Annotated in this window: 103 protein-coding genes (2 of these 103 only partly in view); 38 read left to right on the plus strand and 65 right to left on the minus strand. The window is 42.3% G+C overall.

What is annotated here, in order from left to right; genetic code table 11:
• The 4 genes in view from ACFSJE_RS08805 to ACFSJE_RS08820 are tightly spaced (at most 44 nt apart) and all read right to left on the minus strand, a layout consistent with a single transcriptional unit that may run on beyond the window.
• Positions 1 to 1,633, minus strand: partial view of a DUF4301 family protein gene (locus tag ACFSJE_RS08805; RefSeq protein ID WP_379830621.1) — the 5' portion only. Its footprint begins 467 nt before the window's first position; 1,633 of the gene's 2,100 nt are visible here — the first part of the coding sequence; it begins with the start codon at positions 1,631 to 1,633; its stop codon lies beyond the left edge, outside the window.
• Entirely contained in the window at positions 1,588 to 2,229 is a 642-nt protein-coding gene (pnuC, locus tag ACFSJE_RS08810; RefSeq protein ID WP_379830622.1) for a nicotinamide riboside transporter PnuC, read from the minus strand. Before pnuC ends, ACFSJE_RS08805 begins: the two co-directional genes overlap by 46 nt.
• Entirely contained in the window at positions 2,213 to 2,473 is a 261-nt protein-coding gene (locus ACFSJE_RS08815) for a YkoF family thiamine/hydroxymethylpyrimidine-binding protein (protein ID WP_379830623.1), read from the minus strand. Before ACFSJE_RS08815 ends, pnuC begins: the two co-directional genes overlap by 17 nt.
• 44 nt (positions 2,474 to 2,517) lie before the next feature.
• The gene (locus ACFSJE_RS08820) at positions 2,518 to 3,159 is read right to left on the minus strand and encodes a 4'-phosphopantetheinyl transferase family protein (RefSeq protein ID WP_379830624.1); all 642 of its coding nucleotides are present in this window, start codon (positions 3,157 to 3,159) and stop codon (positions 2,518 to 2,520) included.
• A gap of 75 nt (positions 3,160 to 3,234) precedes the next feature.
• Between ACFSJE_RS08820 and ahcY the strand changes: the two genes are divergently transcribed.
• A complete protein-coding gene (ahcY, locus tag ACFSJE_RS08825) occupies positions 3,235 to 4,551 on the plus strand; it encodes an adenosylhomocysteinase (protein ID WP_379830625.1) in 1,317 nt (438 codons plus the stop codon).
• Between the two features lie 69 nt (positions 4,552 to 4,620).
• Here ahcY and ACFSJE_RS08830 read toward each other — a convergent pair whose 3' ends face one another.
• On the minus strand, positions 4,621 to 5,199 hold the full coding sequence (locus ACFSJE_RS08830) for a DUF3332 domain-containing protein (protein ID WP_379830626.1): 579 nt from the start codon (positions 5,197 to 5,199) through the stop codon (positions 4,621 to 4,623).
• A gap of 125 nt (positions 5,200 to 5,324) precedes the next feature.
• On the opposite strand from ACFSJE_RS08830, the gene ACFSJE_RS08835 reads away from it, so the two are divergent.
• On the plus strand, positions 5,325 to 6,485 hold the full coding sequence (locus ACFSJE_RS08835) for an alanine racemase (RefSeq protein WP_379830627.1): 1,161 nt from the start codon (positions 5,325 to 5,327) through the stop codon (positions 6,483 to 6,485).
• 1 nt (position 6,486) lies between these two features.
• Here the strand turns inward: ACFSJE_RS08835 and eutC are convergent, their stop codons facing one another.
• The 8 genes from eutC to ACFSJE_RS08875 form a co-directional block, all read right to left on the minus strand.
• Positions 6,487 to 7,248, minus strand: a complete 762-nt coding sequence (eutC, locus tag ACFSJE_RS08840) for an ethanolamine ammonia-lyase subunit EutC (protein WP_379830628.1) — start codon at positions 7,246 to 7,248, stop codon at positions 6,487 to 6,489.
• Entirely contained in the window at positions 7,245 to 8,618 is a 1,374-nt protein-coding gene (locus ACFSJE_RS08845; protein WP_379830629.1) for an ethanolamine ammonia-lyase subunit EutB, read from the minus strand. Before ACFSJE_RS08845 ends, eutC begins: the two co-directional genes overlap by 4 nt.
• 54 nt (positions 8,619 to 8,672) lie before the next feature.
• Complete coding sequence (locus ACFSJE_RS08850; RefSeq protein ID WP_379830630.1) at positions 8,673 to 9,695, minus strand: phytase; 1,023 nt, start codon at positions 9,693 to 9,695, stop codon at positions 8,673 to 8,675.
• A gap of 94 nt (positions 9,696 to 9,789) precedes the next feature.
• Entirely contained in the window at positions 9,790 to 12,684 is a 2,895-nt protein-coding gene (locus tag ACFSJE_RS08855) for a TonB-dependent receptor (RefSeq protein ID WP_379830631.1), read from the minus strand.
• Between the two features lie 179 nt (positions 12,685 to 12,863).
• Positions 12,864 to 14,465: a tetratricopeptide repeat protein gene (locus ACFSJE_RS08860; protein ID WP_379830632.1), complete on the minus strand. Its 1,602-nt coding sequence runs from the start codon at positions 14,463 to 14,465 to the stop codon at positions 12,864 to 12,866.
• 148 nt (positions 14,466 to 14,613) lie between these two features.
• The gene (rpmA, locus tag ACFSJE_RS08865; protein ID WP_379830633.1) at positions 14,614 to 14,874 is read right to left on the minus strand and encodes a 50S ribosomal protein L27; all 261 of its coding nucleotides are present in this window, start codon (positions 14,872 to 14,874) and stop codon (positions 14,614 to 14,616) included.
• A 24-nt stretch (positions 14,875 to 14,898) separates the two neighbouring features.
• Positions 14,899 to 15,444 carry a 50S ribosomal protein L21 gene (gene rplU / locus ACFSJE_RS08870; protein ID WP_379830634.1) on the minus strand — a complete coding sequence of 182 codons (546 nt, stop codon included), beginning with the start codon at positions 15,442 to 15,444 and terminating at the stop codon, positions 14,899 to 14,901.
• Between the two features lie 103 nt (positions 15,445 to 15,547).
• Complete coding sequence (locus tag ACFSJE_RS08875) at positions 15,548 to 15,994, minus strand: DUF4199 domain-containing protein (protein WP_379830635.1); 447 nt, start codon at positions 15,992 to 15,994, stop codon at positions 15,548 to 15,550.
• A gap of 187 nt (positions 15,995 to 16,181) precedes the next feature.
• Between ACFSJE_RS08875 and ACFSJE_RS08880 the strand changes: the two genes are divergently transcribed.
• Complete coding sequence (locus ACFSJE_RS08880) at positions 16,182 to 17,504, plus strand: M16 family metallopeptidase (RefSeq protein WP_379830636.1); 1,323 nt, start codon at positions 16,182 to 16,184, stop codon at positions 17,502 to 17,504.
• A gap of 1 nt (position 17,505) precedes the next feature.
• Positions 17,506 to 19,578: a M16 family metallopeptidase gene (locus ACFSJE_RS08885; protein WP_379830637.1), complete on the plus strand. Its 2,073-nt coding sequence runs from the start codon at positions 17,506 to 17,508 to the stop codon at positions 19,576 to 19,578.
• Between the two features lie 70 nt (positions 19,579 to 19,648).
• Here ACFSJE_RS08885 and ACFSJE_RS08890 read toward each other — a convergent pair whose 3' ends face one another.
• Both ACFSJE_RS08890 and ACFSJE_RS08895 read right to left on the minus strand, forming a co-directional pair.
• Positions 19,649 to 21,748, minus strand: a complete 2,100-nt coding sequence (locus ACFSJE_RS08890) for a TonB-dependent receptor domain-containing protein (RefSeq protein WP_379830638.1) — start codon at positions 21,746 to 21,748, stop codon at positions 19,649 to 19,651.
• A gap of 80 nt (positions 21,749 to 21,828) precedes the next feature.
• On the minus strand, positions 21,829 to 22,128 hold the full coding sequence (locus tag ACFSJE_RS08895; RefSeq protein WP_379830639.1) for a hypothetical protein: 300 nt from the start codon (positions 22,126 to 22,128) through the stop codon (positions 21,829 to 21,831).
• A 241-nt stretch (positions 22,129 to 22,369) separates the two neighbouring features.
• Here ACFSJE_RS08895 and ACFSJE_RS08900 point away from each other — a divergent pair, with 241 nt between their 5' ends.
• Positions 22,370 to 22,798 carry a hypothetical protein gene (locus ACFSJE_RS08900; protein WP_379830640.1) on the plus strand — a complete coding sequence of 143 codons (429 nt, stop codon included), beginning with the start codon at positions 22,370 to 22,372 and terminating at the stop codon, positions 22,796 to 22,798.
• On the opposite strand, the gene gldD is transcribed toward ACFSJE_RS08900, so the two are convergent.
• The 4 genes from gldD to mutY are packed head-to-tail and all read right to left on the minus strand — an operon-like array spanning position 22,799 to position 26,209.
• A complete protein-coding gene (gene gldD / locus ACFSJE_RS08905) occupies positions 22,799 to 23,356 on the minus strand; it encodes a gliding motility lipoprotein GldD (RefSeq protein ID WP_379830641.1) in 558 nt (185 codons plus the stop codon). It lies immediately after the preceding gene.
• Positions 23,346 to 24,656 carry a gliding motility-associated protein GldE gene (locus tag ACFSJE_RS08910; protein ID WP_379830642.1) on the minus strand — a complete coding sequence of 437 codons (1,311 nt, stop codon included), beginning with the start codon at positions 24,654 to 24,656 and terminating at the stop codon, positions 23,346 to 23,348. The genes gldD and ACFSJE_RS08910 overlap by 11 nt, the downstream gene beginning before the upstream one ends.
• A gap of 23 nt (positions 24,657 to 24,679) precedes the next feature.
• The gene (locus tag ACFSJE_RS08915) at positions 24,680 to 25,159 is read right to left on the minus strand and encodes a single-stranded DNA-binding protein (protein WP_379830643.1); all 480 of its coding nucleotides are present in this window, start codon (positions 25,157 to 25,159) and stop codon (positions 24,680 to 24,682) included.
• Between the two features lie 12 nt (positions 25,160 to 25,171).
• Positions 25,172 to 26,209 (minus strand): A/G-specific adenine glycosylase, encoded by a 1,038-nt coding sequence (gene mutY, locus ACFSJE_RS08920; RefSeq protein WP_379830644.1) that lies wholly within the window; start codon positions 26,207 to 26,209, stop codon positions 25,172 to 25,174.
• 123 nt (positions 26,210 to 26,332) lie between these two features.
• Between mutY and ACFSJE_RS08925 the strand changes: the two genes are divergently transcribed.
• The 3 genes from ACFSJE_RS08925 to ACFSJE_RS08935 all read left to right on the plus strand — a co-directional run bounded on the left by ACFSJE_RS08925 (position 26,333) and on the right by ACFSJE_RS08935 (position 28,974).
• Complete coding sequence (locus ACFSJE_RS08925) at positions 26,333 to 26,623, plus strand: HU family DNA-binding protein (RefSeq protein WP_036380395.1); 291 nt, start codon at positions 26,333 to 26,335, stop codon at positions 26,621 to 26,623.
• Positions 26,624 to 26,897: 274 nt separating this feature from the next.
• Positions 26,898 to 28,451, plus strand: a complete 1,554-nt coding sequence (locus ACFSJE_RS08930; RefSeq protein WP_379830645.1) for an Rne/Rng family ribonuclease — start codon at positions 26,898 to 26,900, stop codon at positions 28,449 to 28,451.
• A 52-nt stretch (positions 28,452 to 28,503) separates the two neighbouring features.
• Entirely contained in the window at positions 28,504 to 28,974 is a 471-nt protein-coding gene (locus ACFSJE_RS08935) for a regulatory protein RecX (protein ID WP_379830646.1), read from the plus strand.
• Here ACFSJE_RS08935 and ACFSJE_RS08940 read toward each other — a convergent pair whose 3' ends face one another.
• From ACFSJE_RS08940 to bioA, 4 genes are all read right to left on the minus strand, one after another.
• Positions 28,975 to 29,844 carry a cupin-like domain-containing protein gene (locus ACFSJE_RS08940; RefSeq protein WP_379830647.1) on the minus strand — a complete coding sequence of 290 codons (870 nt, stop codon included), beginning with the start codon at positions 29,842 to 29,844 and terminating at the stop codon, positions 28,975 to 28,977.
• Positions 29,845 to 29,903: 59 nt separating this feature from the next.
• Positions 29,904 to 31,004 carry a biotin synthase BioB gene (gene bioB, locus ACFSJE_RS08945; RefSeq protein ID WP_379830648.1) on the minus strand — a complete coding sequence of 367 codons (1,101 nt, stop codon included), beginning with the start codon at positions 31,002 to 31,004 and terminating at the stop codon, positions 29,904 to 29,906.
• A gap of 83 nt (positions 31,005 to 31,087) precedes the next feature.
• Complete coding sequence (locus ACFSJE_RS08950) at positions 31,088 to 32,251, minus strand: beta-ketoacyl synthase N-terminal-like domain-containing protein (RefSeq protein WP_379831548.1); 1,164 nt, start codon at positions 32,249 to 32,251, stop codon at positions 31,088 to 31,090.
• A gap of 12 nt (positions 32,252 to 32,263) precedes the next feature.
• Positions 32,264 to 33,535, minus strand: a complete 1,272-nt coding sequence (gene bioA, locus ACFSJE_RS08955) for an adenosylmethionine--8-amino-7-oxononanoate transaminase (RefSeq protein WP_379831549.1) — start codon at positions 33,533 to 33,535, stop codon at positions 32,264 to 32,266.
• 77 nt (positions 33,536 to 33,612) lie between these two features.
• Here bioA and ACFSJE_RS08960 point away from each other — a divergent pair, with 77 nt between their 5' ends.
• Positions 33,613 to 35,097, plus strand: a complete 1,485-nt coding sequence (locus ACFSJE_RS08960; RefSeq protein ID WP_379830649.1) for an ArnT family glycosyltransferase — start codon at positions 33,613 to 33,615, stop codon at positions 35,095 to 35,097.
• Here ACFSJE_RS08960 and bioD read toward each other — a convergent pair.
• From bioD to ACFSJE_RS08975, 3 genes are read right to left on the minus strand one after another with little or no spacing between them, the layout of a single operon-like run.
• Positions 35,089 to 35,703 (minus strand): dethiobiotin synthase, encoded by a 615-nt coding sequence (gene bioD, locus ACFSJE_RS08965; protein WP_379830650.1) that lies wholly within the window; start codon positions 35,701 to 35,703, stop codon positions 35,089 to 35,091. The two genes, ACFSJE_RS08960 and bioD, sit on opposite strands and share 9 nt — an antisense overlap.
• A complete protein-coding gene (locus ACFSJE_RS08970) occupies positions 35,703 to 36,092 on the minus strand; it encodes a putative signal transducing protein (protein WP_379830651.1) in 390 nt (129 codons plus the stop codon). Before ACFSJE_RS08970 ends, bioD begins: the two co-directional genes overlap by 1 nt.
• Positions 36,079 to 37,239 carry an aminotransferase class I/II-fold pyridoxal phosphate-dependent enzyme gene (locus ACFSJE_RS08975; RefSeq protein WP_379830652.1) on the minus strand — a complete coding sequence of 387 codons (1,161 nt, stop codon included), beginning with the start codon at positions 37,237 to 37,239 and terminating at the stop codon, positions 36,079 to 36,081. The genes ACFSJE_RS08970 and ACFSJE_RS08975 overlap by 14 nt, the downstream gene beginning before the upstream one ends.
• A 63-nt stretch (positions 37,240 to 37,302) precedes the next feature.
• On the opposite strand from ACFSJE_RS08975, the gene ACFSJE_RS08980 reads away from it, so the two are divergent.
• A complete protein-coding gene (locus tag ACFSJE_RS08980) occupies positions 37,303 to 39,096 on the plus strand; it encodes a M61 family metallopeptidase (RefSeq protein ID WP_379830653.1) in 1,794 nt (597 codons plus the stop codon).
• Entirely contained in the window at positions 39,097 to 39,627 is a 531-nt protein-coding gene (locus ACFSJE_RS08985) for a GNAT family N-acetyltransferase (protein ID WP_379830654.1), read from the plus strand.
• Between the two features lie 58 nt (positions 39,628 to 39,685).
• Here ACFSJE_RS08985 and ACFSJE_RS08990 read toward each other — a convergent pair whose 3' ends face one another.
• The 10 genes from ACFSJE_RS08990 to ACFSJE_RS09035 form a co-directional block, all read right to left on the minus strand.
• Positions 39,686 to 40,069 (minus strand): hypothetical protein, encoded by a 384-nt coding sequence (locus tag ACFSJE_RS08990; protein WP_379830655.1) that lies wholly within the window; start codon positions 40,067 to 40,069, stop codon positions 39,686 to 39,688.
• On the minus strand, positions 40,069 to 41,085 hold the full coding sequence (locus ACFSJE_RS08995; RefSeq protein WP_379830656.1) for a hypothetical protein: 1,017 nt from the start codon (positions 41,083 to 41,085) through the stop codon (positions 40,069 to 40,071). Before ACFSJE_RS08995 ends, ACFSJE_RS08990 begins: the two co-directional genes overlap by 1 nt.
• Positions 41,067 to 42,818: a fibronectin type III domain-containing protein gene (locus ACFSJE_RS09000; protein WP_379830657.1), complete on the minus strand. Its 1,752-nt coding sequence runs from the start codon at positions 42,816 to 42,818 to the stop codon at positions 41,067 to 41,069. The genes ACFSJE_RS08995 and ACFSJE_RS09000 overlap by 19 nt, the downstream gene beginning before the upstream one ends.
• Positions 42,819 to 42,856: 38 nt before the next feature.
• A complete protein-coding gene (locus tag ACFSJE_RS09005) occupies positions 42,857 to 43,084 on the minus strand; it encodes a hypothetical protein (RefSeq protein ID WP_379830658.1) in 228 nt (75 codons plus the stop codon).
• 244 nt (positions 43,085 to 43,328) lie between these two features.
• A complete protein-coding gene (locus ACFSJE_RS09010; RefSeq protein ID WP_379830659.1) occupies positions 43,329 to 43,607 on the minus strand; it encodes a F0F1 ATP synthase subunit delta/epsilon in 279 nt (92 codons plus the stop codon).
• Positions 43,608 to 43,680: 73 nt separating this feature from the next.
• Positions 43,681 to 45,189 (minus strand): F0F1 ATP synthase subunit beta, encoded by a 1,509-nt coding sequence (atpD, locus tag ACFSJE_RS09015; protein WP_379830660.1) that lies wholly within the window; start codon positions 45,187 to 45,189, stop codon positions 43,681 to 43,683.
• A 163-nt stretch (positions 45,190 to 45,352) separates the two neighbouring features.
• Positions 45,353 to 48,115, minus strand: coding sequence for a TonB-dependent receptor (locus tag ACFSJE_RS09020; RefSeq protein ID WP_379830661.1), 2,763 nt, complete (start codon positions 48,113 to 48,115; stop codon positions 45,353 to 45,355).
• Positions 48,116 to 48,323: 208 nt separating this feature from the next.
• The gene (gene glmS / locus ACFSJE_RS09025; protein ID WP_379830662.1) at positions 48,324 to 50,171 is read right to left on the minus strand and encodes a glutamine--fructose-6-phosphate transaminase (isomerizing); all 1,848 of its coding nucleotides are present in this window, start codon (positions 50,169 to 50,171) and stop codon (positions 48,324 to 48,326) included.
• A 134-nt stretch (positions 50,172 to 50,305) separates the two neighbouring features.
• Positions 50,306 to 52,132 carry a DUF4270 family protein gene (locus ACFSJE_RS09030; protein ID WP_379830663.1) on the minus strand — a complete coding sequence of 609 codons (1,827 nt, stop codon included), beginning with the start codon at positions 52,130 to 52,132 and terminating at the stop codon, positions 50,306 to 50,308.
• A 5-nt stretch (positions 52,133 to 52,137) separates the two neighbouring features.
• Positions 52,138 to 52,947 (minus strand): glycogen/starch synthase, encoded by an 810-nt coding sequence (locus tag ACFSJE_RS09035; protein WP_379830664.1) that lies wholly within the window; start codon positions 52,945 to 52,947, stop codon positions 52,138 to 52,140.
• 102 nt (positions 52,948 to 53,049) lie between these two features.
• Here ACFSJE_RS09035 and panC point away from each other — a divergent pair, with 102 nt between their 5' ends.
• From panC to radA, 5 genes are read left to right on the plus strand one after another with little or no spacing between them, the layout of a single operon-like run.
• Positions 53,050 to 53,898: a pantoate--beta-alanine ligase gene (gene panC / locus ACFSJE_RS09040; RefSeq protein WP_379830665.1), complete on the plus strand. Its 849-nt coding sequence runs from the start codon at positions 53,050 to 53,052 to the stop codon at positions 53,896 to 53,898.
• A 12-nt stretch (positions 53,899 to 53,910) separates the two neighbouring features.
• Entirely contained in the window at positions 53,911 to 54,261 is a 351-nt protein-coding gene (panD, locus tag ACFSJE_RS09045; RefSeq protein ID WP_036380451.1) for an aspartate 1-decarboxylase, read from the plus strand.
• Between the two features lie 2 nt (positions 54,262 to 54,263).
• A complete protein-coding gene (locus ACFSJE_RS09050; RefSeq protein ID WP_379830666.1) occupies positions 54,264 to 55,229 on the plus strand; it encodes a lysylphosphatidylglycerol synthase transmembrane domain-containing protein in 966 nt (321 codons plus the stop codon).
• A gap of 25 nt (positions 55,230 to 55,254) precedes the next feature.
• A complete protein-coding gene (locus ACFSJE_RS09055) occupies positions 55,255 to 56,400 on the plus strand; it encodes an alpha/beta hydrolase (RefSeq protein WP_379830667.1) in 1,146 nt (381 codons plus the stop codon).
• Between the two features lie 54 nt (positions 56,401 to 56,454).
• Positions 56,455 to 57,816, plus strand: a complete 1,362-nt coding sequence (radA, locus tag ACFSJE_RS09060) for a DNA repair protein RadA (protein ID WP_379830668.1) — start codon at positions 56,455 to 56,457, stop codon at positions 57,814 to 57,816.
• Position 57,817: 1 nt separating this feature from the next.
• Here radA and ACFSJE_RS09065 read toward each other — a convergent pair whose 3' ends face one another.
• Together ACFSJE_RS09065 and ACFSJE_RS09070 are read right to left on the minus strand one after the other, a co-directional pair.
• Positions 57,818 to 58,858: an aldo/keto reductase gene (locus ACFSJE_RS09065; RefSeq protein WP_379830669.1), complete on the minus strand. Its 1,041-nt coding sequence runs from the start codon at positions 58,856 to 58,858 to the stop codon at positions 57,818 to 57,820.
• A gap of 60 nt (positions 58,859 to 58,918) precedes the next feature.
• Positions 58,919 to 59,683, minus strand: a complete 765-nt coding sequence (locus ACFSJE_RS09070; protein WP_379830670.1) for an exodeoxyribonuclease III — start codon at positions 59,681 to 59,683, stop codon at positions 58,919 to 58,921.
• A gap of 127 nt (positions 59,684 to 59,810) precedes the next feature.
• Between ACFSJE_RS09070 and ACFSJE_RS09075 the strand changes: the two genes are divergently transcribed.
• The 7 genes from ACFSJE_RS09075 (at position 59,811) to ACFSJE_RS09105 (ending at position 65,568) form a co-directional block, all read left to right on the plus strand.
• Positions 59,811 to 60,323 carry a hypothetical protein gene (locus tag ACFSJE_RS09075; RefSeq protein WP_379830671.1) on the plus strand — a complete coding sequence of 171 codons (513 nt, stop codon included), beginning with the start codon at positions 59,811 to 59,813 and terminating at the stop codon, positions 60,321 to 60,323.
• Positions 60,324 to 60,353: 30 nt separating this feature from the next.
• Positions 60,354 to 60,908 carry a cysteine hydrolase family protein gene (locus ACFSJE_RS09080; RefSeq protein WP_379830672.1) on the plus strand — a complete coding sequence of 185 codons (555 nt, stop codon included), beginning with the start codon at positions 60,354 to 60,356 and terminating at the stop codon, positions 60,906 to 60,908.
• Between the two features lie 192 nt (positions 60,909 to 61,100).
• Positions 61,101 to 63,161 (plus strand): TonB-dependent receptor family protein, encoded by a 2,061-nt coding sequence (locus tag ACFSJE_RS09085; protein WP_379830673.1) that lies wholly within the window; start codon positions 61,101 to 61,103, stop codon positions 63,159 to 63,161.
• Between the two features lie 74 nt (positions 63,162 to 63,235).
• Positions 63,236 to 63,808: a DapH/DapD/GlmU-related protein gene (locus ACFSJE_RS09090; protein ID WP_379830674.1), complete on the plus strand. Its 573-nt coding sequence runs from the start codon at positions 63,236 to 63,238 to the stop codon at positions 63,806 to 63,808.
• Positions 63,809 to 63,875: 67 nt separating this feature from the next.
• A complete protein-coding gene (locus tag ACFSJE_RS09095) occupies positions 63,876 to 64,532 on the plus strand; it encodes a hypothetical protein (RefSeq protein ID WP_379830675.1) in 657 nt (218 codons plus the stop codon).
• A 28-nt stretch (positions 64,533 to 64,560) separates the two neighbouring features.
• The gene (locus ACFSJE_RS09100) at positions 64,561 to 65,034 is read left to right on the plus strand and encodes a hypothetical protein (protein ID WP_379830676.1); all 474 of its coding nucleotides are present in this window, start codon (positions 64,561 to 64,563) and stop codon (positions 65,032 to 65,034) included.
• A 15-nt stretch (positions 65,035 to 65,049) separates the two neighbouring features.
• Positions 65,050 to 65,568, plus strand: coding sequence for a hypothetical protein (locus ACFSJE_RS09105; RefSeq protein ID WP_379830677.1), 519 nt, complete (start codon positions 65,050 to 65,052; stop codon positions 65,566 to 65,568).
• A gap of 28 nt (positions 65,569 to 65,596) precedes the next feature.
• On the opposite strand, the gene ACFSJE_RS09110 is transcribed toward ACFSJE_RS09105, so the two are convergent.
• Positions 65,597 to 65,788 carry a hypothetical protein gene (locus tag ACFSJE_RS09110; RefSeq protein WP_379830678.1) on the minus strand — a complete coding sequence of 64 codons (192 nt, stop codon included), beginning with the start codon at positions 65,786 to 65,788 and terminating at the stop codon, positions 65,597 to 65,599.
• A gap of 265 nt (positions 65,789 to 66,053) precedes the next feature.
• Here ACFSJE_RS09110 and ACFSJE_RS09115 point away from each other — a divergent pair, with 265 nt between their 5' ends.
• From ACFSJE_RS09115 to ACFSJE_RS09125, 3 genes are all read left to right on the plus strand, one after another.
• A complete protein-coding gene (locus ACFSJE_RS09115; RefSeq protein ID WP_379830679.1) occupies positions 66,054 to 66,566 on the plus strand; it encodes a DUF3124 domain-containing protein in 513 nt (170 codons plus the stop codon).
• 126 nt (positions 66,567 to 66,692) lie between these two features.
• Positions 66,693 to 68,054, plus strand: coding sequence for a D-arabinono-1,4-lactone oxidase (locus ACFSJE_RS09120; protein WP_379830680.1), 1,362 nt, complete (start codon positions 66,693 to 66,695; stop codon positions 68,052 to 68,054).
• A gap of 83 nt (positions 68,055 to 68,137) precedes the next feature.
• Positions 68,138 to 69,805 (plus strand): formate--tetrahydrofolate ligase, encoded by a 1,668-nt coding sequence (locus tag ACFSJE_RS09125; RefSeq protein ID WP_379830681.1) that lies wholly within the window; start codon positions 68,138 to 68,140, stop codon positions 69,803 to 69,805.
• Here the strand turns inward: ACFSJE_RS09125 and ACFSJE_RS09130 are convergent.
• Together ACFSJE_RS09130 and ACFSJE_RS09135 are read right to left on the minus strand one after the other, a co-directional pair.
• Positions 69,802 to 71,343: a glycine--tRNA ligase gene (locus ACFSJE_RS09130; protein ID WP_379830682.1), complete on the minus strand. Its 1,542-nt coding sequence runs from the start codon at positions 71,341 to 71,343 to the stop codon at positions 69,802 to 69,804. The two genes, ACFSJE_RS09125 and ACFSJE_RS09130, sit on opposite strands and share 4 nt — an antisense overlap.
• Before the next feature lie 36 nt (positions 71,344 to 71,379).
• Positions 71,380 to 72,276, minus strand: a complete 897-nt coding sequence (locus ACFSJE_RS09135) for an AAA family ATPase (RefSeq protein ID WP_379830683.1) — start codon at positions 72,274 to 72,276, stop codon at positions 71,380 to 71,382.
• A 47-nt stretch (positions 72,277 to 72,323) separates the two neighbouring features.
• Here ACFSJE_RS09135 and ACFSJE_RS09140 point away from each other — a divergent pair, with 47 nt between their 5' ends.
• Both ACFSJE_RS09140 and ACFSJE_RS09145 read left to right on the plus strand, forming a co-directional pair.
• Complete coding sequence (locus ACFSJE_RS09140; RefSeq protein WP_379830684.1) at positions 72,324 to 73,013, plus strand: ComF family protein; 690 nt, start codon at positions 72,324 to 72,326, stop codon at positions 73,011 to 73,013.
• A gap of 69 nt (positions 73,014 to 73,082) precedes the next feature.
• On the plus strand, positions 73,083 to 74,702 hold the full coding sequence (locus ACFSJE_RS09145; RefSeq protein ID WP_379830685.1) for an Ig-like domain-containing protein: 1,620 nt from the start codon (positions 73,083 to 73,085) through the stop codon (positions 74,700 to 74,702).
• Here the strand turns inward: ACFSJE_RS09145 and ACFSJE_RS09150 are convergent.
• From ACFSJE_RS09150 to katG, 4 genes are all read right to left on the minus strand, one after another.
• Entirely contained in the window at positions 74,686 to 75,471 is a 786-nt protein-coding gene (locus ACFSJE_RS09150) for a nitrilase family protein (protein WP_379830686.1), read from the minus strand. The two genes, ACFSJE_RS09145 and ACFSJE_RS09150, sit on opposite strands and share 17 nt — an antisense overlap.
• A 4-nt stretch (positions 75,472 to 75,475) precedes the next feature.
• Positions 75,476 to 76,099, minus strand: a complete 624-nt coding sequence (locus tag ACFSJE_RS09155; RefSeq protein ID WP_379830687.1) for an NUDIX hydrolase — start codon at positions 76,097 to 76,099, stop codon at positions 75,476 to 75,478.
• Between the two features lie 12 nt (positions 76,100 to 76,111).
• Positions 76,112 to 76,591, minus strand: coding sequence for an ankyrin repeat domain-containing protein (locus ACFSJE_RS09160; RefSeq protein WP_379830688.1), 480 nt, complete (start codon positions 76,589 to 76,591; stop codon positions 76,112 to 76,114).
• Between the two features lie 93 nt (positions 76,592 to 76,684).
• Positions 76,685 to 78,904 (minus strand): catalase/peroxidase HPI, encoded by a 2,220-nt coding sequence (gene katG / locus ACFSJE_RS09165; RefSeq protein WP_379830689.1) that lies wholly within the window; start codon positions 78,902 to 78,904, stop codon positions 76,685 to 76,687.
• A 264-nt stretch (positions 78,905 to 79,168) separates the two neighbouring features.
• Here katG and ACFSJE_RS09170 point away from each other — a divergent pair, with 264 nt between their 5' ends.
• Together ACFSJE_RS09170 and ACFSJE_RS09175 are read left to right on the plus strand one after the other, a co-directional pair.
• Entirely contained in the window at positions 79,169 to 79,774 is a 606-nt protein-coding gene (locus ACFSJE_RS09170; protein ID WP_379830690.1) for a DinB family protein, read from the plus strand.
• 103 nt (positions 79,775 to 79,877) lie between these two features.
• Positions 79,878 to 80,408: a lipid-binding SYLF domain-containing protein gene (locus tag ACFSJE_RS09175; RefSeq protein WP_379830691.1), complete on the plus strand. Its 531-nt coding sequence runs from the start codon at positions 79,878 to 79,880 to the stop codon at positions 80,406 to 80,408.
• 9 nt (positions 80,409 to 80,417) lie between these two features.
• Here the strand turns inward: ACFSJE_RS09175 and ACFSJE_RS09180 are convergent, their stop codons facing one another.
• Entirely contained in the window at positions 80,418 to 81,776 is a 1,359-nt protein-coding gene (locus ACFSJE_RS09180; protein ID WP_379830692.1) for a DUF5689 domain-containing protein, read from the minus strand.
• Between the two features lie 10 nt (positions 81,777 to 81,786).
• Entirely contained in the window at positions 81,787 to 84,528 is a 2,742-nt protein-coding gene (locus ACFSJE_RS09185; RefSeq protein ID WP_379830693.1) for a carboxypeptidase-like regulatory domain-containing protein, read from the minus strand.
• A gap of 102 nt (positions 84,529 to 84,630) precedes the next feature.
• Here ACFSJE_RS09185 and ACFSJE_RS09190 point away from each other — a divergent pair, with 102 nt between their 5' ends.
• Entirely contained in the window at positions 84,631 to 85,668 is a 1,038-nt protein-coding gene (locus tag ACFSJE_RS09190) for an endonuclease/exonuclease/phosphatase family protein (protein ID WP_379830694.1), read from the plus strand.
• 28 nt (positions 85,669 to 85,696) lie between these two features.
• On the opposite strand, the gene ACFSJE_RS09195 is transcribed toward ACFSJE_RS09190, so the two are convergent.
• The 8 genes from ACFSJE_RS09195 to uvrC form a co-directional block, all read right to left on the minus strand.
• Complete coding sequence (locus ACFSJE_RS09195; protein ID WP_379830695.1) at positions 85,697 to 86,134, minus strand: hypothetical protein; 438 nt, start codon at positions 86,132 to 86,134, stop codon at positions 85,697 to 85,699.
• A 90-nt stretch (positions 86,135 to 86,224) separates the two neighbouring features.
• Positions 86,225 to 89,017, minus strand: a complete 2,793-nt coding sequence (locus tag ACFSJE_RS09200) for a TonB-dependent receptor (RefSeq protein ID WP_379830696.1) — start codon at positions 89,015 to 89,017, stop codon at positions 86,225 to 86,227.
• A gap of 170 nt (positions 89,018 to 89,187) precedes the next feature.
• Positions 89,188 to 90,825 carry a glucose-6-phosphate isomerase gene (gene pgi / locus ACFSJE_RS09205; protein ID WP_379830697.1) on the minus strand — a complete coding sequence of 546 codons (1,638 nt, stop codon included), beginning with the start codon at positions 90,823 to 90,825 and terminating at the stop codon, positions 89,188 to 89,190.
• A complete protein-coding gene (locus tag ACFSJE_RS09210; RefSeq protein WP_379830698.1) occupies positions 90,825 to 92,105 on the minus strand; it encodes a M23 family metallopeptidase in 1,281 nt (426 codons plus the stop codon). The genes pgi and ACFSJE_RS09210 overlap by 1 nt, the downstream gene beginning before the upstream one ends.
• Position 92,106: 1 nt before the next feature.
• Positions 92,107 to 93,087: a tryptophan 2,3-dioxygenase family protein gene (locus ACFSJE_RS09215; RefSeq protein WP_379830699.1), complete on the minus strand. Its 981-nt coding sequence runs from the start codon at positions 93,085 to 93,087 to the stop codon at positions 92,107 to 92,109.
• 5 nt (positions 93,088 to 93,092) lie between these two features.
• A complete protein-coding gene (locus ACFSJE_RS09220) occupies positions 93,093 to 93,872 on the minus strand; it encodes a DUF3108 domain-containing protein (RefSeq protein WP_379830700.1) in 780 nt (259 codons plus the stop codon).
• Positions 93,873 to 94,209: 337 nt separating this feature from the next.
• Positions 94,210 to 96,483, minus strand: coding sequence for a patatin-like phospholipase family protein (locus ACFSJE_RS09225; protein WP_379830701.1), 2,274 nt, complete (start codon positions 96,481 to 96,483; stop codon positions 94,210 to 94,212).
• 4 nt (positions 96,484 to 96,487) lie between these two features.
• The gene (gene uvrC, locus ACFSJE_RS09230) at positions 96,488 to 98,275 is read right to left on the minus strand and encodes an excinuclease ABC subunit UvrC (protein ID WP_379830702.1); all 1,788 of its coding nucleotides are present in this window, start codon (positions 98,273 to 98,275) and stop codon (positions 96,488 to 96,490) included.
• Between the two features lie 474 nt (positions 98,276 to 98,749).
• Between uvrC and ACFSJE_RS09235 the strand changes: the two genes are divergently transcribed.
• Positions 98,750 to 99,313, plus strand: coding sequence for a 5-formyltetrahydrofolate cyclo-ligase (locus ACFSJE_RS09235; RefSeq protein WP_379830703.1), 564 nt, complete (start codon positions 98,750 to 98,752; stop codon positions 99,311 to 99,313).
• Here ACFSJE_RS09235 and ACFSJE_RS09240 read toward each other — a convergent pair.
• Genes ACFSJE_RS09240 through ileS form a run of 4 tightly spaced genes read right to left on the minus strand, consistent with a single transcriptional unit; the run spans position 99,301 to position 104,421 of the window.
• A complete protein-coding gene (locus ACFSJE_RS09240) occupies positions 99,301 to 99,951 on the minus strand; it encodes a lipoprotein signal peptidase (RefSeq protein WP_379830704.1) in 651 nt (216 codons plus the stop codon). The genes ACFSJE_RS09235 and ACFSJE_RS09240 overlap by 13 nt on opposite strands.
• Positions 99,952 to 99,983: 32 nt before the next feature.
• Positions 99,984 to 100,604, minus strand: a complete 621-nt coding sequence (locus tag ACFSJE_RS09245; RefSeq protein WP_379830705.1) for a DUF4097 family beta strand repeat-containing protein — start codon at positions 100,602 to 100,604, stop codon at positions 99,984 to 99,986.
• A 28-nt stretch (positions 100,605 to 100,632) separates the two neighbouring features.
• Complete coding sequence (locus tag ACFSJE_RS09250) at positions 100,633 to 101,016, minus strand: TraR/DksA family transcriptional regulator (RefSeq protein WP_379830706.1); 384 nt, start codon at positions 101,014 to 101,016, stop codon at positions 100,633 to 100,635.
• A 3-nt stretch (positions 101,017 to 101,019) separates the two neighbouring features.
• Positions 101,020 to 104,421: an isoleucine--tRNA ligase gene (ileS, locus tag ACFSJE_RS09255; protein WP_379830707.1), complete on the minus strand. Its 3,402-nt coding sequence runs from the start codon at positions 104,419 to 104,421 to the stop codon at positions 101,020 to 101,022.
• 183 nt (positions 104,422 to 104,604) lie between these two features.
• Between ileS and ACFSJE_RS09260 the strand changes: the two genes are divergently transcribed.
• A complete protein-coding gene (locus tag ACFSJE_RS09260) occupies positions 104,605 to 104,913 on the plus strand; it encodes a hypothetical protein (protein ID WP_379830708.1) in 309 nt (102 codons plus the stop codon).
• 55 nt (positions 104,914 to 104,968) lie between these two features.
• On the opposite strand, the gene ACFSJE_RS09265 is transcribed toward ACFSJE_RS09260, so the two are convergent.
• From ACFSJE_RS09265 to ACFSJE_RS09280, 4 genes are all read right to left on the minus strand, one after another.
• Complete coding sequence (locus ACFSJE_RS09265; protein ID WP_379830709.1) at positions 104,969 to 107,389, minus strand: TonB-dependent receptor; 2,421 nt, start codon at positions 107,387 to 107,389, stop codon at positions 104,969 to 104,971.
• A gap of 1 nt (position 107,390) precedes the next feature.
• Positions 107,391 to 108,110 (minus strand): DNA repair protein RecO, encoded by a 720-nt coding sequence (gene recO, locus ACFSJE_RS09270; protein ID WP_379830710.1) that lies wholly within the window; start codon positions 108,108 to 108,110, stop codon positions 107,391 to 107,393.
• Positions 108,111 to 108,201: 91 nt separating this feature from the next.
• Complete coding sequence (gene gdhA / locus ACFSJE_RS09275; RefSeq protein WP_379830711.1) at positions 108,202 to 109,545, minus strand: NADP-specific glutamate dehydrogenase; 1,344 nt, start codon at positions 109,543 to 109,545, stop codon at positions 108,202 to 108,204.
• Positions 109,546 to 109,673: 128 nt separating this feature from the next.
• A complete protein-coding gene (locus ACFSJE_RS09280) occupies positions 109,674 to 110,828 on the minus strand; it encodes a cystathionine gamma-synthase (RefSeq protein WP_379830712.1) in 1,155 nt (384 codons plus the stop codon).
• 85 nt (positions 110,829 to 110,913) lie between these two features.
• On the opposite strand from ACFSJE_RS09280, the gene ACFSJE_RS09285 reads away from it, so the two are divergent.
• A complete protein-coding gene (locus ACFSJE_RS09285; protein WP_379830713.1) occupies positions 110,914 to 111,654 on the plus strand; it encodes a DUF3298 and DUF4163 domain-containing protein in 741 nt (246 codons plus the stop codon).
• Between the two features lie 17 nt (positions 111,655 to 111,671).
• Here the strand turns inward: ACFSJE_RS09285 and ACFSJE_RS09290 are convergent, their stop codons facing one another.
• Together ACFSJE_RS09290 and ACFSJE_RS09295 are read right to left on the minus strand one after the other, a co-directional pair.
• Positions 111,672 to 112,223, minus strand: a complete 552-nt coding sequence (locus tag ACFSJE_RS09290; protein WP_379830714.1) for a conjugal transfer protein TraO — start codon at positions 112,221 to 112,223, stop codon at positions 111,672 to 111,674.
• Positions 112,224 to 112,346: 123 nt separating this feature from the next.
• Positions 112,347 to 112,820 (minus strand): DinB family protein, encoded by a 474-nt coding sequence (locus ACFSJE_RS09295; protein ID WP_379830715.1) that lies wholly within the window; start codon positions 112,818 to 112,820, stop codon positions 112,347 to 112,349.
• Positions 112,821 to 113,040: 220 nt separating this feature from the next.
• Here ACFSJE_RS09295 and ACFSJE_RS09300 point away from each other — a divergent pair, with 220 nt between their 5' ends.
• The 4 genes from ACFSJE_RS09300 to ACFSJE_RS09315 all read left to right on the plus strand — a co-directional run.
• Positions 113,041 to 113,394, plus strand: a complete 354-nt coding sequence (locus ACFSJE_RS09300; RefSeq protein WP_379830716.1) for an arsenate reductase family protein — start codon at positions 113,041 to 113,043, stop codon at positions 113,392 to 113,394.
• Positions 113,391 to 114,290: a DMT family transporter gene (locus tag ACFSJE_RS09305; protein ID WP_379830717.1), complete on the plus strand. Its 900-nt coding sequence runs from the start codon at positions 113,391 to 113,393 to the stop codon at positions 114,288 to 114,290. The genes ACFSJE_RS09300 and ACFSJE_RS09305 overlap by 4 nt, the downstream gene beginning before the upstream one ends.
• Before the next feature lie 103 nt (positions 114,291 to 114,393).
• Positions 114,394 to 114,765: a hypothetical protein gene (locus ACFSJE_RS09310; RefSeq protein WP_379830718.1), complete on the plus strand. Its 372-nt coding sequence runs from the start codon at positions 114,394 to 114,396 to the stop codon at positions 114,763 to 114,765.
• On the plus strand, positions 114,762 to 115,343 hold the 5' portion of the coding sequence (locus ACFSJE_RS09315; RefSeq protein ID WP_379830719.1) for an SMI1/KNR4 family protein. It continues 96 nt past the right edge of the window; 582 of the gene's 678 nt are visible here — the first part of the coding sequence; it begins with the start codon at positions 114,762 to 114,764; its stop codon lies off the right edge, out of view. The genes ACFSJE_RS09310 and ACFSJE_RS09315 overlap by 4 nt, the downstream gene beginning before the upstream one ends.

Raw genomic sequence — 115,343 nt, forward strand, 5'->3', positions numbered from 1 at the left:
ACTCATTATAATTTTTGGGCATCCGTACATTAAGGTCCTTTTCCAAAAAGGCCTTGATTTGGTCAGCTGCTTCCGGGGAAATACCTCCTTCTTCCAGCTGCTTTGCATAGGTAAAGGCCCTATCTTGAACCATTTTCAGTACTCCGGCCAACATTTTTTTGCTATTGGCCACGGCTTCCAAATTTTTATCAATCACCACATTATCAATGTTTTTGATGAAAATGATATCGGCATCTTGGTCGTTCAGGTTTTCAATTAACGCACCATGCCCTCCGGGCCTGAACAAAATGGAACCATCACTGTTCTTAAAAGGTTGATTCTCCATATCCACCGCAATGGTATCCGTGGATGGTTTTTGGTTGGAATACGAGATTGCGAATTCCGTATCCGTGGATTTTGAAATTTTTGGAGCTACTTTGGATTCTTCCTCTGCGAACATCTCATCATGCTGCTCCGAAACCGTAAAGTGAAGATTGGCTTTACCATCAGTTTTGGCATATAGGGCAGCTTCCTTTAAATGTTCTTCAAATGGAGTGGCACTGCCTGAATCATATTGGTGGAATGGCAATAATCCTTTAGGATAAAACCCATAGTTGAGCCCGTCTTCCATCAGCATTTCCTTCACAAAAAGATACGCTTCTTCATCCTTGTTGGCTGCTTTACCCTTGATTCGCCCCATGATCAAATCATAGAAAGGCAACTTGGGCATTTGCTCCGTAAATTTCTTGACATCGGAGTCACCAGTTCTTTCAATATAGGCTGAAAGTGACTCTTTGGAAGGGTCATAGGAGTCCACAAAATTGAACATGGCCTTGAACATTCGGGATGCGGCACCAGAGGCTGGGACAAATTTTAAGAGGTCCAGATTGCCCCGTGAATTTTCAAAATATTGGATGAGTTCCTCTTGTTCTTGGTCTGAAAACCGGAGGATACCATTGGAGACAACGGCGGCCTTTACCAAATCCACAAACGGGATTCCTTCTTTGAAGGTTTCTATTTGGCGGGCCACTTTTTCTTTGGAAATACCTTTGCTTTCCAGTTGTTCCAAGTCTTTTGGACTTAAGTCGATCATGTTATGGAGAAGTTTATCAATGTGTTTTATTGCTGTTGAAAGCCGAGATGTTTTATCTCCCTTTAAAATAATAAAATTCCTGTGATATTTTTCCAAAGTTTCCTTGAAATACGTAAACATTCGTTCTCGTTCATTGGGCTTGTCCCTAAGGTCGTCAGCCTCCCAAGGTGTATCAATATAGGTCAGTAGATAGAGGTCATATGTATTCTGCAAGGCATACTTCTCCAATACAGGGTCACAGGAACCTAAATAATATGCTTCTGAATATACTTTAGTCTCTAAAAGATCAGTATCACAAATGAGAATTTTATTGGCACTTTTGGCCAATTCATTCTCTAATTTCATCTGACCATAGGCTATGGGCACCAAATCTTTGGGTTCGCAGGTCTTGTGTTCGCGGTCCCATTTGTCTTGAAGATATTCCCGGGCATATTCCGGGACCCATTCTGTTTGGTAATGCTCTGCCAGTTCCTTTGATAGGGTGGTCTTTCCGGTGGATTCTGGTCCAAAAAGGACTACTTTGATGAGATTTGTAGGGTCTTGTCCAAGTCTTTCTTCCATGCTAAATATCCCTGAATGGCCAGTACGGTGAAGATAAGGTATTGCAATGAGAACATGCCCCACCCCCTATATGCGTACAATGGCACAGTGATTATATCCCCTATGATCCAAAGGGTCCAGTTTTCCAGTTTTTTGTTGGCCATGTACCACATTCCCGTAAAAAATATTCCAGAAGTAAGAATGTCCACATAGTTGGTGGGCTTGATTTCTGCTCCAAATGCTTTGTAAACGCCAAATGTGACCAATAACGTAAGCAGAAACAGACCAAATCCTATCCACTTTTCCCTTTTGTCTGTTCTGGAAATTTTCACCACAAACTCGCGGTTATTTTTTCTTCGGGCCCAGTTCCACCATCCATAAATACTCATTATGGAAAAGTAGAAGTTCATCATCATATCCCCCAAAAGCCGGTCAACAAAGAAAATATAAGTGGTTATGGCGGTGGCGACCAATCCCGTAGGGTAGACCATAATATCCTCCCGCTTGGCATAGACCACACTGGCTATTCCAAAGAAAAAGGCAGTGGCCTCCAAAATGACCAGGGACATCTCCCGATCTTCGTAGGGCCCAAGGAAGAAATCAAAAATGGGGTTCATAGTCGCTTCGGTCGGATTTTACCATTTTCATAGCCAATACCACATGGTCCAAATTTTCAAAAGTTTCCTTTATCTCTGTTTGAAGCAAATCCATGACCTTATCGTACTCCCCATACACTTGGGTACTCAACGGATTTTCCAAAACCGTGAGCCCGGAAGCACGCAATTTTTTGATAAAATCAATGATTGGGGGCTCAAAATTATCTTGAAGAGGGGTAAGGGTAAGTTCAACGGAAATGTTCATGGGCTATGCGTAAATTTCAGGGGCAAAACTACAAAAAGGAATCGTCATCCCCCCATCATTTTAAGGGCATATACGCAGGTGAAGCCTTCAAATTCCAAAAATTCAACTTCATATTGTGATTTTTTACCCTTGTATAGAATTTCGGCCAAGGTACGGGTGTCCTCAAAGGTAAAATCCATCACATCAATATGCCGTAAAAAACTTAATCCCTGTTGTGCATAGATTTTGTAAAGCGATTCTTTGGCACCCCAAACAATGGTCAATTTCCGGATAAGTGCCTCGGTATTGGCCAAGGTTTTATATTCTTCAATGGGGGTAAATTTGTGGGCTATCCGAAGGATTTTACCCCGTTGCATCTCTATATCAATACCAACCTCATCAGTTTCGCTCACAATAATCCCTGTAAAATTGTGGGAGTGCGTGATGGAAATATGGTTCCCATCCTTTAAATGCGGCTTCCCAAAATCATCATAAAATAAATCATGGTCCACATATCCGGCTTCGGCCAGTAAGTGCCTGATGCTCAGAAAAGCTCTTCTATGATCTTCCGATTTCATGCCATCCATACGGTTTTGGCAATGGGGCGTCAGCTCAATTCCAACGGCCAAATCCTGCTCGGGTTCTTCAACCTTCCAAATATAGACCGATGTGGTGGGGGAAACTGTTATGGTTTTGTAAATGGGCATGGCCAAAAGTTAAGCGAATTTGTATCTTTGTCGCACTATAAAAGCGAAGCTACAAAAGTAAATTTAGATAAAGATATGAGCACAAAGACAATTCCGTATGTACCTTACAAGGTTAAGGATATTTCCCTGGCCAATTGGGGAAGAAAAGAGATTGAGCTTGCCGAGGCCGAAATGCCCGGATTAATGGCATTGCGTGAGGAATACGGTAAGGAACAGCCCCTTAAAGGTGCTCGAATTGCCGGTTGTCTGCATATGACCATTCAAACTGCGGTATTGATTGAAACCTTGGTCGCTCTTGGTGCCGAAGTAACCTGGAGTTCCTGCAATATTTTCTCAACCCAAGACCATGCTGCGGCTGCTATCGCTGCTGCTGGAATTCCTGTATATGCCTGGAAAGGGATGAACGAGCAGGAATTTGATTGGTGCATTGAGCAAACCCTTTTCTTTGGTGAGGACCGTAAACCTTTGAACATGATTTTGGATGATGGTGGGGATTTGACCAATATGGTTTTGGATACCTATCCTGAGTTGGCAGCTGGAATCAAAGGTCTTTCTGAAGAAACCACCACAGGAGTACACCGTTTGTACGAACGTATGAAAAAAGGCACGCTTCCCATGCCTGCTATCAACGTGAACGACTCCGTGACCAAATCCAAATTCGATAACAAATATGGTTGTCGTGAAAGTGCTGTAGATGCCATCCGAAGGGCCACCGATACCATGTTGGCCGGGAAACGTGTTGTAGTTGCCGGATATGGTGACGTTGGAAAAGGAACTGCTGCTTCGTTCCGAGGAGCGGGTGCGATTGTTACCGTTACCGAAATTGATCCTATTTGTGCACTTCAGGCCTGTATGGACGGATATGAAGTGAAAAAATTGGAGACTGTAATTGCCAATGCCGATGTGGTAATCACTGCAACCGGAAACAAGGATATCATCCGTGAAGAACATTTCCGTGCCCTAAAGGACAAGGCCATTGTGTGCAACATTGGACATTTCGACAATGAAATCGATATGGCTTGGTTGAACAAAAACTACGGGAATACCAAGGATGAAATTAAGCCGCAGGTAGATAAATATACTATTGATGGTAAGGATTTGGTTATTTTGGCCGAAGGTCGATTGGTAAACTTAGGCTGTGCCACTGGGCATCCAAGTTTTGTGATGAGTAACTCGTTCACTAACCAAACCTTGGCTCAGATTGAGCTTTGGAACCATAGTGACAAATATGAGAATGAAGTGTATATGCTTCCCAAGCATTTGGATGAAAAAGTGGCCCAATTGCATTTGGCCCGTTTGGGTGCTGAGCTCACCGAGCTTAAGGAAGACCAAGCCGAATATATTGGGGTGGAAGTCAATGGCCCATTTAAACCAGATTATTACAGATACTAGAAAATCAATTTTTCATATAAATAAAAAACCCATGGCAAACACCATGGGTTTTTTTGTCGGTTTTCAGTTTTAATCCGCCAAAAGACCTTGGGAATAATAACAAGTCTTGTTTTCCTTTAGAATGGCCAAACCTTCTTCGCGAGTGCTCATCGGGTCGATTTTAACTTCTTCACCATTGGGCATGTAAACAATGTAGAAGCCTTCCTCAAAAGACGATAGTTTAATGATCTCCCCATTAGGGCGAATGGCATTCCAAGATTTTTCATCGGGCTTATAGAACAATTCCAATTTCTTGCCCTTCTTTGGTCCCTCAACCACGGTAACCTGAATGCGGTTTTGTGTAGCCACCATTTTATAGGTGTTTCCTTCGTGTTCTACCATTTGGGTCTCGGATTCACCGGGTTTCATCGCAATCGGATTAGATCCAGACCAAAACTCGATAACGTTGAAAATTAATACATCACCAAGAAAGAACAGTCCGTAAACAGGAACAATGTTCAATCCCCAAAAAATTAAGTTGTCCAGAAATTTACTGTTGGTGGCGCCTTGGTTCCAATCCTTAAGATTGTTGAACGCCTTAAAAGATCCCAAACAGCTTGAGAACAAAATAGCTGAAGATAACAGCAAACAGGTTGTGAATTTTTTCATGATTTCAAGATTTATGGTTAATATTCTTAAAGCTACGAAAAGCAATTAACATCCTCTGTTCTTGTTTTTGGAGTTTCCATTTAAAAGTTCAATTTCAGGCGGAATCGACTTCAATTTCCGCTCAAATGACTACATTGTTTCCCAAACCAAAACTGAAACAAATAGCACTGAAAATGGGCAAAGATTGGTATGAAATCAAAAACGTGGAGACCGTAGATTCTCCCTCCATTGCACTTTATCTTGATCATTTAAAATTCAATATCCAAGAAATGCTTTCCTTAGTCAATGGAGATGCGGAGCGGTTAATGCCCCACATCAAAACCAATAAAATGCCAAAGGTGATGCAACAGCTCTTACAATCGGGAATTTCAAATTTTAAAGCCTCCACCATTGCCGAAGCTGAAATTGCAGCCGAAGCGGGAGCCGATTCCGTTTTAATTGCGCATCAATTGGTTGGTCCTAAAGTTGACCGTTTTCTTGATTTGATGATTCATTTTCCATCAACCAGTTTTTCAACCATCATTGATAATGTGGATTCTGCCCGATTGTTGAATGAGAAAGCCCTTCAAAAATCCATGACTGCCAACATTTATTTCGACATCAACAACGGAATGGACCGTTCAGGGATAAAAGTGGGCAAGGAACTAAATGCACTTTTGGATTTTATGGAGGGCTGTGAATCCATACAGCTTCAAGGCTTTCATGTGTACGATGGTCATCTTCGCGACAGTGATTTTTCGCTTCGGAATGACAAGATTGAAGCTGGACTTGAAAAAGTGACCACCTGTTTCAATACGCTGAAAGAAAACCATCCCAATATCCAAATGATTTGCGGGGGGACACCTTCATTTACTTCTCATCGATTGCAAAAAGACCGGGTCACTAGTCCTGGCACTTGTGTGCTTTGGGATTGGGGATATGGTGAAAAATTGTCCGAGCAGCAATTCAAATATGCTGCGCTTTTGGTGACCCGAGTCATCTCAAAACCTACGGAGGGAATTGTTACGGTGGATATGGGTCATAAATCAGTGGCCGCCGAAAATCCTATTGACAAACGCATAAAATTCCTGAATCTTGATAACTACGAACTGCTTTCGCAAAGTGAAGAACACGGGGTACTAAAAGTTGCGGATTGGGATTCAATTAAGGTTGGAGATGTCTTTTACGGCGTTCCGTACCATATTTGTCCAACCATTAATTTACATGATGAGGTTTCTGTAATTGAAAATGGAACAAAGGCAGATTCTTGGGAAATTACGGCTCGAAAACGAAAATTACAGTTTTAACTCACTCTTTTTCAAGCAGGTCCTTCAAATTGATTTTGAGTCCTACACCGCTGATTTGCTTTGCAAAGGAGTGTTGAATCAAATAGTTTAAGAGCATGGCACCTTGTTTAGGATTCAGTCCGTTTTTATGAATATTGGAAATACAATTTCTACGCTCATCGGTCAATCCCTTGCTTGGGGCGTAGGTCGTATAAATTCCCATACTCTCTGGGGAAGAAAGCCCGGGGCGCTCCCCAATTAACACAGCGGTAAATTTGGAATTCAGTTGGGTTCCGATTGCATCTCCCAAAGCCACTCGAGCATGCGTGGCCAACACAAAACCCATCTTGTATTTTGAATCGAGATGAGGCAGGGCTTCTTTTAAAAGCGGAATAGCATTGGTGTTGACAGCCTCAGCCGATAGTCCATCCGCCAGAATAAAAACAATATCCAATGTTTGATCGGCATTTTGCAGCAACTGTTCTGAAGCCTCGCTCAAAACCCGACCAAGATCCGGTCGTTTTAGGTATTCTTCCCTGTTTTGAACCTTACTCTGCACCTTCCAAACCGGAAAGCCCAAAGACCGAATTTCATTTTCCAAAAGGGAAACGTCCAATTCGGTGTAAATGGCATCCTTGGCATGGGCGTGGGCCAACTTAAATTGCAACACTTCCTTTAAGGGGATGCTATTTCCCACACTGCCCAGCGCGATTCGGGCATTGGTATAGGCACTAAGGTTATCCCAACCATCTTTTTTTACCAAGCTGCCCTCCTTTTCGCTCATGGCATACTGTTTAGCAAACGATGTGAATCAGATATTGGAATTCGATTTCCCGAACTGTCCATAATACCCATTTTCACCAACCAAGCTTCAAACTCAGGAGCTGGTTTTTTGTTCAATACTTTCCTCAAATAAAGTGCATCATGGAACGAGGTGGTTTGATAATTCAGCATAACATCATCAGAACCTGGTACCCCCATGATAAAATTACATCCGGCTACACCCAAGAGCGTCATTAGATTGTCCATATCATCTTGGTCTGCTTCGGCATGGTTGGTATAGCACACATCCATGCCCATGGGCAGTCCCATCAGTTTTCCGCAGAAATGGTCTTCTAGTCCGGCACGGGTAATCTGTTTCCCATCGAACAAATATTCAGGACCGATAAAACCTACCACAGAGTTTACCAATAAAGGATTAAAATGTCTGGCCACCGCATAGGCGCGAACCTCACAGGTTTGCTGGTCCAAATTCCAATGGGCATTCGCTGAAAGTGCCGAGCCTTGGCCGGTTTCAAAATACATGATGTTTTGGCCGATGGTCCCACGATTGAGTTCCAAAGCCCCTTCGTAGGCTTCTTGTATCATGGACAGGTTTATGCCAAAAGATGAATTTGTTTTTTCGGTTCCTCCAATGGATTGAAACACCAAATCAACCGGAGCATCATTGAGCAATTCCAACGAAGTGGTCAAATGACAGAGCACACAAATTTGGGTGGGAATCTCAAACCGCATCCGGATTTCATCCATCATTTTTAGCTGATTGCCAACAATGTCCACACTATCGGTAACCGGATTAATTCCGATGACCGCATCGCCGCTTCCATAGAGTAAGCCGTCCATCATGCTGGCGGCAATGCCTTTGATGCTATCCGTAGGATGGTTGGGCTGCAATCGAACGGAAAGATGCCCTTTCTTGCCGATGGTATTCCGAAATTGGGTAATCACCTCGCATTTTTGGGCCACGGCTATCAAATCTTGATTGCGCATCAATTTGGAAACCGAAGCTACCATTTCTGGGGTAAGTCCTTTGGAAATTTGGGTCAATTTTTGGGTATCCACCTCATGGGTCAACAACCAATCCCGAAAATCGCCAACGGTAAATCCGGAAATTTCCTCAAAAGCCTGCGAATCATGAGTATCATAAATGAGTCGGGTGACCTCATCTTCTTCATACGGTACCAACGCTTCATTTAGAAATACTTTTAAAGGAAGTTCGCTGAGCACACATTGGGCTGCAATACGTTCCAGATTGCTTTCGGCGGCCAAGCCTGCAAGCGCATCCCCGGTACGGAACGGACTGGCCTTGGCCATCACCGATTTTAAATCGGGAAAGCTGTACACGTGGTTCCGAATGGTATGCTTGTAGGCCATAAAACGAGGGTATGTCTCTCAAATATAACCTCTAAAACCGCGACTTGTAGAGAATCAGTTCATTTTAAGTCCCAATTTTCCCAAATCGTAAAAATAAAAGTCCTTTTGGTCGTTCATTGCAGCAAAAAGTCCATTTGGAAAGGTATCGTTCAATGGAACAGTGACCACTTCGCAGCCATCGGTCTCAATGGTTGATAGATTTACCGCCTTTATAAATTGGTTGTCCTTTCGAGAAAATATATTGAACTGTCCCCGTTGTTGGTCGGAAACAATAATATAGCCTTCACCATTAGGATATGAAGCTATGGCAATGCCTTCAATATCTTCCAAGAAATGTTCTCCTCCAAAACAGGCCAATTCTTCATTGCCCATTTCAGGTTCGGCGTAGTATTTTTTAATGCATTCACCTTCATCTGAATAGTATACAAAACCAAGTTCGTTGTCCACCGCTATGGCCTCAATCTCTTTTCCACCGGTAAAACTTCCGAACTTCCGTATCAAATTGGCAGATACGCCGGTACTGTCCGATTCAAATTTATACTGATAGAGATATGAACCACTTGGGCCAATTTTTCGACCTACAATAGCATACACCGAAGAATCTTTGGGGGATTTGTATAGGCTGATGCCCATGGCCAAACGCTGCTCAACATCTGATTCATCTTCAAACACGGGAAAGCCGCCACCATCCAGCGGTTTCATATCTGGGACAGAGAACAAACGAATTTGCTGTTTCTCTCTTTCGGTGAAAGCAATTACATCCACAGCAACCGAATCATTCAATTGAAAACCATACTCCAAATCCACATTGTTGGGCCGTTGAATGCCTGTAATCGATTTTTCCCTGATGATTTTACCCTCTAAATCAAAAGCATAAACACCACCATTGGTTTCCTTGTCGGTTCCAAAAACAATACTTTTTGATGGGTCCTCAGGATTTATCCAAATCGCAGGGTCATCAGTATCGTTGGGTGTCTTTTCTGTGATGATATCGGGGGCTATGGCTGGTAATTTGTTGCCTTGTTTGCAAGACATAATGGCCAACACCAAAATAAAAGGGATATATCGTGTTTTCATACTAAAAACTGTATTGTAAGGTTCGTCACTCCAAGTACCCGCCCTTTATGGACGGGCACTCATCATGACTTAGTATATAAAATACTACCTGAAATTATTTTCTGAACAAATCGTACTTCAACCCGAAAGTAAAGCGGATATCGTAAAATTCGGCTTGTTGGGTTCTCTCTTTTACACCTTGGAAATACCGTAGGGGCTGGTTGGTGATGTTGTTCACATCGGTATAAATCCTCAAGTTGTTGGTGATAGCGTAGCTGGCATTGAAATCCAAGAAGAATTGCGTGTCATAGTACCTATCTTCGAAAGCATTTCCACCAATCTCATCGATATAGGAATCAGAGAAATTGGCTGAAAGTCGTGCACTGAACCTTTTATCAGCATAGCCCAAAGACCCATTGAACATGTTGGGAGCGGTGTTTGGCAGGTCCAAATCAGTACGCTCATCACCGTCCTCATTGCGGATACCATCAGCACTGGATGATAAGTAGGTATAGTTTAAATAGATGCTAAAGTTTCTGGCGAAGCCTGGCAAGAAATCCAACTGTCGCTGAAAGGATACCTCAGCTCCAAAAATGGAAGCCGAATCCCCGTTCAATGGTTGGAACACATCATAGCCCGTGGTTCCAGAACCAAACGTATCATCAGGAGCTTCTGTGATATAGGTATAGATAAAGTCATTGATTCTTTTGTAGAAAAGTCCACCTGAAACAATCCCTACACTTTCAAAATAGTGTTCGGCATTTAAATCGAAGTTCATGGAAGTGGTCGGGTCCAAATCTGGGTTACCTACAATCACCTCTGCATCTTCATTCACAATTTCTGATCTAGGAATCAAATCGGCATAATTTGGTCGGGCCAAGGTGTTGGTCCAAGCGAATCGCAAAATGGTGTTGGTGTCCACATCATATTTAAAGTGAAGACCGGGCATGATGTTGGTATAGGAGTTCTCATCAGAAACACGTTCTACCTCAATACCTTCCTCAATACCGTTATCTTCGTCTTCTTCAATGTAGATGACGCGGTTTCCATCAGATTCCAATTTGGTGTTTTCCACACGAACCCCTGCTAATACACTCAAATTGCTGGTAAGTTTTTGGTTGACCATGGCATAAGCACCCAATACATTTTCTTTGACTTCAAAATTTCCAGGCAAGAATTCATCAGGCAAGGCTTCTCCGTTGGAGCTGTTCAAATCCAACGCACCCAACCACTCTTCACTGGCAAAATTACCTGCTTCGTATTTTGGTCCGGCCAAATAATCAGGATCAGTGTAATTTTTGATAGGAACATCTCCCAAGGTTGGGAACGCATCCTCCAAGTCATATTCAAAGAAATCATTGTCTCTTTCCTTGGTCTTAAATCGACCTCTAGCTCCAAATTTCACAGATCCATCACCTTGACCGAAAATATCGGCTGGCAATTCAAAATTCACGAAGAAGTTTATATCCTCTTCTTCAGTATATTGGTTTTCATTGGTGATTTCTCCGTATTCAAAATTGCCCATGTCATTAAAATCGGCTGGATCAGCAGCTGTCATGATGGGATACCTTGGGTTGCTGTTGTCATTGTTCACGATGTACTCAGACTCGTATTCTGCGTAGCGCTCATTCAAACGTTCTTCGGAAGCTTTGGCATAAGAAGCCATCCAATCCATTTTTAAGGAGCCCAACAAATGATTCCCACCCAGGGTATAGTTTTGCATGCGTTGGTCCTCTAGACGACGGTTTTTATTTCTACCACCGGCAATACCTCCTTTGGTCTGTCTTTTGATTTCCGCAGGGAAACGGGTCAACATTCCATTGCTTACGGTAAAATCGCCCGCCTCAATGTCTTCACCATCCAAAATTTCCTGTTCCAATCTAAAACGACTCTCCCTATCATCCCTCCAGTTGTACATGGTTTTTAGGTAAATATTGTTCCCAGAATTGATTTGATAATCAAAATTGGCCGCAAAACTTCTTCGTACCCGTTGTACCAAATAGGTTCTTTGCTCGGTAACGTTGGTGTAAGGGTCAACATCAACTTCTTCTAAAATGGGGTCACCTTCATCATCGTCCTCACCTGTGTAATATTCAAATTCATCAGTCCATTCGGCCTCAACATCATCGGAACCGAAATCATTGTCATTGATGGTTGCGGAAAACATGTATCCAAATTTTCCATCATTGGTTCGGTCACCCACCAAAAGGGAACCATTCCAAATTCTTTTATCCGTAATAAAATTGATTCCCGATCCCGCAGTGGCAGAAACCCTGAATCCTTGCGGTGCAGTTCGAGTTACCAAATTCACGGAACCACCCAAGGCGTCCGCGTCCATATCGGGCGTTACGGCCTTGTTCACTTCAATGGTTTGGATCATATCGGAAGGAATCAAGTCCATCTGCACATTCCTGTTATCCGATTCTGCGGAAGGAATACGGCTGCCGTTCAAGGTTACGGAGTTCAACTGTGGAGATAAACCACGCACAATGATGTTCCTCGCTTCTCCTTGATCTACCTGCATGGTAATCCCAGGAATACGTTTTACGGCATCTCCAATGTTGGCATCTGGGAATTTCCCGATCTGGTCCGTGGAAACGACATTTGTAATATTCAAATTGGTACGTTGGGTGTTCAACGCCTTGGCTTGACCACTAAGTCCGTATGCGCTCACTTGAACTTCATCCAGTTCAACATTGCTTGGGTTCAAAACAATACTAACTGCGGCTGTACGACCACCTGTTACGGTCACATCTTGTTCCACATCGGCATAACCCATGTACGTTATTTTTAGGGTATAGCTCCCTTCGGGGATGCTCACTAAGGTAAATCTCCCATCAAAATCAGTTATTGCACCTTTGGAAATTGATTCGATATAAACATTTGCCCCAGGAACATATATCCCGTTTTCATCGGTAATGGTTCCCTGGATATTGCCTGTCTGGGCTTGTGCTTTTACAAAGCCAAACATCAAAATAAGCGTTACAAAAAGTAGTTTCTTTGCGTTCATTGGTTCTTTTTTGGTTCTAGTTAGAATGCAGTCCAAAACTATGTATATCAGCTCATTATGATTTAAACTAAAGGGAAACAAAAAGGAAACAAATCGGTTATACAGCAGAAACAAGAGGGCAACAATTACGTTAGTTTTACATGGGGCTAACCTTTTCCAAAAATTGGGATGAAAATGGGTCAAAGTTCTATCATAAAATTTACCAACTCATCTTTTTGATCTATAGGGAGTTTCTTGCGAAGTCGGTGTCGAGCCACACGAACACTGTCTGGGGTCACCCGAAGAATGGACGCAATCTCCTTGGAAGAAAGATTTAATCTCAGTAACATCCCCAAACGAAGCTCGGCCGGGGAGAGACTGGAATCTGATAGTGTAGACAGTTTTTTAATGAACTCGGGGTGTATTTCCTTGAAAAAATTCATGAATTCGTCCCATTCGTCTTCTTGCTGAAGGTTAAAATCTATCTCCTTGACCAAGGCCTTTATTTTCTCCGAAGTGTCCATGTTTCTTCGGGAAGCAATGTTGCGAAGGGTATTGGCTAAATCGAGTAAGATTTTGTTTTTCTGGGAAAGATGGAGGCTGTACCGAGATAATGATGCGGTTTTGAGTTGCACCTCATTTTGAAGGTTCTTTTCCTCAATGGCCTTTTTATCGAGTTCGGCTTTCAACATCCGTTGCTTGTACTCCTGTATTTTGAGTTTCGCCTTACGTTTTCTGCCCAGATAGCTATACAAAATGGTGAGAATGGCAGCCAGGGCGAACAAGGCCACCCACAACAGGTTCTGATTGGCGGCACTGACCTTGTTCTGCTCCTTCAACAATTGAATTTCCGCTTCCTTTTTATTGGTCTCATAAATGGTCTGAAGCACATTCAGCTGATTGATATTCTGTGCCTTGAGCATGGCACTGTTGTAGGCTTCGGCCTCCATTAATTGGGCATGGGCATTTTCAAAATCACCCATAAGTGCATAGGCTTTGGAGAGGTCTTTATGGGCACTTTCCAATTGATGGAAATCCTTCAATTTCTCCGCAATTTTTTGTGCTCTGCCAGTAAAGTCAAGCGCTAATGTATAATTTCCTGTTTTCCGATAGCTATCACCCAAATTATTGAGCACATTGACTTCTTCGACCGTATTATTGTCCTTTACATACTCATAGGCCTTAAAAAAATATTCGAAGGCCAAATCAAATTCTTCCAAATCCTCATAGATGCTACCAATGTTCTCATTGGTCATGGCTACCCCATGCTTGTCATTCAACTGTTCAAATAGCAGCAGGCTTTCTTTTTGATAGGCCAAGGCTTTATCATACTCCCCTTGTTTTTCATAACAAGCCCCCAGCAAGCCCATCGATTCTGCCTGTCCCTTGCTAAAATCCAAATTCACCGTGGTGTTCATGGTATCGGTGAAGTGCTGTTCGGCCAGCTCAAAATTATTTTGGGAGAGATATACCTTACCTATATTATTGTTCAGGGTGATGTAAAGGGTGTCATTAAAATCAGTTCCGATTTGCTCCAAGGCTCTATTGTACTGTTCCATAGCTTCGGAATACAGCCCCAATGAGCGATAATATTCCCCCAGTTCCAAATGACTTTGGGCTATCTGCTTTGGAAAATTGGGTTTGCTTTTGGACAGTTCCAACTGTTTTTGCAACTCCAAATAGGTAGGGTCCGAAGTTTTTGCAGAAGTAATGTCAATAGAAGTTTGATGGGCCAAACCATTGCTATGGACGAGGACCATCAACATCATCAAAAGAAAAAAAGGTCCAAAAAATGTTCTCATTGAACGTAATTGGCAAAGAAGGTTCAAGAAACACAATTACGTTCGCCCAAATATCACCGTTAGGTTAATAAACCTTTACGAATCGGTTAGGGGGAAAAAAGAAAAGCCCCGCTATTGCGAGGCCTTCATTATGATATATTTTTTGGTCTTACGCTTGGAAAGGCTCAATGGAAACATAAGATTTTCCACCTGCTTTCTTTTCAAACTTAACCAAACCATCCACCTTGGCATGCAAGGTATGATCTTTACCAGCGTAAACATTATCACCAGGATTGTGCTTGGTACCACGTTGTCTAACAATGATGTTACCAGCAACTGCTGCCTGACCACCAAAAATCTTAACACCTAAGCGTTTCGATTCTGATTCTCTACCGTTTTTTGAACTACCTACACCTTTCTTGTGAGCCATAATATATAAATTTTAGTTCGTGTCTTATTTACTTAACGCTTCAATCAACTCAGCTTTCTTCATAGAAGAATAACCGGAAATATCTTTAGCCTTGGCCAACTCTCTCAACTCAGCTACCGTTTTTGCACTCAAATCTTCAGTTGCCTTTGGAGCTTCCTTTTTAGGAGCTTCCTCTTTTTTGGCTACTTCTTTCTTAGGCGCAGCAGCAGGTTTTTCTTCAGTTTTGGCTTTTGCTTCTGGAGCGGCTTTCTTTGCTCCTTTGGCCAAGATACTTTCAACAACGATCTCAGTCAAATATTGTCTGTGACCGTTTTTCTTTTTGAAACCTTTACGTCTTTTCTTTTTGAAGACAATTACTTTATCTCCTTTAAGGTGCTTTACAACTTTGGCCTCAACAGCCGCACCTTCTATGACCGGGGCGCCAATGATTACGTTACCACCATCTTCCAAAAGAAGAACTTTATCGAAAGTAACTTTTTTACCTTCATCTTCTTGCAAACGGTGAACGTACACTTTCTGGTCTTTTGCAACTTTGAATTGCTGCCCTGCCATCTCTACAATTGCGTACATAATGCGTTAATTAGATTAAATTTATGGTCGCTTTATCAAATTAGCGGGTGCAAATATACTGCTAAATCGTTAATCTACAAGTATTATATGCCCTTTTGGGCCATTATTTTTTTTGATTGTTGGAGGATTTAAAGAGTTGCATAAAGGAAAGTGTTAAAACCAAGGTTGTGGCAAACCCCATAATCGCCACCGTGAAGAAAACGATTCCTTGAAAATTCTTGTAGTCCTTAGACCATGTTTTGGAGAGTTCATCCAAAAAAGTACTGTTGAGTTCCGTACTATAAAATGCAAAGAAAATGGTGAACAATAGCGAAGCTATAAACCCTGTGGTGATACCCGCGGTGAACCCATTTCCGTAACTGAACCCCTTCCCTTGCCGGAGCTTGGTGTACTTGATGGTTTCATAAATGCCAAACCCAGTAATAACCCCGTTGAACAGGCTAAAGAACACATTGGTGTGCTTTCCCAAAAGGGACAAGAATAAAAAATACGCAATTAGAATAGCGCTGGTGACTATCCCAAACCGAATGGGAAGGGTTAAATTTTTCATCTCATTTTATTTTTGGATGCGATGTTTAATTTACTGAATGTTTACGAATTATCCCATAGTTTCCCCCAAAGACTTACAGACTATACATTCCCCTAGTAAATTTTATCCTATATTTAACGTAACATCAATCATCAAATCAATACCAACCTTAGTAGTACATCGTACACCAACATTAAAATTGCGTATTATGAAAAGACATTTACTATCGGTGCTTTTCATCCTTGTCATGAGCAATATTCTTGTGGCACAAGAAGTTGCTTTTGAAGAGTATGATCTGAACAATGGCCTACACGTCATTCTACATCGAGACAATTCGGCGCCTGTGGTCACCACCGCCGTAATGTACCACGTGGGCTCCAAGGATGAAGACCCACAAAAAACCGGATTCGCCCATTTTTTTGAACACTTGTTGTTTGAAGGAACCAAAAACATAGAACGTGGCGAATGGGATAAAATAGTGGCCTCCAATGGCGGACAGGGAAATGCCAACACCTATCTGGACCGCACCTATTATTATGAAACTTTCCCATCCAACAGTTTGGAAACCGGACTGTGGTTGGAATCGGAACGAATGATGCACCCCATTATTGGACAAGTGGGTGTGGACACGCAAAAAGAGGTGGTCCAGGAAGAGCGCCGACTTCGGGTGGATAATTCCCCTTATGGCGCTTACTTCGAGCAGATTTGCAAGAACCTTTTCTTTAAACACCCTTACCGATGGGCAGTAATAGGTTCTTTGGAGCACTTGGCCAGTGCCACTTTGGATGATTTCAAAAACTTCAACAAAACGTTTTACGTTCCCAACAACGCAGTTTTGGTGGTGGCCGGTGACTTTGAAACCGAAAAGACCAAAAAGATGATTTCCGATTATTTCGGGCCTATTCCAAAAGGAGCTGAAATTGAAAGGAACCAAATAAAAGAAGACCCCATTACCTCAACTTTATATGCCACTTATCATGATCCCAACATCCAGATTCCTGCCCTATTTATGGCATACCGAACTCCGGGACAAGCTGAACGGGATGCCTATGTGATCAATATGATTTCTACCTACTTGAGTGACGGCGAAAGTTCCAAACTCTATAAAAAATTGGTCGATGATAAAAAGATGGCACTTCAGGTCTTTGCATTTCCATTGGATGGAGAGGATTACAGCGCTTATATTTTGGGAGGGCTTCCGCTGGGCGAATACACCATTCAGGACCTCAAAGATGAAATTGATGCTGAAATCTTAAAACTTCAAACCGACTTGATTTCAGAAAAAGACCATCAAAAATTGCGAAACAAATTTGAGAACGGGTACGTAAACTCCAATAGTGGGGTAGAAGGAATTGCCAATTCCCTTGCAGAAGATTACATGCTCTATGATGATACCAACCTCATCAACACACAAATTGATATTTACCGCTCCATCACCCGGGAAGAAATTCGGGAAGTTGCCAAAAAATATCTAAAAGTCAATCAGCGATTGGAGCTGGAATATTTACCTGAACAACAAGATGCCAATTAAGATGAAAAAGTATATCCTATTTACTGTGCTGTCGCTTTTCTTGGCAGCTGCACAAGCCCAAATAGACCGGACAACGCCACCTAAAAAAGGTCCGGCCCCGGAAATAAATCTTAAGGAACCCGCTCGTTTTGAACTGAGCAACGGACTAAAAGTAATGGTGGTGGAAAACCATAAATTACCACGGGTCAATATGTATCTGACCATAGATAATCCTCCCATTTTGCAGGGCGAGAAAGCCGGTGTCTCCGATTTGACCTCCGCCATGTTGGGGAAGGGGTCAACCTCCATTCCAAAGGATGATTTTTATGAAGAAGTGGACTTTTTGGGAGCTTCCATAAATATTGGTAGTCAGAGTGCTTCTGCCAATTGTCTGTCCAAATACTTCCCAAGAATTTTGGAGCTTATGGCTGATGCAGCCCTCAATCCCAACTTTACCCAAGAAGAATTTGATAAGGAAAAAGAGCAGCTCCTCACCGGACTTAAAAGCCAGGAAAAGGATGTCTCCGCCATTGCCACTCGTGTTCAATTGGCTCTAGCGTATGGCAAGAATCATCCGTATGGGGAGATCACTTCCGAAGAAACCGTCACTAATGTGAGCTTGGCCGATGTCGAACAGTTTTACAGAAACTATTTTGTACCTGCCAATGCCTATTTGGTCATTGTGGGTGACGTAGAACTTGAAAACGTGAAGGAGCTTGTCACCAAAGATTTTACACCTTGGTCCAAGGCGGTCCCACCATCCTTCAGCTATTCAAAACCTACGGATGTGCAATACACCCAAATCAACTTTGTGGATGCGCCGAACGCAGTACAATCCGAAGTGGCTGTGGAAAACATCGTTGACCTCAAAATGAAGGACGATGACTATTTGCATGCCCTTTTGGCCAACCGTATTTTAGGAGGAGGCCCACAAGGCAGGGTGAATCTAAACCTGAGGGAAGACAAAGGGTATACGTATGGTGCCTTTTCGGCAATCAGAGATAACAAGTACAGTCCTATTCGTTTTAGTGCCTCCGCACAAGTGAGAAATGCCGTGACCGACAGTGCCGTGGTAGAAATTTTAAAGGAAATCGATAAAATGATCACCGAACCTGTTACAGCTGAAGAACTTTCCAATGCCAAGGCCGAATATGCCGGAAGCTTTGTGATGGCATTGGAAAACCCAACAACCATTGCCGCCTATGCCCTCAACATAGAAACTGAAGAGTTGCCAAGCGATTTTTACAAAACCTATTTGGAGCGGCTTGATGCTGTCTCAATCACAGATGTACAAAAAGCAGCACAAAAGCACTTGACCACGTCCAATGCAAGGGTGGTGATTACCGGAAAAGGGAGTGAAGTCTTGAAGAATCTTGAAAAGGTCACATTCAAAGGCAAAGAGGTTCCTGTTTTTTACTTCGACACGTTTGCCAACAAAACCGAAAAACCAGAATACAATGTTGCTGTTCCGGAGGGCATGACCGCCAGTACAGTTTTGGAAAATTATATTGAAACCGTTGGTGGAAAAACAAAATTGGAAGGGGTAGAGTCCTATGCTATGGTGGCCGAAGCTGAAATGCAGGGTATGAAATTGGAACTTGAGATGAAGAAAACCACCAAGGATCAATTTATGCAAGACATAAAAATACAGGGCAACTCCATGCAAAAGCAGGTTTTGGATGGTGATTCCGGTTATATGGTGGTACAGGGACAACGCATGGACCTATCTCCTGAAGATATTGAGAAAATCAAAGAAGAATCGGCTGCTTTTCCTGAACTGAACTATTTAGCGGCCGGGAATATAAGCTTGGAGGGAATTGAACCTGTTGGAGACCAAAAGGCTTACAAACTGAAAATCACCGACAAGAAAACCGCTTTTTATGATGTCGAATCCGGTTTAAAGATTCAGGAAATCTCCGTGGAAGAAATCCAAGGGCAGCAAATGCAGAATATTATGGGATATGATAATTACCAAGAAGTATCCGGAATCAAATTTCCTTTTAAGTTGACTCAATCCGTGGGGCCACAAAATTTTGAATTTTTGGTGAAGGAAATTAAGGTGAATGAAGGGGTAAGTCCTTCAGATTTTGATTAAACCCAAAATAAAATATATAAAAAAGGCGCTCGTAAAGAGCGCCTTTTTTGTTTCAACTTGAACCGCTTTTTTAAAAACTATATTGTACAAAAGCGGAAAGATTTCTGCCAGGGTCATTGATGGGAACCCTTCCATAATCTGCCTGATTGACAAAGGAAAAATTCAAATGGTTATTGTAGGTTACATCAAAAATATTGGTGGCAGCCACACCTAAGGTAACATGTTTGAAAGGCTTCGCGCCGAAACTCAAATCTACAACTCCATATCCGTCCGTGACCTGCTCGCCAAATGAAGAAGCAATATTGGATTGTTCTGAAGTTAGGGTATATGTAGCTCTGGCCCAGACTGCCTCTTTTTCAAAACTTAAGTTGAAGCGGGTCACCAAAGGTGGTGTGAGCGGCAGCGACTCATCCAAATCTTCATTCTTGGCATACACATAGGCCAGTTCTGTCTTAAATCGGTAATCCCTCAAAAAAGTCAGCTCTCCAAAAACCTCAAATCCCGTTTTATAAGCTTCATCCAAATTGGTGAATCGTTTTACTTCGGTAGGTTCCGCCATGGGCATGTACTTTTTATCCAACGTTGGGTCTATGACTGCAACAATGTAATTATCGTACATAGCGTAGTAGACCGATGCGCCATAATTCAACCGATTGAATGCGTAGCCTTCAAAATTAGTATTGGCCTTTACTCCCAATTCAAACTGATTATTTACTTCGGCATCCAAGAAAGGGTTTCCCACATATTCATAAGGGTCCTGCCCTACGGTAAAGTGGTTGATGAATCGCTCGATCATATTTGCAGAACGCACACCCCTGCCATAAGCCAACTCAAAAAGCAAATTGGCCGTTGCCATGTATTTTAAAGATGCCGTGGTACTAAAATTATGCTCTGTACGGGCATCCAAATTAGGGTATTCGGCCACAAAATCATCCGCTGGCGCATCTGTTTTGGAGCGAACCAAATCGTACCTGGCACCTAAATTCAGCAAGAACTTTTTAGATAGGGTGTACTTTGCTTCTGCGAAAGCACCATAATCTTCAATTTGTGAGTCTTGCCATACCTCATCCACAAATTCCATCGGCATGGAAAGAGGTTCTCCGGTCATCATATTCCGTTTTACCAAACGGGTCCGGTTTCCAGTCCTCCCTACGGAAAGGGCATCAACTCCGGTATACAATTTTAACTTGTCAACGGGCCTCCATTCCAGTTCAACCCTACCACCCAAAGTAGTGGCATCCACTTCAGAAACAGCCTCCATCATCATAAAAGTCGGCCGTAATTCATTTGTCATGATATGATCCACTTTAGAGCGATAGACTTTTGCACTCAACGTTTTTAAACCATCAGAAATATTGCCCAGCTTGTAATCTACTGAAAGCACATTACTGTTGTCCTCTTCGGTATCCATGGGAAGACCGGCATGGAGCACATCCCTTCCAAAGGATTGCCGAAACCCGACTTGGATTCTTTGGTTTTCTGTTGGATTGTACCCTAACTGAACACCATAATCGGTACTTTTGAAGGAGGAGGGAACCTCATTTCCATCCCCGTCCTGGTAGTTTCCAAAATCACGGTATCCAAAATTGAGGTTGGTATCAAAATTCTCTCCAACATACGTAACATTGGCAAAACTGGTAATGGCATTGCCGTTGTTTTCACCACCGAAGTTCACTTTTCCATGGTATCCTCTTTCCTGTTTTTCCACTTCTTGGGTGACTAAATTCACGATTCCACCAAAGGTGGGGCCATAACGAAAAGTATAGGGGCCCTTCACCACCTCAACGCGTTCTATTTCTTCGGGAATCACATGGGTTGTAATGGGATCCATACGGTTGGGGCACGCATGCATCACCTTGGTTCCTCCATTGAATTGAACGTTCAACTGTTCATATTGTGCCGCTCGGAATGATGGGTCGATGGCATAATTGCCTCGTTTGATAAGGGCAAAACCATTGATGTCCTTAAAAAGGTCAGCAACATTTTTAGATTGGACAATTTTCTTCTCCGGCTCACTCTTAAAAGTGGAAAAAACTGGGTCGGATATACTTTTTCCCTCAACCAAGACCTCATCCAATTGTACTGTCTTATTTGATAGGGAATCTTGCACAGTGGAAACCTGCGCATAGGACACAACTGTCCCAAAAAGCAAAACACATAGTTTTGCCATTGCAATTCTATTCATTTTTGATTCAATGTTTAAGATTATACACTTACGGCAATGGGTATTTACCGATTCTCTGTTAAATCTTAAGCCATTGGTGGTTTAATGAGTGTATTGCTATAACGATAGGAATAGGCAGTGCTATAAAAAAATGAGGTGCTATTTTCTTCATGGGTTTCCTGCATTTCATAGCTTGGAAAATCCACAAAAAACACCAAGATTTCTTCCCACCCGATTACAGGTAGGGGTTGTTCATCTTCATCGGTCTGCGCTTGGAGCATTTTGGCCAGCATACATTTGCCATCACAGTTAAGTTGAGGTTTGTCCTTATTCTCACAAAGTTGCTCAATAAAACCCTCCCTATCTATACTATAATAGAGGTACATGGAGGAAAAGCGGAGATTGCTCATCATTATCAAGGCTACAAAAAGCCAAGAAAGGACGAGTTGCTGAATTGAAATATGTGGTAATCTCCGCAACAAATAGGTTCAATTGCAAATAGAAATGCAAATATAAGTGTGCCCAGCGGCATATCAACTGACTAAAATCATGTATTAACACATATTAGCCATTTATTAGCCCTCGCAAAGACCCAGATATTTTAAATTTGTGGTTTAAACCAGATTCATGAAAAATTATATATCCCTTTCTATTTTGATTTTGACCGTAGCCTTTACTGCATGTAAGGAAGAGAAAAAGGCATCTGAAGGCCCTACCCAAATGGAACATGTAATGGCGGTGCATGATGAGGTTATGCCGAAAATGAGTGCCATTGGCAAACTAGTGGGTGAACTGAAAGCCAAAGTGGATACTACCGAAACGGGACAACAATACGCTACTGCCATGAAAGATTTGCAGGATGCCCATGCTGCCATGATGGATTGGATGCAAAATTTTGGCAACCGTTTTGATCATGAAGAAATTCTGCAGGGCAAAGAACTTTCTGAACAGAAGCAGGTGTGGCTTAATGAAGAGGAAGAAAAGGTAATGGCTTTGAAAGAGCAAATCAACGGCAGCATTGAAAGTGCTGAATCACTGTTGGCCAAGGGAGAATGATCAATCTCTCCATCGCAAGGTTTCCATAATCCTACGGATATCGTTTTGCAGATACATCGCCGCTGGAAGAATGGAATCGTAGTTGGGTTTGGCATAAAAATACAGGGAGCCCGTTACAAAATGCTCCGTGCTATCGGTCACATAAAACTGGGATTGGGAAGCCGCATTACCGCTTACTTCATAAAACATACCATACACACCATCATCTGGATTCACAAAAGGCTGGTCTATGATGTTGTCTGCCTTTCTCACATGTTCGTAGGATAGTTTTTGGGCATCAATCAACAATGTATCCAAATTACCATGGACTGGTTTATAGGTAAGGTAGATGGAGCCCTTCATCATGGGATAATCCAGAACCAAAGAGCAATCCTTGTTCTCCTTAACGTTGGATAGCATATTTTGATCAAAAGTATAGGGGCAATCTATGTTGGATTCAGTATAGTCTGCAATAGGATAGTCCAATCGAAGCATAGCCTTTGGCTTGGGCTGTACATCATCTTTACAACTGACCGCAAAAATGGTCGCTGCCAAATAAACAAGGAATTTATACTTCATGGGGCAGGGTCACTTTTATGCGTTTTATTCTCTTTTTGTCCAGATTTTCTACAATAAACTGGTAATCGTTGAAGAATATTTTTTCTCCTCGTTTGGGAAAACTGCCCGAAATCTCCAGCACAAAACCGGCTATGGTTTCGGACTCTCCTTTTTTCGACTCGAACTCTTCCTCGTTTTCAATCTTCACCACCCGATAGAAATCTTTTAAGGCTGTTTTTCCATCAAAAACATAGTTGTGATCATCCAATTTTGAGAAAACCAAGTCTTCATCATCAAATTCGTCACTGATATCGCCCACAATTTCCTCAATAATGTCTTCCAAAGTCACTATTCCTGATGTTCCCCCGTATTCATCCACCACCACGGCCAAGTGATTTTTCTTGTCCTGAAATTCCAACAACAAATCATCCAGCTTTTTGTTCTCCGGAACAAAATAGGGTTCCCGTATCAGAGACATCCAGTTAAAAGTCTTGCGGTCGATGTATGGCAACAAATCCTTCACATATAGAACGCCAAGAACGTTATCCATGTTCTCCGAAAAAACCGGAATGCGGGAATAGCCATTCTTTTTGATTTCCTCAAGTACTTCGGGGAATTTCATTTTCTCGTTCAGGGCGAAAATATCAATCCGGGGACGCATTACCTGCTTGGTGTCCGTATTCCCGAAGGTAACGATGCCCTCTAGAATCTTTTGTTCTTCCTTAGTGGTATCCCCTTCCGAAGCCAATTCCAAGGCCTGTGATAAATGATTTACCCCAAAACTTGATTTCTGTTTGCCCAATTTTTCCTCTAAATAAAGGGTGGCCGAACGCATGGGACCACTCAAAGGTGTGAACAAAACATTCAACCCCTTTAAGGGTAACGCCATAAAATGGGAAAATTGGACACGGTTTCTATTCGCGTATATTTTTGGTAGGATTTCGCCAAACATCAAAATCAAGAAAGTGGCAACTACCACTTCCAGTAAAAATCGCCATGTTCCATCAATTCCTGCAAAAATCGTATCCCCAATAGAACTGAACAATAGCACAATACCGATATTGATGGCGTTATTGGTAATAAGAATGGTAGCGAGGAGTTTTTTGGGTTTCTCCAATAATTGAACAATAAGCTTTCCGCGGGAGGTGTCTTTCTCCTGCATTTCGTTCAAATCGGTTTGGGAAAGTCCAAAAAGAGCCACCTCAGCCGCTGAAATCAGCGCCGAACCGCTTAGAAGAAGTAAAAGCACAACTATTTTTATGGTGAAGATACCACCAGTCGCTGCGAAGAAAATCACCAAACAATGGGGCTCAGGATCCAAATTGCGTCGCTTTAATCTTGTATTTAAAAGGGTAGATCGTCATCCTCTTCGGTATCGTCAATGGGCACCTCTGGCGCAGTAGTGTTTGAAGGATTATGTTGTGGCTGAGTCCCAGAAGACTGCTGTGTATTGGACATGCCTGTCTGTCCACCGGACATGCTTTCATTCTTGGTGGTCAAAAAGGTGAAGTCCTGTACATGTACCTCAGTAGTGTATCTCATGTTCCCATCTTCTCCTTGCCATTGTCTGTTTTTCAACCTGCCTTCCACATAGACCTTATCTCCTTTACTCAGGTATTTTTCACAGACTTCTGCGGCCTTGTTTCGCACCACAATATTGTGCCAATCCGTATTGGTGACCTTTTCACCGGTCTGCCTATTGGTATAGGTTTCGTTGGTGGCCAAAGGAAAGCGTGCAATACAATTGCCCCCCTCAAAATAGTGGATTTTCACCTCGTCTCCCAAATGACCGATCAGCATTACTTTGTTCAATGTTCCGCTCATAATCCAAAAGTACTAAATTTTAAATGTTTGTATGAAATCCGCAATCAAAACTGGAACCGGAAAGTCCGTTATTTTTTGCCAGGAAATCCCTTTTGCCAATTTATCCTCCGTTTTTACAATCCAGAACTTGGTATATAAATGTTGATGCGATAGTTTATGTGTGATGGGTTCCTTGTTATATAAGGAAAAGGATTCCATATCGGGGAAATCAGTTTTATGGGTCAATTCGTTTTCCATTTCTTCCGTCTGAAGCTCCCTTTCGGACTCTAAAAGTGGAAATTGATATAGATTTTGCCAAATGCCCCGTCCTTTCCGTTGCTCCATCAATGTATTTTCATCCTCATCCAAAAACACCAGATAATTAAAATAGCGCTCTTTGATTTTGGTCTTGTTCAACTTTACGGGAAGAACATCCACCTTGTTTTCCTTTAAGGCCACACAGCTATCTTGCAGAGGGCACAGCAGGCAGTATGGTTTTTTGGGAGCACACTGTATGGCTCCAAACTCCATAATACCTTGATTATAGTCCCTGATATTTTTGGTATCCATGACCTCTCTGGCCAACTCCTTAAAATATTTGATTCCTTCGGTGCTGTTTATGGGCAACTCCACTCCAAAATATCGCGCAAGCACCCGGTACACATTGCCATCTACAACGGGTTCTGGCACATCAAAACAGATGGAAGCAACCGCACTTGCGGTATAATCCCCCACTCCTTTTAACGATTTTAGCCCTTCATAGGTGTCAGGAAATACGCCTTCGTATTCATTTACAACCATTTTTGCTGTGGCATGTAGATTCCTTGCTCGGGAATAATAGCCCAGTCCCTGCCAGAGTTTTAAAACGGTTTCTTCGGACGCATCGGCCAAATCGCGAACCGAAGGAAATGCCTCCAAAAACCTTTGATAATAGGGCATTCCCTGAGCTACGCGGGTCTGCTGCAGGATAATTTCGGACAGCCAAATCTTATAGGGATCGCGCGTGGAACGCCAAGGAAGTTCTCGCTTATTCGTATGGTACCACGCTAAAATTTTCTCAGAAAAAGACATCTAGAAAAATACTATTGCCAAAATGAATCAGTTTATATACTTAAAATTAAAGGCTTTAAACGAAAGATTAATTTTAATTTTTATATTTGCAAGCCGAAAAAATAAGAAAAATAATCAAGAGAAATGACGAAAGCAGATATCGTAACTAGAATCTCAGAAAAACTAGGAATTGAAAAAGGAGACGTACAAGCAACAGTGGAATCTTTTATGGAGGAGGTTAAGTCTTCCTTGGAAAACGGAGACAACGTTTATTTAAGAGGTTTTGGAAGCTTTATCATTAAGACAAGAGCCGAAAAAACAGGTAGGAACATTTCAAAGAATACTACCATTAAAATCCCCGCGCACAATATTCCTGCCTTTAAACCAGCAAAAGTGTTTGTTGAGGGCGTTAAAAGCAACGTACAAGTAAAATAAAAATAACTAACACAAAAGGAGAAGTACTATGCCGAGTGGTAAAAAAAGAAAAAGACATAAGGTAGCTACCCACAAGCGTAAAAAACGTAGGAGAGCTAACCGACACAAGAAAAAGTAGTTGTTAGCCAACTACTTTTTCATTTTTTATTTACACGTTCTTTGACATAGAGATTCAAGAAACGAATTTCAGTCGGTTCGAAAAATAACCGATTCCATATATTGTTTAATCATTTATCCCAAAAACTAGAATGGGATAGATACAAAATCGATTCAGGTGAATAGAGAATTAATCGTTAGATCTAGTCCTGAAGCAGTCGATTTTGCCTTACTCAAAGATGGAAAACTTATAGAATTACACAAAGAAGAGGACAACAACAACTTTTCCGTAGGGGATATCTTCCTAGCCAAGATACGTAAACCCGTTACAGGCCTAAACGCGGCATTTGTCAACGTAGGTTATGAAAAAGATGCGTTCCTGCACTATCATGACCTTGGTCCGCAACTGTCCTCCATGTTAAAATTCATCAAAAAAGTTAGAACAGGGAAGTTAAAAGACTACACCCTCAAAGATTTTCCATTTGAAAAAGATATAGACAAGAATGGCAGCATCAACGATGTTATCAAAGCCAATCAGTCATTATTGGTACAAATTGTAAAAGAACCCATCTCCACCAAGGGACCAAGAATCAGCTCAGAACTTTCCATTGCAGGGCGATACTTGGTAATGGTGCCTTTTTCAGACAGGGTATCGGTATCACAAAAGATAGCGAGCAAGGAGGAAAAGGACAGGCTCATACGACTTGTTAAGAGCATTAAGCCCAAAGGATTTGGCGTAATTATCCGTACCGTAGCAGAAGGCAAAAAAGTTGCAGAACTAGACAAAGATCTTCAGAACCTGTTATCCAAATGGATAGCAATGTGCAAGAAATTGCAAAGAGCACCGCATCCCGCCAAAGTATTGGTGGAACTCAATAGAGCTTCCTCCATTTTAAGGGATGTTTTCAACGATTCCTTTACGGGAATCCATGTTGATGAGGAGACGCTCTACAATCAAATAAAGGATTATTTGCACGAAATAGCACCCGAAAAAGAATCCATTGTAAAACAGTATTCCGGCCCGGCCCCCATTTTTGAAAAGTTCGGCATTGAGCGTCAAATTAAGACCTCATTCGGACGTACGGCTTCTATGAGCCGTGGGGCATATCTTGTTATTGAACATACCGAAGCGCTTCACGTTATTGATGTGAACAGCGGTAACCGTTCCAACAAGGCCAAAAACCAAGAAGATACCGCCTTAGAGGTGAATCTACTTGCCGCAACAGAAATTGCAAGACAATTGCGTTTGCGCGACATGGGCGGAATTATTGTTATCGATTTTATAGATATGACCAGAGGTGAGCACAGAAGAAGACTGTTTGATCACCTAAGGAACGAAATGAAGGACGATAGGGCAAAACACAAGATTTTGCCGCCCAGTAAATTTGGACTTGTCCAAATTACCAGACAACGGGTACGTCCAGAAATGAACATCAAGACCAGCGAGGAAAACCCCAACGGCACCGGTGCCGAAGTGGAAGCCCCAATCGTCCTGATTGATCATATAGAAGCAGATTTGGAGCGAATCCTAAAAGGTGACCACAAAAACAACGGCATTGTATTGAATATACACCCGTTCATTGCGGCCTACCTTACCAAAGGATTTCCCTCTATCCGTTCCAAGTGGTTCAAAATCTATAAAAAATGGATCAAGGTACAACCTAGGGATGCCTACAAATATCTAGAATACCGTTTTAAAGACAAAGACGGCAAAACAATACGACCACAATAGAAGAAGCGACTCCAGAAATGGGGTCGCTTTTTTGTTTTATGTACATTTGAACATGCCGTATACCAAAAGCTATACCCTGCCAGAGGCCACAAAAAAAATGGAACACTACTGTGCCTACCAAGAGCGCTGCCATTATGAGGTCATTGAAAAACTAAAGGGCATGCGCATGATTCCTGAAGCCATTGATCAAATTGTAGGGCACTTGATACAAGAAAATTATTTGAATGAGGAGCGCTTTGCCAAAAGCTTTGCCCGAGGAAAATTCAACATAAAAAAATGGGGCAAGAAGCGTATTGTACTCGAATTAAAACAGCGTGAAATTTCAGCCTTCAACATTAAAAGTGCCTTGGCAGAAATAAAGGATCAAGATTATTACCGCACCTTGGATGAACTTGCCAAGAAAAGATTGGGACAAATCAAGGAAAGTAACATTCAAAAAAGAAAGAAAAAATTAGCTGACTATCTTCTATACCGTGGCTGGGAAAGCCATTTGGTCTATGAAAAACTTCAGGAATTGATTTAGTTATTTTTGAGTCAAAAGTCGTTCCGTCCGAACCACCGCTTCCTTATTTTTCCAATCAATCCAACTTTGCCCTTTTAATCGCCGCATCAAATTATCAAAATGGCGCATGAAGAAAATGTTGTAGACGGCCTTCCCAAAATTTTTGGGTTTTCGGGCGATGGCGCGTAGACTCATGGAAAATCCTGGGGTAACATATTTCATGTGGTGCCAATACCCTTCGGGTATGTAAAGTACATTTCCATGTTCCAATTGGGCCACGTGACCCTTGGCTTGCTTTAGGGCAGGCCATTTTTCCAAATCCGGGGAATCAAAATCGATATCCTCCCGTGTAATCAACGAATGTGGAATCTTATACAAAAACTTGGTCTCTGACTGAGAAAACAGAATGCATTGCTTTTTCCCTTCAAAATGAAAATGAAAAATATTGGCCAAATCAATGTCGTAATGCATAAAGGTATGCGAATCACTCCCTCCAAAAAACAACATGGGGAGCCCTTTCATCAATGGCAACCCAAAATCCGGATATGAAAAATCCTTTTGAAGTTGCGGAACTTCCTTTAGAACATTCCACAAAAAAATTCGGTATTTGGTGGGCTTGCTTTTTAGTAGGTCAATGTATTCCCGCATCTTCATTTTAGCATGGGGTTCGTTAAACCCCTCATCATGCTTCACTGGGCGATCATCATAAAGTGGAACTTCCTTTTCACCGGCCACATCTTTCATATAATCCAAATTCCATTTGGAATAAGCGGGCCAATCCTCAATAAACCGTTCAATAACTACTGGCTTCTGGGGTTTGAAGTATTTTTGGATAAACTCCTTTTTGGAAAGGGTCTCCTCCCTGGGAATTTGTGCAAGGTTTAGTTTCAAGATTTCAATGAGTTTGAAACCACTAAATTAGTAAAAAGGTTTTTATAAATTATGAAACCTTAGTCCTTGGAGACCAATCCAGATTTCTGCTTTGCGGCTTCGTTGCGATCAATAACATGACCGGGTCTGGACCATTTTGGTTTCTCCCCTAAAGGTTGAAACTGGGATTCCTCCGCTTCAACAGTTTTCGGTTGGGGCGCTTTTACAAAGGCTTTTTGTGGATTCAAGCCCAATTGTTTAAACATCGCCATATCCTCATTTACATCAGGATTTGGCGTAGTCAATAATTTATCTCCTGCGAAAATGGAATTAGCCCCGGCGAAGAAGCACATGGCCTGACCTTCACGGCTCATTTCAGTTCTTCCGGCGGATAGCCGCACTTGAGTCTTTGGCATCACAATTCGAGTAGTGGCCACCATGCGAATCATTTCCCAGATTTCAACGGGTTTTTGATCTTCCATGGGAGTGCCGTCAACAGCAACCAACGCATTGATTGGCACCGATTCTGGCTGTGGATTTAGAGTGGCAAGTGCCACCAACATGCCGGCACGGTCCTCTTCGGATTCACCCATACCAATAATTCCCCCACTACAAACAGTTACGTTTGTCTTGCGGACATTTTCTATGGTCTGCAAACGGTCTTCGTAGCCTCGTGTGGAAATGACTTCCTTATAATATTCTTCTGAAGTATCCAAGTTGTGGTTGTAGGCATAAAGTCCAGCTTCGGCCAAACGTTTTGCTTGATTCTCGGTTACCATACCCAAGGTACAACACACTTCCATATCCAATTTATTGATGGTACGCACCATGTCCAACACTTGGTCGAACTCAGGCCCATCCTTTACATTTCGCCATGCAGCACCCATGCAGACACGGGAACTTCCCGAAGCCTTGGCACGTAGTGCCTGAGCTTTCACTTGTTGTACGGACATCAAATCGTTCCCTTCAATATCGGTATGATAACGAGCAGCCTGTGGACAATACCCACAATCTTCTGGACATCCTCCAGTTTTAATGGAAAGCAACGTGGAAACCTGAACGGTATTCGGGTCATGATGTTGACGGTGAACGGTAGCTGCTTCATACAGCAATTCCATCAAGGGCTTGTTGTAAATTTCTAGGATTTCCTCCTTGGTCCAGTTGTGCTTTGTGCTGCTCATAGTACTTGGAATCTGATTCAAAAATAAGGCATTCTTCACTATTAAAACCAAGAATAACCGGATTTAAGAAAATCGTCTGTTATTTAGCGCTTTGGAGATTTCAGCAGAATACTCACAGCATTCCCACCAAAGCCAACGGCATTTACTATAACGGTTTCTACCTTTTTTTGTTCTCCCTTATTTTGATAAAATGGCGTTGGAATGTATTGCTGGTGCTGCAACATCAAAACCCCCAATTCCAAGCTCAATAATCCTGAAGCACCAAAGGTGTGCCCTACTTTCCATTTGTTTGTGGTCAAGAAAGGTAGGTTATCACCAAATACTTTTTTGATGGCATTGTACTCTGTCAAATCCCCCTTAATGGTTCCGGGAGCATGCATGACAATCGCATCCACTTCATCCATGTCAGCACTTTTTAAAGCCATTTTCATGGAATCTTGAAAGCATTGGGCGTCTGTTGAAATGGACACGCTATGTTCCAACGGTTCCGTGGCGTAACCCACACCAGCTACCACCGCCAAAGCATTGGATTTTTCTCCTTTTTCCAAACAAGCCAGCCCTGCAGCTTCTCCCAAAACCATGGTATTTTGATTCTTTTCCAAATCCATGGCTTTACAAGGATGGGCATCCATTTCCCTTGAATAAATTTTCAACGCCTGCATTTGCGCAAGGGTAAATGGAGTCAACGGCGCTTCACTGCCACCAACCAGAAATTTATCCGTCAGTCCACTTTGAATCCATGCCACCGCATTCAACAATCCATGCAATGCTGTGGAACAGGTAATGGAATGCGATATTTCTGGCCCTTTCGATTTTAAATCGTGTGCCACCCAAGACGAAATATTGCCCAAGGTGGTTGTTGGCGAAGTAAGCGTGGATGATTTTCCCTGTTCCAAAAACTCTTGATGGTATTTTTCAAAAAGGGATGTGGCTCCGCGGGATGAACCAATATTTACTCCAAAATTGGATTCGGACTTCCATCCGGCTTTTTCAATCACCTTTCGGCCTGTGTAGATGGCAAATAATACGGAGTCATCCAAATCCTTGTATTTATGGTCGGATTGCCGCAGTGCTTCAATTGATTTTTTGATTTCTTCTGATAGTGACGACGCCCAAACGTGTTGTTCGCCAATTTCAAGCTTTGAAAAACGGTGGTTTTTATCCAAGTAGGAATTCCAAACTGCTGCTGCGCCATCGCCCAATGAAGAAATGGATGACAATGCGGTAATGGAGATAGGTTCTTTCAACATATATTCAACTTATACCAATTCCAGAGCCGACTTGATAGCCCCATAAATCCGTTGCATTTGCTCCTTGGTTGTTACAAATGGTGCCAAAATATAAATGGTATGCCCCAAAGGTCTTAGAAATACCCCCTGATCCATAAAATGCTTGAAGAGTTTGTTTCGCAAATTGCCATAACGCTCCATTTGTATATTCAAATCCAACGCATAAATGACCCCCAATTGTCGGGTACTCGCCACTTTAGGATGGTTTTTTAGCTCTTCATTAAACTCTTGGTGCCATTGCATGCTGTTTTGTATCCCGGTCTGGATTTCTTCGGTTTGGAGTAGTTCCAGTGCTGCCAAAGCTGCTGTGCAGGCCAACGGATTTGCCGTATAGGTGTGCCCATGAAACAAGCCTTTGGCCATATCATCACTATAAAATGCCATGTAGACCTCTTCGGTGCAGGTGGTCAAACCCATAGGAATCAAGCCCGCAGTCAAGGCTTTGGACAGGCACATAATATCCGGCTGGGTCTGCAAATACTCCGATGCGAAATTTTTTCCTGTTTTGCCAAATCCAGTCATCACCTCATCAGCAATCAGCAATACGCTATGCTTTTTTAAAAGTCCAAGAATGGCATCGAGACCCTCCGCATGATGCATTTTCATAGCCGCAGCACCTTGAACCAAAGGTTCATAAATAAACCCTGCGATATTATTTTGTTCCAATCGCCGTTCCAGAAATGTCAGGATTTGGTTGATATTCGTCTCTGTAGGCACGGGAATCCGCTCCACTTCAATAAAAAAATCCTCGAACGGACCATTATAGACCGATAGCCCTGAGACCGACATCGCCCCGAAAGTATCACCATGAAATCCCTCCTCAAAAGCCAATAAAACATTGCGTTTTTCACCTTTATTGTGATGGTATTGCAAGGCCATTTTTATGCCAACCTCGGTAGAGGTGGAACCATTATCTGAAAAGAAAAGCTTTTCTTGGTTTTGGGGAAGAATCTTGATGAGTTCTTCGGAAAGTCGTACTGCAGGTTCATGGGTAAAGCCGCTGAAAACCACTTGGTCCAAACGTTGCATTTGCTCTGAGACCTTCTTTAAAATATAAGGATTGCAGTGCCCATACATACAGGTGTACCAGGACGAAATGCCATCCACATAATCCTTCCCATCTTCATCAAAAAGTAAAGCGCCTTCAGCCTTGGCTATACCCAACATGTCCGGACTCACCTTGTGCTGTGTCAACGGGTGCCAAAGATGTTTTTTGTCCCTATCCGATAATTTTTCCAACATTTCTGTCTTACGCAAAACCCTTAATTTATCTATATTGCAAAGATGACAATTAATAGCCAAAAAACTTAATCCAGACCGTGTTTACTAAAATCAGTTCCCTTACTTCTCCTAAATATGAAGGCTTTGACTGGAAGTCGGTTTTGTTAATTTTGTTTTTGGTGGCCTTTTTTATCCGATTTCCCTTTTTCTTTAGGGATTATATTGATCGGGATGAAAGTACATTTATTATCATGGGGCAATCATGGGTGGATGGTCATTTGCCCTACACCCAGCTTTGGGATTTAAAACCTCCGGTTACGTTTTTCTTTTTTGCGCTCATCATCAAAATATTCGGGAAAAGCTTTATTGCCATTCGGTTGTTCGGAACCTTGCTCGTGGCCTTGACTGCTTTGTTTACGTTTGAAATTGCCTCTAAAATCACTTCCAAAAAAGTAGCATTTTGGTGTGCTATGTTCTGTGTCTTTTTTCAAAGTCTCTTTGGAAGTTTGCAAGGCGTAATGTCCGAACATATCTGCACCTTCTTTTTTACGGTGGGCCTCTTTATTTTGTTTTGGAAGGATGATGCCAAATGGTTTTTTACGGCAGGTCTTCTTTTTGGGCTTTCGGTTATGACCAAATTGAATATGGTCTACCCTGTACTATGTTTGGGCATCTATTTTTTATGGGAAGGATTTCACAAAAAACAAATCGGAAGCAACTTTAAAAATTTAAGTTTTATGGGAGCTGGGTTTGTGGCAACCATCGCATTAACAGCATTGCCCTACTATCTCCAAGAAAGCACAACCCTGTGGTGGGAATCCATTTTCAAGGCTCCATTGGCTTATTCCTCTGGAAAGTTTCATTCGCCTTTGAAAACGCTGCCTTTTCTAATCGTGATTTTGGGATTGCTCATCACTGGGTTTTCGACCAAAATAATTGATTGGAAAAACCGGGAGCTTCAAATTTTGACCTTCATCGTGGTGGGTGTTTTACTATCCTACATACAAGCGGGAAAGGTAAATGGCCATTATTTGATTCAGCTTTACCCTTTTATTTTAATTCCTCTCGGAATGGGCATGTCCAAACTTCCTGTTCTACACAAAAAATGGAAACCGGCTATCATTTTCTTACTGGTATTAATCCCGATGGAATCCTATCTGGAATACGCCAATATTATTTCCAACAAAATGGAAAAGGGTTCTTTTTATAATGGCGAAGGTATTGATGTGCCCAACTATATTTCTTCCCATAATCTGGAAACCAAAAACATCTTTTTTACGGAATACCATATTGGCTATTGGCTGTTGAATGAAAGTCCGCCTACTAAAGCGGCCACACATCCAAGCAATATTACCCGGGAGGAACTTTTCCCCTATATGCAAAATCCAAGGAGTACAGGAATGGAAGAGTTGCGGTACATCATGGAGGTAATTCGGCCGAAGACCTTGGTGGCCAGAAAGAATAAGGAAATTTTTGATAAAAAACTGCTCGAGTACAATGCCTACATCGATTTGTATTTACTAGAACATTATTCGTTGGTTGGCACTGTGGGGAGAGGGTTAATTTATCAACGTTTAGAATGATTCAAGCGCAGATTGGATTTGTCCTGCGTACTTTTTCACAGTCTCTTTGTCGAATTTTTTTTCCTCATTGATTCTTCCCAAAAAAGTCACATCTGACTTTTTCAAGATGATTTCCTCTGTAGTCGGGTGTTCATGGCCACTAAAAATTATTCCCACTTTCACCTTTTTCTCCTGGAGTTTTTCCAAGGTCAAAAGCGTATGGTTGATACTTCCCAAATAATGTCGGGAAACCACGATTACTTTGTAATCGGGTTGGATAAGGTCAAAAATAGTATCGGTATCGTTCAAAGGAACCAATAGCCCCCCCGCTCCTTCTATGACCAAATGGTTGTTGGTTTTTGGGGCGACAATTTTGTCTAAATCGATTCGTATTCCATCAATATCGGCCGCTGCATGAGGGCTCATGGGTGTATGCAAGGCATAGCTATTGGGATGGATAATTGTTTTGTTGTTAGAAATAAGCTTTTCAATTTTATGACTATCCGAGTTATCCAAATCCCCAGCCTGAATGGGCTTCCAATAATCAGCTTGAAGCGCTTCCACCACAATGGCAGAGGCCACCGTTTTTCCAACTTCGGTTGAAATTCCTGTTACAAATAGTTTCATCAGCTAGCAGGTCTGGATACGAAATCGCACTGTGTGCATTTGTATTTCCGTGGTTCAAAAAATGGGAACAGCTTATGAAAAATAGTATTTCTTGAATAATAGATTTCTGATTTGGTCGCCTTACAGTTTGGACAGATTATTGGTTTTCCATTATCATCTGTCGCATAATTTCTAACCTCATCATAAATCTGTTTTGCCCTATCCTTATCAGCAGAATAAACTTGAAGCTTTACTCCCCCAATGGCAGCACTAATTAAAGGGTCTGTGTTAATGGTTTCCACATCGCGCAGAAAAACTTGAATCCCCTCTGATTCAAGAACTCCCTTGATGATTTGTACATCAGCAGGAAATTCAAATGTGGCCAAGGTGTGAAATTTAGACTCTTTCATTCCATAGATTTTTTAATAACAACAAAATACGAGATATTTCTTCTTTTGTATTAAAAGCATGCAAACAAAACCGCAAGCGTTCCTCTCCTTCTTTTACCGTTGGCGAAAGAATCGGTCGAACATCAAACCCTTCAAGCTGTAATTGGGCAGCCATTGACTTTACGTTGGCATTCCCCGGGATTATCGCACATTGAATTGCTGAGTTGCTTCCAATAAATAGGTCGGCTATTCCCAATTCTTCCGTTTGCTGTTTGAAAAAGTCAATATTCCACTGGAGTTGTTTACACTGTTCTTTGCCGAAATCCTTTAGAAACCGATAGGAAACCAAAAGGTTTGCAATGGTGTGGGGCGGTAAAGCGGTGGTATAAATTAAGCTTCGGGCAAAATTGACCAGGTAGTTTTTTAAAGCTTCGCTTCCTAAAATAGCTGCTCCGTGACACCCTAAAGTCTTTCCAAACGTTATGATTCGAGCAAAAACTTGTTCTTCCAATCCTAGTTGGCAGATAAAATCCCTTCCTTCTCCCAAAATTCCAGTAGCGTGGGCTTCATCCACAATTAAATAGCAGTCATTTTCGGAACAAAGGTTGGCCAAAGCTTTTAAGTCCGGAGAATCGCCATCCATGGAAAAAATGGATTCGGTGACAACATAAATTTCCGAATCGCTTCTCGACTCCGCTCGAAATGACATCAACTTTTTATTGAGGTCTTCCAAATTATTATGCGCAAACTTATAGCTCTTGGCATTACCCATTTGAATTCCGTCCCGAATACTGGCATGCACCAGTTCATCATACAAAATAAGATCGCCACGCTGCGGAACGGAAGAAAAAAAGCCAACATTGGCATCATAACCGGAATTGAAGACCAAGGCCGATTCAGACCTATGGTGTTCCTTCAAAAACATTTCCAACTCATGGTATAACGCATGGTTTCCTGTGAGCAATCTTGAACCCGTAGCCCCATTTTTTTGAGGTTTGATTTTCAGAAAATCAGAGGCTGCTTTGGACAACTTTTCATTTCGGGTAAGACCGAGGTAATCGTTTGAGGAAAAATCAACCAGACCATCAACCAACGGCAAGCTTCGCATAGCGTCGTTCATTAAACGCTCCGATAGTTTCTGGCGTAATTTTTTAGGCAATTTCTCCATACCGCAAATGTAGCACTTACTGTTTTTAAACAGTATCTTAGTGCTTGTAAAACCTTATTGAAAATGAAATTTACACTCTCGGTCTTTGCCCTGTTTTATGCTTTCTTTTTAACAGCGCAGACCAATACCTACACTATCTCTTTTAACAATGCCGTGCACCACGAAGCTGTCATTCAGGCAACGTTTCCCAATTTAAAAATGGATACGGTCGCCTTTCGGATGAGCAGAACTTCCCCGGGAAGGTATGCGCTGCATGAATTTGCCAAAAATGTCTATGGTTTCCAAGCGATGGACAGTAAAGGAAATCCGCTGAAAGTACATCGCCCTAGTCCGTATGAATGGCAGGTGACCGGCCACGACGGGACTATTAAAATTGAATATATCCTATTTGCGAACCGAGGGGGTGGAACTTATTCCCAAGTGGATGAGACCCACGCGCATTTGAATATTCCGGCAACCTTTATGTTTTCTCCCGAACTGAGTCAACGTAAAATTGAAGTGACTTTTAACCTTCGCAAAGATTTGAATTGGAAAGTCGCTACACAATTGCCTTTGGTTTCTGGCACCACCTACTCGGCCCCGAACCTCTATTATTTTATGGACAGCCCAACTGAAATCAGTGATTATATGCTCAGGTCTTTTCAGGTGGATGGCAAAACCATTCAACTGGCATTGCATCATAATGGCACGGAAGAAGAGGCTGACACCTATTTTGAAAAAGTAAAAAAAGTGGTTTTGGCTGAAAAAGAGGTCTATGGCGAACTTGCCAAGTATGATTATGGAACCTACACTTTTTTAGCCTGCTACATTCCAAACGCCTCTGGGGATGGTATGGAACATCGGAATTCTACCATTGTTACCAGTACCCGCAGTTTGGCCAATGGGGGAATGGAACGAAATATTGGAACGGTTTCGCATGAATTTTTCCATTCTTGGAATGTGGAACGCATGCGCCCCAAATCGTTGGAGCCTTTTGATTTTGAAGCCGCGAACATGAGCGGGGAACTTTGGTTTGCCGAAGGTTTTACCAGTTACTACACCGATCTAATCCTGTGTCGCGCCGGACTTATTTCACCTAAGGAATATGTGGAAGGGCTTGCAGGGACCTTCAATTACGTTTGGAATTCCCCTGCACGTCAGTTTTTTAATCCTATTGAAATGAGTTACCAAGCACCCTTTGTGGATGCGGCTACTTCGGTAGATCCCGTGAATCGGGAAAATACGTTCATTTCCTATTATTCGTATGGAAGTGTTTTAGGATTGGCCTTAGACCTTTCGTTGCGTCAAAATGGACTTAATCTGGATGATTTTATGAAGTTGGCGTATGAAAAATATGGGGAAACAGAAAATCCATACACCGTTGAGGGCCTACATCAAACCCTTAATCAATATGCTGGTAAAAGGTTTGGCGATACCTTCTTCAATAGCTATATCTACAAAAGTGAAATGCCCGATTATGGCCCTCTTTTTGAATCGATGGGTGTGGCACTGGAGCAGAATAGCGCTGTTCCTGGCTTTGGTCCATATGTAAGAATCAATGCGGATGGAACGGCCATTGTTTTAGGAAATCCTACCATGGAAAGCCCTGCTTATGTGGCTGGGTTGGACAAGGGTGATGTGATTACTTCCATCAACGGGCTTCCATTTTCAAAAGAGCAGGAATTTGATGAATACCTAAAGCAGTTTGAGGTTGGTGATATGTTAAAAATTGATTTTATCCGTTATGACAAACCGATGACAACCACGCTGACCCTCGGTGTCAACCCAGATTATTCAATGCATTTAATGGAAGATGTAGAGCAGACCCCGGCGGCCCAAATGCTGGAACAACGCAAAGCTTGGCTCAAGAGCGAATAAATGATTTACTACAAACAGGCCTCCAGCGAACAGGAATTGGAGCAGATTCTTTCGCTACAACAGCAAAATCTTATCAAGAGTCTAACTGACCAAGATCGGGAAAAAGAAGGTTTTTTAACGGTAGAGCATTCCATGGAAATCCTAAAAGCCATGAATGATAAATGTGGGCATATCATTGCAGTTGACAATGGAGATGTGGTTGGATATGCGTTGTGCATGCATCCCAGCTTTGCCGATTCCATTGAAGTCTTACGACCCATGTTCGCCGAAATCAATGAAGTGATTCAAAACCAAAACAGTTATATGGCTATGGGTCAAATTTGTGTGGCAAAGAGCCATCGTGGTAAGGGTGTTTTCAGAAATTTGTACCTCACCATGAAAAATCGATTACCCGAAGGTTTTGACACCATAATCACCGAAGTGGATGCAAAAAACAAAAGGTCGCTCGCTGCACATGAAGCTGTGGGGTTTAGAACTTTACAAGTATATCCAGCGGGTGAGAAGGAGTGGCACCTTATTATTTTGGAATAAAAATCTGTCCTAAATATTGGGGTGTCTACAATGATACAATATGTCAAATGAAAAAGTATTAGCACTTAACTTGATTAAATCCAACTATATCTAGCCTTCCAAAATAAAACACCGATTGTGTATTAAGTTTTAATTCTTGGGATTCTACATCTTCATTTGAAACCTCTATACTGATAGCTTCATTCGAAAAAAAATATTTATCGTTTTTAAACGTGATTTTTCCTTCAAGAGACAATAAATCTTTATTCTTATTCAATTGAACGAACAGAGCTTGAATTTGAGCATCAACCCATTTATTAAGAAATTCATTTAGTCCAATCCTTTTGTAATCAAAAAGCATTATTTTTTGATTATTTTTCAATTCACATGTTATCCAGTAATCATAAACGTCATCATTATAGGATGCGCCGTCTTCAACTTTTAAAATAAATATTTCACTCATTATTTAATTGGATGAAAAGTTACAATGTATCCGTTATCACCAGTGGCAAGTAAAAAATTCTTATTTTTTCCATCACTTAAGATTATTTCTAATGTAAATTCTAGATTATTTTTACCATTCATTGGTACAATATTTTTGGTTAAATATGATTTATCCTTAATTGTTTTAAAAAGTTTGTCTATCATATCATTTTGGCTCGAAAAATATTTCATCAACTCCTTGTCGTTCCAATGTCTCTCAATTATATGTTGAAAACCTGCATTTGAATTTCCTTTTTCAAGGAAAATAATGAAATCATCTTTATTCTTAGTAATAAACTTGAGGTCTAATTCGGTAAATTTAACTCCAGAAGCCCTAAGTTCTTCAATAAGGTTTTTATCAAGGAGATTCTCAATATTTGCAAGCTTTTTGCCCAGCCGCCTATTAGCCTCTCCAAAAAACTCATCCCATTGGGCTTTTGTAAAGTTACGCATGGCCTGCAATATCTTTTTTACCTTGGTAGATTTGGAAACCCAACCCGCCACGGGCACCAAACTACTTGCGACCACAATAAATATTTTTCCATGGTGGTACCTCGCTTCATTGTCGGTTTCAGAGATAGTGTTACAATAGTCCGTCAACTTTTCCTCTACATCGGCAATCAATTGCTTTAGGTTTTCTCGCTCCTGTATAAAACTCACAAACTCGTCCACCTCCGTGCGCAGCTTTTCGGCATCCTCGCAGCGTTTGTCCTTGTATTCAGTCAGTTCCTTTTGTCCCGTGTACCACTGCTCCTTTATCCAGCTCCATATACTGGTTTCCGCTTGTTCCCTTTCCAGTTTTTCCAATAGCAGTCCCATCCGTTTCTGGTTCAGGGCCACCTTGTTGGGCGTGCATTGTAGTTTGGCCCATGTGAAGGCATAAATAAATTCCTGCATGCCCGTGGAAAGGTCATAGAACATCTTGGGCAAGAGTACCAAACCTTCCACTTCACTGTAAAGTCCATCTGTAAGGCCCGCTACAAAGGGTATGTCCACTTTGCTATAATAAAGAGTTTCGGCAATAGGGCCTCCTTCCATAAACAATAAGGGAATACCCCTTGGTCCTTATAGCTTCCCCACCCTTGTTCCCTGCACAGTTCCGTAGATTCTTTCAGATACTCGGCAATGGTTTTTACCTTTTCCAACACTTCTTTATACACCCCATCTGTTGACAACACAGTGTAGGCATCCCCTACAAAAACCTCATCCTCTGCCTTTTCAATACTAGCTTGTAGTTCATTGTTCTTTTGGATAACCTGATTGGCCATTCCACTGCCGGTATCGTAACCATCTTCACTAGTGGATTCTGCAATAAGGTCTTCAGACAGTGTATTGTAGACCTCTTGGTTCGCAACCAGTTCGTTTTTCGTTTCTGCTGTTATGTGTGGGCTGAAAAGTAATTCAGCGATATTGGCATCCTGTTGTTGGTTCAGTTCTTGTAACAGGGAGACTTCTTCTTCCGTTCCTCTGTAATTGCTCAGCAATTCTGTAATGGAATTGAACAGGTTACCAATATCCTCAACGAATGCATCTACGTTCCCAATATTGCCCCAACTCGGGTCATAATTCGTTTCCACTATACCATCGATTAGTTCGTAATCGGTGTTTATTTTAATGTTCGTGAACCCAACCGCTATTTTGGTATCCGCCAAGTAGGGTACAGTGATAACGCCTTTTCCCGAAAATCTGCCATTGTTTCCCTGTATCTCAACCACGGTCACAGGAAAATCCCCTGCCCTAAAAACTTCATGGGGTTCCAGTTGCTGTAATGGCTCTTGGTTGTCAATCTCAATTTCAGGTGGGATACCACAATTGTAGTAGGCCATCTCGTCCTCGGTGGGGGTGGTAAATTCGTGTATGGGGGAAAACGCCAGGCCTTCTGATGTGCTTTGCTGTGTAGGCGAGAGGGGGATACAATCTCCACCCACTCGAAACTCGTAAACAGTGCCCGCCTCCAGGTTGTGAATGGTGGCCTCGTTGGATTGCGACCATAGCCCGAACCAGTCGTTTTCCCCATATCCTTTTTTACGGTACTGTACCCGGTATCGCAAATGTTCGCCCATTTGCCAATTAATCCGTACGGTTTGGGAATTCTCGGCTTCGGAGAGCACAAAACGGGGCGGGGGACAATCGGCACGGTAGGTAAAGTTATAGATCTCGCTCATCCCGTTGTTCCGGAACAAGGAGGTGTCGTTGATGCCATCGCTCACAAAGGCCCTTACCTGCCAACCGTATGTCTTGCCCTCCAAAAGGGGCATCTGTGCGGGGCCATAGTGCAGCGTATTGGCAAAGGTGGTGCTTTGGTACAGGGGTGGACTGGCCAAAAAAGCGGCCTGTGGGTCCATCCCTGTGTCCCAAAGTTCTTTCAGGGTGAACTCGTACTGAACCGCCCCGGCGTTGATGTGCCTTGGTGTCCAATTGAAAATGATGTTCTGCGGGTTCTGCGCAGTGACCAAATCGCCCCGAAAGGGAACGTTGAGCAATGGTGGGTCATTGAGCACCAAATAGATGTTGGCGCAGCTGCGTCTAGATATCCGCTGACCCGAAAATTGGTCGTACACCTCAAAACAGAAACGGTATTGTCCTTCGGGCAACTGTCGGCTGTACTGTTGGGGACTGATTCCTACTAAGTTGTTAAGGTTAAAGTAGGGCTGTAAATCCAGATTCGTCAACCTGTTGTTGATACCTCCGTTTAGGATAATGGGCAGTGCCCCGGAAACAAAATCCACTGATTGGAAATTGATGCCTGGGCCTTCAACAAAGAGTTTTAACCGTACCTGTCTACCAGATTCTTTTGGGCGTCCGTCAATAAGAGGTTCACAAAGAGCTTTTCCTGTGAGGTGGTAGTGTAATCAGACAGTTTAAAGCTATAGGGCGGTATGATCTGTGGGGTGACCTGTACGGGATAGATCTGGGCAATGGTTGTTGAAACGCAAAACAGGCAAATAAAGAAAAAAAGTCTATGGTCAATTTTATTGAAGAACAGGGTTTTCATATAAGTAGGTTTCCTTTAAATGGATGGCAACAGGAATATCCATTAGTTAAAAACCCAATATTATGTCCATCGCAGTAAGAAATGGAGGACAATTGACGTATACTCCATTTGAGTTGATGGAAATGAATAATGGCGAAGTAACCTGAACTTACTTCATTAAAGGAGGAAAAGCGTTTTCTGAATAGCCAGAAACAAAAAAAGCCGCTCAAATGAGCGGCTTTCTTTTTTATGATCCGTTGTTCTTTTAATCTGCAAGAACAATCACTTTGTTATCTTTCATCTCCACAGTACCACTGGTAATGGGAAGTATGGTTTCACCATCATTTCCTTTAGAAAATTTACTTTGAAAAGCCTCGTCAATGGTGATGTTACCCTTCACTTTTACCTTTCCCTCCTGAAGTAATGAAACGATAGGAGCGTGGTTTTCCAACATTTGAAACTCACCGTTCACACCAGGTACCGTAACCGAGGTTACTTCTCCTGCGAACAATGTGGCTTCTGGTGATACTATTTCTAAATACATGTTTTCAAGTTATGAGTTGTGAGTTATAAGTTATGAGTTATTCCGAACCCAACATTCTTAACTCTTAACCAGTTTAAGCTTCCGCCAACATTTTTTCTCCTGCCTCAATGGCTTCGTCGATGGTTCCTTTAAGGTTAAAGGCAGATTCTGGCAAGTGATCCAACTCACCGTCCATAATCATATTGAATCCTTTAATGGTGTCCTTAATATCTACCAAAACTCCAGGGATACCGGTAAACTGCTCCGCTACGTGGAAAGGTTGTGACAAGAAACGTTGTACACGTCTTGCTCTACCTACCGCCAATTTATCCTCTTCTGAAAGTTCTTCCATACCTAAGATGGCGATGATATCTTGAAGCTCCTTGTAACGTTGCAACAACTCTTTTACGCGTTGTGCACAAGCATAGTGCTCTTTACCCAAAATTTCAGGGGTCAAAATTCGTGAAGTGGAATCCAAAGGATCCACCGCAGGATAGATACCCAACTCAGCGATTTTACGTGAAAGTACGGTCGTGGCATCCAAGTGCGCAAACGTGGTTGCAGGCGCTGGATCCGTCAAGTCATCCGCAGGCACGTAAACCGCCTGTACAGATGTAATGGAACCTCTTTTGGTTGATGTGATTCGTTCCTGCATGGCACCCATCTCGGTGGCCAAAGTTGGTTGGTACCCCACAGCAGAAGGCATACGACCCAAAAGTGCGGATACCTCAGAACCTGCTTGTGTAAAACGGAAGATGTTGTCTACGAAGAAAAGTACGTCTTTTCCTTGTCCGTCACCGGCTCCATCACGGAAATACTCAGCAATGGTCAATCCAGACAATGCCACACGGGCACGAGCTCCTGGAGGTTCGTTCATCTGACCGAACACGAAAGTTGCTTTGGATTCTTTCAGGGCTTTTTTGTCCACTTTGGACAAATCCCAACCACCTTCTTCCATAGAATGCAAGAAAGCGTCACCATATTTTATAATACCTGACTCCAACATCTCACGAAGCAAATCGTTCCCTTCACGGGTACGTTCACCTACACCAGCAAATACAGAAAGTCCACCGTGTCCTTTTGCGATGTTGTTGATCAATTCCTGAATCAATACGGTCTTTCCTACACCAGCACCACCAAACAGTCCAATTTTACCACCTTTTGCGTAAGGCTCAATAAGGTCGATAACCTTGATTCCAGTGAACAAAACCTCGGTTGAAGTGGAAAGGTCCTCAAATTTAGGAGCCTCCCTGTGAATAGGAAGTCCGTTGTCTCCAGCTTTTGGAAGGTTTTCCATACCATCAATGGCATCACCAATTACGTTGAAGAGTCTTCCATAAACATCTTCTCCGATTGGCATTTGAATTGGATTTCCGGTAGCAACTACATCAACACCTCTACTTAAACCGTCAGTAGAATCCATGGAAATAGTTCTTACTGTGTTTTCTCCAACGTGGGATTGTACTTCCAACACCAATTTGGAACCATCGGCTTTAGCAATTTCAAGGGAATCGTAAATTCTTGGAATTTCTACTCCTGATTCAAACTCAACATCAATGACCGGGCCAATAATCTGGGCAACCTTACCTGTAACTTTAGACATTACTGTGTTTATTTTTAATTGAATACGAGGAAAAAACTGCTTTTTTTCCGGCTGCAAAGATATGCTTTTTCCTTTTTTAATCAGAAACTAAATTCCTCTTTTTTTACCAAGAAAAAAGGCACTGAAAAATTCAGTGCCTTTTGATTTATATTATTAGGTTTTATTACGGATTTATGGTCCAAGACACATAGTAGATGGAACCTATATTCCCGGTACCAATAGCGGTGAAGTATTCATCACCCAAAATATTGGAGCCCCCTACTTTAAATATGGATTTTATGCTTGGCACAGCATAGTTGATTTGCGCATCCAAAACGGTATAGGCTGGAATATCCCCATCAGCAAAGGAGGCTTCCCAAAAATAACTATCGCTCCATCTGTAGTTGATGTTGAAGCCAAAGTTTTCAAAAAGGGCCGTGTTTCCAAAGTGGGCCTTAACCTTGTGTTTTGGTGTGTTAAAGTTGGTTCTAAAATCAGCCAACCTAGTTTCATCAATATCCAAATCGGCGAAGGTATAGTTCACGCCCAAATCAAAGTTTCCAACTTTTGTATCTACACCAACCGTTCCTCCGTATGAATTAATATTCGCATCGGAATTGGTATAGGTTTGATACACTTGATAGTCTCCATTTTGGAGCGCCAACAAAGACAATCCTTGATCCCCTGCCTCTCCGTAGAAAGGAACAGCAGTTGTGGTATTGGCCAAGAAGTTTTTATATTGATTATAGTATCCACTCAAATCGATGGTAAACCTACCCACTTGGGCCCTGTAGCCTGCTTCATAGGCCGTGATTTCCTCGGGTTGAACCAAAGGTGTGTTGACTGCTTCCGGAGCCCCAGCTTGAAGGGAAGACGTAGAATACGCATTCTCATAGGCCGCGCGACCTACAATTTCAACTGTTGCAGGTACTCCAAGATTGTCTTGAGCTGCTTGACTCACATTGAATGTCCGTACATCCCTGTCCAAGTTAGCTGGTGCGGAACCTACCAAAATGGCCCGACCGGCATTCAAACCGATGAACAAATCTTGTGTGGTAGGGTTCCTGAAACCTTGTTGAACGGAAACCCTTAGGTTGTGATTTCTTTTTTCGCCCAATGTATAGGCCAATGAGACCCTTGGAGAAACAAATCCGTCGAAGAATTCATTTTTATCGTAACGAGCAGAACCTGTAAACTTTAAACGGTCATCCAAAAATTTCTTTTGTATCTGGAGATAAGCGCCATATTCATTATACGTAATAGGCCCATCAATATCTGTAAAGATGGTTCCATCGGAATTCAATTCGTATTCCCTGAAAGACCCTCCAATCTGAATGTCCGCCCAATTATCTACTAAATGTGCCAAATTATAGTTTCCATTCACATGACGGAACTTGGTTTGGTCCACAAACTTGGCTCCAGTACTTAAATTTCCATCATTGATTACTCTATTGAAGGTACTCTGAAAAGCATCGGTCCCTGGAATCAACCTTCCTTGGTCCGCAGCCTGACGACCTGCAATATGCGCTTGGGTAGAAGCTTGATCAGGAGTAAGTCCTGCCTGTTGTATTCCTCCCAAGTATGTTGGAATATATGCTGTTGCATAATCGGTAAACCACTGCGTGTCGGACTTCCATGCTCTGTTTACGTTGATTGCTGCGAAACGAGTGTCATAGGCATCACCAGAATTTTCGGAAACAATATACCCTCTTAAGAAAAAGTGGTCGTTTTTAATTTCCAAGCGATGTTGTTGCATGGTGAATCCAGCCACGGCATATCTGTTCGCTCCCTGGTAAATGGTGGTACCACGACCAATTCTGCTATTGAAAATTACCTCCAAATCATTTCCGAAAGGTCTATAGTGTACTGCAAAATCCGCTTTAACACTTTCGGCATTATAATTGGCCAAATCCGATTCATCATATCCTGTTCTTGAAATCAGGGCCGAACCAACGGTCCCGGATGGCAATCCAGCAGCGGCATCAAAGTTCAACGTTGTTGATACTTCATCACCATATACATTTAACCCATCATAAGCAGGGTTTGAACGGTCTGCACCAGGATTATTTAAATCTATGGTGCGGTTGGCATGCCAATCCTCACCTGTTAAAACCGACAAGTTTGCTTTAACAGCAACCCTATCGCTAAAGGCATGGGCGGCCCTTACGCCAAAATCCTTATAAAAATTGGAACCTGCAGCATCTTGAGTGGTTACCCCTCCTTTGGCATAGGCACTTATTCCCTGAAAATCAAATGGATTTTTACTGGTCATGAACAAAATACCGTTAAAGGCACCTGCACCATATAATGCAGAAGATGCTCCTGGTAAAATTTCCACACTTTGTACATCCAGTTCGGACATCCCCACCAAGTTACCCAGTACAAAGTTTAGACCGGGTGCGGTGTTGTCCATTCCATCCACCAACTGCAAAAATCTATTGTTCGCAAAAGTGGCAAAACCTCTTGTGTTTATGGATTGAAAGGTTAAACTGTTGGTGTTGATATCTACTCCTTTTAAATTTTGCAGTCCGCCGTAAAAAGATTCGGCGGTAGTATTCTTTATTTCCCTTAGTCCGAATCGCTCCACGGAAACTGGCGATTCAAAAATTCGTTCTGGAGTCCTAGATGCGGAAATCACAATCTCGTCTAACAAGGTGTTGGCTTCCGATAGGGTTATTGTAAGTGTCTGGTTGTTTGAAGTGACATTGGCCACAAAATCTGAAAATCCAATACTGGTAAATCGAAGTTGAAATGGAGGCTGTTCCGAAGTATTGAAGGTAAAATTTCCGTCAAAGTCAGTAGTGGTCCCTTCTGCTTTTCCCACCAAAACGACATTGGCCCCTGGGATGGGCTCATTGTTATCATCAACTACCTTTCCCTGAATGGTTGTTTGAGCAAAAGACGCAACTCCAAACATCATTAGGGAAATGAATAAAAGTCTTCTCATCAGCTTTGAATTAGAGTTAAATAAGATTTAAGTATCTGTTAAGCATTGGAGGTGGAAGATACATTTTTTTTTATTTGATTTCCACAAATATGAAAAAAATTATGCATGCATAATACTTTTTTCATAAAATATAGGTGTTAAATCTATCTAATTCATAAAAAAGCACCCAATTGGGTGCTATGAGATAGTGATATTTCAATCTTAAAAGTTACTCCACAGTAACCGATTTTGCTAAATTTCTGGGCTGATCAACATTACATCCCCGCATAACGGCAATGTGGTACGATAATAATTGTAATGGTATGGTTGTCAATAAAGGAGAAAGTCCTTCGGAGGTTTCGGGGACCTCAATAACATGATCTGCAAGTTCCTTTACCGTTTCATCGCCCTCGGTGACAATGGCAATGATTCTTCCGTTTCTTGACTTGATTTCCTGAATGTTACTGACCACCTTTTCATAATGCCCTTTTTTGGTTGCGATAACGATTACGGGCATTTGTTCGTCAATCAAAGCGATAGGACCGTGCTTCATTTCAGCAGCCGGATACCCCTCTGCATGGATATAACTGATTTCCTTCAATTTAAGGGCGCCCTCCAGAGCCACAGGGAAGTTATAACCCCTTCCTAAATACAAACAATTGGTCGAGTCCTTATATATTTCTGAAATCTGTTCCACAATTGGGTTGGATTCCAATGTCTTTTCCACCTTTGAGGGAATGCTCTCCAATTCCGCCAAATACTCATGGTATTTTGATTGGGAGAAAGTCCCTTTCTCTTGCGCCAATTTTAAGGCAATCAAGGTCAGAACCGTAATCTGCGTGGTGAATGCCTTTGTTGATGCCACACCAATTTCCGGTCCGGCATGGGTATAGGCTCCAGCATCAGTCTCTCTGGCTATTGAAGATCCCACTACGTTGCAGACCCCAAAAACGAATGCACCTCGCTTTTTGGCCAACTTTATGGCGGCCAAGGTATCCGCTGTTTCCCCAGATTGTGATATGGCAATCAATACATCATTTTCTGTAATCACGGGGTTCCGGTACCTGAACTCGGAGGCGTATTCCACTTCAACAGGAATCCTGGCCAAATCCTCAAAGATATATTCGGCTACAAGCCCTGCGTGCCATGAGGTTCCGCACGCCACAATGATGATTCTATTGGCGTTAAGGAATTTTTCAAGATTCTGGTCAATCCCCGCCATTTTTATAATTCCTTGATCAGCAAGTAAACGCCCTCTATAGGTATCCAAAATGGCTCTTGGTTGCTCGTAGATTTCCTTAAGCATGAAATGCTCATACCCACCTTTTTCAATTTCCTCAAGATTCAATTGAAGTTCAAGGATATTGGGATAGGCGATGGAATCATCTTTGATTTTGCGCAACTTTATTTCTTTCCCCAAACGCACAATGGCCATTTCCTCGTCCTCCAAATAAACCGCGTTATTGGTGAATTCTATGAATGGAGAGGCATCCGATGCTATGAAATATTCGTTTTCCCCTATTCCGATAGCCAACGGGCTCCCAAGTTTAGCAACTACAATCTCGTCAGGTTTATTTCTATCAAAGACGGCAATAGCGTATGCACCCACAACTTGGTTCAACGCAATTTGGACTGCTTTACCCAGTTTAACATTTTCCTTGTTCTTGACCTCTTCAATAAGGTTGACCAATACCTCGGTATCCGTATCGGAGTGGAAAGTATAGCCTCTTTTGATAAGTGCTTTTTTGATGGACTCATAGTTTTCTATGATTCCATTATGGATGATTACCAAATCCCCGGAGTTTGAATAATGGGGATGGGAATTTACATCATTGGGGACGCCGTGTGTTGCCCATCGGGTATGTCCAAGTCCCAATTTTCCATTGGTAGATATAGAGGATTCCGCTTTGTTCCTGAGATCTTCTACCTTGCCCTTTGTTTTGGACAAGCTGGTGGTTTCACCATCAAAAAGTACAATACCGGCACTATCATACCCTCTATATTCAAGACGCTGGAGACCTTTTATGATTATGGGATATGCATCTCTATGACCAATATACCCTACTATTCCACACATAAGCTAGATTTTTTTTGATGAACGGTTGATGCTTGGGGGTTTAGGCCACTAAAATTATAATGTATTGGGCAAAAACCGGTAAAACGACACGTTCAAAACGACGAACAACGCAAAATTAGCCATAAGAAGCGATATCAGTTCGCTTCTGTGTAATAAATTTCGAGTTTCAGCTTTTTGTCTTCGTTGGTAGCGTCTACATTACTTCCATAAAGTACGGTTCCCAATGGGCTGATGGATGCCATCATAGGAATATCCATCCCTTGGTTGTCACTACTGCGCATGCCCTCTTGCACCCGAATTAGGTCAATATTTGAAGTCAATGTAAGCCCAAGACTGGCATTTGTGGAATCCCTAACAATAATATTATTGAGGTGTTCGGTTATTCTAATGGTGTATTTTAACCCTCTACCCCCTTGTTTATCGATGATACCATCGTAGTTTAGATAAAGTCCCAAAGGACCTTCATTTACAATGTTTTCTGTACCAATATTATATAAAGGTAGATTGGTTTCGGCATTATATAGATAAAGTCGTGGTGGCTCAACGATGTCTCCTCCTCCCAACGTATTCTGATCTACATAAAACACCAAGTTTGCCTCATTGATGATCCAATTGTTTTGTCTTATCTGGTTGATAATGTTGTCCCCTCCATTCAAGGTTTCATCAAAAAGCCTAACTTCAGTCAAAGTTTTTCCGCCTTTCACATAGATACGGGATGCATTTTCATCATTGTCAATTGCTCCAGCAATTTCGGGGGACAAAGCTTCATCCTCAAAAATATTGATGGCATTTCCAACATAGGCACTATTGCTAATTGCCAACAAATTAAGGGTGTAATCCCGCTCTGCTGTTTCCGGAGCTTCCTCTTCTGCGTTATAGTCTTGGTATTCGTAAGTGATGGTAATATTGGCTTCCGTTAAATCCAACAGAAACATTAACTGTTCACTATCGGCATCATCTGCTGAAATATGTATCCCCCTGAAGAAATTGGCAAAATTGGACTGGCTCAACAACTCGGATTGTCCTTCCTTGTCCAAAATATTCTGTTGAAAGAATTCTGGGTTCAATGGCACCCGAATTCCTGGAGGTCTTCGTGTATCCACCACGGTTTCTGATTCATCCACTTCCGTATCTGGGTCATCTTCGGCAAATATCAAAGTTTCTTGATTGTCGATAATCACAGTCTTTTGCCCTTCCATGGTCAGCTCTTCCCCAATAAAACTTGAAAAATCTTGATTGGAAAAATAACGTTGTCTTTCCTCAAAGTTTGTGTTTGGATCCAAATCCCTCAGATAATAGGTGGATCTAGACACCTTAATCTCGAAAGACTCCGCCCTATTTCCATAAATACTGTCCAAATCAAAAGTTCGGCGATAAATGTTAGGAATAAAATCTTCTTCACTTCCGTCTTCATCAGGATTCAATGGATCGGAACCAATGTTTTGTTCCTCAGCATCAGAAACACCGTCGCCATCTGAATCTGAGGTTGAATCATACGGATCAACATCCAATTCGTTTTGCACTCCGTCCCCATCACTATCATCTGAGACAGAAGGTGGTAATTGAAATGGAATATTCAGATACACTGCCTTTACAGTTTCTTCCTCTGGTATCGTTGAATCGCTATCATCAGAATCGGCATTGTCCTCTGTGGTTTGGGAATAATCTCCAAAAATTGGGTTGGAACTAGGTAAGGTGACCTGGGTTATAATGCTTGCCTTTCGCTTTCCATAAACAGGGTCTGTATAAGTGCCTAGCTGGTACAACGGCAAACGATTGGTCTGCACGGCGGCAATCCCCTTGTTGAACGTAAAAACATCATACTCCACCTTGCCTGTAGTAAAGGGCTCCCCTGCCACAACACCTTCCCCGATGGTATCCAGTTCATCTTCACAAGAAGCAGTCATCAAAAATAAAGTTCCAACCAAGGCCGAAACTTTTATCATCCTGTAAAATCTCATGCAATTTATTTTAAAACCTCTGTTTTATAGAAATTTGTATATGCTTCCTCTGCTTCTTGAAGCGAAACATAAGGCAACACTGGTTTGGAAAGATTGGCTATGTGGTTCTTTAAATCCTCCGACACCTCTTCCGCGGCTAAAATAATGGCATCGGAATGATCTACGGCAACCTTTAACAAATTATTATAGTCGGGTTGTTCCAACGAAGAAATATGTGATTTATCAATACCATCGAAGGCAATTTTGTTAATCATCTCAGTATCCAGTTCCCCTTCAAAACTCTTGTTGTAGATGGAGGTGACTATTTTACTGTCAGCAAACAACGGCTCGTCCGAATAATACTCCCTCAGGTACAATGGAAGTAAGGAGGCCATCCAACCATGAACATGGATGATGTCTGGGGACCAGTTCAATTTCTTTACGGTCTCCACCACGCCTTTGGCAAAGAAAATGGCCCGCTCATCATTATCCGGAAAAAGTTTTCCCTCGCTGTCCTTAAACGTTGCCTTTCTCTTAAAATATTCTTCGTTATCTATAAAGTAAACCTGAATCCGTTCCCGAGGAATCGATGCAACTTTGATGATCAAGGGCATATCCATGTCGTTGATCACCAAGTTCATTCCCGACAACCGAATTACTTCATGTAATTGATGCCTCCTTTCATTAATGTTTCCATATCTTGGCATAAAAATGCGTATCTGCCCACCGTTGCTATTGACCATGCGGGGCGCTTCGTACGACATTAAGGAAACTGGATTCTCTGGGAGGTAAGGAACTAATTCAGAAGATACAAACAATATCTTTTTACCATTCATAAACACTTTCTTTTGTTTATCCGAAAAACGTAGCTGCAAAAGTACAAAAATTATGCTGATTACCAGTATTTATAGTATTTTTGCCCGCTCTTAATCCTTGTAATGCACATATTTGACCATAAAAAAGAACTTATGTCCTTTCTACAGGAAGAGCGCAACAATAACCGTACCATTGGGCTCGTGCCCACTATGGGCGCCCTTCATGAAGGTCATATTTCCTTGGTTAAAAAAGCACTTTTGGAAAATGATTTGGTGGTAGTCAGCATTTTTGTGAACCCTACCCAATTCGATAAAAAGGATGATCTTGAAAAATATCCAAGAAATCTTGATCGCGATTTAAAACTTTTGGAACTCGTTTCAGAAAACATTGTGGTTTTTGTCCCTTCCGTGGATGAAATCTATGGCGATCATGTAAAATCCAAAAGCTACGAGTTCGATGGTCTGGACAAGGTCATGGAAGGTGAGTTCAGGGAGGGTCATTTTGATGGCGTGGGCACTATTGTGGAACTGTTCCTAAGAACCGTTTCTCCAGACAAGGCCTATTTTGGGGAAAAGGATTTTCAACAGCTTCAAATCATCCGAAAGATGGCAGCTTCCAAGAAATTACCTTGTGAAATCATCGGATGTCCCATAGAACGAGAACCCCATGGTCTGGCCATGAGTTCCCGTAATGAAAGGCTGTCAAAAACGACTAGGGAAGAAGCAAGTTTTATCCATGAAACACTGCAGTCTGCCAAATCAAAATTTGGCACGGAAAGTGCAAGGAACATTGCGGATTGGGTAAAAGGTGAGTTTGGAAAAAGCCCGTTGTTTGAGCTGGAATATTTTCAAATTGCGGACGAGGACACCCTCACCCCTATGCTCAAAAAACAAGAGGATACAAAATACAGGGCGTTCATTGCCGTTTATGCCGATGGTGTTCGCCTAATAGATAATCTAAGATTGAATTGATAAATTTGCACCATGCAAGTAGAAGTTGTAAAATCTAAAGTTCACAGGGTAAAAGTTACAGGAGCCGACCTTAATTATATCGGAAGCATCACCATTGATGAGGATATCATGGATGCGGCCAACATTATTAGGGGCGAAAAAGTGCAGATTGTGAACAACAACAACGGCGAACGGCTGGAAACTTATGCCATTCCCGGACCACGAGGTTCAGGAGAGCTTACACTGAATGGTGCCGCAGCCCGAAAAGTGGCCGTTGGCGACGTATTAATTCTGATCACCTATGCTTGGATGAGCATTGAAGAGGCCAAGTCATTCAATCCCGCTTTGGTCTTCCCTAACGAAGCCACCAATCTTTTGAACTAATTTTGGGCACATCCCTAAAAAAATTCCTGAAGATTTTTGTTCCCATAGCCGTTGGGCTCTTTTTGGTTTGGTATTCTTACAACGCCACAACACCAGAAGAGCGCAAACAGATTATCCATTACATCTCCAACGCAAGTCCGTTTTGGGTGACCGTATCCGTAATCCTGGGAATTTTAAGTCATATTTCCCGTGCCGTTCGATGGAATTATCTTTTGGAACCCATGGGATATCGACCCAAAATCATCAACAATATCTTCATTGTCCTTATTTCCTATTTCGCCAATCTTGGGATTCCCCGTTCCGGTGAAATTTTAAGAGCCACAGCTTTGACCACCTACGAAAAAGTCCCTTTTGAAAAAGGTTTTGGTACCATCGTCACTGAAAGGGTCATCGACCTGTTGATGCTTTTGTTGGTGATTATCATAACCCTTTTGCTTCAAACTGACATCATTTTGGCCTTTTTGAAAGATAAAGGAGTCAACCTCATCGGTGCCTTTGGTATTCTGCTGGTTGGAATTGTTGGACTTTTTGTAGCTACTGCCATCATCAGAAAATCCAAATCCGCACTGGCCCAAAAACTCAAGTCCTTTTTGAACGGATTGCTGGATGGTGTCCTCAGTGTCTTCAAAATGAAGAAAAAATGGGCCTTCATTTTTCACACAATCTTTATTTGGGCGGCCTATATCGGTATGTTTTGGGTCATCAAGCACACCGTGGCAGAAACCATGTCGCTATCCCTTAGCGAACTGCTCGTTGCCTTTGTCGGAGGCGCCTTCGCCATGTCCACTACCAATGGCGGAATAGGGCTATATCCCATTGCTGTCAGTGCCGCTTTGGGCATTTTCGGAATCAGCTCCGTTTCTGGCGATGCTTTTGGTTGGATCATGTGGATCGCACAGACCTTAATGGTTGTGGTTTTTGGCACAATATCCTTCATCGTCCTACCGTTATTGAATAGGAATAGGTAGACCCCGACCAACTAAATCTTAACCAATGAAAAAATGTCTATTATTTCTATTGATGGGCTTTGTGTGCCTAAATCTTGGAGCACAGGTAAAAAAGGAAATCTTCGAATCCTTTAAGCTTCAGGAACGAAGGGACGTCTCCTACTATTTTCCCGAGGACTATACCGAAGAAAAAAAATACCCCCTGATCGTTGTTTTGGATGCAGAATATCTTTTTGACCTAGTTGTGGCCAATGTAAAATTCCAAAGTAGATTGGGCCGTATGCCCCAAGCGATCGTTGTTGGTGTAGATCAAGGCAAAAATGATATCCGGTGGGAAGATTGTGCTTACGAGGAGGGTACTGGTCTACCAACCGATAAAGGAAAAATGTTCTTTGAGTTTCTAGGAACAGAGATTATTCCCTACTTGGAAACGAGCTATAACATTGCTCCGTTTAAAATGTTTGTGGGGTATGACATTACTGCCAATTTTGGAAATTACTATCTGTTCAAGGATCGTTCGCTTTTCAATTCGTATGTAAATATTTCGCCTGTTTTGGCTCCCGAAATGGAAAATAGGGTTCCGGCACGTTTGTCCGCTTTGGAGCAAGAGATTTTTTATAATGTGATTGTGGAAAAAGAAGCTTCGGATGACAGGCAGCTTATCCTTCAAATGAACCACAACATCAAATCCATCACTAAGGAATCCCTTCATTATTTCTTTGACGAATATGAAAATGCCGATCACGTTTCCATTGTGGCCTATGGAATCGGAAAAGCCTTCGACAATGTTTTTCATATGTTCAGGCCCATCTCCCCAAAAGAGTACAAGGAAAAAATCATTACTTCGGATGAGTCTGCGTTTAAATATCTTGAAGACCGTTATGCATTGATTGAAAAACTCTTCGGGTTTGAAAAAACTGTAGAACTCAATGATATCATGGCCATTTACGCGGCCTGTAGAAAAAAGAGCGATTTTGAATCCCTGAAACCTTTGGCCGAACTCTGTAAGGAGCAATACCCCGAAACCATGATGGGCTTTTATTTTGAAGGCGAGTACTACGAAGAAATCGGGGAGCCCAAAAAAGCGTTCAAGACGTTTGAAAAAGCATTCCAGCTAGAAGAAATCGATTTTTTGACTAAGGACATGGCCCTAGAAAAAATAGATGCACTCAAAGCTGACTTCGGATATTAAAATCCAATTACTTTTAAGGACTTTGCTATCTTAGCCAAAACCTGAATTCAAGGAATGGCTAAGACCAAAACTGCTTTCTTTTGCCAAAACTGTGGCACCCAATACGCTAAGTGGGTCGGACAATGCTCCGCCTGCAAGGAATGGAACACCATTGTGGAAGAAGTGGTCCAAAAAGAGGACAAAAGAAGTTGGAAGGCCAGCAGTGTTTCAGACAAAAAGGCCAACAAGCCTCTCCGCGTTTCTGAAATTACCCATGAAAGTGAGCTTCGGTTAGACACGAAAGACCAAGAATTCAATCGGGTGTTGGGCGGTGGACTTGTGCCTGGTTCCCTGACCTTATTGGGAGGAGAGCCTGGTATTGGAAAAAGTACCCTACTGCTTCAAATTGCCTTAAAACTGCCTTTTAAAACGTTGTACGTTTCTGGGGAGGAAAGCCAACGACAAATTAAGATGCGGGCTGACCGAATCCAGCCCAATAGTGAAAATTGCTACATCCTCACCGAAACCAAAACCCAGAACATCTTTCAGCAAATTGCTTCGTTGGAGCCCGATTTGGTGGTCATCGATTCCATCCAAACCCTGCACACCGATTATATTGAATCGGCCGCTGGAAGCATTTCGCAAATTCGGGAGTGTGCTGCGGAGCTTATCAAATTTGCAAAGGAAAGTCATACCCCGGTCATTTTGGTGGGACACATCACCAAAGATGGCACCATTGCCGGGCCCAAGATTTTGGAGCACATGGTAGATACCGTGCTTCAGTTTGAAGGCGACCGAAACTATGTTTACCGCATCCTCCGTTCCCTAAAAAACCGATTTGGTTCCACGGCTGAATTGGGCATTTATGAAATGCAGGGCAGTGGGCTTCGGGAAGTGAACAACCCTTCGGAGGTCCTCATTTCCAAAAATGAGGAAGACCTCAGCGGAACTGCCATTGCCGCCACAGTCGAAGGTATGCGTCCGTTACTGATTGAAATCCAAGCTTTGGTGAGCACCGCGGTTTATGGAACACCGCAACGTTCCGCGACCGGGTTCAATGCCAAACGCTTGAACATGCTCTTGGCCGTATTGGAAAAACGGGCCGGTTTTAAATTGGCTGCCAAGGATGTGTTTTTGAACATTACCGGAGGTATTTCTGTGGATGACCCCGCCATTGATTTGGCCGTGATGGCCGCCATCCTTTCCAGCAATGCGGATATTCCCATTGAAAAAGGGCTCTGTTTCGCTGCTGAAGTGGGCCTTGCAGGAGAAATTCGACCTGTACAACGGGTAGACCAACGTATTCTAGAAGCCGAAAAACTGGGTTTCACTACTATTTACGTCTCGAAAAGCAATAAAATAGGGCTAAAAAATACAGCAATCCAGATTCAAAAAGTTTCTAAAATTGAGGATGTGGTAAGCCTACTCTTCGGATAAATTAAGGTGCAGGGTTTGGAATGGCATTGTGGATTTCCTCAATCCCCTTCAACACCTCATCCGAAAGATTCACTTCAATACTGCCTATATTTTCCTTAAGCTGTTCCATAGTTGTCGCACCGATAATGTTGCTCGTCACAAACGGACGGGTATTCACAAATGCCAAAGCCATTTGTGCCATGCTCAACCCATGCTTCTGGGCCAATTCCGAATACTTTTTAGTCGCCTCCACGGCAGTTTCACTACTGTATCGACTGTAATTTGGAAAAAGCGTAATCCTTCCTTTTCTAGGTGGAATTTCATCCAGATATTTTCCACTCAGCACTCCAAATCCTAAGGGTGAATAAGCCAAAAGTCCCGTTTGTTCTCGCATTGAAATTTCAGAAAGACCTACTTCATACAATCGGTTCAGCAAGTTGTATGGGTTTTGAATGGTCTTAACTCGCGGCAAAGTTCTGTGTACCTTGCTTTCCTCCAAAAAGCGCATGACACCCCAAGGCGTTTCATTAGAAAGTCCCAAATGCCGAATCTTTCCTTCTGCAACCAAATCCCGAAAAGTCTCTAAGATTTGATGGATATTGTCGTCCCACGAATCCACTGCATGGGCATTATAGCCACGCTGTCCAAAATAGTTGGTGTTGCGCTCCGGCCAGTGCAATTGATACAGATCAAGGTAATCGGTTTGGAGTCGTTTTAAACTCTTTTCCACAGATTCAACAATTTCCTTTTTATTGAAACCCTCATCCCTGATAAACGAAGCGGGGCCACCCGGTCCAGCCATTTTTGTCGCCAGCACAACGCGATCTCGGTTACCGGTCTTCGCGAACCAGTTTCCAATGATTTCCTCCGTTACGGCATACAATTCCTTTTTCGCAGGAATAGGATAGAGTTCTGCGGTATCAAAAAAGTTGATGCCCTGATCCAAGGCATAATCCATCTGTTCAAAACCTTCGTCCTGGGTGTTTTGTCGTCCCCAGGTCATGGTGCCTAAACAAATTTTGCTTATTCTGATATCGGTATGTGGAATTCGCGTGTATTTCATCAAACTAATTTTTAAACGACTAAGGTAGTCAATCCAAATTTTTGGGTTTTAAAGCAATTGTTATTTTTCCAACTCCAACAAAATGGGACAATGATCACTGTGTTTGGCTTCCGATAGAATAACCGAACGCTTCAACCGGTCTTGCAATGATTCATTGACCATTCCATAATCCAAACGCCAGCCCTTGTTATTGTTTCTTGCATTGGCACGATAACTCCACCAGGTATAATTGTGGGGGTCTTTATTGAAATGCCGAAAACTATCAATAAAGCCACTCTTTATGAAATTACCAATCCACTCCCGCTCCACAGGTAAAAACCCGGATACATTTTTGTTTCGGACTGGGTCATGGATATCGATGGCTTCGTGACAAATATTATAATCCCCGCAGACTACGAGATTGGGACGCTCTTTCCGAAGATCATCCGCATAATTCTGAAAATCCGCCATATAGGTGAGCTTATGGTCCAAACGGGCCAAGTTGGTGCCAGACGGCAGATACATGCTCATTACAGACACATCGCCATAATCAGCTCGAATGTTCCGTCCCTCAAAATCCATATAATCGATACCCGTACCATATTCCACATGATCTGGCTGCTCTTTGCAAAGCAATGCCACCCCACTATATCCCTTTTTTTGAGCACTGAACCAATAATGATAGGGATATCCGACCTCCTCCAAAACCGAAGTATCCACCTGCTCTTTCATGGCTTTGGTTTCTTGCAGGCAGACGACATCAGGGTCCACTGCCTGTAACCATTCCACAAATCCCTTATTTATTGCGGCACGGATGCCATTTACATTGTACGAGACAATCTTCATGCTTAAATTTTGCCTAAAAATAGCCATTGCTGCCGTTTTGTTAAAATAAATGGGGTTGCCGATCATGCTGTACCTTTGTTTTTGGAACGCTAATTGATTATCCTACTAGGATTTTAATTCATACCTCATGAAAAAACTTTTGCTTCTTGCATTCTTGTTTTCCGGTTTTTTGGTATCGGCCCAAGCCTATCCTCCGCTTTATAACAGTAACGAGATTAAATTCAACATTGGCTTGTTTTTGGCCACATCCACCGTTGAAGGATCCTACGAATACTACTTTAGCGAAGATGCCAGCATTGGTGCAACGGTTTATTTCGATAACGATGCCACCGATTACAACGGAAATTTTGGAATCGGGCCCAATTTTAGGGCGTATTTTGGCTATCAACCCAGAAGCGGTTTCTTTGCCGAAGCTTTTGGACTCTACTACACTGGCGAGGATGAAATTGAAAACGACCTGCAACGAAACAGGGGGTATAGCACCACGGCTTTGGGACTTGGATTGGGAAACAAATGGTCTACCCGCGACCAACGGTTCACCGTAGAAGTTTTTGGCGGTTTAGGCCGAAACATCAATCCAGAAGACTTTCAGGATGATTTTATGTACCGCGGTGGATTGTCTGTTGGTTTCCGGTTTTAATCCCTACTTTTAAATCTAAATTTTTAGGGGATGACCGCCTTATTGCTTATCGATATTCAACAAGGGCTTCAAGAAATGGAGTTTTACGGCACGGAACGCAGCAATCCGGATGCCGAGGTCAACTGTTCAAAAATCCTGAACGCCTTCCGGCAGAAAAATTGGCCCATTTTTCATGTGCAACACTGTTCCACAAATCCAGCTTCACCGCTGTACCCTGGAAAAAAAGGGAATAAACTTCATCCGTTGGTGACTCCTTTGGAAGGTGAACCTGTCATCCCAAAAAATGTGAACAGTGCCTTTATCGGAACAGATTTGGAAGCCCGCCTAAAATCTCAAAACATCACAAATCTGGTAGTGGTTGGACTTACCGTCGAACACTGCATCTCCACCTCTGTTCGAATGGCCGCAAATTTGGGTTTTAACGTAACCTTGATTTCGGATGCCACGGCTGCCTTTGATAAAATTGGAGTGGATGGCAATAGGCTGAGTGCCGAAATTATCCATAGTGCTGCCCTTGCCAACCTCAAGGAGGAATTCGCCAAAGTGATGAATACAACATCATTATTGAAGGAACTTGCGGATTAGTTACTATTTTTATGTCGATAAAATGCACAGAATCAACACGTCCCATAAAGTTGTTCCAAATCCGGTATCATTTTTCGGGAAAATGCCTCTTATCTATGGCGGCTGTTATACCAATTTAGTGTACCACAACTGAAGAAAACAATACATGCAAAAGCATCTCCAGTGAAGAATTACAACTCCCCAACAACTACAATGAAAATTATTTTTTTAAGCATTACACTACTTTGTAGTGTTCAAATTTTTGGTCAGGACATTCAAAAAGATTCCATTACTGAGTTGGATGAGATTATCCTTACCGAAGATCTTGCTCCTAAGAAGGCTACTGGAATTACCGCTTCATCCACCATCAGCACCAAAACCTTTGAGCGGTTCAATCCTACGGATATTCCTTCGGCAGTAAACCAAATTTCTGGAGTGTATATCCTTTCCGGAGCCATCAATACCAACCGGATTACCATTCGTGGGGTGGGGGCAAGAACATTGTATGGAACGGACAAGCTCCGGATGTACTTCAACGGTATTCCTGTGACCAACGGCACCAATTTCTCCGATATTGAGGCCTTCGATTTGGAAAACATGGGCTCACTTGAAGTCATTAAAGGACCAAAGGGAACAGCCTATGGCACCAACTTGGGCGGGGCCATTATTTTGGACACCAAATCCCCAAAAATTGACGAGACCCAACTGTTCAATACCACAAATATTGGGTCCTATAATATGTTGAAGGACAACCTTTCCTTCACCCATTCTGAAAAAACCTTCGACCTCACCTTTAGCTACAACCATTTGGAAACGGATGGCTATCGCCAGAACAGTCGCTTTGAGCGTGATGGATTTTTATTGACGAGTAACGTTACCCTCAGTCCAAAAAGCAGTATGGGCATCTTGATGAACTATATTGATTACACGGCGGGTATTGCCAGTTCCATCAACCAAACCGATTTAGAGGAAGACCCTACCCGTGCAGCCGGAAACTGGTTGGCGGCCCAAGGGTATGAAGCCAACAAGTATTTACTGACAGGTCTGTCGCATACCTATCAATTTTCTGAAGCGCTGAAAAATACTTCCAGTATTTTTTATACCTACACGGACCATTACGAGCCACGTCCGTTCAATATTTTGGATGAATTCACCAACGGTTTTGGATTCCGAAGTCAATTTGAAGGGAATTTTGACAGAGCCCAATATACCTTTGGTGCCGAACTCTACAAAGACGAATACCATTGGGGCACGTTTGAAAACCTATATCAAGACAATAACGGCAACGGAAGCCTTCAGGGTGACCGTTTGAGCCAGAACACCGAGTTCCGTAGGCAGTTCAATGCGTTTGCGACCTTCATGTATGATTTAACCAACGGGCTGTCTGCACAAGTGGGGCTGAACCTCAACAAAACCCATTATAATTTTAAGGATTTGTTCAATCAGGGCTCGGCAAACACTTCGGCTACCCGTAATTTTGATGCCATCTTGCTCCCCAGCCTTGGTCTGCAATATGCGCTACGATATGGCCACTTGTATGCCAATATCAGTCGTGGTTTTTCCAACCCCAGTTTGGAGGAGACCTTAACACCTGAGGGGGTCATCAACCCAGATATTTCTCAAGAGACCGGCACCAATTATGAAATCGGTGCGCAAATGACCTTGTTGAAAAATCGGTTTTCCTTCAATGCAGCGTTGTACCGAATGGATATCAATAACCTTTTGGTGGCCCAACGTGTGGGCGAGGACCAGTACATTGGCACAAACGCGGGCGAAACCCGTCATCAAGGGTTGGAAATGGACGTAAAATACATCGCACGCCTCTCCAATGCCCTTTCACTGGCACCTTATTTTAGCTATACGTTCAACGACCACACCTTTGTTGATTTTGTGAATGAGGACAACGACTACTCCGGCAATCCGTTGACCGGTGTCCCGAAACATCGTTTGAACACGGGAGTGGACCTACAACATGCCAATGGGTTGCAACTGAATCTTACGCACCAATATGTGGACAACATCCCATTGAATGATGCCAACACCCTGAGCAGTGATTCCTTCAATGTTTTTAACGCGAGGTTGGGCTACAAAACCAAACTCTCCAATCATTTTTCATTGGGGGTACATGCAGGTATCAACAATGTGTTCGATACGACCTACGCGCAATCCGTATTGATCAATGCCACCGGTTTTGGAGGAGCGCAGCCGCGCTTCTTTTACCCCGGAAATGGCAGAAATTACTATGCTGGAGTACGTTTGGGCTATCTTTTCTAGGGAAACTAACATTTATCATTCCTGACAACGGGCCAAATGGGTTACCTTTAAGGATAACCTAAACCGCTGTACCTATGAGTTATGACACCCGAGACCTCTTTGAGCGCATGCGCGAAGGGGGTACCATTCCCCATGATGATCCCCAAATGCCCAAACTTTCAAAAATGGTGGAAAAGACCATGGAGTTGAGAGCTGCGCTTAACTCCTCCACCAGTCAAGATGAGATTCGGGAGCGGCTCAGTGAGATTATCGGTCAAAAAATTGATGACAGCACCCGTATTTTTGTGCCCTTCCATACCAATTTTGGGCGACATACCACCTTGGGCAAAAATGTCTTTATTAATCACGACTGTACTTTTTTGGACCTCGGCGGGATTATCATTGAGGACGATGTGCTCATAGGCCCCAAGGTGAGCCTTATTTCGGAAAACCACCCCATTGCGCCCGCCAACCGACAATCGTTGTCCCTGCACCGTGTGGTGATCAAACGAAATGCTTGGATTGGAGCGGCAGCTACCATTTTACCGGGGGTCACCGTAGGTGAAAATGCGGTAGTGGCTGCTGGGGCGGTGGTAGCCAAAGATGTACCCGCCAACAGCATTGTGGGTGGTGTGCCTGCCAAGTTTATTAAGATGATTGGGGAGTGACTTATCTCACTCAAACAACCTCAAATCCAATTTTATTGAATATTTTACATATCATAAATGTAACCTGATGGAAGAAGAATATTCTATATTCAAAAAATACCCAACCTTAGAACAGGCATCAGAATTAAAGGAAATCCTTGAGAACGAGGGGATAGATTGTGTTTTGGGAGACAACATCCCTCCAGTGGATGTTACATTTTCAGGAAATACCCTGCAGAATGAATTTGAAGTCAGGATTAAACAAACAGATTTCAAAAGGGCTGAAGAAATATTAGAGGAGGAAGCTGAAAATCTCATTGACCAAGTTGACAAGAATTACTATTTGTTCGATTTCACTGATGAAGAACTTTATGAAATTCTGCTCAAATCTGATGAATGGAATGAGTTTGACTACACCCTTGCTCAAAAAATATTGACTCAAAGGGGGAAATCGGTTGACAAGGCACTACTGAATTCCCTAAAAAATGAGCGGCTAAAACAATTGGCCAAACCAGAGGGAAATCAAAAAGCCTGGATTGCAGCTGGTTATATTTTTACATTTTTAGGAGGTATTCTTGGAATAATCATTGGCTACTTTTTATGGACAGCAAAAAAGACTTTACCTAATGGAGAAAAAGTCTATTCTTATTCAGAAAAAGATAGAAAGCAAGGCAAGTATATTTTCATAATCTCTATAATAATATTTCCCATATTATTGATATTGAGAGCGTTTATGCTTTTTTAGGGAGCGTTATCTTTTAAATCGTATAAAAATGCGAAATATCATAGGAGTCTTGTTAATTGGTCTAAGCGTCTCTTGTTCAAATAAAATAGAGCTTGATGGTAATTGGGTAATCTCAGAAATGCGTTTTAATGGAAAATCAGTTTACCCCAATACTGTCTCAAAAGAGTTTTCAATAGAATTTAATGTGGCAGGATATGAAGGGGCAGAAAAATTATCATTTCAATCTTTGGATTCAACTATAATACTGCCTGGGTTTGACTCTGAAAAGTTATTGGGGACCTTCAGCTTTAAAACAGATAAAATAGGGATAAAACTTAACAACCCGTCTAATTATACCAATTCTGAATATGATTTGGCCAAAGAAATTTATTTAGGAGAATTTGAAATCATTAAGTATCCAAACAAATATATTTTAGGATTGAAATCAAATTCCACAGGAATTAAATTAATTAATGAAGATTATCTGTTAAAAGAGAAAATTGATGATTTTTTTAATTATTAAAACCAGCATAATTAAATGACCACAAAAGACTTTTTCAGACTTATCATTAAAGCTTTGGGAACATATTGTTTTGTCGATGCTCTTTTTACCTTAGTTCCTAATATGTCTTATTCAAGTGGCTTTTTATCATTTCACTTTGCCATGAATTTGATTTACTTGATTGTGACAGGGCTGATTACCTACATTTTGTTATTCCAAACTGACCGAATTATAAAGTTGTTTCGCTTAACAAAAGGCTTTGATAGTGATATCATAGAAACCAAAGATTTAAAAACAAAAGGCCTTTTCAAGTTTGCAGTCATACTTATTGGACTCCTTCTTATTGTAAATAATTTGGCCCAATTTATTGACTATTGCTATTTAGCTTTTAAAAATCAAGTTTCCGCATACGGTCTGGGTGAAGTTGAGGGTGCTATGTTTGATCAACATCTTGACTATAATTGGTGGGCCATTTCCGGATTAAATATTCTTATTGGAATTCTAATGCTGATGAATTATGATTGGATTGCGAAAATATTTACGAAAGAAAAGTGATGTCAGATAGACATCAAAGAGCATGAGTTCACCGCAAAACCCGCTTTATCCCCTTTAGTGCCATCACCACATCTTGTATTTCAACCTGCTCAAAAGCATCTCTTTCCAAGTAAAACAACATTTCCAAGGCTAAATCTAAATAGTGGGCCAATGCTTCTGGCGTACCATAGGTATCGGTAATCCAGTCTTGGAGCTGTGCGATTTGGGTTTCGTTCAACATGACGGCAAGATAGTCGGTCCGTTTAAGTTGTGTTACTACGAATTAGTAGCTTTCGACATGACCCTTGAAGAATTTTTCAGTGAGGGTTTTGATTAACATTGAAACGTCACCCTGAACTTGTTTCAGGGTCACACCGCTATGGGATGCCGAAACAAGTTCTGCATGACGAAAACCCGGTTCTCGATACTTTTCCTTCGGAAAAACTCGAACTGACGGGTTTACAACATCTACTATTCCGTATCTTAGTCAGACATAATACTGCCCTATGCAAAAGTTGGTCTTGATCGTTTTGTCGCTCCTTATCTTTTCCTGTGCCGAAAAAGCGCAAAAAGAGGTAAGCTCCGTGGATCCCGTTAACTGGAACAACCGCACGGTAACGCTTTCGGCCAATGATTCCTTGATGCAAGGCATCAGTTACCTTTCCGTGTATTCCCAAATCTATAGCGAAACGGAACACCGTACCCATAACCTTACGGGGACCATCAGCATGCGCAACACCAACCTTAGAGATACCATCTACCTCAACAAAGCGGAGTATTTTGATACCCATGGGAATTCCATCCGCACCTATTTCAACAAACCCATCTACATCCAACCCATGGAAACCGTGGAAATAGTGATCGATGAGCACGACAAAGAAGGGGGAACGGGAGCCAATTTCTTGTTTCAATGGTCCATAAAACCCAATACGCACGAACCCTATTTTGAGGGAGTAATGATTTCCACCTCTGGGCAGCAAGGGCTTTCCTTTACCACCCAAGGCATTCGGGTGGAATAACATTTCTGGCATTCCGTCTCACAATCTGGCCTCTAAATGTTAGTGGCTAATTCCGTATCTTAGTAAGGGTTCCTTCACAGCACATGCGGAGCAACCCGCACATACAACCCAACAAACAATTCCCTTATGAAACGTAAGCAATTCATTAAATCTTCCTCCATGGCCGTGGCGGGCGGAATGTTACTGCCCAACCTTGCCTGTTTGGACAAGAAAAAAGAAACTGTGACCGCACAAGCTACCCCTCCAAGAACAAATTGGGCCGGTAATTATACCTACCAAGCCGAAAAACTATATGAACCTACCTCTACCGAAGAGGTACAACAATTGGTGAAGGAATTGGGCCAACAAAAGGCCTTGGGTTCCCGACACTGTTTCAACAACATTGCGGACAGCCCTAAAAATCAGATTTCTACCAAAAACCTGAACAGAGTGGTCAGTCTGGATACGGAAAATAAGACCATCACCGTGGAAAGTGGTGCGCGCTACGGGGATTTCAGTGAGGAACTCTATGAAAAAGGCTACGCGCTCCACAATCTGGCCTCCTTACCACATATTACGGTAGTGGGCGCCTGCTCCACGGCAACACATGGCTCTGGGGTCACCAATGGAAATTTGGCCACCCCGGTTGTGGCTTTGGAACTCGTTACCCCAAGTGGTGAATTGGTGACCATAGACCGCGACCATCCCGATTTTTATGGCATCGTAGTTGGTCTGGGCGCTTTTGGCATCGTTACCAAGGTCACTTTGGAAATCCAAGAGGCTTTTGATGTGACTCAGAATGTCTTTGTGGACCTTCCATTGTCTGCCTTGGTCGAAAATTTTGATGAAATCATGTCCGCCGGGTACAGCGTTAGCCTGTTTACCGATTGGTTGGATGAAAAAATCAGTGAGGTTTGGGTAAAGCGCAAAGTGGATACTGAGCATGAGGCGCTGGGAGATGATTTCCATGGAGCCAAGGCCGCTACTGAAAACTTGCACCCTATTGCTTCCATTTCTGCGGAGGCTTGTTCCCAACAAATGGGTGTTCCAGGCCCTTGGTACGACCGTCTGCCCCACTTTAAAATGGGTTTTACGCCCAGTGCGGGTGAAGAATTGCAATCCGAATTCTTTATCCCCCATGAAAATGCCGTTGAAGCTATCTTGGCGTTGGAAAAAATGAAGAATGAAATCAATCCGCATTTGATGATTACCGAAGTGCGAACCATTGCTGCGGATGAATTTTGGATGAGTCCTTGTTACCATCAAAATTCTGTGGCCATTCACTTCACTTGGAAGCAAAAACCGGAGGAAGTCATGGCGTTGCTCCCAAAAATTGAAGCCACTTTGGCTCCGTTCAATGTAAAACCACATTGGGGTAAACTGTTCACTGTAAATCCGAATACCCTGCACGAGCGTTATGAGAAGTTTGGCGATTTCTTGGCCTTGGCTAAGAAATACGACCCCGAAGGGAAATTCAAAAACGACTATCTGGATTTGAATATTTACTAGGCAAATCTTGTCCGATTATGGTATATTGTAGGATGGAACCCAAATTCTTTTTGGGTTTCCAAAGCTAACGCAACATACCACTTATGACCGATTTGCAAATTGCGAAGGAGGTTGAACTGCAACCCATTTCCGCTATTTCCGAAAAATTCGGCATCCCTGTCGATGCGATTGAAATGTACGGGAAGTACAAGGCCAAACTCCCTTTAAAAGCCATTGACAAGGAAAAGGCCAAAAAGAGTAATCTGATCTTGGTTTCAGCTATTTCACCAACTCCTGCCGGTGAAGGAAAGACCACCATGTCCATTGGGCTATCGGAAGGATTGAATCGGTTAAAAAAGAAAACCACGGTGGTACTTCGTGAACCTTCGCTCGGTCCTGTTTTTGGAATCAAGGGTGGTGCCACCGGAGGTGGCTATTCACAAGTGCTGCCCATGGAAGACATCAATCTGCATTTTACAGGGGATTTTTCTGCCATTGAAAAAGCGCACAATCTTTTGGCGGCCCTAATCGACAACAACATTCAAAGCAAGACCAATTCCTTGTTTTTGGACCCACGAACCATTGGCTGGAAACGGGTAATGGACATGAACGACCGTTCCTTACGGCACGTGATTGTGGGTTTGGGAGGAACTACTTCGGGTGTGCCACGGGAAACGGGTTTTGATATTACGGCTGCCTCAGAAATTATGGCCATTCTGTGTTTGGCCGAAAACCTCAGTGATTTAAAACAGCGTTTAGGAAATATTTTTGTGGGATACACTTTTGATAAAAAGCCCATCTATGCCAAAGATCTAAAAGCGGAAGGGGCTATGGCAGCCTTGCTGAAAGATGCCATAAAACCCAATTTGGTGCAAACCATTGAAGGGAATCCTGCTATCATTCATGGTGGGCCGTTTGCCAATATTGCCCAAGGCACGAACAGTGTCATTGCCACTTTAATGGGTATGTCACATTCCGAATATACGGTTACCGAGGCTGGTTTTGGATTTGACTTGGGTGCCGAAAAATTCTTTGACATTAAATGTCAGAGTGCAGGGCTTACCCCAAAAGCCGTGGTGCTCACTACCACCATCCGCGCCTTAAAATATCATGGCGGAGCAGACTTAAAATCGTTGACCGAACCCAATGTTGAAGCTCTCAAAAAAGGATTGCCCAATCTGGAAAAGCATTTAGAAAACATTGCTAAGTTTCAGGTGGTTCCGGTGATTTCCATCAATCGATTTAATTCGGATACAGAGGAAGAGATTCAAGTGATTAAGGATTTAGCGGCATCAAAAGGTATTCGCGTAGCGGTTGCTGATGTGTGGGCCAAAGGTGGGGAAGGCGCTTTGGATTTGGCACAACACGTCATCGATGTGGTGGAATCCAGCACCTCAGACTTTAAACCACTGTACGATTGGAAATCAAGCGTAACTGACAAAATAGCTACTATTGCAACCGAAATCTATGGCGCCGAGTATGTGGATTACACTCCAAAGGCAAAGGCCAATCTTAGGAAAATAGCTGACTTGGGACTGGAACAGCTCCCTGTTTGCATTGCCAAGACGCAAAAGTCATTATCGGACAACCCTGCATTGCTGGGAAGGCCAAAAGATTTTATCATCACGGTCCGTGAAATTGAAATTGCCGTAGGTGCTGGATTTTTGATTCCCATTACAGGAGATATCATGCGAATGCCTGGTTTGCCAGCGCATCCTTCTTCCGAAGGAATCGACATTTCCAATGATGGAGAAATTACCGGATTGTTCTAGAGCTTCTGCAACCAATACCGCATATCCACTTCTTTGGAGATGATATCCTTCACCTCAGAAAGTTTTACGCGTTCTTGATCCATGGTATCCCTGTGACGAATAGTAACCGTATCGTCTTCCAACGTTTGGTGGTCAACCGTGACACAGAATGGTGTTCCTGCCGCATCTTGACGACGGTAGCGACGCCCAACGGCATCCTTCTCATCGTAATCCACATTGAAATCCCATTTAAGTTCGTCAACCAATTTTTGGGCAACTTCAGGTAAACCATCACGTTTCAACAATGGCAATACTGCCACTTTATTCGGTGCCAGAACCGCTGGAATTTTAAGCACGGTACGTGTGGTTCCGTTTTCCAATTCCTCTTCTTGCAACGAATTGGAGAACACGGCCAAGAACATACGATCTAGTCCTATGGACGTTTCCAACACATAAGGCACATAGCTTTCATTCAACTCTGGGTCGAAGTACTGCAACTTTTTGCCGGAATATTTTTCGTGGTTGCCCAAGTCAAAATCGGTACGGGAGTGGATACCTTCCAACTCTTTAAATCCGAATGGAAACTTGAATTCGATATCCGCAGCGGCATCCGCGTAGTGGGCCAATTTTTCATGGTCATGGAAACGATAATTGTCGGCTCCCATTCCCAAAGAAAGATGCCATTTCAATCGCTTTTCCTTCCAAGCCTCATACCACTCCATTTGGGTACCTGGTTTGATGAAAAACTGCATTTCCATCTGTTCAAACTCCCGCATACGGAAGATAAACTGACGTGCGACTATCTCGTTTCGGAAGGCTTTTCCGGTTTGGGCTATCCCAAACGGAATCTTCATGCGTCCCGTTTTCTGAACATTCAAGAAATTCACAAAAATACCTTGGGCGGTTTCAGGTCGAAGGTAGAGGTCCATGGCACTATCAGCGGAGGCCCCCAACTTGGTGCCAAACATCAGGTTGAATTGCTTTACATCAGTCCAGTTTTTAGAACCTGAAACCGGGCAAACAATCTCCAATTCCTCGATCAAGGCTTTTACATCGGCCAAATCCTCTTTTTCCAAAGATCGAGCCATCCGTTTTAGGATGGTATCTGCCTGCTCTTGATAACCCATCACACGTGGGTTGGTCGACAAAAATTGTTCCTTATCAAAACTATCCCCAAAACGTTTTTCAGCTTTGGCTATTTCCTTTTCGATTTTGGCTTCAATCTTGGCCACATGATCTTCAATCAAGACGTCGGCACGGTATCTCTTTTTGGAATCTTTGTTATCGATCAACGGGTCGTTGAATGCATCCACGTGGCCAGAGGCCTTCCATGTGGTGGGATGCATAAATATGGCGGCATCGATGCCCACAATGTTCTCATTGAGCTGCACCATGGCTTTCCACCAATATTCGCGAATATTTTTCTTTAGCTCGGCACCGTTCTGTCCGTAGTCATACACTGCACTGAGTCCATCATAAATCTCACTGGATTGGAACACGTACCCGTATTCCTTTGCGTGGGAGATAACCTTCTTAAAAATGTCTTCCTGATTTGCCATTGGGCAAAAATAGAATTTTACCCAAAAAGAAGTATGCTATTTCAGCTGAAATTCTGTGGAAGCGAGTAATCTTTCGTCCTCAAAAACATTGAGGGTGTAAATTCCTTCTGGCAAGGAACCTTCAGGAACGGTAATGGCGTCACAAATACTGATTTCCTTACCGGTGTACACAATCTCCACTTTCTTGCTGTAGGTGTTGCCACTAACGGAAATGGTGTTGGCATTATCTTCAATAACCGTCATGTTGGGATCTAAAAATTGAAGATAGAGGACTTTTACATCACCTCTTTCATTGGGATCACTCAGAACGGTTACACATCCCCTAAGCTTTTCAATGGTGGAAGCCTTATTGGTCTTGATGGGCCTACCGGCTCGCAATCTAAAACCACTGCCTTCGGCATCCTGTAATTTTAGATAACTTTTAATACGAAGTTCGCGGGTAAGTTCCCTGTTGGTTTCCCGAAGCAACGATTCGGTTTGCTCCATGTTGCTGGCTTTTCCGCGCAGTTCTTCGAGCTGTCTTCTGGTCTCCTCATAACGACTTGCCATAAGGCTGTTGTTATAGCGAAGGAAGTTATTTTTGAGTTTTAAACTGTCAAACCGAATTTCAAGTTTACGTAGTTCTTTTCGAGTCTCTTTTAATTTGGTGATGCTGAAGTTGAGCCTTCCCACAGAATCCAATAATTGTTGCACCCTGAATCTTGAGGTTTGCAATTCAATCTCATTGACCTCATTGAGTCCGGATAAACGATCTACTTCGGCCTTCATTAAAGTAAGGTCCTTCACCAAAATAGATTTTTCGTCCTCCAAAAACGACATTTGGTTCTTGGACTGCGCATAACTATAGTAGAACGCAATGAGAATACCCACGATGACCGCAACGAGTGCAGCAAAGATGATCTTGTAGTTGAAATTGTTATCTTGGGGACCCATGGGTTAATAGACTAGTCTAACGCATATAAGATTTGATACCAAAAAGGTTGGCTAAGATACTAAACGAGATTAACAACATCCTATTGCCACAGGTATGTTTTGGATGTAATACCCAATTATTTAGGGGAGAACACATTTTGTGTGCCGTTTGTCGACATGATGTGCCACTCACCGATCATAACTTTCTGGAAGAAAACGCTGTAGACCGTATATTTTATGGGAGAATTCCTATAAAAAAGGCCGCGTCCTTCGTTTTTTTCTCAAAAAATGGGATTGTAAAAAACCTGTTGCATTGGTTAAAATACAAAAATCAGGAACAAATAGGTGGCTTTTTTGGCGATTGGTATGGCTCCTTTTTGGAAAAAGATAAAGGACTTTCCAAGATAGATGTTGTGGTGCCTGTTCCCCTCCATCGGAAAAAACTCAAAAAAAGGGGATATAACCAAACCGCGCTCTTCGCACAAAAAATTGCCTCATCCATTGGAGCTGAATATCGGGATGATTTGCTGTTGAAGATCCTAAACACCAAAACACAGACCAAAAAAGATAGACAGTTACGGTGGGAGAATTCCAAAGCGGCTTTTCAGCTTAATCCAAAATGCAAAACTTCTTATGGACATATCCTTTTGGTGGATGATGTCATCACTACCGGCGCCACCATAGAATCCTGTGCCAAGGTGCTGTTACAACTCAAAAATGTTGATGTTTCGGTGGTGAGCATAGCGGTTGTGCCGTAGGGTTAAAATTTGTGAATCCTTGGGTCAAGTTTTTAAATTAGTTGTTTCTTTGCCCCATTGGTTTTGAGCATGGCATACATCAAAAAAATATTGGGTTTCCTGTTTTTTGCCTTTGTGGTACTGGCCCTTTGGCAATGTGCCCAAAGAGGTTCCCCGTCTGGAGGACCAGAGGACATCGCCCCACCAAAACTGACCCGTGCCGAACCTGAAAATTTCTCGGTCAATTTTAAGTCGGACAAGATTCGCCTCTATTTTGATGAACTTATCAAGCTGCAGGATGTGCAGCAACAACTTGTTGTCTCGCCCCCTTTAAAAAACCAACCGGAAATTACACCACAGGGTGGTCCTAGAAAATATATTGAGATTATCCTAAAGGATACCCTACGGGAAAATACCACCTATACCATTAATTTTGGACAAAGCTTGGTGGACAACAATGAAGGAAACCCCAACAGCTTTTTGACCTATGTGTTCTCCACCGGAGATTATATTGATTCCTTGACACTAAAGGGTGCGGTGAAAGATGCCTACAACAAAAAGGCCGATGAGTTTGTGAGTGTTATGCTCTATGAAATTGACACCGCCTACACTGATTCCACCGTGTATAAAAGCTTACCGAATTATATTGCCAATACAGGGGATAGCCTGCCTCTTTTTGAGCTAAAAAACCTGAAAGCTGGCACCTATGCCCTATTTGCCCTGAAGGATGCCAACAAAAACAATCGGTTTGACCAGCGTTTGGATAAAATAGGATTTTTGGAAGATACCATTACAATTCCCACTGATTCCGTATACCTGCTCAATCTATTCAAGGAATTGCCGGATTATAGTGTTTCGGTACCCAGCTATGTAGCCAAAAACCATATCATCTTTGGATATCAAGGAGATTATAGGGATATCACAATTGAAACCTTGACCGAGCTTCCCGACTCGGTACAGACCAGAATCTTGAAAGACCGTGAAAAGGATACCTTGAATTATTGGATTACCCCAACAGATATTGATTCCATCATATTTACGGTTGCCAATCAAAAATTGGAAATGATTGACACCTTTACGGTAAAAACCCGAAAATTACCCTTGGATTCCCTCACCTTGAGTACCAGTGTTCGCGGTAATTTTAATTTTGAGAATACCTTTAGCGTGTTAGCCACCACACCAATTGCCACTGTGGACTCCACCAAAATAGGACTTGTGCTGAACGATTCATTGATTGCTCCCTACAGTTATTCCTTGGACTCTTTGGAAAACAAAATTGATTTCGATTTTGATGTGCAACCCAACCAAAGATATCGTTTCGCGTTCTTGCCAGGAGCGGTAACAGATTTTTTTGGGATTCAAAATGACACGTTGGATTATAATCTTTCCACTGGAAGTTATGCGGATTACGGAAATCTGCGGTTTAATGTAGGTGGGGCTGTCCGATATCCTTTGGTGGTACAACTGTTAACAGAGAAAGGGGACGTGCAACGAGAGATTTCAGCAACTGAACCCCAAACTTTTGAGTTCAGTAATTTAGATCCTGGTAATTATGTAGCTCGGGTCATTTTTGATGACAATGGTAACGGCAAATGGGATACTGGAAGCTACCTGAAAAAAATTCAGCCTGAGAAAATCAGTTATTACCCTGATGTTATTGAAGTACGAGCCAACTGGGAAAAGGAAGAAAATTTTATCCTAATAGAGTAAATTGGTCCCGATCTTCCAGAAACCGAAGTTTATTTCGAGTGGTTTCAATGTGTTTTTTATCCAACGTGGCATATAGAATCTCTTCCTTGTCTGAGTAGACCACCTTTTTACCCAACGTATCATACACAGCCGAGTGCCCGGAATATTCATATTCCAGATTGTCCAATCCTATCCTGTTGGCACCAATGCTGTACACCATATTCTCTATCGCTCTGGCCTGAAGAAGCGTATCCCAGGCAGAAACCCGAGGTTTTGGCCAATTGGCCACATAGATGAGCACATCATAATCTTCTACATTTCTGGCCCAGACCGGAAACCGAAGATCATAACAAATCATTGGGCAAATTTTAAAGCCTTTGTATTCCAAAATCAGCTTTTGGGTGCCAGCTTCATATACCAAATCCTCTCCTGCTAAGCTAAACGTGTGCTTTTTGTCATAGGTCCTTATATCGCCTTCGGGAAAAACAAAAAACAGTCTATTGAAATATCTATTATCCTCGTAATACACCATACTTCCCACCAATGCAGCCTGTTTTTGTTTGGCCAACCGTTGCATCCAGGCCACTGTTGCCTTTCCTTCAGCATGTTCAATATTCTGGGGTTCCATGGTAAAGCCTGTGGTAAACATTTCGGGAAGAATAATCAAATCCACCTCGTCCGGAATGGATGCTATTTTCTTTTGAAACATGTCCCGATTGCCCAAAGGGTCTTCCCAGAACAATGGGGATTGGATAATCGCTGTTTTTAGTTTTTGGGAGTGTGCTACCATAACTTCAATCAAAATAAGGTTCGGATGCGTTGGATTTTACCATTTTAAAAAAGTCTTTTAATTGACTTTCCAAAATTCGTTGTTCCGAAAGTTCGGGAAGTTTGTCCAAAGGAAAAAACGCAGCGTCCAACATATCAAATCCGGGCTTGAGTTCCCCTCCAATAATTTCGCATTGAAAAAACAACTTATAAATGTAAAACGGTTCGGGCGGATGTTCGTGCACCTGTTTGTCATACACGCCCAAAAGTCGGACTGCCTTAGTCCGAATACCCGTTTCTTCCTCAATCTCACGCACCGCGACCATGGATGGGGTATTGCCAACATCAGCCCACCCACCGGGAATGGACCATTTGCCATCAATCCCCTCACAAGCCATTAAAATCTCATCTTTATCGTTCAAAACAAATCCCCTCACATCGACCTTGGCTGTGGGATAATCCTTTTGCGGCATAAAAAAGTCCTGCAAAACCTCAATAGGGATATTGCCCGTGTGGCTCATAAGGTTCAAACTTATTTGTTGGAGTTCTTCATAACGCTCACGATCATAGTCATCTTTTGCATACACCAACCCAGTCTCAGAAATAGCTTTAATGCGTTTGATTAGATTGAGTTGTTCTTTGGCGGTCATAGTAGATGACAGTTATATTTTTTTCTGAAATAATTGAATCAATGGTTCAATTCCTTGCTCCTTTGCATGGTCCAATGCCGTGTAGCCTTTGGCATCCTTTATGGAAATGGAAGCTCCATTTTCAATCAATAATTCAGCAATCTCTTGCCTGTTAAAGGTAACAGCATAAATGAGGCTCGTGGCGCCCATGGCATTTATGTGGTCTACATTGGACCCTGCTTTTATCAGTAGTTCAGCTACGCTGGCATACCCTTTAAAACAAACCCCCATCAAAGCGGTATTGCCAGAACCATCCGTGGCATCAACCTTAGCCCCTTTGGCCAATAAAAGTTCCACTAGGTTATCATGGCCATAGTAAGCCGCCAATAACAAGGGTGAAGAACCCCTTTGGTCCTTGGACTCCAATAGCCTGCTATTGGTTTGGAGAAGGCTTTCAACCTGCTGCACGTCGCCATTTCTAATATGGCCAAAGAATTTATCCGTATCGTTCATCGTACTTGGGAAGTTATAAAAAAACTGCCACAACCTTATTGGGTCATGGCAGCTTTTAATATTAATCTTCTTTTTCTTTTTTACCTCTTTTGATTAAGCTAAATCAAAACGGTCAAGGTTCATTACTTTGGTCCATGCGGCAACAAAATCTTTAACAAATTTTGCTTCTGAACCAGCTTCAGCGTATACTTCTGCAAGGGCACGCAAAATAGAATTTGAACCAAATACAAGGTCAACTCGAGTACCGGACCATTTAAAATCACCCGTCTTACGGTCTACACCTTCATAAAGTGATTTATCCTCATTGGCAGCTTTCCATTCAGTAGACATATCCAATAGGTTAACAAAGAAATCGTTGCTCAACACTCCGATTTTGTCGGTTAATACCCCGTGTCTTGAACCATCAAAATTGGCTCCAAGAACACGCAGACCACCAACTAGAGCAGTCATTTCTGGGGTGGTTAGTGTCAACAATTGTGCTTTATCCACCAACAAATGCTCTGCGGGAACTTTTATTCCTTCCACCACATAGTTTCTGAAACCATCGTAAGGCGTGTTCAAATAATCTACTGAATCAATTTCGGTTTGTTCCTGAGTAGCATCATTTCTACCTGGAGTAAAAGGTACTTCCGTTGGAACTCCGGCATCACTAGCTGCTTTTTCAACAGCGGCACTACCTGCCAATACAATCATATCGGCCAAAGATATTTTTTTACCTCCACCAGCATTGCTGTTGAACTCGTCTTTGATTCCCTCAAGAACGGCAATGGTTTTATCGGTTCCTTTGTTTACTTCCCAGCTTTTCATAGGCTCCAAGTTGATACGGGCACCATTGGCTCCACCACGCTTATCTCCTCCACGGAAAGTAGCTGCTGATGACCAAGCTGTGTATACCAAATCAGAAACGGAAAGACCGGAATCCAACACTTTTGCTTTCAACGCTTTTATATCGGAAGCATCTACCAATGTATAGTCTACCGCAGGAATTGGATCTTGCCAGATCAATTCTTCTTTAGGCACTTCTGGTCCTAGGTAACGGGAAACAGGTCCCATGTCACGGTGCGTCAACTTAAACCAAGCACGAGCGTAAGCATCTGCAAAAGCCTGAGGGTCGTTATAGAATTTGCGTGAAATTTTCTCATATGCTGGATCAAAACGCAACGAAAGATCAGTAGTCAACATCGTTGGTTTTCTGTTTGGTCCACCAAATGGATCTGGAATAATGGCCTCTGCATTTGAAGCTACCCATTGGTGTGCTCCTGCTGGAGATTTGGTCAATTCCCACTCAAACTCGAACAAAAACTTAAAGAAATCATTGCTCCACTGTACTGGAGTAGAGGTCCAAATTACTTCCAATCCTGAAGTAAAGGCATCAGAACCTTTTCCGGAACCATTTTTATTCTCCCAACCAAAGCCTTGCAATGCAAAATCAGCTGCTTCTGGATCTGCATCCATCATTACTTTTTCGCCATCTCCGTTACCGTGGGTTTTTCCAATGGTGTGACCACCAGCGATCAATGCTACGGTTTCCTCATCGTTCATTGCCATACGCTCAAAAGTTTCGCGTATGTCGTGCGCTGCAGCTACTGGGTCAGGATTGCCATCTGGTCCTTCTGGATTTACGTAAATCAATCCCATTTGCACAGCTGCCAATGGATTCTCGATTTCACGTTTTTCCTTATTATGTTGGTAACGGCTGTTTGGTGTATCACTTGTGGCCAACCATTCGGTTTCATTACCCCAATACACATCTTGGTCTGGCTCCCAAACATCTTCACGGCCACCGGCAAAACCAAATGTGCGGAACCCGGTTGATTCCAATGCAACGTTTCCAGCCAATATCATGAGGTCTGCCCAAGATATTTTCTGACCATATTTTTGTTTGATAGGCCATAACAAGCGACGAGCTTTATCCAAACTCACGTTATCTGGCCATGAGTTAAGAGGGGCAAATCGTTGTTGACCACGGCCACCGCCACCACGTCCATCTTGCACACGATAAGTTCCTGCACTGTGCCATGCCATACGGATAAACAAACCTGCATAGCTGCCAAAGTCAGCTGGCCACCAGTCTTGTGAATCGGTCATAACATCTAAAAGGTCTTTTTTAAGTGCTGCATAATCCAACTTCTTGAACGCTTCAGCATAGCTGAAATCCTTACCCAGCGGATTCGATTTTTCGGAATGCTGGTTCAAAAGTTCCAATTTAAGTCGGTTGGGCCACCAATCTTCATTTTGTGTACCTCCTCCGGCAACTTCACTTAAAAATGGGCATTGACTTGCATCTGCCCCATTTGCCATTTCTTTACTCATGATCGTATGTTGTTTTAATTAAATTTTTAGTCACCTTAAATTTACGAAATTGCCTGTCGGAAGCATAGACAATTGATATTAAAATATTATCAAATCATAAATTAAATTTATTCCAATTCTGAATTCCATAGTTATTTTCTTTGCGCTCAAACAGGCCCTAAATTTGGCGTATTTGACCCCTTAATGGGTGTATAATTACACTATCTTAGTATGGATTATTTTTAATCTAAAACACACTATATCAACACACTTAAAACACATCAAATGAAAAAATTAATTCTACCCGTGGTTGCACTGGTACTTTTCAGTTTTAGCGCGGATACATCAAAACTTACGGAAGAAGAACGCCAAATGGTGAACAAATTATTGACCGAAACACGCGATCATATGCTGACGGTTCTTGATGGACTAACCGATGAACAACGCAATTTTAAACCCGATACCAGCACGTGGTCCATTGCAGACGGAGTGGAACACCTTGCTATCTTGGAAAATACTTTTGGGGAATTGGTACATAAAGCCGTTGCAGATGGCCCCAACCCCGCCCTAAAAGACTCGTTGGCATTTAAAGACGAGCAGATTATGCCCGTTGTTACGGACAGAAGCAATAAAGTAAAAACCTCCGAAGCTTTTGAACCCAGCGGCAAATTTGGTTCGTTTGAAGCGACATTGCAGGCCTTTTTGGATAAGAGAACTGAACTCATCGACTACGTTAAAACCACAGATGACGATCTTAGGAATAGGTACAACAACAACCTTCCTTTTGGAGCCGTGGATGGAGTGCAGTTTATTATGTTTACCGCCGCACACACAGAGCGCCATGTTTTGCAAATGGAGGAGGTGATGGCCCATGCAGATTTTCCTGAGTAACCGACCAAACTCTAAGGTTTCATTAACATTAATTGGCAAACCCTTTCCATTTCGGAAGGGGTTTGTTATTTACCTTTGTGTATTGCTATAAAACATGAACACTATGAAAATTGTAAAATCACTTATACTGGTAGCTTTGGTAACATTTACCACAAGCGCCATTGCACAGAATGCAAAGGATAAACGAATAATGAACGATGCCAAGAAAGCCAAGGAGACCCTCCTCAACACCAACTCTGGTTTGGAAAGTTTCTTTGAAAATTCGGCAGGCTACGTCATTTTTCCCAATGTGGGGAAAGGTGGTTTCATTATTGGAGGTGCGTCAGGAAACGGGGTGGTTTATGAAGGAGGTGAAGCTGTTGGAATGGCCGACCTTAAAAAATTGAATATTGGTCTCCAAGCTGGGGGCCAGGCAATCATTGAGGTCATCTTTTTTGAAACTCCTGTAGATCTTGAGCGCTTTAAAGCCGAAAAATTCCAATTTGCTGCTGAAACTTCTGCGGTTGCCCTAAAATCTGGTATTGCCTTTGAGGCCAAGTACAAAGATGGAGTTGCCGTATTTGCACTCCCAAAAGCCGGCTTAATGGCCGATGCCTCGGTAGGTGGACAAAAATTTGGGTACAAGCCCTTTTAATATGACATCTTAATCCCGTTGCCCCGGTGTAAAATCCGCTGGGGCGTTTTGGGGTTGTTTAATGGTTCCCGAATCTCCAGAATCATTGTAAATCACCCATTCGGAAAAGGTGTAAACCGGATTTCCTTCAAGTACATCTGGGTTACGGATAGCACGACCATCCTCAAATTCGTGGTTGGTGCCGGAACCATCTTCACCAATGACTCCAAATACATCGATTATTTTACCAAAAGGGTCTACCAATTCCAGATTGTCATCTCCATTGGAATCTGCTGGGCTGTTTGTGGAAACGCCTAAATCGGGTGGAAACCCATAGACCAATTCAAATTCTTCAGCATTGGGGGAGATCACCATAGTGCTTTCTGAGGCAATTACAAATCCAGATAAGTCAATGGTAGAACTTAGCTCTACATTGTCGTTGGTGTAGCGGCGAAGTGTCCATAAGTTTAAATCCAAAGGTTCAGATGCGGAATTGTAGAGTTCCACAAAACGAGCTCCAGCGTTGTTATCTGGGTCGGCCAATTCTGAAATAAAAATTTGGGTCGATGTGAACTCGGTAATGATCTCGGGGCATCTGTCGTTTGAAAAATCAAGGTCCTCCAATCCTCGGACCACCAATTGATAGTTCTTGCCATCTTTTATCAACACTGCGGTAACTGACCCGTTGTTCTCAGGAAGTGGCTCATCTTGAAAATCCGAATAGCCACTGTTTAGCATTACTATTTCATTTTCCGCACAGTCTTTTAGCCTCCGCTCCGTTTCTTCTTCTGCTATGGCAAAGGTTTGCCCCAATTCTTCTTCCAAAAACTCCAAACTATCTATTTGAACCAAAATATTCCAAGGAATGCTATCAATTTCTGAAAGCTTGGTTTTAAATGGTTGAACTCCATCATTTTCATCACACGACAAAAAAATATGTTCTTGGGCCTTCAGACCGGGTAATCTCCCAACGGAAATATTTCCAAATGAGGTGAAGGTGCCTCCCAGTTTTAAGTTTTCACGACTTTTTCCGAGAAACAATCCCTTCAATTTTACCAGAATTTTGCTTCCGGACGGATAGAATAAATGGGATTCACGGAAGTCAATTTCAATTTGTAGGCCCATTGATGGGTTTTGGGGAGTATCTTGCAGATACAGCACATTAAAAAAGTTTCCAGCCCTATCCGAAGAAATCACGTAGCCCTCCAAAATTAAATCTTCATGAATTTGGATGACCTCAGCCTGCACCATTTCATCAAGTTCTTTAAATGTGATATTTGGTTCCAAGTTCTCCGCACATTGCTCTTTGGGAATATAAAAATCGGTGCTCCCCACACAGGACACGGCCAAGCTTAAAAGACATATTGCAACACAGAATTGTTTTTTCATAATCGGTATTTTAAAAACTGATGGCCAGATTTAAGAAATAGGTTCTTCCGTAGCTGTACCAATATTTTGGGGCGAAGGATGGCGTTCCACTCAAATTGTCCTGCTGCAACTGTCCAAAATTGCCATTTCGACTTTGTTCATATCCCCCAGTCCTGAATACAGAATCGAAAAGGTTGTTGATGCTGACGAATGCACTAATATATTTTTTGCCCCACAGCCAAGACTTTCCACCAATGAGGTTTAGCAGGTAAATATCATCCAAGGGTTCTTGCTGCAATAGCTTTGCAACAGCCTCGTCCGTGGCATCAGGGAAACGTTCCCCAGTTTCTGGATCTAAAAGAAAGCTCGGGGTACGCGTAATTGTAGAGGTATTAACGTAGTTGTTCGTAAGATAATTTGCTGTTCCACCTACCCACCAATACTTTGGCGACCTGTATTCCACGCCTATTGCCAACGCGGTTTGAGGCCCTTGCGCCAATTTCAACTCCTTAAGGTTGGCAAATCCTAAATCAATGGTTCCTTCGGGATCAATAAGTTCCTCTTCTACCCCGGCAGTATCAAAATTAATTTGCACATATGGGTCGCTGGCGTAGACGTAATGACCAAAATTTCCAACCGCCGATATTTTTACGTTGGATGATGCTTCGTACTCCAAACCAAATTCAATGCCTTTGTGCAACTGATCCAAACCGGTTATGACTTCTTGAACAAAATCAGACCCCAAACCTGAATCCACAAAAAAGAAGTTGATGTCTGTCATGTCTTGAAAACGGGTGTAAAAAGCACTGATTCTTCCCGTGATATCTGGTAGCCGTACGAAGTAGTTTACATCTACCGTAGTGATGATCTCTTTCTGAACATCGGGAACAACCGCATTATTTTCCCTTGGATTAATGAAGGTGTTTTGGAGTGTGGGTGCCCGTTCAATCTTGGCCGCATTTACCGTAAACCAATGTCGCCCAGTAAGAAAGTAGGTCAGACCGCCCTTTAATCCAATAGCAGAAAATGACACCTTTTCACTTGGCCCAAAAGAAGTATCCAAAAAGCGTTCGTTGGCAAACAATCCGTTTCGTTGTGTTGAAAAGTTGGTCATGGAAGCGGAAGCAAAGCCACTCCATTTTCGAGTGGACAGGGAAACTTGACCAAAAGCTTCAAATTGTGAGGCATCCAGATTGTAATGGTAATTGAAGATATCCCCTTCTGTCTTTTCCAAACTACCATCAACATCATTTAGAGTGTTTGAAAAAGCGTCAATGTCTTCATGAAAACTGGCTCCAAGTAAATCTTCAATTTCTGCATAGTTCTCAGAATTCACCTTTTTGTAGTTACCACCGAAGTTTACCCTAAAATGTTCATTAAAGTCATACCCAAAATTTGAGGAGAGCGTCAGTAGTTTGTCCGCAGCCACATCATTGTAGAGTAAATAAGACGCTTTTCCCACATTTTCAGAATTGGTGTTCCCGGCGTAAAGTTGACTCCAATCCATTTGAGGGTTGTCCAAAAGTGCTTCGCGAGCAAGATTTGCATTGATAAAATCCGCGCCAATGGAGCTATTGATATAGTAGCTGGGCAAATAGCGGTAGTATGTGGGGTCGGGATTTGGCGCGTTGAAATATCCCAAGCGACTCCTGGCATTGGACCCAAATTGATAAGCGGCTCCCAAATTCCAGTTCAATTTTTCCAGCTTCAGTTTGTAGTTCAATAGGAAAAGGGGTTCAAAAATATCCCGCTCCCTCGAATTTCGAATTCGCCCATCCTGAATTCCCCAATACGGATTATACTGATTGCCCATCAGCGAAAAAGCTTCTTGGGTGAGTGCCGCGGAACGCCCCCTTCGATTGCGGGCCAAAATAGAAGTGAACACTAGACTGTTTTTAGGGTTGAATTGATATTCAACAGCACCGAAAAAGGAATATGCATCATACAGAGTGCCTTCAACATAACCTTCTTCTGCCCATCTTCGTGAGGCTGAAAAAGTATAGGCCAGCCCACTTTTGCGTACACCTGAGTTGTACGTAGCCATTACTCTACCCCGGTAAGTGCGGTTGGATGCGGAAGTGGACAAGCGCACACCGGGACGCATTCCCGATGGACTGGCATCAATGTTTGTAGTACCCAAGATGCCCCCAAAAGCAAAGCTATTGGCAGTTAACCCGTAGCTGTATTCTTGATTTCGGACCACGTCATTAAGTCCGCCCCAGTTGTTCCATTGGGGTCTTCCATCAAAGAATTTATTCATGGGAATGCCGTTTATCAATACAGTTCCATTCTTGGAATCGTAACCGCGAACTTTAAAAAACGCTTGTCCAAAATCAAAAGCTGCCCTATTCAGAAATATATCTTTTGTGGATTGTAACAATCCCATCGCCCCTGAAACCGTTTCGTCATCATCCAGCAAATCGCCATCGGTTAGGGTAATGAGGTTATCTGTTTTCTCCCGCTCAATATCCCTTTCCAAGAAAATGTTGCCGAGGTCTGTGGATTCGTAAGTGAGGTACAGGGAAAACCGTTTGAGGGTAAAATCCGGAGCGGAAACTATCATAATAATGTCGCCAGAGTGCTGAATTTTCACCTCAAATTGACCATTTTCATCGGTAGAAACTTGATTTGAAAGGCCTTCAAAGGTAATTGTGGCTTGGGAGATAGGTGCATTTGTTCCCCTTTCCTGCACGCGCCCCAAAATGGTAGTGCCCTGTTGTCCATATTGAAAGCTGGCACAACAGAACATAGCCAAGAACAAAACTGTTCTCATAGCTTTTGAGTAGGTTAATTAATAAAAAAGGGGTTGTAATTGTCTTACAGACTGCGCGATAATTTCGCAATCTTACTTATTTTAGTCGCAAAATCAAAATAAATGCGATTATTAATATGCCTACTTGTATTAATATCGACCTCACTTTACGGACAAAAGTCCAAAACCTATACCCTAAGAACCATAGCGTTCTACAATGTTGAAAATCTGTTTGATACAGAGAACGATTCCCTCATTTTTGATGATGACCGTACGCCCGAAGGTAGCTATCATTGGACCCAGGAACGTTATGAGCGAAAGATTGACCATATTTCAAAAGTACTTTCCAAAATAGGGGAGGACACCGCGAAAACTTCTCCTGATATTATCGGTTTGTGCGAAGTGGAAAACAGAAAGGTGGTTGAAGACCTTGTCCATCATCCCAACTTGATCCACAAGGATTATGGGATTATTCATTTTGACTCTCCTGATGCCCGGGGTATTGATGTGGCTTTGCTCTATAAAAAGTCGTCCTATTTGCCCACTTCCTTTAAGAGTCATAGACTTTTATTGTTCGATGATTTGAGTGAAAGGGTTTACACCCGAGACCAGCTCGTAGTCGGTGGGCACATGGACGGCGAAGATGTCTATTTTTTGGTGAACCACTGGCCCTCTCGACGAGGTGGTGCAGCCAGAAGCAATCCCAAAAGGGTCAGGGCGGCATTGTTGAACAAACGTATCATAGATTCCATTCAAAACCTCAACTGGAAGGCCAAGATCATTTGTATGGGTGACCTGAACGATGACCCCCGAGACGATAGTCTAAAAAGTATTCTAAAAACCAAGGGCAAGACCAAACAACTGGATAGTGTTAGCCTTTTTAACCCCATGGAAGAACTTTATAAAAAGGGAATCGGGTCATTGGCGTATCGGGATAAATGGAACCTTTTTGATCAGTTTTTTATGACTTCAAATTTGGTGAACAGAGAAAAAGAGTCACTGTCTTATTGGAAAGCAGGTATCTTTTCCCCTTCTTTCATCAGAACCACCGAGGGAAAATACAAGGGCTACCCGCTTAGAACGTATTCAGGCGGAAGCTATACGGCAGGATACAGTGATCACTTCCCGGCGTATTTATTTCTTATCAAAGAAAAAGAATGAGATTCCCGCTTTCGCGGGAATGACAGCCTTAACTAAACCACTGCCCCCAAGGGATGCGACTCAGGATCAACAACAGGCCCAGACCATAAAAAATGGCAATGGTCTTGAATTTTTTGTCGCTCTCCATAAACTTTTTATGGCGAGACCACCCTATGGTGATCAACGCTAAAGCAATGATGTTGATAAATGGGTGTTCCACGGCCAAAAGGCGTGCAGGAGCGTTTAGTCCTCCCATGCCCAACGACTGTATGGCCTTTAGGCCATTAGCTGAGACGAAGTACAGGATAAGCCCAACCAAAAGCTGAATGTGGCTTAGGATGAGCGCGAAAAGACTAATTCTAAGGTCTTTGTGTAAAGTGAAGTCTTTTTTGCCCAGCCAACCCATGATTGCATTTGCGACTGCAATGATAAGTACAGCCAATACAATGTAGGCAAGATACGAGTGAAGGTTCTTGATAATTTCCATTTTGAGTAGTTTTCGGTTCTAAAAATAACGAATTTGAACATAAAAAAACCCTGCCGATGGGCAGGGTTTTCAATTCTTTACTTATGAGCGCTAGAAATTGTATCTTAAACTAACATTCCAAGTTCTTCCGAATCCAAAAAATACTCTATTGAATCTGTTTATACCATTCCAGTTATCTGCTGGATCATCATTAGGTGATGAATTGGTTTCCGCTTCTGAGATATACAATTCATCAAAAACATTATTAATGTTTAGCCTTAAGTTTAGAGATTTTGTTTTTTCAGCTCCCAATAACATTTTATATGAGACGCCTGCATCAATCAAATCATAAGCAGGCAGTTTCAACAAAAAGTCACTATCAGCACTGCCGTCATTATCTTCATCAACAAAATCCTCTGGAGTGAAATCTGCATACAAATTATCTGCATGGAACCAACTTACATCAAATGAAAGTCTCTCAACTGGCTCAATATCCACTCCTAATAAAGATGTGAATTGTGCAGCATCTCCGACCTTTACGCCATCCAAAATAAGATTTGCTTCACCCACAGGGTTGTTACCATTATCAAAAACAGTACCCGATGGATTCCCTGAATATTCCCAGTTACCGACAGAAAGCATTCCATTGAAGCTAATAAAGGTAGATGGTTTGGCCACAAAATCCACTTCAACACCTGTGTGAACCTGTTGAACACCATTGTAGTTTACCGACCCTTGGAAAACCACATTTCCGCCACCATCTAATCTGGTATAGCTGTCTGATACAAATCTGTCTTTCCAAGAAGTTCTATATAAGTTCACATTGGCATTAAAAAAGGATGATCTAAACCCATAACCTAATTCAAGCCCCAAAATCTTTTCGTTGGTAAGTTCTGGGTTAATGTCGTTTACAAAGTTCAAGAATACAGCGTCAAAAAGGGGTTGCTTCACATAGTAACCTGCGTTTGCAAAAACATTGTTCTTCTCATCCAAATTCAAGTTAAGACCACCTTTAATGTTTCCTCCAAGCTTATTTACCCACTCAGTTTCTTGCTCCGAGTCAGAATCCAAATAATTGAAAGGGTCTTCTCTTTTAAATCCTTGATTTGAGATTGAACCTTGAACAAAAGCGGAAATATTGTCCTTGTTGTACTCTAGTTGTCCGAAAGCACCTGTCCATCTTACAAAACCTAGGTTATAGTAATCTATTTTTTCTTCATCGTCAATATTCTTGAATACATTAAGAGTGTTCTTGATGGTAGGCGCGTAGGTTTCTTGAATGAAATTAAAGGTATCGTTTATGTTGTCATTGTCAACATAATAATCTGCTCCCAATAAATCCACCAATCTTCTGTAGTGATATCCTTTATACGTTCGAAGATCAACACCTAAATCCCAGCTCCAGTTATCGTTGATTTCGTTGTTGAAGTTTATGATTGTCCCGAACCAGTTATGTGAGTTAACGGAAGATCTTTGTGAGATACCATTTTCTGGTCCTCTAGTGTATGAAAAATCATCCTCAAACCCAAAAGAGTTGTTATTTCCATTTACGAACAAACCTTGATTGGCCAACTCACCTCCAAAAGTATAGGTTTCCCTTGGGGCCCCAAAATCTGGAATATTAGCTCCTTGGTTCCATGCGATGATATCATCTACCCTAATCAATCCATCTTCAGTTTTGAATGTGGATGAAAAGGATTGATTACCATTGATCCTACCAATTGACCCTATCGATCCACCACGGCCAAATGACGCATAAACTACAGTTGAAAGCGACGAACGATCAGAAATGTTCCAATCCCAGTTAATTGACGCAACTGGCTTATGATAGAAGTTTCCGCCAAAAGTAAATTCCTTACCATTCCTATAGCCCCAATCACTATTGTACCGGATGTCTGGATCGGTGCCATTACCAAATCTTATGTAATCATTAATGGTAGGTGCAAAACTTCTTTGATTGTGTTGTTGGGGAGCTCCAGTTACCGTGAACTGAAAGCTATGGTCATTGTTTGGGTTATAGCCCAAAGCAAAAAAGTAGTTCAATCCTTCAAAACTGGTTCCATCGGCATAACCATCACCCGCTGTTCTACTCAACAACAAAGAAGCAGACAATCCGTTCTCCATTAATCCGGTATTATAAGATGCAAGCGTTTTAAGATAGTTGTTGTTTCCAATTGTTGTTGAAACGGCACCACCTTCTTTTTTATCTGCCGCCTTGGTGACGACATTAATGGTACCACCAACGGATGAAATTGCAAGTTTGGATGATCCCAGACCTCTTTGAACCTGCATTGCAGAAGTTACATCAGAAAGTCCAGCCCAGTTACTCCAATATACTTGTCCGTTTTCCATATCATTAACAGGCATACCATTAATCATTACGGCAGAATTGTTTGTGTCAAATCCACGAATATTGATTCTAGCATCACCAAATCCACCTCCTTGTTTGGTTACATAAATGGATGGGGTAGATTTCAAAATTTCAGGAAATTCTTGAGAACCAAGTTTCTCTTGAATTTCAGCTGCTCTAATGGTAGAAATAGCAACTGGAGTCTGCCTATCCTTAGCGATATCCATAACTCCAGTAACAATAACGCCTTCCAACTCTTCAGCATCTGGTTGAAGCGAAATGGTTCCTACGCTCCCTACCGAACTAAATGAAAGGTTCTGTGTTACAAACCCAATGTAAGAGATAACCAATGTTCCTGAAGATTGACTTACATTCAATGTAAAGTTCCCATCAAAATCGGTAGAAGTACCCGTAGAAGTACCTTTAACTACCACACTGGCTCCTGGAAGCGGGCCACCAAGCTCGCCGTCCACTACAGTACCAGTAATTGTTCCTTGTGAAAATGCTATTGCAGACACGAAAATCGCTACAACAGCCAAGTAGAATTTTTTCATTATTCAGTGTTTAAGTGTTTAATTTGCCCTGCAAATGTGCTTCATTTTTGACATTCGGCGATTAAGCCAAGGTTAAAAAGACTCCTTTACAGTTAACACAAAATTAACAAACAAAAACAGTTGACAAACAATTGCTTATGGTTTTTCTTAACAAATAAAAACCTACCTGATTAGCTCTTAAAATATTGCAAAAGATGCAACGTAGAGCTATCGTGTTTGCCAATTTCTGAATTTTCAATGTCGCTAAGAATATTCTTGGCCAATTGCTTGCCCAATTCCACACCCCATTGATCGTAGCTAAAAATGTTCCAAACCACACCCTGTACGAATATTTTGTGCTCATAAAGGGCAATCAGCGCCCCAAGACTTTTGGGTGTGAGCTTATTTATTAATATGGTATTGGTGGGTTTGTTGCCTTCAAATACTTTGAAAGGGAATAACGCTTCCAATTCTTCTCCTGAAATACCCTGCGATTTCAATTCGCTTTTTACCTCATCTGCCGTTTTTCCGTTCATTAAGGCTTCAGTCTGCGCAAAGAAGTTGGCCATTAATTTATTGTGATGGTCCACATCGCCATGCAACGACTCTTTGAAACCGATAAAATCCGTTGGGATCAATTTTGTTCCTTGGTGAATCAATTGAAAGAAGGCATGTTGCGAATTGGTTCCCGGTTCCCCCCAGATAATGGTTCCCGTCTGATGTCCTACCCGATTTCCGGCGCGGTCCACACTTTTACCATTACTTTCCATGATGCCTTGCTGCAAATAGGCCGAAAAGCGATGTAAATATTGGGTATATGGAATGATAGCTTCGGTTTCGGCCCCATAAAAATTATTGTACCAAATGCTCAACAAGGCCAGAATTACCGGAATGTTTTCAGAAAAAGGGGTTTCCTTAAAGTGATTGTCCATTTCATGGGCTCCTGCCAAGAGGGCATCAAAATTTTGATAGCCCACGGAAAGTGCAATGGACAGTCCAACAGCGCTCCAAAGCGAAAAACGACCTCCAACCCAATCCCACATGGGGAAAACATTGTCATCCGCAATCCCAAACTCCGCAATTTTTTCCAGATTGGTGGAAACGGCCACAAAATGTTTGGCTACTTCTTTTTGGGATGCGTGTTTCAAGAACCATTTCTTAATGGTCATGGCATTGCTCAGTGTTTCCTGGGTGGTGAAGGTTTTGGAGACAATAACAAATAAGGTCGTTTCTGGATTGAGCTCCTTTAGCACTTCATGAACGTGATCACCATCCACATTGCTCACAAAATGGACTTTTAGGTGGTTTTTGTAAAACTTTAGGGCCTCTGTAACCATGGCCGGACCTAAATCGGACCCACCAATACCGATATTGACAATATCCGTGAATGCTTTTCCGCTAAAGCCTTTTTTATCCCCAGAAATTATGGCCTCCGAGAACGACTTTATCTTTTCCTTTACTTCGTAAACTTCTTCAACCACATTTTCACCATCAACTAAAATAGTATCTCCTTTATTGGCTCTAAGTGCGGTATGGAGAACTGCCCTTCCTTCTGTTTGGTTGATAAGGTCACCTTTAAAGTAACCTGTCATGGCCTCTTTCAATTTTACCTCTTCGGCCAACTCCAGCAATAGGTCCAAGGTTTCTTGGGTAATTCGGTTTTTGGAGTAGTCCACCAAGAAATCCTTCCATTGTATATTGAACGCTTTACCGCGATTGGCATCCTCGGCAAAGAGTTCTCTTAGGTGGGTGTTGCTTTGTTTTTTATAGTGGTCAGAAAGTTTTTTCCAAGCGTTTGTTGTGGTAGGATTGATTTTGGGTAAAGCCATTACTGGTTATAAGTTAATAGGTTCTCTTCGGGTTCTGGGGTTGGATCAACGAACTCTATGCAATCCAATTGCTCTTTCAATGGTTCTATATGGGTGATATAGTTGGTACGCAAGGAATCAGCAATCGGTTCTGCGGTAGGAAGCTTTTCACGCAACGGATCTACCTGATGCCCATTTTTCCAAAAGCGGTAGCATACATGGGGGCCACCCGTATTTCCTGTCATTCCAATCCATCCAATAACATCACCTTGGCGAACAAACTCTCCCTTTTTTACCTTTTGTTTTTGCATGTGAAGGTACTGGGTGCTATACGTTCCATTATGTCGGATTTTCACATATTTTCCATTCCCCCCTCTTCGGGTAGATTCGGTAACGGTACCATCAGCAGTGGCGATGATGGGTGTACCGATTGGAGCGGCATAATCGGTTCCTTTGTGGGGCCTTACCTTATAGCCATAGTAGGCAATTCTTCGGTTTAGGTTATAGCGCGATGACAGTCGATACCCAAACTTTATAGGTGCCCTTAGGAAGGTGCTCCGCAAGTTGTTGGCATCTTGATCATAATAGTCCAGAATGTTCTTCAACGAATCGGTCACATACGGAAATGCGTAGATTGTTTTTCCCTTATGTTCAAAAAGGGCAGCTTTTATAGGACCTCGACCGGCATAAATGGTGTCATTGATGTAGCGTTCATCAAAAATCACTTTGAACTTATCCCCTTTTTCCAATCGAAAAAAGTCAATGGTCCACGCATAAATTTCAGAAAGGTCAATGGTCACATTATAATCCACGCCCAGATTGTCCAGAGTTTCGGAAAGGTTGTTATTGATCACGCCGCCTACCTCGCGTTCCATCAAGCGGACCTTTTTCTTGCTTTTATAAGCGGTCACGCTGTCCCTTAGATCAACAACCGTGTAATTGATCTTGTCATTTTGATAGATGAAGATTTCAGCAACCTCAGAAGTATCCTTGGATTTAAGAATGATGTAGGGTTTGCCCACTTTGATCATTCGTACATCGAAGGTGTCCTTGAATTTTTCGGAAATGGTGGCGATTTTTGGATAGTCCACCTTGTTTTTGAGCATAAGTTCCCCAAAGCTATCGCCTCGGCGGACAGTATCATGGACCACATTGAAGTTTTCCAAGTTAAACCCAAAATGAGTGATTGGTGGTTTTTCTATGGCTTCCACTTTAACCAATTCATCTTCCACTACAATCTTGTCTTCCTTGCATGACACCAGAACAACCAGTGTCAAAATTGCCCCAAAAAATTTTCGCATTCTAATCTTGTTCCTTGTATTCCTTATTTGCTGGATTAAAAATATGGTCCACCCATTGTTTTCCCCATGTATCCAGCTCATTTTCTGAGTACAAAGTTGGGAAAAATATTATTTTCTGAAAACTGGGTGGTAAATACTGTTTCCAATTGGTGCCTCCTGTGGCATCAATTTCTTGGTTCTCCTTGGCCAAATACCTATAGGCAGAGCCCATGTGCATCAATGGCCAATTTACGTTGGCGTTCATATCCAATTCCTTTAACGCCGTAATCAATTCTTTATTATTCCTCGATGTTTCAGGCAGTTGCAGGTATTTATGGTATATGGTATTTCCTTTGACTTGATTGGCAATTCTGAGCAGTCGGGGGGTATACCGAATCTCAAATTGCTTCAGGGTCAAGGTCTTTTCGCCAGTGGCCTTGTCGGTTGCCCCATTTTTCCAGTAGATATGCTCAAAAAGCTCCTCAATGCTCTCGTTTGATGAAAAATCGTCTCGCTCAGAGAGGTGCACCAAGTTTTCCAATGGGGTTGCGTAGAGTTCTATCATTCGGTATTGCGCCGATTGAAATCCACTAGCGGGCAATAATGCCATTCGATATCGCAAAAACTGCTCCCGCTGCATTCCCTTGATCATAATGCTGAACGATGAAATAAGCGCCTTGAAGTAGTTGTTGATCCTGCTTACTTTTTCAATAAAGAATTGAAGGTCTTGCGAGCGATCGTCCACAATCTGTTTTTGCTCGTGGATGATGAGCTTAAAATAAAGTTCGGTGATTTGGTGGTACATGATGAAGATTTCCTCATCGGGAAAATGGGTGCGCGGCACCTGAAGGCTCAACAATGTATCCAAATGTATATAGTCCCAATAGGTAAGGTATCTCTGGTAGAGCAGTCCATCTAGGTAAGAGCTTAGGTCCTGACCAGAGTTTTTGTACTTTTCCTCAAGCTTATTGATTTGGGACTCAATTCGCTCTTCATTCTTCATCCAAACTAATCCATTATTATTTTAAACTGGTTTCTAAGTCCGTTGTAAGCTTCCAAGTCGGCTTTTAACGAACCTACTGCCAAATCCGCCTTGATTCTGATCGGAATTTTGTTCAAATCATTTGAAACCCAGAGCGTAAGACTCTCTTTTTCTTTAAAAACACGACCCGACTGAACCAATGGCCTAAATTTAAGACATTCCACCTTTCCAAACTTGGTTCGGAGTACTTCTTTTCCTAAATATTTCAATTTAAACTGAAAAACACCGTCATCATCAAACAACATGTCTAGATTTATGAATTGTCCTTCCTCAAATTCTTCCAGATTATAGTTGTTCCTCATAAAATAGGAAGCCGAGATAAGGTCCTGGATTTTATTGTGGACTGGGATTCGCTGTTCAGTCCCATTCTTATTGTCCCTAAGAACGGCCATCTCTTCCTTGTAGTCAAAATCAATTTCGATATCCTTGGTGTAGCCTCCTTCATCTATCTTTCTCACAAAGCGATACGGTTTTCCATTCTTCCTGCCAAAATAGCTTTCATAGGTGTCATCAACCTTAAAAAAAATACTGGCAAAGCCTGTGGTCTTACCTTCGCCCACTACATGATATACAGGAATACTGTCCAAGGTGTCCGAAGTAAGGTGCAATGTGGCATAGCTTGCGTTTAAAATCCCATAGTGGATTCGGAACTTTAACCACTCCCCCGATTTGTAAGCCGGCTGAAACTTTTGCCCCAATACAGATGTTGCAATAAGTAGGTTTAATACGATCAATATTTTTTTCATGACCTCTTTGATTACTGTAAAATTAATAAAATCGCTTATGGGGCTATGCGCTTTACACTTACTTAAACAAAAGTTATTCCAAAATAGTATGTAAAAAAAAAGCCCAGTCTTAAAACTGGGCTTTTCCTAAATAACCAACCAAACTTTAAATTATGAAAAACCAATACTTAAAGTTATAAGGGAACCACCCCTTATGTGATGTAAAGATACATTAAGGCCTTGTAGGAAAATAAGTTTTTAACGGACTTTAACTTAACTTACCCCAGATTGATGGTTTCTTGGGTATTTTTTGGCAATTTCTTAAGAAAAACTGGGGCTTTGATGAATTTTCCGTTACCTAGAACCAATAGCCAATACTGAAGAAAATACTGTCATTTTTTATCTCGGGGCTCCATGAATAATAAATCTGTATCGGGCCAATTATGGACTCAAAACCATAGCCTAAACCAAACCCTGAATAGGTGGGCTCTGAAAACCAATCCCCGGTCCTAAAAAGGTCGTCATCCACATTGGCGAAATTGGCCGATAAAAGCAGGTGATGATTCTTTGGGGCAAACCGATAATCCAACCTTCCATATGCTTTTACAAAGCTGTTCCCAGGGATACTTAAAAAATCATACCCAAAGAATGGAACAAAATTGTTCACAAAGTCATTTCCAAAACCACCCAGCACAAAATCAAAAGAGGTTACCCCAGAAGTTCCCAATTTAACACCTCCATCTGCTTCAACATTTAAACTTAGGTTATGAAATATGGGAATGACCGTACCCAACTTCGCCTTACCCACTGAAAATTCCTTGAAGTTTTCATTGAAATCAGAAGAAAACAAATACAAATGGAAGTCACTGTCAAAAAGGAGTCCCTTGGTGGGAAAATATTTATCATCATAGGTGTCCAAGGTAATTTTACCAAAAGTGCTGAAGTAGTTGGAATTTTCAAAGTAGGTCCGTTCTGGTGGACTGGCCAATGATTCTTCTGCAACCTCACCTTCCAACTGGTTCAGGGTTCGGGTACTGTAGCGCAAAAGCTTGTGTTCTGCCCCAAGGGTAAATGCAAATTCTTCTTGCAAGACGGTCTGTAGGTAAATTTGATTGGTCAAATCGGTGACATCCAAATTGATTTGACGAATATTGGGATCGTTGGGGACATTAAAGTTGGACCGAATCAGCCCAAAGTCAATTTCTTCATTGAAATCCGTGAATCTGGAATTTACGCCAAAACTCCAGTAATATCCCTTATCCAAATAATATTGCATGTTGTACCGCAAATGATCTCCTAAAATGAAGTCAAATGAACCCACATCATCCTTCATAAAAAGATTCTTCTTGGTGAGATTGATAAGGGCCGCACTTTTGTAAAGGTCATCATAGTGGGCAGAAAGTTTCAGGAACATTTTGGTGGGGTTTTCCTTAAGCTTTAAAACCAAGTCCGTTCCCAGCCCATTTGAATTCAGCTCGTACCGAATGGCCTTGAAGTTACCCGTGGCCGAGAGGTTGTTCATTCCCTGTTTTAAGTCGTCAAAAGAAATCTGTTCCGCCAAATTGAACCTTAGTTTTCCCTTGATGTAGCCCCGGGTATATTGATCATTTCCCGTTATGATCATCCTATTGATCGTAAGGCTGTCCATTGGCTGGACCCGCTTTTTTCGGGGAGGCACGTTTCGTTGTCTTTGGGCCAAGGCCAAGAGTTCAGGTTCCTTTATCCGGGCCGCTTCCTCCCCACTTTTCACAATAGCCGTACTTCTACCGAAATCAATTACGGAAAAGTCATCAATCTCGGGGCGAATGTAGATATCTGTTCCTTCGGACTTTTTCTTCATATCATTGACAGTCCTGTAATTATTGATTTGCAGTAAAATTTCAGTTGCAGACATCAATGATTCCCGTGTAGAGAGATTGTGCTGCACATCCACACCAATGATAAAGTCGGCCCCGGTATCTTTAATTTTATCGATGGGGTAGTTGTTCACCACACCACCATCAATCAAAATATCCCCATCTATCTCGGAAGGCTCGAACAATGACGGAAATGTTCCACTCGCCATGATGGCTTCAGGCAAATACCCATGATCCAACAGCACCTCTTCGCCCGTCTCAACATTGGTGGCCATACACAGAAACGGAATGGGCAGTTTTCTAAAATCGTGAACGTCCTTTACATGATAGAGCAATCGAACCAATTCATTATAAATATTCTGCCCTCCTGAAATGGCCTGCGGAAACGAAATACTGAAATTGGTGAAGGGCAGGGCTAAGGCGTATCGTTCCGAATCTTCCTTCTCATAAAAGGTTTTAGCGCCTCTGGGCACATTATCCTGAATGAGTTTGGTGAAATCGGTCACCCTAAAAATGGAATCCAGTTCGCTGGCCGAATAGCCAGACGCATATAACGCCCCGACAATGGCCCCCATGCTAGTGCCTCCAATGTAATCGATTTTAACCCCTGCTTCCTCTATTACCTTAAGTGCGCCGATATGGGCCAGTCCTTTGGCTCCTCCTCCACTGAGCACCAGCCCCACCTTTGGTGGAGTATCATTTTCCGAAGTTTGGGCCATCCCCAAAACTCCTGAAAAAATGATGGCTATCGCTAAAGAAATATATTTTATACCCATATCGTCAGTGAAAGGATTTATAGATTTTTTTTGCCTTTGCCATTCCCACAGATTCGGCCAAACTTTCAATGGAAGCCTCCTTTATCCGTTTGACGGATTTAAAGCTCTTTAATAACTGTTCAGCGGTTTTTTCGCCAATGCCTTCTATCCGTTCCAATTCTGAACCAATGGCCCCCTTACTCCGCTTGTTCCGATGGTGCGTGATCCCAAAACGGTGGGCTTCATTCCGCAACTGTTGAATGATTTTTAAGGTTTCGGACCTTTTATCTAAATATAAAGGAACGGAATCTCCCGGAAAATAAATCTCCTCCAACCGTTTGGCAATGCCAATAATGGCAATCTTGCCCCGAAGTCCCAACAATTCCAAACTTTTCAATGCGGAAGACAATTGGCCCTTGCCCCCATCAATCACGATAAGCTGTGGCAGGGGTTCTTCCTCATTGAGCAATCGTTTGTATCGCCGGAACACCACTTCTTCCATACTTGCAAAGTCATCTGGCCCCTCAACAGTTTTTATATTGAAATGCCGATAGTCCTTTTTGGATGGCTTTCCATTCTTAAAGACAACACATGCGGCCACAGGGTTGCTTCCTTGAATGTTGGAATTATCAAAACATTCAATATGGGTAGGCTCAACGGATAGTCGTAAATCCGCTTTCATCTGGGCCATGATCCTTTTGGTATGCCTGTCCGGGTCAACGATTTTGATTTGCTTCAATCTATCCTGACGGTAAAACCGGGCATTGCGTTCAGAAAGTTCCAAAATCCTGCGTTTATCTCCCAATTTGGGCAAGGTTACTTTTAAGGATTCCTCCACCTCAACAGGAAAGGGCAAATAAATTTCCCTGGATTGCGAATTGAATCGCTGTCGTATCTCGGTAATGGCCAACTGAAGCAACTCTTCATCCGTTTCCTCCAGTTTTTTCTTGATTTCAAGGGTGTGTGACCGAACAATGGAGCCATGTGAAAGTTGCAAAAAGTTGATATAGCCATGGGTTTCATCGGACACAATGCTGAACACATCCACATTGTTTATTTTTGGATTGACCACCGTGGACTTGGCTTGATAGTTTTCCAAAACATCAATTTTATCCTTGATGCGCTGGGCTTTTTCAAACTCCATTTTTTCCGCAAACACGTTCATCTGCTGTTTAAAGGTCTGCAACGAGCTTCGTAGGTTCCCTTTTATGATTTGCCGAATGTCCTCAATCTGTCCGTGATATTCGGCCTCCGTCTGTAATCCCTCGCAAGGTCCCAAGCAATTGCCCAAATGGTATTCCAAGCATACCTTATATTTACCTGCTTCAATTTTTTCCTCCGAGAGGTCATAATTGCAGGTTCGTAAAGGGTACAGGCTTTTTACCAGATCTAGCAAGGTTCTTACCGTTTTCATGCTGGTGTAGGGGCCAAAGTACTCCGATCCGTCCTTGATCAATTTTCGGGTTGGAAAAATTCTGGGAAAGCGTTCGTTTTTGATGCAAATCCAAGGATACGATTTATCATCCTTGAGCATTACGTTGTATCTGGGCTGTAGTTTTTTGATCAGGTTGTTTTCCAACAACAGTGCATCGGATTCGGTGGGCACCACAATATGCTTGATACTGCGTATTTTTTTAACCAAAACCCGGGTCTTACCGTACTCTTGCTTTTTGTTGAAATACGAAGAGACCCTCTTTTTTAGGTTCTTAGCTTTGCCCACATATAGGATTTTTCCATCCGAATCGTAAAATTGATATACTCCCGGTCCGTTGGGAAGCACACTTATTTGAACATTGATGGATGGGTCGGACATAAACGGTTAAGGAGATTTTCTTAATCTACTTTTAACAAAGTTATATTTTAATTGTAGTGTATCCTGTTAAACTTGACGCTTTCTTAGTTTGACTTTACCAGTGGCGTATTCTTCTGTACAGATTCTACATACCTAAAAGATTGTCAAGTATTTGGATAAGTTCGCAAACTGTGGTTTTTCCCTAAAAAAAGTATGGAAAACCTCCAATCCGACTCTTAGAACGAGTCTAAATTGTTAAACAATTGATAAAAATCATGCATTTCATCGATTAAAAGTGCATTTCGTGGTGATTTTTAAAATTGTTTTACTTACATTTAACGGTATAAATACAATTCTATGGAAAACTATGTTATCGTTTTGGGAATGTATTTGATTTTGATGCTTTTCTTCAAAATCTTCTTCTCGGTATCAACACGAGGAGAGTAGTACGTTTTTGCCCCAAAACACACCCCGAAATCTTCAGCATTCACCTAGATGTTGAAACATGAACTAAGAAAAAAATACAAAAATCTGAGAACGAACTTTACAGCTTCGCAAATTTCAGATTTGAGTATGGATCTAGCAAATCATGCACTACAAATCCCTGTTTGGGATTTTTTTTATTTCCATATCTTTTTGAGCATCGAAGAAATAAACGAAATCGATACACTTCCGCTCATTACACTTCTCCAAGGAAAGGACAAAAACGTTGTGATTCCAAAAACGCAAGGAGCAAACACCTTGGAAAACTATCTGTTAACCGATAGTACACCCATCAAAAAAAATAAATGGGGCATTCCCGAACCCGTAGATGGAATTTTAATTCCTGAAAACAAAATTGACGTGGTTTTTGTTCCTCTTTTGGCTTTTGATCTCAAAGGACATCGCGTTGGTTACGGAAAGGGATATTATGATACCTTTTTGAGCAATTGCAGGGAAGAAACCGTTAAAGTTGGACTTTCGTTATTTGGACCAGAAGAGAATGCCATCACCGATGTCCATGAAAATGATGTGCAGTTGGATTACTGCATTACTCCTGGAAAGACTTATACGTTTTGATCCACAACTTCTTGAGGTTGCTCTGATTTTTTAGGGAAAGCCTTTTTGTTGAAGACAATCAATATACCAACCCCAGTACTAATTGCGGTGTCCGCAATATTGAAAACAGGCTCAAAAAAGCGGAATCGTTGTCCACCCACCGAAGGGACCCAATCAGGCCATGTTGTATCAATCAATGGAAAATAGAGCATGTCCACCACCTTACCGTGAAATAAGCTACCATACGGTTCACTGGCAAATAGGGTTGCTACTTGTCCATTGCTATGGTCAAAAATAATTCCGTAAAAAACGGAGTCGATGATGTTCCCCAAAGCTCCTGCAAAAATGAGGGATACCGCCAAAATCAAGGTTCGGGGCGATTGTTTCTTTACAATGTCCCAAAGCCAGTAGCCAATACCGAACACGGCAAAAATCCGGAAAACCGTTAAAACAAGTTTTCCAACTGATTCAGAAATAGGCAGAAGGTCGCTCAACTTGGTTCCCCAGGCAGCTCCTTCATTTTCAATAAAAAGAATCTTAAACCATCCAAATACACTATTTGATTCTCCCAAAATAAAATGGGTCTTAATGTAGACCTTGCTTATTTGGTCAACAAGGAGGATCAATACGATGATTATGAGGGATTTCTTTAGATTCATGCCGTTAAAAAGTGGTTGCAAAAATAGGGATATTATTTAGTTTTCCTAAGGTGGATGTTTCCTTCCACAGTCTTCAGGGTATATTGGTTTTGTCCAGTTGGGATTTGGGCCTTTTCCACATGCCCGTATGCGCTTTCCGCTAGAATGTTTCCGCTATCGGTCCGTAACCAAATGTCTCCTTTTTGGGTAGTGACTTCCACCGTTTCGGAAACATTGTTCAAGGCACATCTACCATCGGAAAGTGTTACATCCAAACTTTGGTATTTGCCTTCCACCTCAACATTGCTGTTGGTTCCAAATACAGTTACTTCCTTGTATTGGGGCACAGTAATATGCAATGCAATGGAAACCACTTTATGGGCACTTAGCTTGTCATTGGGGTTAATGAAGTTAGGATGGAAACCTGCGCTTATGCGAACCGTTGTTCCTTTTTCTTCAATGGAAACCAGCAAATCCTTGGCGTATTCGCCTTCAATGCTTGCCTCAACCTGAACTTCCTTGGTCTTGGCGGTTTGGAGGTCAATCTGGTAGCAATTCTGGGCATCTATTTGAATGGATTGGGTTCGGGGACCGATAAATGCCTTCTTTACCAGTTTTTGTCCCTGTACCTGCACAAGAAATAAAAGTCCAACTAAAACGAACAGTGGTCTCATAAACAAAAAACGCCCTGAGGCGTTTTTATTATTTCTGCATGTTCTTGGCCTCAATGCTCAATGTGGCATGGGGTACCAACTTCAAACGCTCTTTGTTGATGAGCTTACCGGTAACACGGCAGATGCCGTATGTTTTATTTTCAATTCGCAAAAGCGCGCTCTTAAGGTCACGAATAAATTTCTCCTGACGGATGGCCAATTGTGTGTTGGCTTCCTTGCTCATGGTCTCGGAACCTTCCTCAAAAGCCTTAAAAGTCGGCGAAGTGTCGTCCGTACCATTGTTGCCATCATTCATGTAAGAACTTTTTAAAAGTTCCAAATGTTGTTTGGCCTTATCCATTTTTTCCTCAATCAAGGCCCTAAACTCGTCAAGGTCCTTATCTGAGTATCTTACTTTAAGTTCTTCTGCCATTTTCTAATGCTTTTGTATAAACAATTTTGTATTTACTTCATCAAAGGCAATTGCAATACCTTCATCTAGTTTCTCTTCGAAATTAAGCTCAGCGGTCAAGGTCTCCGTTTTTATGTAATCCTCATTACTGGACACCGCGCTTTCCACCAAACCGTCCTTCAATATTTTTATGTCAATCTTGTCGGTCACTTCAAATCCAGACTCCTTGCGGATATTTTGGATTCGGTTCACCAATTCTCTGGCGATACCTTCCTTTTTCAAGGTTTCATCAATGGTTACATCGAGTGCAACGGTCAAAGGTCCAGAGCTTGCAACCAACCAGCCCTCAATGTCTTGGGAACTGATGTCTACATCGGTTAACTGTAAATTAACGCTTTTATTTTCCAATTGAAGCATTAATTCACCTTCTCTTTCTATTTTTTGAATATCATCTTGCCCCAACTGACTTACTGCGCCAGCAATAGCCTTCATATCCTTACCAAATTTCGGGCCTAACACCTTAAAATTCGGTTTTATTTGCTTTACCAAGATACCTGAAGCGTCATCCAAAATCTCAATTTCCTTGACATTTACTTCGGATTTTATCAGACCTGATACAGCCTCAATATCCTGATGCTGTTCCTGGTCCAAAACAGGAATCATGATTTTTTGAAGGGGTTGGCGCACCTTTATTTTTTCCTTTTGACGGATGGACAATACCAAAGATGAAATCTTCTGTGCCAATTGCATTTTTCGTTCCAGTTTTTGGTTCACCATCGAAGCATCAAACACAGGGAATTCTGCCAAATGCACACTCTCAAAACCTTCTTTTTGGGTCGTTGCATTCAAATCCAAATACAAGCGGTCCATAAAGAAAGGAGCAACGGGCGCCGATAATTTGGCCACTGTATTCAAACACATGTACAAGGTTTGGTACGCGGATATTTTATCTTGTTGGTAATCGCCTTTCCAGAAACGTCTTCTGCTCAAACGAACATACCAATTACTCAAATTTTCTTGGACAAAATCCGAAATCATTCGGGTGGCACGTGTAGCCTCATAATCGGCATAAGCCTCGTCCACATTTTTAATGAGTGTATGCAACTCGGACAAAATCCATTGGTCAATTTCGGGTCTATCCTTTAAAGGAACATCGGCTTCGGAATAATCAAAAGCATCGATGTTGGCATAAAGCGCCATAAAGGAATAGGTGTTGTAAAGTGTTCCGAAGAACTTTCGCTTTACCTCAACAATCCCATCAATATCAAATTTTAGGTTGTCCCAAGGGTTGGCGTTGGAAATCATGTACCAACGTGTGGCATCAGGGCCATGTTCTGGCAATACCTCAAAGGGATCCACGGCATTGCCCAGACGTTTGGACATTTTCTTACCTTCCTTGTCCAAAACCAATCCATTGGAAACCACATTCTTGTAGGCAATCGTGTCAAAAACCATGGTGGCAATGGCGTGAAGCGTATAGAACCAACCCCGGGTCTGGTCCACACCTTCGGCGATAAAGTTGGCCGGAAAAGCAATACCTTCATCAATCAACTCCTTGTTTTCGAAAGGATAGTGCCATTGCGCATAGGGCATGGAACCACTATCAAACCAAACATCAATAAGGTCAGCTTCGCGTTTCATGGGCTGCCCAGATGGGGAAACTAAGGTTATCCCGTCCACAATGTTTTTATGCAGGTCGATTTTATCGTAATTCGCCTCACTCATGTCTCCCGACACAAAATCAGCAAACACATCTTTTTCCAAAACTCCAGCCTCCACGGCTTTGGCCATTTCGGATTTCAACTCTTCCACAGAACCGATGATCATTTCCTCTTTCCCATCTTCTGTGCGCCAAATGGGCAATGGTATCCCCCAATAACGAGATCGGGAAAGGTTCCAATCGTTCGCATTGGCCAGCCAGTTTCCAAATCGACCTTCTCCGGTAGCTTTTGGTTTCCAGTTGATGGTCTGGTTCAACGCAAACATGCGGTCCTTGACATCTGTTACCTTGATGAACCACGAGTTCAACGGATAGTATAAAATAGGTTTGTCCGTACGCCAGCAATTAGGGTAACTATGAACATATTTTTCAACCTTAAAGGCTTTGTTCTCTTCTTTTAGTTTGATGGCAATTTCAACATCAACCGACTTCTCGGGAGCTTCACCGTCCTCATAGTATTCGTTCTTGACGTACTTGCCGGCATACTCCTTCAACTCAGGTCGAAATCGTCCCTGAAGGTCCACCAAAGGAACAGGATTGTTATTTTCATCCAACACCAACATGGGCGGAACTTCCGGCGTAGCCTGTTTGGCGGCCAAAGCATCATCCGCACCAAAGGTGGGCGCCGTATGTACGATACCGGTACCATCTTCCGTGGTCACAAAATCTCCAGAAATCACTCGAAAGGCATTCTCTGGATTTTGGTACGGTTGCACGTAGTCTATCAACTGCTCGTACTGGATACCAACCAAATCTTTCCCCGCAAAACTTTCTCCGACCCAATACGGAATCTTTTTATCGCCTTCGCTAAAATTGGCCAGTTCTTCTTCGGTCTCCACTTTGGAGAACTTTCCTGAAAAATTATAATTCACCAAGTTTTTCGCCAAAACAACAGTGATTGGCTCAAAGGTGTATTGGTTGAAGGTTTTTACCAACGCATATTCAATTTTGGGCCCTACGGTCAATGCGGTGTTCGAAGGCAATGTCCAAGGTGTTGTCGTCCAGGCCAAGAAGTAGATATCGCCCTCTACATTTTTTAGAAAATCGGGAAGGGTTTCTTTCTTCGCTTTAAACTGGGCGGTAACCGTGGTATCGGTTACATCTTGATAGGTCCCTGGTTGGTTCAACTCGTGTGAACTCAATCCCGTACCCGCCTTGGGCGAATAGGGCTGAATGGTGTACCCTTTGTACAGCAGGCCTTTATCGTAAATCTGCTTCAACAACCACCAAACCGATTCCATATACTTGGGTTTATAGGTGATATAGGGGTCATCCATATCTACCCAGTACCCTATTTTTTCGGTCATTTCGTTCCAAACGTCCGTGTAGCGCATCACCGCTTTTTTACAGGCCGCGTTGTATTCTTCAACCGATATTTTCTTGCCAATATCCTCTTTGGTAATACCTAATTCTTTCTCTACACCAATCTCAATCGGTAGTCCGTGGGTATCCCAACCCGCTTTTCGTTTTACCTGATAACCCTTCATGGTCTTATACCTTGGGAAGATATCCTTAATGGTACGGGCCATTACGTGGTGAATTCCGGGCATTCCATTTGCAGAAGGTGGACCTTCGTAGAAGACATAGCTCTCCTTGCCCTCCCTAGTGGAAACACTCTTTTCAAAAATCTGTTTGTCCTTCCAAAAGTTTAGAACTTCTTCTGACACCTTTGGCAAATCCAATCCCTTATATTCTGCAAACTTCATAAATACTGCTACTTCTTCTCGAATTCCAAGTTTGCAAAATTATAAATTTAGATCGAATTACACCCCCCTCTTTTGGGTATTAGGATTTCCTTAATAGCCTTAACCTAAATATGATATGTGCCACATAACCCTTTACGTTAAATTGACTATCTTCAATCTTCACTAACACTAAACCATTTAAGTATGAAAAAAGTTGTAATAGCTGCACTGGCACTGTCGTTGTCGATGTCTGTTATGACCTCCTGTAAAGAGGCTGCAGATAAGGCAAAAGAAGCTTCTGAAGAGGCCAGTGAAACCCTTGAGGAGGCGGGCAAAGATTTAAAAGAAGCCACAAATGATGCTGTTGACGCCGTTAAAAAAGCTGGCGATGAGGCCATAGAAATGGGTGAAAAAGCCGCCGACAGCATTAAAAAGGCTGGTGAAGAGGCTATGGAAAAAGTCAAAGAGGTAGGCGAGGATGCCAAAAAAACCATGGATACCATGCAAATGTAGTCCAAGCAATATTTTAAAAAAGGGCATGGTGTTTTCCATGCCCTTTTTTTATTTTTTAGAAGACGTAACCCAATCCCAAAATTAGATTGGTTCCAGGCGCTACGATTCCCGATGAATACATTCGATACCGTTGGTTCGTCATGTTCTCCAATCCCACAGTTGCCTTTAAGGCATTGGAGATTTGATATTGCGATTTAAAATTTAAGGTATACCAAGAAGGGGAAAAGGGATTTCCGTTGGCATCAGTGGCATACATATAATCCTTGCTTTGTTCAGAAAGGGCAAGATCATCATTGCTTACCTCACCGTTGTAATTCACAAAAATATCAGCCTTCAATTTTTGATTCTGCCAAACCAAATGGGCGTCACCAAAGGTGGGAGCGGCATGGCGCGCCGGGCTATCGGTTCCATCATCGTCTTCTTCCGTGCCTTCGGTAATGGTTAGATTGGACGCAAATGACCAGTGTTCATCAAAAAAGGCCTGCATCCCAAATTCAAAACCATAGACATAGGCCCTAGCCGCATTCTGAATGGCCTGCACATTGCTCGGTTCTCCATTGTACTCAATTTCGGTTTGACCATTGAAGGTGAAATCCCTTCGTACCAAAGCATCCACCAAATAGGTATAGAATGCAGCGCCTCGTAAAACCAGTCGGTCACTAAAGTTTTTTTGGATTCCCAATTCTCCGTTATAAGCATACTCGGGTTCTAAATCTGGATTGGGAACCACTACAGAGCCAGGCTCGGAATCAAATATTTTTCCAATATCATCAATGTTCGGTGCTCTGAAACCGGTGGAGCCGTTCAAGGTGATCTGTAAATCTTCACGTGGAAGCCAACTGAATCCTAAACTTCCTGTGAGTGCTCCGGTTACAATATCGGCCTCATCAAACGGAAAGGGATAAAAAGTGTTCTCAAACTCGGCATCTACCCAAACCTGACTGTATCGAACTCCTGATAGCAAAGTGAAATTGGGTTCAATCTGATATTCCCCATTGATGTAACCGGCAAACGTTTGCCAAGTGGACCCGTCTGGATAACGAGATGCGGTACGTTCCACTTCATTGGTCTCAATATTTCGTTGGCTGCCTGTAGAACCTACTTTATTGAACACATACTCGGCACCATAATATAAATGGAGATCACCGAGTTTCTTGTTCTCAAAATCCAAGTTCAAGGAAAGAGCATCCACTTTTTCTTTGGTAGAAAAGAGTTCCACATCCTCAAACCCGCGGTCATGGCGACTTTCTTCAAAAAATTGGTAGGCCGTGGTCAGCTTTACCCGATCATAGAATTTGTTGTTCCCCTTTTTGGTGATTTGAAAATTCCCCATAACCCACTTTTGAGGGCCATAATACCATTCCGCTGACCGAAGACCCAAACCATCCCGGGAAGGACGAATCAATCGGTCGTATCTGGAATAATCCGAAGTCTCTGAGTAATAAAGACCCAAATTATAGTTCCAGGTATCATTGGGTCGATATGCAAATTTTTGCAAAAAGTTGAGTTGGTCATACCCCGTTGTGACCTGCTTTTTAGGGTCATCATTTGGCACCAAAACATCCATTCCATTTTGTTGGATGACGTAATTGTTTCGGAGGTACGATTCCGGACCGTGCTCCCCCATCTTTAGATCACCAAAATTATTATAGGTAAAACTGGTGTAGGAAGCCCATTTTTGTTTCCCAAAATTGAATTCAACATGACTGGTACTTTCATTGTTGGCCGAAGCAAATCTATAATCGGCCTTGCCCGAAAACGCCAAACTATCGGCAAATGAAAAATGGGGTTTTTGGGTGTAGAAATTCATCACCCCCCCAATGGCATCACTACCATAAATCACGGAACCGGGCCCGAAGATGATTTCGGTTTTGCTTACCGTAAAGGGGTCGATTGATATCACATTTTGAAGGTTTCCACCCCTAAAAATGGCATTGTTCATGCGAACACCATCCACGGAAAGCAACAGCCTATTGGTGGAAAAACCACGAATCATGGGGCTTCCCCCGCCCAATTGGCTTTTTTGCACAAAAACTTTTCCACTGTTTTGCAAAAGATCGGCCGAAGTTTGGGGTGCGGTAAAGGATATGCTTCGGGCATCGATAGTCTCAATTTTTTGGGGAACATTTTTCTTTTGTTGCTCCCATTTGGAAACAGATAGGACCACTTCTTCGAGCTCTTCGGAGCGTAAGTAAAGATAGACTCGATTTCCTTTTTTTGCTATCTGCGATTTTGTGGTGGCATAAATCTCATAACTGAGATGTTGGAATGTAATCCGTTCATTGGAATTGAAAATACCCAAATCGCTCTTTCCATTGGAATCGGTAACAGTAGTTTTGGATTTGTCCTTGTTGAAGATGGCCAAATTGGAAATGGGTATTCCTGAATCAGCATCCAAAACGGTTACTTCCTGGGCATAAAACGAAAAGGAAATTAGAAATAATAAAAAGGTTTTGGTTAAGGTTGGTTTAAACATGTTATTGAAAAACGGCATTTAATACGGCAAGGGACTTCGGTTCCCTGAATCCATGCACATGCAAACGGTAATACAGAATGACCATTTTTAAGAGTTCTCGCCTGTTAGACTTAGTTAGTTGTATCGCCTGTAATGCATCAAAATTCGTGCCTAAAAACCGCTTAAAATTTTCCAATAATTCGCCCTGAATCAATGGGTTGAGTGATGGGGTTTTGTTGAAACTACCTTCCTGAAGATCAAAAAAAGGCGAGTTTTGGAAAGAAGTGTCAGGATAGAAGCCTAAATACTTGGTAAGATTCAGTAAAAAAAGAAGATGAAAATTGGGATTTGCCGGATGCTCATCCAACCAAAGCAATGCATATTCCAAATAATTGAAAAGGCTTTCATCCTGCTCTTCTTCGTGGATGCTATTGCTCAACATTTCGGCCAAAAAAAGGACAATGCTGTTCTTAACAATATCGGTGTGCAACGTTCTATAGGGCATGGCCACCTTAACCTCGCGAAGGCTCTCCAAAGTACCTTTGTTTTTGTGGTTCGCAACGATTTCCAACTGCATCAATGGGAGAAAATAAGCCGGTTTCAGTTTTCCCTTTTTGGAACCCATTACCCCTTTCAGTAAATAGGATTTTAATCCATCCGAAGCCGTAAATGCCTTCACAATAAGGCTGGTGTCGCCATATTTTAAGGAAGAAAGTACTATGGCCTTGGTGGTTATTTGCATAGGGGTCAAAAAAAAGGCAGTTACTGAAAGGGTAAAAATAATCACTCCTTCCGGTAACTGCCAACCAAAAACTCAGGTTGATTATAGGAAATTAGATAACTCCTTGGGCCAACATGGCATCTGCAACCTTAACAAAACCAGCAATATTGGCTCCTTTGACGTAGTTGCAGTACCCATCATCCTCTTTTCCGTAAGCAATACAAGAATCGTGGATATCGGCCATAATACCTTTTAATCGTTCATCAACTTCTTCTCGGGTCCAGCTGATACGCAATGAGTTCTGCGACATCTCCAAACCTGAAGTGGCCACACCACCCGCATTGGATGCTTTTCCAGGAGCGAACAAAATCCGTGCATCATGGAACGCATGGATTGCTTCCGGGGTTGAGGGCATGTTGGCACCTTCGGCAACGGCAATACATCCATTCTTGATGAGCGCAGCCGCATCATCACCATTTAATTCGTTCTGTGTTGCACAGGGCAGCGCAATATCACAAGCTACTTTCCAAGGAGTTTCTCCCTTGTAGAAAGTCGCATTTTGATACTTGTTTGCGTATTCTGAAATTCTTCCTCTCTTGTTGTTCTTCAAGTCCATGACATAGGCCAATTTTTCAGGGTCGATGCCATCCTTGTCGTGGATATAACCAGCAGAATCGGAGAGGGTCAATACCTTTCCACCCAACTGCAACACTTTTTCTGCGGCATATTGGGCTACGTTTCCTGATCCGGAGATCACCACATTTTTGCCTTCAAAAGATTCATTTTTGGTCTTTAACATACTATCGGCAAAATACACTGTACCATAACCGGTAGCTTCAGGGCGAATCAATGAGCCTCCCCAAGAAAGACCTTTCCCGGTCAAAACACCGGTAAACTCGTTTCGGATTTTCTTGTACATTCCAAATAGGAAACCAATCTCACGGGCACCCACACCGATATCCCCCGCGGGAACGTCCGTATTTGGGCCAATGTGTCGGCACAATTCCGTCATAAAGGCATGGCAAAAGCGCATCACCTCATCATCGGATTTTCCTTTTGGGTCAAAATCGGAACCTCCTTTACCACCACCCATGGGAAGGGTAGTCAAACTATTTTTGAATACTTGCTCGAAGGCCAAGAATTTCAATACACTGGCATTTACTGTTGGATGGAACCGAAGTCCACCTTTGTATGGGCCGATGGCTGAGTTCATCTGGATGCGATACCCGCGGTTTACATGAATTTCACCATCATCATCTACCCAGGCCACACGGAACGAAATCAATCGCTCTGGCTCCACCATGCGCAAAAGGATATTTTTGCCATGGTAAATATCTTGACTTACGATGTATGGTATTACGGTTTCAGCAACTTCTTGAACCGCTTGGATGAATTCGGGTTCATGGCCATTTCTGGCTATGACCTCATCCATAAATGCTTTAATTTTATCTTCCATAGTACGGGTTGCTATTTGTTGTCCCTGCAACTTTAATTAGACGCAGTTTTATTGAATTTTGAATTTGACGGCAAAATTATGGTATTTACATAATTTAAATAGTCTTTTTTTAAAAATTTTTCAATTTGCTAACCTATGGCCTGCTCTAAGTCCGCGATTAAATCGGCAGCATCTTCGATTCCCACACTCAAACGAATCAAAGTGTTCACAATTCCGGTTTTTTCACGTTCTTCTTTGGGAATACTCGCATGGGTCATACTAGCCGGATGACCCGCTAAACTTTCCACGCCTCCCAAGGATTCGGCCAAGGTGAAAACTTCCAATTTTTCCACAATTTTTATCGCTTCTTCGTAACTGCTTCCTTTCGGCACAAAGGATATCATTCCACCAAAACCACTCATTTGACTTTTGGCGATATCGTGGTTTGGGTGCGATTCAAATCCGGGCCAATACACTTTTTCGATTTTGGGATGCTTGGCCAAATAATTGGCGACGGCTTCCCCGTTTTCGCAATGACGTTGCATGCGAACATGGAGCGTCTTGATTCCACGAAGGGTTAAAAAGCTATCCATGGGACCACACACAGCTCCACTGGCATTTTGAATGAAATAGAGTTTGTCTGCCAGTTCCTTATCCTTAACCACCAAAGCTCCCACTACAAGATCACTGTGACCTCCCAAATATTTGGTGGCGGAGTGCATTACAATGTCAGCTCCCAAGTCTAGCGGTCTTTGCAAATACGGAGTAGCAAATGTGTTGTCCACAGCCAGCAATACCCTATACTTTTTTGCCAAGGTTGATACCGCTTTGATGTCGATAATATTCATCATGGGATTGGTCGGCGTCTCTACCCAAATCAACTTGGTGTTGTTGTTGATGTGAGCTTCAATGGCATCCACATCTTGCATTCCCACAAAATGGAATTTGATCCCATATTTTTCAAAAATCCGTTTGAAGAGTCGGTAGCTACCACCATACAAATCGTTGGTGGAAACCACTTCATCCCCTGGCTCCAACAATTTGATAACCGCATCGATGGCAGATAACCCACTGGCAAAAGCGAGACCGTACGTTCCATTTTCAATACTTGCCAAGGCGTTCTCCAAAGCGGTTCGGGTAGGGTTGGCACTGCGGGAGTATTCAAATCCCTTATGTCCACCCGGAGTGGTCTGGGCGTAGGTGGAGGTTTGATAAATGGGCGGCATCACCGCACCATACGCCTCATCTGGGTGTTGCCCTCCGTGAATGGTTTTGCTATTGAATCGCAACTCTTTTTTGCTCATTTTCTTTTGATCTTCATACAAATGTATTGCTATCTTTCGGAGTTGTCAATGAAGTCTTATTTTTGGGAACCCTAAAACCTCATCCATGAAAAAGTGCCTCGGCCTACTTTTGATCCTCTGGATCCCTTTTGGTTGCGAAACCGAACACAAACTTACTTTTGAGCCCTTGAAATTACAGGGGGAGTCTTGTGCCAATTGCCCAGAAATTGAAATAACCCTTCCCAACGCCTTGGATGATTCCGGTGTGGCCACAGCTATAAACCGCAGTTTGCGGGAAGAGGTGATTGCCCTTCTTTCCTTTAGTGAAAATGAAGACATTGAAAATGTTGATCAGGCCATGGGCTCTTTCACGGAGAGCTACAAAGAGTTGAAGACCAAATTCCCAGATGAAATAGGGTGGGAAGCCAAAATCAATGGGGAGGTCATTTACGAGGACGCTCATTTAATCACCATTGTGGTCAACTCCTATACTTTTACCGGAGGAGCACATGGGTATGGTTCGACGAGTTATCTCAATTTTGACAAAGTGGAAGGCACTGAACTGGAAAATTGGGAGCTTTTTGATGATTTGGAAGGTTTTGAAACGTATGCTGAAAGTAAATTTAAGACCCAGGAAGATATTCCCCAAGAGGCCAACATCAATGCCACGGGTTTTATGTTTGAGGGTGATGCCTTTCATCTGCCCAACAATGTGGGATACACCCAAGATGGGGTGCAATTGATCTACAACCAGTATGAAGTGGCTTCCTATGCCGATGGACCTATCATTCTGACCCTCCCTTTTTCGGAAATAAATTCCTATTTAAAGTACAAGGTCGGTTCTTGAGTGTCCCAAAAGCAATTTCATTTCAAATAATACCGAATACCAACACCCAAAAGTAGTGTGGAATCGTTTAGGTCACTATTAAAATGATAAAAGCCATTTATAGGGACGAACAGAGAAAAGGCATCTGACAGAAAGAAGTCCATTTCTAAAGATGCATATCCGCCATAGATAAAACTACTTTCTGCACGAATGGCATCAAAAGCAAATTCGGTGTCACCTTTATTGATGTACTTGTACCCTGCCGAAGGCCCACCGCCAAAAAAGATAAAAAGTCCACGCTTCTTAGAAGTGAGTACTGTGGTAAAGTATCCTAGATTAAGTAGATAGTCATGATACGGAAACTCAACCCCTGAATTGGGTGTTTCTTTAGAAAAAGTGGCCACCAAGGAGGCTTGCAGATAATCCGTTTCACTACGGTAGTTGTTTAAAATCAGCTGTATTCCATAGCCATCCGTTTTATAGGTGGGAGCCACCCCAACCGAATAATTACTTCTTTGCGAATGGATTTGCTGAACGGTAACCAACCATAGGGTGCAGCAAACCCAATAGGTTAAATAGGTCTTTTTCATTTTGGTAAAGATTTGGACGAGACATTACTTGTTGTTTGTCTTGGGGTGCTGCGCAAACGACGTAACTCATTCTAAAGATACGCTAAATGAAAAAAAGAGCCTTATGGCTAGTTCTTGTTGTGCTTAATTATCCTTTGCCAAAGCTTTCTGAAGTCCACGGATAGCCCCTAAATGGATGCCCTCGTGGTAGGCACTAAAGGCAATGGCATCTTCGGCACTGGTCAAGGTTACGTTGACCGAGGTGGTAAGTTCTTTATAATTTTTGACGTTCAACCTGCCATGATCATAATCCAACTTTATGTGTTGCACGGTACTGAACAGATAGGCCGAAATCTTTTCCACTTCCTGTGCAGATGGTGATCCCTCCGGAAAAGTGCCCTTCCGATATTTATTGATCAATTCTTCTTCAATGGTATAATCAAGACCGCTTAAGCCGTATACCAATAATTGAGGAGTCACCACCACATGGGCAATGTTCCACCAAATATTGTTGCTGAATCCATCGGGAATTTTATAAAGGTCTTCTTTTGGGGTTTTCTGTAGTGTATCGTGCAGTATTTTTCTGTTCTTGAGAAGGATGTCGAAAATTTTCTCCATTATACCAATTTAAAAAATCATTTTACTTCCGATAAAACTAGGTCTAAAATTTTAAATCACCCTGTGCCCATTAAAGAAAAAGAACATTAAAAATGTTAAATACCCCTGCTTCACGTATGGATTTCCTCTAAAAAACAACTTTATCAAAAGCTGTTGAATTTGCACTTTCTTAATGGGATTTGATTCATTTTTGACTTCCTTTGTGCCTTAGAACAGGATTATGAAAAAGATTTACCACTTGGGCAGTTGTTCTACTTGCCAACGCATCTTAAAAGAGTTGGAACCTTTGAACGATGTTCAACTGCAAGAAATCAAGACAGAATCAATGACTCCCAAGCAATTGGAGGAAATGGCTTCCTTGGCCGGCGGGTATGAACCCTTGTTCAGCAAAAGAGCCATTTTATACCGTCAAAAGGGATTACACGAGAAACAACTTTCGGAGAACGATTACAAGGACCTTATCCTTGAACATTATACCTTTTTAAAGCGCCCTGTTGTTTTGGTCGATGGTCAGATTTTTATCGGCAACTCCAAAAAAGTGGTCCAGGCCGCAAAAGAGGCCCTGCACCCATGAGCAAAAGAACGTTAGCTATTTTGGCGGCCATCGGCGCCACAACCATTTATGGAATCAATCACACGATTGCCAAAGGCGCCATGCCACATTATGTTGGCCCCTTTGCCTTTATTATGCTGCGTGTGGGAGGCGCTACAATCCTGTTTTGGTTGATTTCAATTTTTGGCCCCAAACAAAAAATAGAGAAAAAGGATTGGGGTCGAATACTGGTTTGTTCCTTCTTGGGGATGGTCATAAATATGCTGGCCTTCTTTAAAGGGCTTCAACTCTCCACGCCCATCAACAGTGCCGTTTTGGTGACGATTACCCCTATTATTGTGGTGATTTTATCAGCCTTGTTTTTAAGTGAACGTATTACTATAAATAAAGGACTGGGTATTTTTTTAGGGTTTGTTGGGGCCCTGGGTCTCATCCTTTTTGGAACCGAAGTACGTCAAGATGCCCCAAACATTGTTCTGGGCAATTTTTTGTTCATTTTAAATGCCTCTACGTATGGGTCATACCTAATCTTGGTTAAAAAATTGCTGGAAAAATACCATCCGTTCGTCCTCATGAAATGGTTGTTTAGTCTTGCCTTTATCATGAACTTTCCCATAACCTTACCTGAGTTTATGGAGATTGAATGGTCTAGCATGCCGCTTTGGGTTTATGGTTCTGTTGCCTTTGTGGTGATTGGCACTACATTTTTGACCTATCTTTTTAATGTGTTTGCTCTTAGAGAGCTCAAAGCATCAACTGTTGGCGCATTCATGTATATTCAACCCTTGATCGGAATCCTGTTTGCCATTCTTACAGGAAAAGACCACCTTACCTGGGTCAAAATCATGGCCACGGTATTGGTCCTACTCGGGGTATACATGGCAGGAAAACGGCCCAAGCCAGTAAATCAACCTTAGATTTTCCAAAAGCCCTTGATTCGTCAATTGGTTTGGGGTGTTGATCAATTTATACCTTAAAACTCGTCTCCAAGACTTTAGATTCCATCTAAAATAAAAACAGATGAATCTATATATTCCCGGAATAGCAACAGGTCTACTTCTGTTTGCGGCTATCCTTTGGGTCGAAAAAAAATTAATGAATGCTTTTAAATTAAATCCACTTCTACATTTGGGGTTACTCTACCTTATTTTTTATTGGGCGCCAGATTTTGCCAATGACCTTCTTCCTCCGCTTTGGAAAAGTGAACAAATTGAAAGCCCTTTTCAGCTTGATGGGACATTGGGTTCCATCTTGCGGCTAAATAAGCCACAAATGTCGGTGGTGGATTTGGCTTTCTGCGTATTTCTTGTCTGCCTCATTGGACGTTTTATTTACACCTTGACTGCAAAAAAATATTTGTGGGGACAAATTGATGACAAAAAAGACCAATGATGGACACTCCATATTCACAGCAAATAGAGCAAATCAAGAAAAAGCTATTGGAAGCCAAAGCAATTGACAAAGATTGTTTGGTCTTTGGAGCAAGTGCCCACAAATATGAACTTCATCCACCAGCGACTATAACCCAAGTAGAATATTTTGAAACGAAATATGGAATTCGGCTCCCTAAATGTTACCGAGCTTTTGTTTTGCATGTAGGAAATGGAGGAGAATCCTATCAAAATTCTGGTGCGGGCCCCTACTATGGCATTTATATGCTGGGTGATCACTTGGATGCACTTGTGGATGGAGACCCAAAGGTCTTCCTGAAAAACAACTGCCAACTCAAACCTAACATGACCGCAAAAGAATGGGAAGAATTGACCAAAATTTTGGAGAATGACACTATTTCTGATGAGGACTATTATCTAGAGTTTTCCAAAATCCACGGTGGAATTCTCCCTTTAGGCTCCCAAGGTTGTACCTATTTGTATGGCCTCATATTGAATGGCCCTTTTGAAGGTAAGGTTGTAAATCTGGAGATGAGTGGGGAATACGTTCCCTTGTTTACTTCAGACCGCAATTTTCTG

The organism is Flagellimonas iocasae (assembly GCF_042682725.1).
GTDB classification, from domain to species: domain Bacteria; phylum Bacteroidota; class Bacteroidia; order Flavobacteriales; family Flavobacteriaceae; genus Flagellimonas; species Flagellimonas iocasae.

What these genes read in the sequence shown, in the direction of transcription:
- pnuC (WP_379830622.1), bottom strand. Translation starts at nt 2,229, where the DNA reads ATGAACCCCATTTTTGATTTCTTCCTTGGGCCCTACGAAGATCGGGAG.
- ACFSJE_RS08815 (WP_379830623.1), bottom strand. Translation starts at nt 2,473, where the DNA reads ATGAACATTTCCGTTGAACTTACCCTTACCCCTCTTCAAGATAATTTT.
- ACFSJE_RS08820 (WP_379830624.1), bottom strand. Translation starts at nt 3,159, where the DNA reads ATGCCCATTTACAAAACCATAACAGTTTCCCCCACCACATCGGTCTAT.
- ahcY (WP_379830625.1), top strand. Translation starts at nt 3,235, where the DNA reads ATGAGCACAAAGACAATTCCGTATGTACCTTACAAGGTTAAGGATATT.
- ACFSJE_RS08830 (WP_379830626.1), bottom strand. Translation starts at nt 5,199, where the DNA reads ATGAAAAAATTCACAACCTGTTTGCTGTTATCTTCAGCTATTTTGTTC.
- ACFSJE_RS08835 (WP_379830627.1), top strand. Translation starts at nt 5,325, where the DNA reads ATGACTACATTGTTTCCCAAACCAAAACTGAAACAAATAGCACTGAAA.
- eutC (WP_379830628.1), bottom strand. Translation starts at nt 7,248, where the DNA reads ATGAGCGAAAAGGAGGGCAGCTTGGTAAAAAAAGATGGTTGGGATAAC.
- ACFSJE_RS08845 (WP_379830629.1), bottom strand. Translation starts at nt 8,618, where the DNA reads ATGGCCTACAAGCATACCATTCGGAACCACGTGTACAGCTTTCCCGAT.
- ACFSJE_RS08850 (WP_379830630.1), bottom strand. Translation starts at nt 9,695, where the DNA reads ATGAAAACACGATATATCCCTTTTATTTTGGTGTTGGCCATTATGTCT.
- ACFSJE_RS08855 (WP_379830631.1), bottom strand. Translation starts at nt 12,684, where the DNA reads ATGAACGCAAAGAAACTACTTTTTGTAACGCTTATTTTGATGTTTGGC.
- ACFSJE_RS08860 (WP_379830632.1), bottom strand. Translation starts at nt 14,465, where the DNA reads ATGAGAACATTTTTTGGACCTTTTTTTCTTTTGATGATGTTGATGGTC.
- rpmA (WP_379830633.1), bottom strand. Translation starts at nt 14,874, where the DNA reads ATGGCTCACAAGAAAGGTGTAGGTAGTTCAAAAAACGGTAGAGAATCA.
- rplU (WP_379830634.1), bottom strand. Translation starts at nt 15,444, where the DNA reads ATGTACGCAATTGTAGAGATGGCAGGGCAGCAATTCAAAGTTGCAAAA.
- ACFSJE_RS08875 (WP_379830635.1), bottom strand. Translation starts at nt 15,994, where the DNA reads ATGAAAAATTTAACCCTTCCCATTCGGTTTGGGATAGTCACCAGCGCT.
- ACFSJE_RS08880 (WP_379830636.1), top strand. Translation starts at nt 16,182, where the DNA reads ATGAAAAGACATTTACTATCGGTGCTTTTCATCCTTGTCATGAGCAAT.
- ACFSJE_RS08885 (WP_379830637.1), top strand. Translation starts at nt 17,506, where the DNA reads ATGAAAAAGTATATCCTATTTACTGTGCTGTCGCTTTTCTTGGCAGCT.
- ACFSJE_RS08890 (WP_379830638.1), bottom strand. Translation starts at nt 21,748, where the DNA reads ATGGCAAAACTATGTGTTTTGCTTTTTGGGACAGTTGTGTCCTATGCG.
- ACFSJE_RS08895 (WP_379830639.1), bottom strand. Translation starts at nt 22,128, where the DNA reads ATGTACCTCTATTATAGTATAGATAGGGAGGGTTTTATTGAGCAACTT.
- ACFSJE_RS08900 (WP_379830640.1), top strand. Translation starts at nt 22,370, where the DNA reads ATGAAAAATTATATATCCCTTTCTATTTTGATTTTGACCGTAGCCTTT.
- gldD (WP_379830641.1), bottom strand. Translation starts at nt 23,356, where the DNA reads ATGAAGTATAAATTCCTTGTTTATTTGGCAGCGACCATTTTTGCGGTC.
- ACFSJE_RS08915 (WP_379830643.1), bottom strand. Translation starts at nt 25,159, where the DNA reads ATGAGCGGAACATTGAACAAAGTAATGCTGATCGGTCATTTGGGAGAC.
- mutY (WP_379830644.1), bottom strand. Translation starts at nt 26,209, where the DNA reads ATGTCTTTTTCTGAGAAAATTTTAGCGTGGTACCATACGAATAAGCGA.
- ACFSJE_RS08925 (WP_036380395.1), top strand. Translation starts at nt 26,333, where the DNA reads ATGACGAAAGCAGATATCGTAACTAGAATCTCAGAAAAACTAGGAATT.
- ACFSJE_RS08935 (WP_379830646.1), top strand. Translation starts at nt 28,504, where the DNA reads ATGCCGTATACCAAAAGCTATACCCTGCCAGAGGCCACAAAAAAAATG.
- bioB (WP_379830648.1), bottom strand. Translation starts at nt 31,004, where the DNA reads ATGAGCAGCACAAAGCACAACTGGACCAAGGAGGAAATCCTAGAAATT.
- bioA (WP_379831549.1), bottom strand. Translation starts at nt 33,535, where the DNA reads ATGTTGGAAAAATTATCGGATAGGGACAAAAAACATCTTTGGCACCCG.
- bioD (WP_379830650.1), bottom strand. Translation starts at nt 35,703, where the DNA reads ATGAAACTATTTGTAACAGGAATTTCAACCGAAGTTGGAAAAACGGTG.
- ACFSJE_RS08970 (WP_379830651.1), bottom strand. Translation starts at nt 36,092, where the DNA reads ATGAAAGAGTCTAAATTTCACACCTTGGCCACATTTGAATTTCCTGCT.
- ACFSJE_RS08975 (WP_379830652.1), bottom strand. Translation starts at nt 37,239, where the DNA reads ATGGAGAAATTGCCTAAAAAATTACGCCAGAAACTATCGGAGCGTTTA.
- ACFSJE_RS08980 (WP_379830653.1), top strand. Translation starts at nt 37,303, where the DNA reads ATGAAATTTACACTCTCGGTCTTTGCCCTGTTTTATGCTTTCTTTTTA.
- ACFSJE_RS08985 (WP_379830654.1), top strand. Translation starts at nt 39,097, where the DNA reads ATGATTTACTACAAACAGGCCTCCAGCGAACAGGAATTGGAGCAGATT.
- ACFSJE_RS08990 (WP_379830655.1), bottom strand. Translation starts at nt 40,069, where the DNA reads ATGAGTGAAATATTTATTTTAAAAGTTGAAGACGGCGCATCCTATAAT.
- ACFSJE_RS09005 (WP_379830658.1), bottom strand. Translation starts at nt 43,084, where the DNA reads ATGAAAACCCTGTTCTTCAATAAAATTGACCATAGACTTTTTTTCTTT.
- ACFSJE_RS09010 (WP_379830659.1), bottom strand. Translation starts at nt 43,607, where the DNA reads ATGTATTTAGAAATAGTATCACCAGAAGCCACATTGTTCGCAGGAGAA.
- atpD (WP_379830660.1), bottom strand. Translation starts at nt 45,189, where the DNA reads ATGTCTAAAGTTACAGGTAAGGTTGCCCAGATTATTGGCCCGGTCATT.
- ACFSJE_RS09020 (WP_379830661.1), bottom strand. Translation starts at nt 48,115, where the DNA reads ATGAGAAGACTTTTATTCATTTCCCTAATGATGTTTGGAGTTGCGTCT.
- glmS (WP_379830662.1), bottom strand. Translation starts at nt 50,171, where the DNA reads ATGTGTGGAATAGTAGGGTATATTGGTCATAGAGATGCATATCCCATA.
- ACFSJE_RS09030 (WP_379830663.1), bottom strand. Translation starts at nt 52,132, where the DNA reads ATGAGATTTTACAGGATGATAAAAGTTTCGGCCTTGGTTGGAACTTTA.
- ACFSJE_RS09035 (WP_379830664.1), bottom strand. Translation starts at nt 52,947, where the DNA reads ATGAATGGTAAAAAGATATTGTTTGTATCTTCTGAATTAGTTCCTTAC.
- panC (WP_379830665.1), top strand. Translation starts at nt 53,050, where the DNA reads ATGCACATATTTGACCATAAAAAAGAACTTATGTCCTTTCTACAGGAA.
- panD (WP_036380451.1), top strand. Translation starts at nt 53,911, where the DNA reads ATGCAAGTAGAAGTTGTAAAATCTAAAGTTCACAGGGTAAAAGTTACA.
- ACFSJE_RS09055 (WP_379830667.1), top strand. Translation starts at nt 55,255, where the DNA reads ATGAAAAAATGTCTATTATTTCTATTGATGGGCTTTGTGTGCCTAAAT.
- radA (WP_379830668.1), top strand. Translation starts at nt 56,455, where the DNA reads ATGGCTAAGACCAAAACTGCTTTCTTTTGCCAAAACTGTGGCACCCAA.
- ACFSJE_RS09065 (WP_379830669.1), bottom strand. Translation starts at nt 58,858, where the DNA reads ATGAAATACACGCGAATTCCACATACCGATATCAGAATAAGCAAAATT.
- ACFSJE_RS09070 (WP_379830670.1), bottom strand. Translation starts at nt 59,683, where the DNA reads ATGAAGATTGTCTCGTACAATGTAAATGGCATCCGTGCCGCAATAAAT.
- ACFSJE_RS09075 (WP_379830671.1), top strand. Translation starts at nt 59,811, where the DNA reads ATGAAAAAACTTTTGCTTCTTGCATTCTTGTTTTCCGGTTTTTTGGTA.
- ACFSJE_RS09080 (WP_379830672.1), top strand. Translation starts at nt 60,354, where the DNA reads ATGACCGCCTTATTGCTTATCGATATTCAACAAGGGCTTCAAGAAATG.
- ACFSJE_RS09085 (WP_379830673.1), top strand. Translation starts at nt 61,101, where the DNA reads ATGAAAATTATTTTTTTAAGCATTACACTACTTTGTAGTGTTCAAATT.
- ACFSJE_RS09090 (WP_379830674.1), top strand. Translation starts at nt 63,236, where the DNA reads ATGAGTTATGACACCCGAGACCTCTTTGAGCGCATGCGCGAAGGGGGT.
- ACFSJE_RS09095 (WP_379830675.1), top strand. Translation starts at nt 63,876, where the DNA reads ATGGAAGAAGAATATTCTATATTCAAAAAATACCCAACCTTAGAACAG.
- ACFSJE_RS09100 (WP_379830676.1), top strand. Translation starts at nt 64,561, where the DNA reads ATGCGAAATATCATAGGAGTCTTGTTAATTGGTCTAAGCGTCTCTTGT.
- ACFSJE_RS09105 (WP_379830677.1), top strand. Translation starts at nt 65,050, where the DNA reads ATGACCACAAAAGACTTTTTCAGACTTATCATTAAAGCTTTGGGAACA.
- ACFSJE_RS09110 (WP_379830678.1), bottom strand. Translation starts at nt 65,788, where the DNA reads ATGTTGAACGAAACCCAAATCGCACAGCTCCAAGACTGGATTACCGAT.
- ACFSJE_RS09115 (WP_379830679.1), top strand. Translation starts at nt 66,054, where the DNA reads ATGCAAAAGTTGGTCTTGATCGTTTTGTCGCTCCTTATCTTTTCCTGT.
- ACFSJE_RS09120 (WP_379830680.1), top strand. Translation starts at nt 66,693, where the DNA reads ATGAAACGTAAGCAATTCATTAAATCTTCCTCCATGGCCGTGGCGGGC.
- ACFSJE_RS09125 (WP_379830681.1), top strand. Translation starts at nt 68,138, where the DNA reads ATGACCGATTTGCAAATTGCGAAGGAGGTTGAACTGCAACCCATTTCC.
- ACFSJE_RS09130 (WP_379830682.1), bottom strand. Translation starts at nt 71,343, where the DNA reads ATGGCAAATCAGGAAGACATTTTTAAGAAGGTTATCTCCCACGCAAAG.
- ACFSJE_RS09135 (WP_379830683.1), bottom strand. Translation starts at nt 72,276, where the DNA reads ATGGGTCCCCAAGATAACAATTTCAACTACAAGATCATCTTTGCTGCA.
- ACFSJE_RS09145 (WP_379830685.1), top strand. Translation starts at nt 73,083, where the DNA reads ATGGCATACATCAAAAAAATATTGGGTTTCCTGTTTTTTGCCTTTGTG.
- ACFSJE_RS09150 (WP_379830686.1), bottom strand. Translation starts at nt 75,471, where the DNA reads ATGGTAGCACACTCCCAAAAACTAAAAACAGCGATTATCCAATCCCCA.
- ACFSJE_RS09155 (WP_379830687.1), bottom strand. Translation starts at nt 76,099, where the DNA reads ATGACCGCCAAAGAACAACTCAATCTAATCAAACGCATTAAAGCTATT.
- ACFSJE_RS09160 (WP_379830688.1), bottom strand. Translation starts at nt 76,591, where the DNA reads ATGAACGATACGGATAAATTCTTTGGCCATATTAGAAATGGCGACGTG.
- katG (WP_379830689.1), bottom strand. Translation starts at nt 78,904, where the DNA reads ATGAGTAAAGAAATGGCAAATGGGGCAGATGCAAGTCAATGCCCATTT.
- ACFSJE_RS09170 (WP_379830690.1), top strand. Translation starts at nt 79,169, where the DNA reads ATGAAAAAATTAATTCTACCCGTGGTTGCACTGGTACTTTTCAGTTTT.
- ACFSJE_RS09175 (WP_379830691.1), top strand. Translation starts at nt 79,878, where the DNA reads ATGAAAATTGTAAAATCACTTATACTGGTAGCTTTGGTAACATTTACC.
- ACFSJE_RS09180 (WP_379830692.1), bottom strand. Translation starts at nt 81,776, where the DNA reads ATGAAAAAACAATTCTGTGTTGCAATATGTCTTTTAAGCTTGGCCGTG.
- ACFSJE_RS09185 (WP_379830693.1), bottom strand. Translation starts at nt 84,528, where the DNA reads ATGAGAACAGTTTTGTTCTTGGCTATGTTCTGTTGTGCCAGCTTTCAA.
- ACFSJE_RS09190 (WP_379830694.1), top strand. Translation starts at nt 84,631, where the DNA reads ATGCGATTATTAATATGCCTACTTGTATTAATATCGACCTCACTTTAC.
- ACFSJE_RS09195 (WP_379830695.1), bottom strand. Translation starts at nt 86,134, where the DNA reads ATGGAAATTATCAAGAACCTTCACTCGTATCTTGCCTACATTGTATTG.
- ACFSJE_RS09200 (WP_379830696.1), bottom strand. Translation starts at nt 89,017, where the DNA reads ATGAAAAAATTCTACTTGGCTGTTGTAGCGATTTTCGTGTCTGCAATA.
- pgi (WP_379830697.1), bottom strand. Translation starts at nt 90,825, where the DNA reads ATGGCTTTACCCAAAATCAATCCTACCACAACAAACGCTTGGAAAAAA.
- ACFSJE_RS09210 (WP_379830698.1), bottom strand. Translation starts at nt 92,105, where the DNA reads ATGCGAAAATTTTTTGGGGCAATTTTGACACTGGTTGTTCTGGTGTCA.
- ACFSJE_RS09215 (WP_379830699.1), bottom strand. Translation starts at nt 93,087, where the DNA reads ATGAAGAATGAAGAGCGAATTGAGTCCCAAATCAATAAGCTTGAGGAA.
- ACFSJE_RS09220 (WP_379830700.1), bottom strand. Translation starts at nt 93,872, where the DNA reads ATGAAAAAAATATTGATCGTATTAAACCTACTTATTGCAACATCTGTA.
- ACFSJE_RS09225 (WP_379830701.1), bottom strand. Translation starts at nt 96,483, where the DNA reads ATGGGTATAAAATATATTTCTTTAGCGATAGCCATCATTTTTTCAGGA.
- uvrC (WP_379830702.1), bottom strand. Translation starts at nt 98,275, where the DNA reads ATGTCCGACCCATCCATCAATGTTCAAATAAGTGTGCTTCCCAACGGA.
- ACFSJE_RS09235 (WP_379830703.1), top strand. Translation starts at nt 98,750, where the DNA reads ATGTTGAAACATGAACTAAGAAAAAAATACAAAAATCTGAGAACGAAC.
- ACFSJE_RS09240 (WP_379830704.1), bottom strand. Translation starts at nt 99,951, where the DNA reads ATGAATCTAAAGAAATCCCTCATAATCATCGTATTGATCCTCCTTGTT.
- ACFSJE_RS09245 (WP_379830705.1), bottom strand. Translation starts at nt 100,604, where the DNA reads ATGAGACCACTGTTCGTTTTAGTTGGACTTTTATTTCTTGTGCAGGTA.
- ACFSJE_RS09250 (WP_379830706.1), bottom strand. Translation starts at nt 101,016, where the DNA reads ATGGCAGAAGAACTTAAAGTAAGATACTCAGATAAGGACCTTGACGAG.
- ileS (WP_379830707.1), bottom strand. Translation starts at nt 104,421, where the DNA reads ATGAAGTTTGCAGAATATAAGGGATTGGATTTGCCAAAGGTGTCAGAA.
- ACFSJE_RS09260 (WP_379830708.1), top strand. Translation starts at nt 104,605, where the DNA reads ATGAAAAAAGTTGTAATAGCTGCACTGGCACTGTCGTTGTCGATGTCT.
- ACFSJE_RS09265 (WP_379830709.1), bottom strand. Translation starts at nt 107,389, where the DNA reads ATGTTTAAACCAACCTTAACCAAAACCTTTTTATTATTTCTAATTTCC.
- recO (WP_379830710.1), bottom strand. Translation starts at nt 108,110, where the DNA reads ATGCAAATAACCACCAAGGCCATAGTACTTTCTTCCTTAAAATATGGC.
- gdhA (WP_379830711.1), bottom strand. Translation starts at nt 109,545, where the DNA reads ATGGAAGATAAAATTAAAGCATTTATGGATGAGGTCATAGCCAGAAAT.
- ACFSJE_RS09280 (WP_379830712.1), bottom strand. Translation starts at nt 110,828, where the DNA reads ATGAGCAAAAAAGAGTTGCGATTCAATAGCAAAACCATTCACGGAGGG.
- ACFSJE_RS09285 (WP_379830713.1), top strand. Translation starts at nt 110,914, where the DNA reads ATGAAAAAGTGCCTCGGCCTACTTTTGATCCTCTGGATCCCTTTTGGT.
- ACFSJE_RS09290 (WP_379830714.1), bottom strand. Translation starts at nt 112,223, where the DNA reads ATGAAAAAGACCTATTTAACCTATTGGGTTTGCTGCACCCTATGGTTG.
- ACFSJE_RS09295 (WP_379830715.1), bottom strand. Translation starts at nt 112,820, where the DNA reads ATGGAGAAAATTTTCGACATCCTTCTCAAGAACAGAAAAATACTGCAC.
- ACFSJE_RS09300 (WP_379830716.1), top strand. Translation starts at nt 113,041, where the DNA reads ATGAAAAAGATTTACCACTTGGGCAGTTGTTCTACTTGCCAACGCATC.
- ACFSJE_RS09305 (WP_379830717.1), top strand. Translation starts at nt 113,391, where the DNA reads ATGAGCAAAAGAACGTTAGCTATTTTGGCGGCCATCGGCGCCACAACC.
- ACFSJE_RS09310 (WP_379830718.1), top strand. Translation starts at nt 114,394, where the DNA reads ATGAATCTATATATTCCCGGAATAGCAACAGGTCTACTTCTGTTTGCG.